Below are 114,264 nucleotides of genomic sequence, written 5' to 3'. Positions count from 1 at the left end.
GCTTCATCCGCGTACCCGCGCCCACGTCTCCGGCGTGCACGACGAGTTCGGCCCAGTGCCCGAACGGCTCCCGCACCTTCTCGAACGCGTCCTCGCTCGCCCCGACCATCACCGCGAGCGTCCCCTTGTGCGCGCCGGGTGCACCGCCGCTGACGGGCGCGTCGATCAGGTCGACGCCGTGCGCCCGGCAGCGGTCGGCGAGTTCGACGGCGGTGACGTCGCTGATGGTGGAATGCACCGCCACGACGGTTCCCGGCCGCGCGGCGTCGAGGATCTGTGTGACGACCGCGCGCACCTGCTCGTCGTTCAGCACGGTCACGGAGATGACGTCCGCGTTCTCCGCCACCTCCCGCGGACTCGACGTCACCTTCGCGCCCGCCTTGCCGAACGGTTCCAGCGCCTCCGGCCGGGTGTCGCACACGATGAGTCCGCCGGGACGGTCCAGCAGCCGCTTGGCCATGGGTGCACCCATGTTGCCGAGGCCGATGTAGCCGACGGGCACCTGCTCGGTCGTGGTCATGATCTGAAGATCTGTCCGCCGTCGACGTTGAAGATCTGCCCGGTGATCCAGCTGGCCTCGTCGGAGAGCAGGAACAGGCAGGCGCCGACGAGGTCGTCGGGGGTGCCCATCCGCTTCAGCGGCAACGTCTTGACCATGTCTGCCACCATATTTCCCGGCGTGACGGTACGGGTGGCTTCGGTGTCGATCGGTCCGGGCGCGATGGCGTTGACCCGGATGTTCATGCCGCCCACCTCGTGGGCGAGTTGCTGGGTGAGGCCGTTGATCCCGACTTTCGCGAGCCCGTAGAAACCGGAGTACAGCCAGGCGGCCGTGGACGACTGGTTGACGATCGAGCCGCCACCGCCGCTGTTCATGTGCGGCCACACCGCGCGGGTCACGTTGAGGGCGCCGTCGAAGTTCACGGCCATGAACTTCTTGTAGTAGTCCCACGGCACGGTGATGAGGAGGTCGAGTTTCATGCCGCCGTAGATCGCGGCGTTGTTCACGAGATGGTCTATGCCGCCGAACTTCTCGACCGTGAACTCGGCGAGTTTCTTCGCCGAGTCCTCGTCGGCGACGTCGACGTCCTTGAACATCGCGGTCCCGCCGTCCGCGCTGATCTGCTTGGCCACGGTCTCGCCGAGCTCCGCATTGAGATCGGCCACCACCACGTTGGCCCCCTCGCGCGCGAGGGCGCGCGCGTAGCCCTCGCCGATGCCCTGCGCGGCACCGGTGACGATGGCGGTCTTCCCGTCGAAACGTCCCATATCGATTGACTCCCTCTACTATTGGGCCGGTTCCGCGACCAGCTTGGTTTCCAGGTATTCCTCGAACCCGGCCACACCCATTTCGCGGCCGATTCCGGAGTGCTTGTAGCCGCCGAACGGCGCGTCGGCGGAATACCAGACACCACCGTTGACGCTGAGTGTTCCGGTGCGCACGCCGTCGACCACTCGCTTCACGCGTGCGGGGTCCGTGCCCCACACCGACCCGGACAGCCCGTACGGCGAGTCGTTGGCGATGCTGATCGCGTCCTCGTCGCCGTCGTGGGGAATGATCACCAGCACGGGTCCGAAGATCTCTTCGCGCGACACCCGGGCGGTGTTGTCGAGGCCGGTGATCAGGGTGGGTTCGACGAAGAATCCGCGGTCCCGATCGGCCGGGCGGCCGCCACCGACGACGATCGTGCCGCCCTCTTCCCGCGCGAGTCGCAGGTAGTCCTCGACGCGGGCGCGTTGCCGCGCGGAGATGAGGGGACCGCAGATGGTGCCGGATTTCGTGGGATCGCCCGCGTGCAGTCCGCTGAGCGTCCGGGCCGTGGCCTCGACCGCCTCGTCGTACTTCTCGCGGGGAACGAGTAGCCGGGTGGTGATGGCGCAACCCTGCCCCGCATGGGTGGAGACGGTGAACGCGGCGACCCCGCACGCGCCGGCGAGGTCGGCGTCGTCGAGCACGATGAACGCCGATTTGCCGCCGAGTTCGAGGAACACCTTCTTCAACGATTCGGACGCCGCCGCCATCACGGCCTTGCCCGTGGCGGTCGACCCGGTGAAGGACACGAGGTCCACGCGGGGGTCGGTGGAGAGCTGAGCGCCGAGGGAGTGGTCGCTCGACGTGACGATGTTGACCACACCGGCCGGGAGGTCGGTCTCCTCGGCGATCAGGTGCCCGACGAGGGCGGCGCACCAGGGGGTGTCGGGCGCGGGCTTGAGGACCACCGTGTTGCCGGCCGCCAGTGCGGGGCCGATCTTGGCGAAGTTGATCTGGTGCGGGAAGTTCCACGGCGTGATGGCTCCGACCACGCCGACGGCCTCCTTGAGGACGCGTCGGCGGGTCTTGATGCCCATCGGTTCGGCGATGCCCAGATCCTGTTCCCAGGAATAGCTTTCGGCGAGGTCCGCGAAATACCCGAGGTCGGCGACCGGGCCTTCGAGTTGGGGTCCGCTGGTGAGGAAGGCGGGGGCGCCGACTTCGGCGATGGTGATGTCGCGCAGTTCCTCGATGTGGGATTGCAGCACGTCGCGCAGCTGCCGCAGGCAGCGGGCGCGGAAGACGTGGTCGCGGGACCACGTGGTGTCGTCGAAGGCCCGCCGGGCCGCGGCGATCGCGGCGTCCATGTCGGACGCCGTGGCGTCGGCGGCTCTCCCGAGTACCTCCTCGGTGGCCGGGTTGATCACCTCGAACGTGCCGCCGGAACCGGGAATCAGTTTGCCGTCGATCAGGAGAGCAGAGCTGTCGGTGGGGCGCAGAGTCATGGATTTTCGCTTCCGAATCGGGTGAGTGTCACAGCGATCTCTGAAAACTGGACATGTGTCTGGACTATAGTTTGAACAACTGGATGCCGCAATGACGAGTTGCCGGAGGTGCGATGAATTCACGCGACGAGAGACGGCTGGACGGGCGAGGCGCCGTCGTCACCGGCTCGAGCCGGGGGATCGGCCGTGCGGTCGCGCACGCTCTCGCGGCCGAGGGGGCCGGTGTGGTGGTCAACGGCCGTGATCCGGACGCGGCGGAGAAGGTGGCCGACGAGATCGTGCTCGGCGGTGGCCGGGCGATCGCGGTGGCTGGTTCGGCCGCCGCCGACGGCGTCGCGGAGGCCCTGGTCGACGCCGCGGAATGTGTGTTCGGCCAGGTGGACGTGCTGATCAACTGCGCCGGCGTCGCGGAGCCTGCCGGGTCGTCCATCCTCACCGTCACCGACGAGCAGTGGCGCGAACTCGTCGATGCGCACCTGACGGCGACGTTCCGCACGTGCCGGGCCGCGGCGCCCCTGATGGCGGAACGGGGGCGCGGAGCGATCGTGAACACGAGTTCGTTCGCGTTCCTCGGCGACTACGGCGGAACCGGATATCCCGCCGGCAAGGGAGCGGTCAACAGTCTGACCCTCGCCATCGCGGCCGAACTGGCCGAGTCCGGCGTCCGCGCCAACGTGGTGTGTCCCGGCGCGAAGACCCGACTGTCTGTGGGTGCGGAGTACGAGCAGCACATCGAGGAATTGCACAGGCGGGGCATGCTCGACGACGCAATGCGCAACGGCTCGCTGCATCCTGCGCCCGCGGACTACGTCGCCCGGCTCTACGTGTTCCTGGCGAGCGACCTCGCCGCCGGAATCACCGGCGGGATCTTCGCCGGATCAGGGTGCTTCGTCGGCAGGTTCGACCGGCCGGATCCGACTCTGCTGGCCTACCGCGACCACGAGACCGAGCCGCCGTGGTCGCTCGACGAGCTGGCGGAGTTGGTGGGTTCCGGGCACTGTGAGCGTGATTGAATTTGTCCGGCATCGCATGGGCCGAGACTTCGTTCGTAGGCGGCCGACGACATGTCCCGGAATGAGCAGCCCTACGTCCCGTAGGGATAAGTCTTTCGGATTCCGTGCCGCTACCATGGAATGCATCACGCCGCGGGAACTCGACGCCTACATCGGCAGAACCCGCGGCCCGCACGGACGAGTGAAATCGTCCCGGCGCACGCGGCGGGCGACGCTGCGTACGGATCAAGGTCGAAAATAACACGAGCGCAACGGATTCGGTAATCACGTCGCTCTGGCGGCGGAAAGCGGCTCGCGCAGTTGTGGACCGAGCGGAGCGGCCGGGGCACGGGTACCCCTCTCGGTCACCGCCAGTGTCGCCTCTCCACGTGACGGCGGGCTAGGGGACAAGGTCATCTCCCTCCGACGTACCGAGGACCAGGGCGCGCGAGGGATTCGCGGCAACCGAACAGTCTCGCCGGCTGTGTCCGGTGGCCTTCTCGACCGGAACATTTGGATTCCAGGTGGGTGGGAAACCCCGCGGTTTCGACGCGAACGCACACCGAATCGGCGGACAATGAATGCACCCGGCAGTGGGTTGCGGCGAGGAAGGGGCGTCATGTCCGAAGGTTCGTCGGTCAAACAGGGCGTCGCGGCGGGGACCGTGATGGGTGCAGCGGTCATCATGGTCACCGTCGGACTCCTGCAGTTCTTCCAAGGGCTCGCCGCGGTCTATGAGAACGAGGAGTTCGTGGTGGGGGTGGAGTACCTCTACAAGTTCGACTTCACGGTCTGGGGCTGGATCCATCTCGTGCTGGGTGCGGTGGTCGCGGTGACCGGCCTCGCGTTGTTCACCGGCGCCGCGTGGGCCCGGGTGTCGGCGATCGTGATCGCCGCGATCTCGATCGTGGCCAATTTCCTATGGCTGCCGCACTACCCGTGGTGGTCGGTGCTCATCATCGCGCTCGACGTGGTGGTGATCTGGGCGATCTCGACGTGGCGGCCGAACCCTTCTGACGCCTGGGCCTGAGAACGGTGACAGTAGGGGTGGTGGCCTTTCAGGACGGGGTGTGCGTTCGCTCCGGCCACCCGACGTTGGACAGTGCTCCGCGCAGCACCGATTCGTAGATCGAGTCCAGGTCCAGCTCGTCGCCGAGGAAGTCGGTGTTCACCAGCATGACGAAGCCGTGCATGGCGGCGAAGATGCTGACGGCCGCGTCGAGGGTGTCCTCGGGCGGCAGTCCGCACGACGCGAGCATCGTGCGCAGTGCCGTGTTGGCGTCCAGTGCGGCGGAGATGAAAGCGTCCCGGTCGACGGGGCTGGTGGTCAGCGTCTGATACCGATGCGGATGCTCGGTGGCCCAGACGCGGTGCGCGTCGACGAGTGCGCGGAGGCCGTCGGGACCGGTTCGGCCCATGGCGATCTCGCGCAGGTGTGCACCGAGTTCCGCCATGGTGCGCACCTGGACCGCGCCGCGGATGTCGTCGAGGTTGCGGACGTGGTTGTAGAGCGACGCGGTGACGACGTTCAGCCGGGCGGAGAGGCTCGTCATCGACAGCGCCTCCCAGCCGAGTTCGTCGATGATCTCGATCGCGGCATCCACGACCTTGTCCCGCGTGAGTGTGCGACGTCGGATCGGTCCGTTCTGCCCTTTCGCCATGGGCCCAGCATAAGGGCTTCCATTACAAATGAAAGTGTGTAGTTTAAGACGCATCCCATTCGTTTATCGATCGAGGAGCAGTGTATGACCGCGTCTCGGATTGATCTCAAATCCCCCGACGTCTACGCGGAAGGGGTCCCCTACGCGTTCTTCGACCATCTGCGGGCGAGCGAACCCGTCTATTGGCAGCCCGAGGAGAGCGGCACCGGGTTCTGGGCGGTGACCAAGCATGCCGACGTCGTCGCCGTGTCCCGCGACAGCGCGACGTTCTCGTCGGCGGTGGGCACCACCCAGATCGACGATTTCGACGAGCAGACCCGAGCGAAGCAGGCCGCCATGCTCGTCAACCTCGACCCACCCGACCACACCAGGCTGCGACAGCTCGTCAGCCGCGGATTCACCCCGCGCACAGTCAAAGTGCTCGAGGGTCACATCCGCGACATCTGTGCCCGGATCGTCGATCGGCTGCTCGAGGCGCGCGACGTCGACTTCGTTCCCGAGGCGGCGGCGCCGTTGCCGCTCGAGGTCATCGCGGCGCTGCTGGGTGCGCCGGCTGGGGACGTGGACAGGCTGTACGACTGGTCCAACCGGATGATCGGTTTCGACGACCCCGAGTACGGCACCACCCAGGCGGACGGCGAGATGGCCGCGGCCGAGATCTTCCTGTACGCCAACGAGCTTGCGGCGCAACGCCGCGTCGAGCCTCGCGACGACATCGTCACCAAGCTCGTGCAGCCGGACGAGAACGGCGACACGCTCACCGAGATGGAATTCAACATGTTCTTCGTGCTGCTCGTGGTGGCGGGGAACGAAACGACGCGCAACGCGACCGCCGGCGGGATGCAGGCCTTCATCGACCATCCCGACCAGTGGCGACGACTGCAGTCCGAGCCGGAACTGGCTGCGAGCGCGGTGGAGGAGATCCTCCGATGGGTGACCCCGGTGATGGACTTCCGGCGCACCGCCACCCGGGACGCGTACATCGGCGATCAGTTGGTCAGGGCAGGCGACAAGGTGGTGATCTACTACCCGAGCGCCAACCGGGACGAGGATGTCTTCGACGAGCCGTACCGGTTCGACATCGGCCGGAGCCCCAACCCGCAGATCGCGTTCGGCGGTAGCGGGGTGCACTTCTGCCTCGGCGCCCACCTGGCGCGGCTCGAATTGAAGATCCTGTTCGAGACGCTCGCCGCGCGGATCGACCGCGTGGAACCGACCGGGCCGGTGGTCCGGCTGCGGTCGAATTTCATCAGCGGCATCAAGACGATGCCCGTGCGAATTCACCCACGCAGTCCGGTGTGAGAGCCCGATTTTCGTTGCCAGCCGACGTTAACTGTAGTAGCGTCCAGACACGTGTCCAGTAGTATGAATTTCGAGTCCACCCGCCGCCGTCTGACCGAGAAGCAGGCCGACACCGTCGACCGCCTCACCAAAGCGGCAGTCGAAGTACTGCGTGAAGAGGGATTCGCCGGACTCACCGTCCGCTCGGTGGCCGGCATCGCCGGGGTCGCGCCCGCGACGGCCTACACGTACTTCTCGTCCAAGGAGCACCTCGTCGCCGAGGTCTTCTGGCGCCGGCTCGCCGCCTCACCGCAGCCGGTGGACGAGGGACTCGATCGCACCGGACGCGTGGTCGCCGTGCTCCGCCACATCGCTCTCCTGGTGGCGGACGAACCCGAACTCGCCGGGGCCGTCACCAACGCGCTGCTCGGCCGTGACCCCGACGTGGAACACCTCCGCGCCCGCATCGGGCTGGAGATCCGCGACCGCCTCGCCACCGCACTGGGCGACGGCCACGATCCCGACGTCCTCGAGGCGCTGGAGCTGCTGTACGCCGGCGGCCTGGTCCGCGCCGGAATGGGATACGGGTCCTACGCCCAATTCGCCGATCGACTCGAAACTTCCGCCAAGCTGATTCTGGAGTAGATGCCATGACCGCAGCCTCGATGCCCGGGGTGTCACACAATCCGGTGACGTTCAACCCGTACGACTATGGCTTCCACGAAGATCCGTACGTCACGTATCGAAGACTGCGGGAAGAAGCACCCCTCTACTACAACGAGGAACTCGACTTCTGGGCATTGTCCCGGCACGAGGACGTCGTCGCGGCGTTCCGCGACAACCAGCGCCTGTCGAGCGCGAACGGGGTGTCGCTCGATCCGGCGGCCTACGGTCCGCACGCCCACAAGACGATGTCCTTTCTCGCGCTGGACGATCCGCGGCACATGCGGATGCGACAGCTGGTGTCCCGCGGCTTCACCCCGAGACGGGTGAACGAACTCGAGGGGCGGATCCTGGATCTGACCCGGCAATACCTCGACCCGGCGCTCGCGGCGGGCGAGTTCGACTGGATCGGCGAGTTCGCCGGCAAGCTCCCGATGGACGTGATCTCGGAACTGATGGGGGTGCCGGAGGCCGACCGCGTCGAACTCCGGCGGCTCGCCGACCTGGTGGTGCACCGCGAGGAGGGCGTCCTCGACGTGCCCCACGCCGCGATGGAGGCGTCGCTCTACCTCGTCGGCTACTACGCCGACATGCTGGCCGAGCGGCGCAGGAAGCCGACCGAGGACCTCACGTCCGCCCTGCTCGAGGCGGAGATCGACGGCGACCGGCTCACCGACGACGAGATCATCGCGTTCATGTTCCTGATGGTGGTGGCGGGCAACGAGACCACCACCAAATTGCTCGGCAACGCGCTGTACTGGGGTTTCCGCTATCCGGGCCAGGCTCGGCACGTGTTCGAGGATGCGAGTCGCGTGCCGGAGTGGGTGGAGGAGACCCTGCGTTTCGACACGTCCAGTCAGATGGTCGCGCGGACGGCGTCCGTCGACCTGGACTTCCACGACCGGACGATTCCCGCCGGCGACAAGGTGCTGATCCTCATCGGCTCCGCGAACCGCGACTCGGCGGTGTTCGAGGACGCCGACGAATACCGGATCGGCCGGGACACGTCCAACAAGCTCGCGAGCTTCGGCGGCGGCACCCACTTCTGCCTCGGCGCCCACATGGCGCGGCTCGAAGCGCGGATCGCCCTCACCGAACTCGTCTCCCGCATCGACGACTACGACATCGACGAGGCGAACAGTGTGCGCGTCCACTCGACCAACGTGCGCGGTTTCGCCACCCTCCCCATGAAAGTGCAGGTCCGCGATGCCTAGGTTCGAGCCCAACCCGCAGCGCCGCCCGTCGATCGTCGCCGGGGCGTCTTCGGGCATCGGCACGGCGACCGCCTATGCGCTGGCCGACGCCGGTCATCCCGTCGCGCTCGGGGCCCGCCGGGTGGCCGAGTGCGAGGAGATCGCGGAGAAGATCCGCAGCAACGGGGGAGAAGCGTTCGCGCACTACCTCGACGTCACCGACACCGCATCCGTCGACGAATTCGTTTCGGCGGCGGAGAAGGCGCTCGGCCCCACCGAGATCGCGTTGTCGGGGGCCGGCGACCTGGAGTTCTCCGTCGCCCACGAGATGGACCCCGACCAGTTCCTGGGACAGGTCGACGTCCACCTGGTCGGTGCGCAGCGTCTCGCGCACCGCCTCCTTCCCGGCATGATCGAACGCAGGCGCGGAGACTTCGTCCTGATCGGATCCGATTGCGCCGACACCCCCCGGCCCCGGATGGGCGCCTACAACGCCGCGAAGGCCGGCGTCGAGATGATGGGCCGGCAGATGCGAATGGAACTGGAAGGCACCGGCGTCCGGGCGTCGGTCGTGCGTCCGGGACCCACGCAGACGTCCATGGGGATGAACACCACCGAGGAGGTCATCGGACCCGTCCTCGAAGACTGGGCGAAATGGGGATTCGCCCGGCACTCGTACTTCCTGCGCGCCTCCGCGATCGCCGACGCCGTCGTCGCCACCGTCAGTGCGCCCCGCGGCGCACACATGGTGCTGATCGAGGTGCAGCCCGAGGCGCCCCTGCGAAAGGATGGAGAATGAACCTGGCTACCCCGCAACGTGTGTCCGGCGGTGAGCACGAGCACGGACACCTCGAAGAATTGCGCACCGACCCGATCGCGCTGATGCGCCGCGTGCGGGAGGAATGCGGCAACGTCGGCGTCTTCCAGCTCGCGGACAAGAAGGTGGTGCTGCTGTCCGGCGCCGAGGCCAACGAATTCTTCTTCCGCTCCACCGACGAGGATCTCGACCAGCAGGCCGCCTACCCGTTCATGAAGCCGATCTTCGGCGAGGGCGTCGTGTTCGACGCGAGCCCCGAGCGTCGCAAGGAGATGCTGCACAACCAGGCGCTGCGCGGCGAGCAGATGAAGGGCCACGCCGCGACGATCGCCCACGAGGTCGACCGCATGGTGGCGCAGTGGGGCGACGAGGGCGAGATCGATCTCCTCGAATTCTTCGCGGAGCTGACCATTTACACGTCCTCGGCCTGCCTGATCGGCACGAAGTTCCGGGAGCAACTCGACGGCCGGTTCGCGCACCTCTACCACGAGCTCGAGCAGGGCACCGACCCCATCGCATATGTCGACGCCTACGCCCCGATCGAGAGCTTCCGCCGACGGGACGAGGCGAGGGTGCAGTTGGTAGCCCTCGTCCAGGAGATCATGAACGGGCGCATCGAGAACCCTCCCCAGGGCAAGGAGGACCGGGACATGCTCGACGTGCTCGTCTCGATCAAGGACGAGGACGGCAACGAGCGCTTCACCGCGGACGAGATCACCGGCATGTTCATCTCGATGATGTTCGCCGGGCACCACACCACCTCCGGCACCGCGGCCTGGACCCTGATCGAGCTGCTGCGGCACCCGGACTATGCGAAGCAGGTGGTCGCCGAACTCGACGACCTCTATTCGGACGGCTCCGACATCAGTTTCGGGGCGCTCAGGCAGATCCCGAAGCTCGAAGCGGTACTGAAGGAGACGCTGCGGTTGCACCCGCCGCTGATCATCCTGTTGCGCGTCGCGCGGGGCGAGTTCGAGGTCGGCGGCTACCGGATCGCCGAGAACGACCTGGTGGCGGCCACACCGGCGATCTCCAACCGGATCGCCGAGGACTTCCCGAACCCGGACACGTTCGATCCCGAACGTTACATCGACCCCAACCAGGAAGACATCGTCAACCGCTGGACCTGGATTCCGTTCGGCGCAGGCAGGCACCGCTGCGTCGGGGCCGCGTTCGCGCTGATGCAGCTGAAGGCAATCTTCTCGATTCTCCTGCAGGACTGGGAGTTCGAGATGGCGCAACCCTCCGAGACGTACCGCAACGATCACAGCAAGATGGTGGTGCAGCTGCAGCAGCCGTGCACGGTGAGGTACCGGAAGCGAAGCACGTGATGAAAGTCGAAGCCGATCTCGACCTGTGTCAGGGTCATGCCGTGTGCGAGATGGAGGCACCCGACGTCTTCGTCGTCCCGAAACACGGCAAGGTCGAGATCCTCGACACCGACCCACCCGAGAACCTGCGCGCGGAAGTCGAGAGCGCCGTGCGTTTCTGCCCGACCCAGGCCCTGCGGATCCTCGCGGACGACGACTCTGAAGGAGATAGCTGATGGTGCAGTTCGATCGTGCGGAGCTCGACGAGATGGTGCAGCGCTGGGTGGACGAGAACAAGCGGTGCGAATCCCTCGGCGACTGGAAGCCGCTGGCCGAGATGTACACCGAGGACGCCACGTACGGATGGAACTACGGGCCGAAGGACGACTTCATGGCCGTCGGCCGGGACGAGATCCGCGACCTGGCGCTCGGGCAGGAAATGGACGGGCTCGAGGGCTGGGAGTATCCGTACCAGCAGTTCGTCATCGACGATCGCAGCGGCGACGTCATCGGATTCTGGAAGCAGGTGTCCGAACGCACCCGCAACGACGGCACGCACTATCAGGTCACCGGAATCGGCGGCAGCTGGTTCCGGTACGGCGGAAACTTCCAATGGTCCTGGCAGCGTGACTTCTTCGACTTCGGCAACGTCTCGAGCCTGTTCCTCGAGATGATCACGAACAACGCGATGTCCGACGGCATGAACGCGCGGATCCAGCGCGCGACGTCCGGCCGGCTGCCGGGGTGGTATCCGGTCGGCAAGGCCCCGGTCCCGCTGTGGTGAGTACGGTGAAGGTTCCGGTGTCATTCGCCGATCTGTCCCGCGCGGATCTCGCGATTCTCGTGCCGGAACTGCTCCTGTGCGGTCATCTCATCGATCGATCCGGTATGCCGCACCTGATCGGGGCGTTCGGTCGCGAGGGCATGACGCAGGTCGCGATCGAGGAGTGGATGGCGTCGAGCCCCCTCTACACGCGGCGGATGCAACGCGCGCTGGGATTCGAGGGCGACGGCGTCGTCACGATCTTCAAGGGTCTGCAGCTCGACATCGGTGCGCCGCCCCAGTTCATGGACTTCCGGTACCGCGTCACCGATCACGATCACGGCGAATTCTGGCTGGATCACTGCGGCGCATTGATGGACGTCGAACCGATGGGCGACGAGTACGTCACGGCGATGTGCCACGACATCGAGGACCCGACGTTCGACGCCACCGCCCTGGCCACCAACCCGCACGCGCAGGTGCGTCCCGTGCACCGTCCGCCCCGCAGACCTGCGGACCGGACACCGCACTGCCTCTGGACGGTCACCATCGACGACACCAACGTGCCACCTCCGATTCCGGAAGGGCTGGTGACAGTGGGGAAGTCGCAGGCAGCGACGGTCGAGTTGTCGCCGATCGACACCGTCGGGCCGGGGCGGCACGACTACGCGGGCGCGCTCCTCGACGACCTGCGGTTCCCGGACTTCTCCCATTCGGCTCTGACCCGGATGGCGGAGGAGGTGTGCCTGCAGCAGCACCTGCTGACCCTCGGTTTTCTGCTCGCGGTGCGGGCCCGCACCGACGCGGCGGCCGCACTCGACATCGCACGCAAGCAACTCACCGGCATCGCCGGCCTCACGTCGGAGCGGATCCGGAACGCGCTCGGGCTGCCCGCGGACCTCGAGGGTCTCGCCGTCGTCCTCGCTGTGCATCCGGCGTTCAATCCCCATCAGTACGTGGACGTCTCGATCACCCTCGGCGACCGTCTGCTGCTGACTCTCGGACGCGACTGCGGAGCCGGGGAGGACGGGGCGTGGCCGTCCATGATCGACGGCGAGCACCTCGGGCCGCTGAATGCGCTCGTGCGCGGGGTGTCGCCGCGCTTCGCGGTGCGGGTGGTCGAGGAGACGGATACGGCGCTGACCGTGGAGGTCGTGACCGGTGAGCCGCCCGCGAAGGAAGCACCCGAGGTGGCGCTCACCCGGTTCAGCACCGGAGCCGACTTCGCGTTCACCGATCGAGGAATACCCCTACCCCTCACAGTCGTCTGAGAGAGGACGCCCCCGTGGCCTACAACCTTGCAGACCTCTTCGAGCATTCCGTCGACGCGATGCCGGAACGGGTGGCGCTGATCTGCGGCGCCCGACGCGTCACCTACCGGGAACTGGAGGACCGCGCCAACAGGCTGGCCCACCACTTCCTGGAGGTTGGGCTGACCGCCGGCTCGCACATCGGCGTGCACCTGCACAACTCCATCGAGACCATGGAGACGTTGCTGGCGGCGTACAAGATTCGCGCGGTCCCGATCAACATCAACTTCCGCTACACCAGCGACGAACTCGCCTACGTCTACGGCAACGCGGAACTCGACGCCGTAGTCCATCATCGGATCTATTCGCCGCGCATCGCGGAGGTCCTGCCCTCGCTGCCGAGGATCCGGCACACCGTCGTCGTCGAGGACGATCTCGGCGGCGCCGGTGTGCCGAGCGACTCGGTGCCGTACGAGGAGGCGCTGTCCGGCAGCGGAGACCGGGACTTCGGCGAACGCAGCTCCGAAGACCTGTTCATGATGTACACCGGCGGCACCACGGGGCGTCCCAAGGGTGTGGTGTGGACGCACGAGGCCATCTGGCGCGTCCTCGCGGGCGGTCTCGACTTCTACACCGGTGAGGCAATCGACGACGAGTACCAGCAGTCGCGGGTCGGGTCGCAGGGGGACCCGACCCTGTGGTTCGCGTTGCCGCCGTTGATCCACGCGGCCGCGATGATGCCGACCTTCACGGCGCTGTTCAGTGGAAACACCGTGCTGCTGGAATCGAAGTTCGACGCCGACCGCACGTGGGAGCTCGTCGAGCGGCACAAGGTGCAGATCCTCATCATCACCGGCGACGCGATGGGTCGGCCGCTGATCGAGGCGCATCAGCCGTCGCGCACCGACACGTCGAGCCTGGGTGTGGTGGCATCGGGGGCCGCGCTGTTCTCACCGGTGATCAAGGACGCCTTTCTCGACGCGTTCCCGGGACTGCTGGTGTCCGATTCGATCGGCGCGTCGGAAACGGGTTTCGGCGGAATCGGTTTCGCGACCAAGGGGGAGAAGCAGGTGGGCGGGCCCCGGGTGCCCGCCGGCCGGTACGCCCTGGTGATCGACGAGAACGACGTCCCCGTCGAACCGGGGTCGGGGAAGGACGGCTGGTTCGCGAAGGGCGGGTACGTCCCACTCGGCTACTACAACGACCCGGATAAGACCCGGGAGATCTTCCGGGAGGTCGACGGGCGACCCGTCGTCGTCACCGGCGATCGCGCGCGGATCGAGGCCGACGGATCGATCACCCTGCTCGGCCGCGGCAACATGGTGATCAACACCGGCGGCGAGAAGGTGTTCGCCGAAGAGGTCGAGAGCGCGGTGAAGGCCTACCGCGACGTCTACGACGCCATCGTGGTCGGCGTCCCCGACGAACGGTGGGGGCACCGGGTGTCCGCGGTCGTGCAGGCGCGGGACGGTCGGGGCGTCGACTTCGCCGGACTCGAGGACCACGTGCGGCAGAGCCTGGCCGGCTACAAGATTCCGCGTCTGGTGTGGGTGGAAGACACCGTCCAGCGCACCCCGAGCGGCAAGCCCGACTACCGCTGGGCCCAGGGCGTCACCAAACAGCGCGACCCCGACCACCGCACGTGAGTGGCGAAGTGTGCTCCCGCACGCTTCGCCACTCACGTGCGGGTCAGGCGGGAGCGCGGACGACCAGGACCGTTCCCGGGAATTCCGCGGCGAGTTCCTGGCGGCTGTGCTTCACGGCCGCGGTGCCGTAGCCCTTCTTCCTGGCGTCGGGGGAGATCCAGATGGCGACGTCGACCTCGCGTCCCGACAGTTCGCCGAACACCATGCCGACGGCAGTGTTCTCCGCGGTGTCCTCACACACGAACCAGGCGGCGGACTCGTCGTCGACGCGGCTCAGGCCTTCCGTGCGTTCCTTCTCGACCCGCTCCTCGGACCACTGCGTGCCCGCGTCGTCGACCTGCTCGCCGCAGCGGCGCCGGAACAGTTCGGCGTCTTCGTCGGTCTCGGTGAACGGACGGAGGCGGAAGTTCCGCCCGGTGCTCGCCGGCCGGTCCGTCGACGTCCACTCGAGCGTGGCGTCGAGGTCCTTCAATTCCGTCTGGATGCGGAGCCGTTCGACCTTGGTGAGGCGGCGGAACGTCAGGTTGAGGACGGCTTCCGCGTACGCCTCGGAGGTGTCGAGAAGCCCGGCGACGGTCGTGAGGGCCTCGGCGTGGTCCTCGCTGTCGACGATGGCGTCGAGCACCTCGTGGCGCCGCTCGAGTGCACGCAGCAGGACCGCGGTGAGCTCTCGACGGTCGTGTATCCGATCTTGAACCTGTGTACTCATGTCTGCAATTCCTCGCCCTCGGCCGTCGTACAAGTCCGTACGCGTCAATACTGCAAGAAGTCCTCCGACATGGCACCCGTTACCCGGCGGTACATACAAGTGCTATCGGGGAGTGCAGACCACGACGGGGATCGTGCGGTCCGTCCAGGCCTGGTAGTTGTCGAAATCCGGATACATGTCGACGAGCCGCGGCCACAGGCGCGCGCGTTCCTCGGGGTCCGCCACGTGGGCGGTCATCGGCCGCACCCGCGACTTCACCTGGACGGTCACCTCGGGGTTCGCGCGCAGGTTGAGGTACCACATCGGGTGCTTCGGCAGACCGCCCTGCGAGGCGGCGAGGATGATGCGGTCACCGTCCTCGAGGAACAGCAGCGGGCTGATCCGCGGCTCGCCGCTCTTCCGTCCGGTGGTGGTGAGCAGGCAGACAGGCAACCCGCGGGGGAAGGCGCTGCCGACCCGCCACTTGCTGCCCAGTCGCCCGCCCGTCCGCCGGTACAGCACGACGTTGACCTTCGACATCCACTTGATGAAGGAGACCGTCCACTTCGAGTCGAGGCCGGGCGGTCGGGCGGCGGCGGGCGCATTCATCAGCGGATCCTAGATCCGCTCGATGATGGTGCCGGTGGCGAGCGCCCCGCCGGCGCACATCGTGATCAGTGCCGTCGATCCGTCGGTGCGCTCGAGTTCGTGCAGCGCGGTGGTGATGAGTCGAGACCCGGTGCTGCCCACGGGATGTCCGAGTGCGAGCGCACCGCCGTTGACGTTGACCCTGTCCGTGTCGGGCTCGTGCACCGACGCCCACGACAGCAGCACCGAGGCGAAGGCCTCGTTCACCTCGAACAGGTCCAGGTCGCCGATCTTCATGCCGCTGCGTTCGAGGACGCGCGCCGTGGCCTGGACGGGCCCGTCGAGGTGGAATTCGGGTTCGGAGCCGACCAGCGCCTGGGAGACGATGCGGGCCCGGGGCGTCAGGCCGAGAGCACGCGCCCTGGCCTCGTCCATCAGCATGACGGCGGCGGCACCGTCGGAGATCTGCGAGGACGTGCCCGCCGTGTGGATGCCGCCCTCGAGGACGGGCTTCAGCTTGGCGAGCGACTCCGCGGTGGTATCGCGCAGTCCCTGATCGCGCGTCACGACCCGGGTCTCCCCGGTGAGGTTGCCTTCCTTGTCCACCACGGGTGCGGTCACGTGCAACACTTCCCGGTCGAAACGCCCTTCGTCCCACGCCTGCTTGGCGCGTGCCTGCGAACGGACTCCGAGAGCCTCGACGTCCGCGCGGGTGATTCCGCGGCGACGGGCGATGCGCTCGGCGGCCTCGAACTGGTTGGGCATGTCGATGTCCCAGTCCGTGGGCCTGCGCGGCCCGGCGTTCTCGCCGACGTTCGCCCCGAGCGGCACCTGGCTCATCGCTTCGATGCCGCAGGCGATTCCGACGTCGATCGCGTCGGTGGCGATCAATCCCGCGATCAGGTGGTTGGCCTGCTGCGCGGAGCCGCACTGGCAGTCGATCGTGGTGGCGCCGACCTGCCAGGGCAGTCCGGCGTGCAGCCACGCGGTCCGGGTGATGTTGTTCGACTGCGCGCCCGCCTGGGTGACGCATCCACCGATCACCTGCTCCACCAGTTCGGGGTCGATGCCGGAGCGGTCGAGGATGCCCCGCTGAGCGGCACCGAGGATCTCGGCGGCGTGCAATCCGGCGAGCCAGCCACCGCGCTTTCCGATCGGGGTGCGTACTGCTTCGACGATTACTGGTGTGCCCACGGTGGGCTCCTTTCCTTGTTCTCAGAAAATAGAACAGGTTCTGCTATCCGGGCAAGGTCTGAATGAGCTTTCCTTTGCTAGTCGCCCGGCTTGTGCTTCAATGCTAGTAGAACGTGTTCCACATCACGGAGTGGTGTATGGCTTAGGGCAGGAGACAGCAGTGGCGCAGCCCAATCTTCCAGAGGGTTTCGACTTCACCGACCCGGACATCTACGCAGAGCGCATCCCGTACCAGGAGTTCGCCGAACTGCGGAAGACTGCCCCGATCTGGTGGAACCCGCAGCCGCCGGAGATCGGTGGCTTCCACGATGACGGCTACTGGGTCGTCAGCAAGCTCGAGGACGTCAAGGAGGTGTCGCGGCGCAGCGATGTCTTCTCCACGCATGAGAACACCGCGATCGTGCGCTTCGCCGACGACATTCCGCGCGAGAACATCGAGATGCAGCGTTTCATCCTCATAAACAAGGACGCTCCCGAGCACACCAAGCTCCGCAAGCTCGTCTCCCGCGGCTTCACGCCCCGCGCAATCAACAGCCTGCGCGAGGAACTCACCGAGCGCGCCGAGAAGATCGTGAAGGCTGCCGCCGAATCGGGGGCCGGCGACTTCGTCACCCAGGTGGCGTGTGAGCTTCCTCTGCAGGCGATCGCCGAACTGCTCGGTGTGCCGCAGGAGGATCGACTGAAGGTGTTCGACTGGTCGAACCAGATGACGGGCTACGACGACCCCGAACTGGACATCGACCCGCAGGCCGCGTCGATGGAGATCCTCGGCTACGCGTACCAGATGGCGGACGAGCGCAAGAAGTGCCCCGCCGAAGACATCGTCACGACGCTGATCGAGGCGGACATCGATGGAAATGAGCTTTCTCCCGAGGAATTCGGCTTCTTCGTGATCCTGCTGGCGGTCGCCGGCAACGAGACCACGCGCAATGCCATCACACACGGCATGATGGCGTTCCTGGACCATCCCGATCAGTGGGAGCTCTACAAGAAGGAGCGTCCCAAGACGGCGGCGGACGAGATCGTCCGGTGGGCGACTCCGGTCAACTCGTTCCAGCGCACCGCACTGGAAGACACCGAACTCGGCGGAGTGCAGATCAAGAAGGGGCAACGAGTCGTAATGCTCTACGGCTCCGCGAATTTCGACGAAGACGCGTTCGAGAACCCGGAGAAGTTCGACATCATGCGGGAGAACAACCCGCACGTCGGATTCGGCGGAACGGGCGCCCACTTCTGCCTCGGCGCCAACCTGGCGCGACTCGAGATCGACCTGATCTTCAATGCGATTGCGGATCACCTGCCCGATATCAGTAAGCTGGGAGATCCGCGGCGGTTGCGCTCGGGCTGGCTCAACGGTATCAAGGAATTTCAGGTCGATTACAAGACTGCGTCAGGCGGTTGCCCGGTCATACACTGACCCCCTGATTCAGCGGCGTCGGAGGGCACCCTCATCCTCTCCGACGCCGCTGTTCTCTTTCTGATCGAGGAAGGTGGGAGCAGGTCATGACCGTGCAGGCCACCGTCCGCGACGTGGGTGCCGTTTTCTCGGCACCGGGGGACCCGAGCGTGACCGCTGCCCTCGGCGCATTCCTCCGCCGCCTGGACCCCGCGCCCCGACTGCTCGGGTTCGGCGAGCCCATGCGCGGGGAGGAGAGCTTTCTGCTGCTCCGCAATCAGATGTTCCGGTTCCTCGTCGAACATGAGGGCTACCGGTCCATCGCGATCGAAAGCAGTTGCCTGAAGGGGCTACTCGTCGACTCTTTCGTGCGGGGTCCGGACCGCCGGCCACTCGACGACATCATGGAACGCGGTTTCAGCCACGGCTTCGGTGAGTCCCGGGCGAACCGCGACCTGATCGGGTGGATGGCCGAATACAACCGTCGGCGCGAACCGGACGAGCAACTCCGATTCTCCGGATTCGACGCCCCCATCGAGATGACGTCGGCAGACAGCCCGAGGCAGGCCCTGACCTTCCTCGACACCTACCTGAGGACCCACCTCGACGAGCAGGATCTGCCCTGCACTCCGGGCAGGATCTCCGCACTGATCGGCGACGACGACCGCTGGAGCAACCCGGCTGTCGCGATGGACCCGACCCAGGCCGTCGGTACCACCCCCGAGGCCGTCGAGTTGCGTCTCATCGCCGACGACCTGATGACCCTGCTCGCGTCGCAGACGCCCCGCCTCGTGGCCGACGGCACGCGAGACGAAGTGTGGGAGGCCGAGCTTCACGGTCGCGTCGCGACCTGCCTGCTCAGTTATCACGCAGGCATGGCTGAGAACTCGCCACGCCGCATCGCCCGGCTCCTGGGAATCCGCGACACCCTCATGGCGGACAACCTGTCCGCGGTGGTGCAGAGGGAGGCCGATCGAGGCCCGACGTTCGTCTTCGCTCACAACGGCCATCTGTCGAAGGGTGAAACCCACTGGGATCTCGCCGGACTGCATCTGCACTGGTGGTGCGCCGGCGCTCATCTGGACGTGCGGCTCGGCGACGCCTACACGGTCATCGGTTCGGCCGTCGGGGAGGCGCCGGGTCACGGTATCGGGCAGCCGCCACCCGGAACCCTCGAGGATCGGCTCTTCGCGGTCGGGGAGAGCTGTCTCGTGCCTGCCGCGCCGGTGGCGCGCAGGATCGGAGATGTGGAGAAGCGCGCCGATCCGTCGGGCAACTCCACGTACTTCCCGCTGGACCCCGCCGGCGTCGGCGAGCTCGACGGGATCCTCTTCGTCCGGCACATCGACGACGCCGGCACGTGATTCGGGGCGTTCAGGCCTTGCGCAGTGTCTTCATCGCCCGGTCGACCTCCCAGAAGGCCCGCAGGGACGTGATCTTGCCGTCCTCGTTCACGCGGTAGATGAACACGCCCTCGGCGTCGATCTGGGATCCGGCCACCGTGGACCGGATGGTCCCGATGTTCACGTTCTCGTTCCCGCACACCAGTGAATCGGTGATGAGGAACTCGAGCGATTCGGTGGTCGCGATCGTCATGTCGTAGAACCGGGAGATCGCGTCGAGTCCGTGGTGACCCTTGCCCTCAGGGTCGAAACCCGAAGGGCCGACCGGGTCTTCGACACAGGCGTCCTCGGCGAACAGGGCAAGCCACTCGTCCTTGCGCCTGCCGCTGGCCGCCTCGCGGGAAGCCTGCCCGGCGAGGCGGGCGGGATGGTCGGTCGTCGTCATGTCCACACCCCTATCCGATGTACTGATCGGCGAATTTGCGCAGCGACTCCTGCTTGGCCTCGAGCGGTCCGTCGAAGCCGATGCCGTCGAAAACCCACGGGACGACGATCGTGTCGGTCACGCCGGCATCCGCCAACTCGGCGTAACCGTCCTTCCCGAAGCGGTCGATGCACACGGTCTGGATCTCGTACGGCAGATCGGCGCGGCCGTACTCCTCGCGGAGTTCCCGCAATCGCGCGATGACCTGGACGAGATCGTCGAACTTGATCATCGCGGACGTCCAGCCGTCGCCCACCCGCGCGGCGCGGCGCAGCGCGACGTCGGTGTGTCCGCCGACGTAGAACGGCACCGGTTTCGTCGGCGCCGGGCTCATCTGCAGTCGGTCGAAGTCGTAGAACTCACCGTGATACTCGACCATCCCGCCGCCGAGGATCAGCTTGATGACGTCGATCATCTCGTCGACGCGCGCGCCGCGCTTCGCGTACGGCACTCCGCACCATTCGAATTCCTCCGGTGCCCAGCCGATCCCGACGCCGAAACCGAAACGGTTACCGATGAGGTTGGCCACCGAACCGACCTGACGGGCGAGGAGTACCGGGTTGCGGGAACCCAGCTTGAGGACCTGGGTGTAGAACTCGATCTTCGACGTCACCGCACCCATCGCGGCCGCCGCGATCAGCGGATCCACCCACGGCGTCTCCTCGTTCCACATCCGCGAGCCGTCCGGTGTGTACGGGTAGTCGGCGCTCTGCTTCTCCATGAAGAACAGTGAGTCGGGGAGTGCGATGGACGAGAATCCGCACTCCTCAGCTGTTTTCGCGAGAGCGATCAGTTGGTCGAGGGGATTCATGGCGATGCCGACGGTGAACTTCATGGTGATGTCCCGCTCCTATTTGTTCGGCCGGTCGGAACCGACCACCCACATCGAGAAGTACTGCGAACCGCCGCCGTAGGCGTGGCCGAGTGCCTTGCGTGCGTCCTTCACCTGATGGTCGCCGGCGCGGTGCATGACCTGCATCGCCGACTCGGCGAACCGGATCATGCCCGAGGCGCCGATGGGGTTGGACGACAGGACGCCGCCGGACGCATTGAGCGGCAGCCGGCCGCCGATCGCCGTCTCGCCCGCCTCGGTGAGTTTCCAACCCTCGCCCTCCGAGACGAAGCCCAAATTCTCGAGCCACATCGGTTCGAACCAGGAGAAGGGGACGTAGATTTCGGCGACGTCGATCTCGTCGAGCGGATCCTTGATGCCCGCTGCCCTCCACAGTGCGGCCGCGGCGTCCCGGCCGGCCTGCGGATTCACCTGGTCGCGTCCCGCGAACGTGGTGGGCTCGGTGCGCATCGCAGTGGCGTGAATCCACGCCACCTCACGACCGTCCGCAATGACCTGCTCGGCAGCCTCCTCGTTGCCGATCACCAGCGCGCAGGCGCCGTCCGAGGAGGGGCAGGTCTCGTCGTAGCGGATCGGGTCCCACAGCATCTGCGAGGCCTGCACGGACTCGAGCGTGATGTCGGGTTGCTTGAGGTGGGCGTACGGGTTGAGGCTGCCGTTCAACCGGTCCTTCACCGCCACCATCGCGCCGATGTGATCGGGTGCGCCCGACCGCCGGATGTACGAGCGGACATGCGGCGCGAAGTACCCGCCCGCGCCCGCGCCGACCGGCATGTGGAACGGAATCGGGGTGGACAGCGCCCACATGGCGTTCGATTCGGACTGCTTCTCCCACGCCACCGTCAGTACCCGCTTGTGCACCCCCGACTTCACGAGGCTCGACGCCACCACCGCGGTCGAACCGCCGACCGAGCCTGCGGTGTGCACGCGCAGGAGTGGTTTGCCGTTGGCGCCCAGCGCGTCCGACATCGCGAGTTCCGGCATCATCGACCCCTCGAACAGGTCGGGGGCCTTCCCGATCACCACCGCGTCGATGTCGTCCCAGCCCACCCGCGCGTCTTCCATCGCGCGGTCGATCGCCTCGCGAACCAGTCCGGACATGGACACGTCGTGCCGCTTCGCCACGTAGTGCGTCTGACCGGTGCCGAGCACCGCGGCCAATTGATTCGCCATCAGTTGCGTCCCTCCAAGACTGCGACCAGATTCTGTTGCAGCACAGCACCACTCGTAGCGTGCGCCAGCGTGCGCCCGGCGTTGCCGTCCATGATGGCCTTGGCTGCGTAACCTATGCGTTCCAGACCCGCGGCGAACATCGGATTCCCGCTCAGCGGGCCGCCCGACGGGTTGATCACCGTCGCATCGGACAGTCCGATGGCCTCGCGGAGGATCAGTTCCTGATGGGTGAACGGTCCGTGCAGTTCGGCCACGTCGATTCCGCCGACGTCCCCTCCGGTGGCACCGCGGGCGGAGGCCGTCGTGGACGGCGAGACCGTCAGGTCGCGGGCGCCGAAGTTCGGGGAATCGATCCGATGCTCGATCCCGGTGATCCACGCCGGCCGCTCGCACAGCTCACGGGCACGGTCGCCGGCGGCGAGCACGACGGCGGCGGCGCCGTCCGTGATCGGTGCGCAGTCGTGGGCGCGCAACGGATCCGCGACGAACGGGCTGGCGAGCAGCGCGTTGATGTCGACGTGCCCCGACAGCTGGGTGTTCGGATTGCTCTCCGCCGCGGCCCGGCTGCGCGCGGCCACGGCCGCCATCTCCTCGGCCGTCCACTTCCCGGCATCGAGTCCGAGGCGGGCCTGCAGCCCGGCGAGCGACACGGAGTCGAGGGCGAGTGGCGTGACCAGGTAGGGGTCGAGTTGCATCGACAGGATCTTGCGGAGGTTGCCCGCCGACGACTTGCCGAAGCCGTAGACGAGGGCGGTGTCGACCTCGCCGGTCATGATCTTGATCCAGGCCTCGTAGAACGCCCACGCCGCATCCATCTCGACGTGCGACTCGTTGATCGGCGGAACCGCACCGATCGAGTCGACCGCGGAGATGAAGGAGAACGAGCGTCCGGCCAGGTAGTCCGACGACCCGGAACACCAGAAACCGATGTCGGACTTGGTGATTCCGAGCTCCTCGTACAGCTGCTGGAAGCAGGGAACGAGCATCTCGACGCCGTTGGTGGTGCCGGTGGTCTCGCGCACATGCGGTGCGTGCGCGAACCCGACGACTGCGATATCTGTCATTGTGCCGCGCCCTTACAGGTGATGTTTGTAGGTGTCGTACTCGGCGTCGGGCTCGCCCGTCGGCCTGAAGTACTCGATGTTCTCGAGGGTGTAGCCCCACTCCTCACGCGGTTTCCACTTGGCCTCCACGCGCATGCCCATCCGCACGTCGGCGGCGTCGCAGTCGAGGATCAGGTGCAGAAACGCGATGTCCGCGCCGTCGAGCAGCACGTAGGCGGCGACGTACGGCGGCTTGATCCGCTGTCCGAGGAAGGGGACGTTCACGATGCAGAACGTGGTGACGATGCCCCTGTCCGGCAGTTCCACCTGCTCCTTCGTCGGGATGCCGTCGGTGGGATTGGCGCTGCGCGGCGGGATGTACACCTTGCCGTCCGGTCCGGTGCGGCCACCGATCAGCTTGCCCGCCTTCAACCCTCGGAGGTAGTAGCTCTCCTCGGCGGAGGCGGAGTGCATGTAGTCGAGATCGATGGGCGTCGTGACCATCGTGACCGGTTCCGACTCCGAGGACGGCTCGGGTTCGTTCGTCGACTCCCCGGGCTCGAAGCACACGATGTCCTGGATGCGCCCCACCCGCTCCTGCGCCCATCGCGCCCGGACCCGCATGCCCGTGCTCATGGCGGCGGGAGAGTGGACGTCCACCGCGTGTACGAGGGACGTGTCCGCGCCGTCGAGCTTGATCAGGGCCCACGCGAAAGGCGTGGTGAGTGGCTGTCCGGCAATCGGTTCCGGCATCCACGTCCAGCTCACCACGGTCCCGGCGTCGGAGACCCCGACGAAGTCGGTGAGAGGTTCGGCGGTGTTCGGGTCGAACTCGGGCGGGGGGACGTAGACGCGTCCGTCCGAACCGCGGGCGCCGATGACCTTGCGGTCGCGCAGCGCGGTCACGAAGGCGCCGATGGTCGGACCCACCGATCGGGTGTAGTCGAATTGAAGTTTCAGCGGGGCGCTCAACGGTTCGTTCGAGAATTTTTCAGCCACCGCGCTCTTTCCCATGCTCACAACTTCGAGTAGAACAGGTTCTAGTGTTTGTGGCAAGGGTCACTTCTGACGACGGTCGATGCGGAGGCACACGATGAAGCTCGGGTTGCAACTGGGATACTGGGGCGCACAGCCACCGGCGAATGTCCCGGAGTTGATCGCCGCGGCCGAAGCCGAGGGATTCGACGCCGTCTTCGCCGCCGAATCGTGGGGTTCCGACGCCTTCACCCCCCTCGCCTGGTGGGGTTCGAGCACCGAACGCGTCCGCCTGGGCACGTCCGTCGTCCAGATCTCCGCGCGCACACCCACCAGCACCGCCATGCACGCACTCACCCTCGACCACCTCAGCGGCGGCCGGGCGATCCTCGGCCTCGGCGTGTCCGGGCCCCAGGTCGTCGAGGGGTGGTACGGGCAGCCGTTCACGAAACCGCTCGCCCGCACCCGTGAATACGTCTCCGTCATCCGGAAGGTGCTGTCGCGGGAGGGACCCGTCACCAGCGACGGCCCGCACTTCCCGCTGCCCTACACCGGACCCGGCAGCACCGGTCTCGGGAAGCCGCTCAAGCCGATCACCCACCCGCTGCGGGCCGACATCCCCATCTGGCTCGGCGCCGAAGGTCCGAAGAACGTCGCACTCACCGCCGAGATCGCCGACGGCTGGCTCGCCATCTACTACTCGCCCCGCCTCGCGCCCATGTACAACGAATGGCTCGACGAGGGCTTCGCCCGGCCCGGCGCCCGTCGCAGCCGCGAAGACTTCGAGGTCGCGGCCACCTGTCAGGTAATCGTCACCGACGACCGCGCCGCCGCCATCGCCGGCCTCAAACCGATCACCGCGCTGTACGTCGGCGGCATGGGCGCCCCCGAACTCAACTTCCACGCCCAGGTCTACACCCGCATGGGCTACGGCGAACAGGTCGAGGAAATCGGGCGCCTCTTCCGCGCAGGCCGCAAGGACGAAGCCGCCGCCGTCGTCCCCGACGAGATGGTCACCGAGACCATGATCATCGGCAACGTCGACGAAGTCCGCGCCGACGTCAAACGGTGGGCCGACGCCGGCGTCACCATGCTCCTCGTGTCCTGCCGCGACGCCGACCACGTCCGCGAACTGTCCGCGGCGGTCCTCGGCTGACCCCCGCTTTCGGGCGAATGTACCTTTCGGCGCACCTGAGGCACTGAAGGGTACATTCAGCCGCGCGCTGTGAGCATCCGGACCTCCGGCCGGGGTCGGGACGACGCCAGCTGGAAGTGCGATCGGAGGTCGGCGATGACTCGGTCGGCGTTGTCGCGGACTGCGCTCGGTAGCGTCGGCAGCACGATGATGCCGTGGTTCTGCATCCGGGTGCGGCGCTCGACGGTCGATTTGTAGGCCTTCGGCGCCAGATGCCAGTCGAGCGAGTCGATGTCCCAGGCGAATGCGACGTCGTCGATCCATCCGTCCGGCATGGCGATGAACTGTCCGGCGGCGTCGACGATCCTGCGGTTGAAGACCATTCGGGGCAGTCCGCTGCGCAGCCACAGTCTGCGGGCTTCGGCTTCGGACACCGAGTGGACGTCTGCACTCACTTCGTGCAGCACCGCACGGGGGAGTGCTGCACCCCGGCCACTACCCGAGTCCAACTCTGCGATCAGCTCGGCGACGCTCACCTCGCCTCGCTGGACCACCTCGGCGATGAGGGATCGAGCGCTGTCCAGGGTGCGGCACCGTCGTGCCGCGTCGAGCAACGCGCGCGGAAGCGGCGCGCAGGGAAGCCCATTGCGCGTCACCGGGGCCGGCAACCGCGTCGTACGTTCGACGAGAACGAAGCCCGTTGACTGCACGCGCCGATGCGTGGCGATCAGAACATGGGCATCGCCGGAGTAGGACGTTCCGTACCCGTATTCGTGCAGCGCTGCACGACCGGTGAGGACTGCGTCCTCGCCGCTGAGCACGATCGCGGCCACCGCGCGCTGACGTGCGGTCGGCCGGCCGTTGCCGAGCATCACGACACCCGGAAGGATGCGTTGCCACGGCCCGCCCGGACGGCATCGAGCGTCGATCGCCGAATTCGACACACCCCACTGCCTCAACTCGGCGGTCCGGATGATTCCGGACCGGCTCACTCCGTACAGATCTTCGAGGCGATGCCCCCACTCTCCCCGTCGCATGCAGTCGATGATGACCCACCCGGTGCCGACGGCAGGTCCGGTCACCTGGCGATTTGATGAGGCCTGTGGATAAGTAGGGGGCTGTGGATAACCCTCGCATCTCGGGCGAATGTACCTTTGGGCGCCTCAGATGCGCCGAACGGTACATTCGCCCGAAGGGTCAGCGACCCTCGAACTTCGGCGCACGCTTCTCGGAGAAGGCGCGGGGACCTTCCTTCGCGTCGGCGCTCTTGAAGACCTCGGTGCCGAGGGCGGCATCGATCTGAAACGCCTCCTCCTCGTGCATGCCTTCGGTGTCGCGGATGGTCTTCAGGATCGCCTGGACGGCGAGGGGTCCGTTGGCGGCGATGAGGTCGGCGAGTTCGAGGGCCTTGTCGAGGGCCTGACCGTCGGGGACGACGTGTCCGATGAGGCCGATCTCCTTGGCCTCGGGGGCCTTGATGTGCCGTCCGGTCAGCAGGATGTCGGCTGCGACGGTGTACGGAATCTGCCGGACGAGGCGCACGGCGGAGCCGCCGAGTGGAAAGAGTCCCCATTTGGCTTCGGAGACACCGAATTTGGCGCTCTCTCCGGCGACCCGGATGTCGGTGCCCTGCAGGATCTCGGTGCCGCCGGCGATGGCGGGGCCCTCGACCGCGGCGATGAGGGGTTTGGTGAGGCGTCTCCCCTTGAGGAGTGCCTCGATCTTGGACAGGTCCCAGCCGCCCCCGGAGAACGAGTCGCCGGGGTGCTGCGACGTCATGGCCTTGAGGTCGGCGCCCGCGCAGAATGCGCCGCCGGCGCCGGTGAGGATGGCGACCCGGATGTCCGGGTCGGAGTCGACCTGATCCCACGCGTCCCGCATGATCGCCATCATTTCGCCGGACAGCGCGTTCTTCGCCTCGGGTCGGTTCATCGTCACGATGAGGACGTGTCCGCGCTTCTCCACGAGGCAGTGCGGCGACTGTGCCGAAATGTCGGATTTCTCGGTCGTTGTAGAGGACACTGAAGTCTCCCGAAGGGTGTGTGAGCTGGCTCTCAAATTGGGTCTTGCCAGAAACGGTAACACGTTCTACTTTGTTGACGTGGCCCTTAATATCGCAGACCTCGTAGAGCACGCAATCGACCTCGTTCCGGACCGCGTCGCGTTGGTGTCCGACGATCGGGAAGTGACGTACGCGCAGATGGAGGAGAGGGCCAATCGCCTAGGCCACTACCTGCGCGAACAGGGTGTCCAGCCCGGCGACAAGGTGGGCATCTACTGCCGGAACACCATCGAGGCCATCGAGGCCATGGTGGCGGTCTTCAAGATCCGTGCCGTGATGGTGAACGTCAACTACCGGTACATCGAGAACGAGTTGCAATACATCTTCGACAATTCGGACATGGTCGCGCTCGTTCACGAGCGCCGCTACTCCGACAAGGTGGCGAACGTGCTCCCCGAGACGCCGCTCCTGAAGACCACCGTCGTGGTCGAGGACGGCACCGATCTCGCCTATGAGGGCCTCGAATACGAGGCGGCGCTGGCGCAGGGTTCCCCCGACCGCGACTTCGGCGAGCGCAGCAACGACGACCTGTACATGCTCTACACCGGTGGCACCACCGGAAAGCCCAAGGGCGTCATGTGGCGTCACGAGGACGTCTGGCGGGTTCTCGGTGGCGGCATCAACTTCATGACCGGTGAGTACGTCGAGGACGAGTGGGACCTCGCGAAGCTGGGCGCCGAGAGCCCCGGCATGACCCGCTTCCCGATCCCGCCGATGATCCACGGCGGCAGCCAGTGGGCGGTGTTCCAGAGTCTGTTCGGCGGCGGAAAATGCGTGATGCACCCCGAATTCGACGGCCACGACGTGTGGCGGATCGTCGATCAGCACAAGGTCAACCTCATCTTCATCACCGGCGATGCGATGGCGCGCCCGATGCTCGACGCGCTGGTGGAGGGCGACAAGGCGAGCGGCGAACCCTACGACCTGTCGACACTGTTCCTCATGGCGAGTTCGGCGGCGCTGTTCTCGCCCAGCATCAAGGAGAAGTACCTCGAGCTGCTGCCCAACCGGATGATCACCGACTCCATCGGTTCGTCCGAGACCGGTTTCGGCGGCCTCAGCGTGGTCGCGAAGGGCGACTCGCACGGCGGCGGCCCGACGGTGAAGATCGACGCGTCCACGTCCGTCCTCGGCGAGGACGGCAACCCGGTGGAGCCCGGGTCCGGCGTGGTCGGCATCCTGGCGCGCAAGGGGCACATCCCGATCGGCTACTACAAGGACGAAGAGAAGACCAAGGCCACGTTCAAGGAGATCAACGGCATTCGATACTCCATCCCCGGCGACTTCGCGCAGGTGGAGGCGGACGGCACGGTGACGATGCTCGGCCGCGGCTCGGTGTCCATCAACAGCGGCGGCGAGAAGATCTTCCCCGAGGAGGTCGAGGGCGCACTCAAGTCGCATCCCGACGTCTTCGACGCCCTCGTGGTCGGCATTCCCGACGAACGCTTCGGCCAGCGTGTCGCCGCCGTCATCCAGACCCGGGGAGGGGCGCGTCCGGGCCTGCACGAGATCGCCGACGCGGCACGCAAGGAGATTGCGGGATACAAGCTTCCACGCAGCCTCTGGTTCGTCGACGAGATCAAGCGTTCGCCTGCGGGTAAGCCCGACTACCGCTGGGCCAAGGAACAGACCGAGACCCGTCCGGCCGACGACCACAACGGCAACGGTTCGCCCGAAAGCAAAGGCGCGTAATGCACACGAGTTTGAGCGAGAAGTTCGGCATCGAGTACCCGGTCTTCGGGTTCACTCCCTCCGAACACGTGGCCGCGGCGATCTCCCGCGCCGGCGGTCTGGGTGTGCTCGGCTGCGTCCGGTTCAACGACCCCGAGGAACTCGAAGCCGTCCTGTCGTGGATGGACGAGAACACCGACGGCAAGCCGTACGGCGTCGACATCGTGATGCCCGCCAAGGTTCCGACAGAGGGCACGTCGGTGGACCTCGAGTCGCTGATCCCCGCGGAACACCGCGCGTTCGTCGACCGGACCCTGGCCGAGCTGGGGGTGCCGCCACTCGATTCGGGTGCCGAACACGCGACCGGCGTGCTCGGCTGGCTGCACTCGGTGGCGCGCTCACATGTGGACGTCGCCCTGAATCATCGAATTGCGTTGATCGCCAACGCACTCGGCTCGCCCCCGAAAGATGTCATCGACCAGGCCCACGAGAAGGGCGTTCCGGTGGCGGCGCTGGCCGGCGCCGTCGAGCACGCGCGCAGGCACGTCGCGAACGGTGTCGACATCGTCATCGCGCAGGGGTACGAGGCCGGTGGGCACACCGGTGAGATCGCGTCGATGGTGCTGATTCCCGAGATCGTCGATGCTATCGGTGATTCCGCCGCGGTCCTCGCGGCCGGTGGTATCGGCAGTGGACGTCAGGTCGCCGCTGCGCTGTCGCTGGGGGCGGCGGGGGTGTGGATGGGGTCGTACTGGCTCACCACCTCCGAGTACAAACTCGGCAGCGCGTCGTCCGAGGGACCGTCCGCGATCCAGCGTGCCCTGCTCGGTGCGACGTCCGCCGACACGGTGCGGTCCCGGATCTACTCGGGTAAGCCCGCGCGCCTGCTCAAGACCAAATGGACCGACGCCTGGTCGAAGCCGGACGCGCCGGCACCGCTGCCGATGCCGCTGCAGAATCTGCTGGTCAGCGAGGCGCATCAGCGGATCGCCGCGTCCGAGAACCCGGATGTCGTGGCGATGCCGGTGGGTCAGATCGTGGGCCGGATGAACGAGATCCGTCCGGTGGCCGAGGTGATGGACGAACTCGTCAAGGGCTTCGACTCGGCGGTGTCGCGGCTCGACACGCTCCGCTAGGCACGTGAGTGGCAAAGCGTGCGTCAGCACACTTTGCCACTCACGTGCGGGAGTAGGCGGACCCGGCGCGGACCCATACCGGATCGGCGCAATTGTCGGCCTCTGCGCTCAACACGCGGGTGAGGACCTTGAACGTGGCGGTCCGCGGGAACTCGGCACACACCCGGATCAGGCTCGGGCGCTGCTTCGGCCCCAGATCGGACTGTGCGTCGAGGAAACTCGTGAAGGCCACCGGATCGAAGTCACGCGTCGGGACGACGGCCGCCATCACCCGGTCCCCGACGTCGGGGTCGGGCACCGCGTACACCGACACCTGGGCGAAGCCGTCGTACCGCATCAGGATGCGTTCGATGGGCGCCGAGCCGATGTTCTCGCCGTCGACGCGCAACCATCCGGAACTGCGTCCCGCGAAGTACACGAACCCGTCGGCATCCCGGTAGGCGAGGTCGCCGCTCCAGTACTTGCCGTCGCGGATCCGCTCGGCGTCGGCCTCGGGATTGTTGTAGTAACCCGCGAACGCCCCCGACCCCGCGACGTTGACGAGTTCGCCGGTCGCGACCTCGGCGTTGAGCACCCGGCCGGCGGAATCGAATTCGGCCGGGGGGCAGGGGTTGCCGGTCTCGGGGTCGAGGATCGCGATGCCCTCGGGGAGCCTGCCCAGCGAGCCCGATGGCGACCCGGGGGTGGCGGAGATGGCGACACCGCCCTCGGTGGAGCCGAATCCGTCGACCACCGCGGTGCCGAAGCGGTGCGAGAACGCCGCGACCGCGGGCGCGGACCCCTCGTTGCCGTACATGACCCGCAGCGTGTTGTCGGCGTCGTCGGGCATCTCGGGGGTCGCCAGCACATACGACAGCGGCTTTCCGACGTAGTTGGCGTACGTGACGCCGAACTTCCGCACATCGGACAGGAAGTTGGATGCGGAGAACTTCCGTCGCAGCGCAATCGAGCTGTGTCCCGCGAGCGCCACGGACCATGCCGCCATCATGGCGTTGGAATGGAACATGGGCATCGACATGTAGACGACGTCGTCCGGGGTCAACCCGAAGCGTTCGGCGAGCATGATGCCGGGGCCGGTGATCTTCGCGTGGGTGCAGCGCACCGCCTTCGGGTCGCCGCTCGTGCCGGACGTGAAGATGAGCATGAACAGGTCGTTGGCGGCGGCGACCCTCGGCCTGAATGCGGGACGCTCCTCGGCGAGCAGGGCGGACCATGCCGGCGAATCCACGTCGACGACGGGAACACCCGGATCGAGACCGTCCCGCAGCGCGGACCGCCCGGATTCGGTGAAGACCACCTGGCAGTCGGCCAGCGCGATGTCGCGGGCCAGCGCCTCCCCGCGTCGAGTGGTGTTGAGCCCCACGAGGACGGCGCCGGACAGCGCCGCCGCCCCGGCGAGGAGGGAGAACTCGGGGACGTTGTCCATCAGGACACCGAAGTGCCGGGGCCGCTGCGCATCGAGCAGGTCGTCGAGGATCGCGGCGCGCCGCAGGCTCGCCCGCACGTGCTCGGACCACGACAGGAACCGGTCTTCGAAGTACAGGCCCTGGGCGTCGGACTTCGAGACGCCGAGGAGCAGGTCCGATACCGTGCGCGCGAGCGTGGCGGTCATGCCGGGACGGTGGCCAGTTCGGCGCCGAGGATCCGCAGCTGCTGCGTGGCCGAACCGAGCCGGAACTCGAGTGCCTTGGCGGCGAGGAAGTACCGGTGCACGGGGTGGTCTTCGTCGAGTCCGACGCCTCCGTGGACGTGGACGAGGGTGTGGGCCACTCGGTGTCCGGCGTCGGACGCCCAGAAGTTGGCGGTCTGGATGTCGCCTTCGCTGGGCAGGCCTTCTCTGAGCCGCCACGCCGCCTGCCACAGCGTGAGCCGCACGCCCTTCACGTCGATGTAGCCGTCGGCGAGTCGCTGGGCCACGGCCTGGAAACTGCCGATGGGCCGACCGAACTGCACCCGCTCGCGGGCGTAGGCCGCGGTGAGTGTCAGGGATTCGTCGAGGACGCCGTACTGAAATGCGCAGGCGCCGAGCGAGCCGCGCTCGACGAGCCAGTCCACGATCTCGCCGCCCTGGTCGACGGCGCCGAGCACGCGGTCCTCGGTCAGCGACACTCCGTGGAGGGTCACCTCACCGGTGCTGGCCAGGTCGACGGTCTGCTGGCGGGTGACGGTCACTCCGGCGTCGTCGGGGCGGACGAGGAAGACGGCCACACCGTCCGGGGTGGTCGCCGGGACCAGGAAGAGGTCGGCGGACGGTGCCGCGTCGACCACGATCTTGGTGCCGTCCAGTGTCCAGCCGTCCGCGCCGCGTTCGGCACGCGTGACGGGCGCACCCGGGGTGTCGTTGAGTTCCTCGTCGAGCGCGACGGTGAGGATCTTCTCGCCATCCGCGGCCGGAGTGCCCCAGTCGGAACGCTGCTGTTCGGTCCCGTACTTCGCGATCGCGCCTGCCGCCATCACGATCGACGACAGGTAGGGAACCGGCGCGACGGCGCGGCCCAGCTCGACGAGGATGCTGCACTGCTCGAGGACGCCGAAACCGTCGCCGCCCACCGACTCCGGCAGTGCGGCGCTCAGGACGCCGGACGACGCGAGTGCGGACCACAGCCGGCGATCGAGGCGGTCGTCCGCGTTGTCGAGTTCGCGCAGCCGGTCGTTGGTGACGAGGTCCGAGACGATTCCGTGGGTGAGCCCGGCCAGATCCTGCTGGGCCTCGGTGGGGGTGAAGTCCATTGTCGTAGTCCTAACGCTTCGCTGGGGGCAGGCCGAGGGCGGTCATGGCGATGATGTCGCGCTGCACCTCGTTGGTTCCGCCGCCGAACGTGAGGATCAGCGACGACCGGTGCATCCGTTCGAGTCGCCCGCGCAGCAGGACCCCGGGGGAGTTCTGCCGCAGCGTGGCCGAAGGTCCGAGGATCTCCATCAGCAGCCGGTACGCCTCCGTGGCGAACTCCGTGCCGTAGACCTTGTTGGCGGACGCCGCTTCCGGGCCCGGCGCGTGGTCGGTGGACGAGGCGATCTCCCAGTTCATCAACTTGAGGTACTCGGCCTTGGCGTGGACCCGGGCCAGGTTGATCTGCACCCATTCCTGGTCGATGACGCGGCGGCCGTCCGGCAACTTGGTGTTCTGCGCCCATTCGCGCACCTCACGCTGTGCGGTGAGGACCGGCCCGGCGGACGTCAGGGCGACGCGCTCGTGGTTGAGCTGATTGGTGATCAGCGCCCACCCGCCGTGCTCGGGGCCGACCAGCGCGGACGACGGAACCCGAACGTCCTGGTAGTAGGTGGCGCTCGTGTCCGGACCCGCCATCGTGTGGACGGGGGTGTACGAGAAGCCTTCGGCGGTTGTCGGGACGATCAGCATGCTGATGCCCTTGTGCTTCTTGGCTTCGGGATCGGTGCGGCACGCCAGCCACACGTAGTCGGCGTACGCGATCAGGCTCGTCCACATCTTCTGGCCGTTGATGACGTAGTCGTCGCCGTCCTTGACGGCGGTCGTGCGCAGGCTGGCGAGGTCGGTGCCCGCTTCGGGCTCGGAGTAGCCGATGGAGAAGTGCAGTTCGCCGGCCGAGATCCTGGGCAGGAAGAACGACTTCTGCTCGGGGGTACCGAAGTGCATGATGGTCGGCGCCACCGAGTTGATGGTGAGGAAGGGGACCGGGGCGCCGGCGATGGCGGCCTCATCCGTGAAGATCAGCTGCTCCATGGCCGACCGCTCCTGGCCGCCGTACTCCTTGGGCCACCCGAGCGTCAGCCAGCCGTCCTTGCCCATCTGGGCGACGACCTCGCGGTAGACATTGCCCTCGCCGTATTCGCCGGTGGTGGCGGCCAGTGCCTCTCGACGCTCCGGCGTCATCAGCTTCGCGAAGTACGCGCGCAGCTCTTCCCGCAGCTGCTGTTGCTGCGGTGTGTAGGTGATGTGCATCGAAATACCTCTCCAGTCCGAGAGCGGAATCAGCTGAAATCTGGCACAGGTTCCAGTCTCTGCGGTGCATTCGCGGAGTCGGCCCCGGCCGGCCCCGGAGCGTGCCCGGTAGGCGTGCTCGCAGTCGTGGAACGAATCATTGCACACGACTGGAACAGGTTCTAGTGTTATCGCAGGAACGGAGTGCGCCACAGCCCGGCGGCACCTGGGTCCACGAGTGACGAGACGAGGAGAAGTGAGGGTTACCATGGAGGTCAGAGTCGATTTCGACCGTTGCGAGGCCAATGGTGTGTGCGTGGGGATCGCACCCGACATCTTCGAGCTCGACGACGACGATCAGCTGCACATTTCGAGTGCCGTTCCTCCCGCTGACCGGGAGGAAGACGTGCGCACGGCGATCGCCCAGTGTCCGAGGGCCGCGCTCACCGAACACCCCTGAGGATTGTTGCCCGGAATGAGAACACGTTCTACAGTGACGTCGACCTACCGCCGTGTCGTGTTTCGCGACCTCCGGCGAGTGCACAGAACCAGGAGAGCGTGTTCATGAATGCTGTGGCTGACCGCGATGTGAACGTGGACGGCAAGGTCGCCGTCGTGACCGGCGCCGGATCCGGCCTCGGAAAGTTCGAGGCGATCGCACTGGCCCGCGCGGGTGCGTCCGTCGTCGTCAACGACCTGGCCGCGAACGACGCCGTGGAGGCAACGCTCGAGGAGATCCGGGGCCTGGGCGCGAAGGTCGAGTTCGTGGCAGGAGACATCGGGGAACGGTCCACCGCCGACGCGATCATGGAGGCGGCGCAGAGCCGGCTCGGCAGCCTCGACATCCTGGTGAACAACGCGGGTATCACGCGGGATCGCATGCTGTTCAACATGTCCGACGAGGACTGGGATCTGGTGCTGAAGGTTCATCTGCGCGGACACTTCCTGCTGTGCCGCGCAGCCGCGTCGTACTGGCGGGGCAAGTCGAAGGAGGCCGGTGCGCCGGTGTACGGGCGCATCGTCAACACCTCGTCCGAGGCGGGACTGCTGGGCCCCGAGGGGCAGGCGAACTACGGCGCCGCCAAGGCGGGCATCACGGCGCTCACGCTGTCGGCGGCCCGCGGGCTGTCCCGGTACGGCGTCCGAGCCAACGCGATCTGCCCTCGGGCCCGCACGTCGATGACGGAGAACGTCTTCGGGGAGGCACCGGCCGAGGGGATCGACCCGTTGTCGCCCGAGCATGTGGCCGCGCTGGTCGCCTACCTCGCCTCGCCCGCCGCCGACTCGGTGAACGGTCAGGTCTTCGTCGTCTACGGCCCGATGGTGGCGTTGATGGCGGCACCGGTCGTGGAGCGGCGGTTCGACGCCGCCGACGGTCGGTGGACACCCGGTGCGCTCGCGGCCGAGCTCGGAAACTATTTCGCGGATCGGGATCCTGCCGCCATGTTCTCGGCCTCCGCGGCGCTACGCGAACTGGGCTGACTGCGTCGCCGGGGTCGAATAACCGACACGAAGGTTGTTTCCGTATCGTTTCCGCAGGTAATGCCCGCGCGATGGGCGATACTGAAGGCAACTGAAGAGCGGCGGAACGGGGGCCGGGAGACCGTGGTGGGGTGTTCGAGAGGTGTGCCGGATATGACTAGATCGTGTTCTAGTTCTGCTGTCGTCGACCAGTTCGATCGCGCCTGCCCATCCGGCGCGGCAGCTGCCGAGGTCGGCCCGTGTGCGTGGCAGCTGCAGAAGGTGTATCCGCCGTTCGCCGACATGCGGTGAAATTCTCTCAAAGTTCTTGTGCTATAACATCTTAGGGCCACGACTCGGATTCCCGCTCGGCGCGAATCATCGAGTTCGATCGGCTGGGGACACGCCCGGAATTTCGGTCGAATTCGGCACTCCGAGCGTGCTGAATGTGGGACGATTCTTGCTGATGAGCGACCACCTTTGACAGGTGAACACGTTCTAGTTAATATGACCTGAGTCACAGACCGTCGGGGGGCTGGGCTCGAACTGACAGTCGGTGCTGGGCGAGATCATGGACGAGGAGGACGGATGGTAGACCTCCTCGAGGTGCCGTTGCGTGCGGTCGGCGGGTTCTTCACGATGTCGGGCGAAACGTTGAGGGCAGTCTTTTCGAGGCCCTTCCAACGTCGCGAGTTCGTCGACCAGGCGTGGTTCGTCGCCCGGGTCTCGATGGTGCCCACCGTGCTGGTGGCCATTCCGTTCACCGTGCTGGTGAGCTTCACGATCAACATCCTCCTCCGTGAGATCGGCGCGGCAGACCTCAGTGGCGCCGGCGCCGCTCTCGGCACCGTGACCCAGGTCGGTCCCATCGTCACCGTGCTCATCGTGGCGGGTGCAGGAGCCACTGCCATCTGCGCAGACCTCTCGGCCCGCACCATCCGCGAAGAGATCGACGCGATGCGGGTGCTGGGCATCAATCCGATCCACCGCCTGGTCGTGCCACGAGTGCTGGCGTCGACCGTCGTTGCGCTCCTGCTCAACGGCCTGGTCTGCACCATCGGCATCCTCGGCGGCTTCGTCTTCTCGGTCTACATCCAGGACGTCAACCCGGGTGCGTTCGTCAACGGCATCACCCTGCTCACCGGATTCGGGGAGCTCGTGATCTCGGAAGTCAAAGCCGGTCTGTTCGGCATGATCGCCGGCCTCGTCGCCGCCTACCTCGGCCTGAACGTCAAGGGTGGCGCGAAGAGCGTCGGTGACGCCGTCAACCAGACCGTCGTGTTCTCGTTCATGGCCCTGTTCGTGGTCAACGTTCTCGTCACCGCCGTCGGCATCAAGCTGACGGCAGGGTGATCGACATGGTGGTGGAGTAGATGGCACTAGCGGCGGCCGGGCGCTTTCCCCGAACTCGGAAACGGTTCGCGTCGGCGTCCCGCTCGATCGACCGGCTCGGTGAGCAGGCGCTGTTCTTCGCGCGTGCCATCGGATGGGCGCCCCGCGCCCTGATGCACTACCCGAAGGAGACGCTGCGGCTCATCGCCGAGATCAGCATGGGCACGGGTGCCCTCGCGGTGATCGGCGGAACCGTCGTCATCGTCGGCTTCCTGACCCTGTTCACCGGCGGCACCATCGCGGTGCAGGGGTACAGCTCGCTCGGCAACATCGGCGTCGAGGCCCTCACGGGCTTCTTCGCGGCCTTCATCAACGTGCGGATCGCGGCGCCGGTCATCGCGGGCATCGGTCTGGCGGCCACCATCGGCGCCGGCTCCACCGCCCAGCTCGGCGCCATGCGCGTCTCCGAGGAGATCGACGCGCTCGAGACGATGGCGATCCCGTCGATCCCGTACCTGGTCAGCACACGCGTGATGGCGGGCATGATCGCCATCATTCCGCTGTACGCCCTGGCGGTGATCGCGTCGTTCATGGCCAGCCGGTTCGCGACGGTGGTGCTGTACGACCAGTCGTCCGGCGTGTACGACCACTACTTCTCGACGTTCCTGATACCCACGGACATTCTGTGGTCGTTCGCCCAGGCCATCGTCATGGCGATCGCGATCATGCTCATCCACACCTACTACGGATTCAACGCCTCGGGCGGTCCGGTCGGTGTCGGTGTGGCCGTCGGCAACGCGGTGCGCTCCTCGCTGATCGCCGTCGTCACCGTCACCCTGCTCATCTCGCTCGCCATCTACGGCGGGTCCGGCAACTTCAACCTTTCGGGATAGGAGTGCCGGTAGATGTCTGATTCGAGTGGGAAGAAGAAGCTCGCGGCACTCGTTCTCGTCGTGAGTCTTCTCGCGATCATCGGTGTGTCACTGGCCATGTTCAACGGAACCTTCAGCGAGACCACGCCCGTCACTGTCACGTCGGATCGCTCCGGGCTGGTGATGGAACCCGACGCCAAGGTCAAGCTCCTCGGCGTCGAGGTCGGCCGCGTCGGCTCCATCGAACACGTGACGGACGGCGCCGAGCTGAAACTGGCGATGTACCCCGACATGATGTCGCTGATCCCCTCCAACGCCACCGTGGAGATCAAGTCCACCACCGTGTTCGGCGCGAAGTACGTCAACTTCGTGATGCCGGAGAACCCGTCGTCCACCCCTCTTCAGGCAGGTGACGTCATCGCGTCCGACAACGTCACCGTCGAGTTCAACACGGTCTTCCAGCACTTGTCGGACGTGCTGGCGCAGGTGCAGCCGGAGAAGCTCAACGCCACGCTCGGGGCGATCTCGTCGGCGCTGCGCGGGCGCGGCGAGGAACTCGGCGCCCTGCTCGAGCAGAGCGACAGCTACCTGGCGAAGATGAATCCGAGTCTGCCTCAGCTGCAGGAAGATTTCGCGAAAGCCGCGCAGGTCACCGACGTGTACGCCGACACGGCACCGGATCTGCTGCGAGTGCTCGACAACGCGACGGCCACCAGCGGCACCGTCGTCGACGAACAGGACAACCTGGATGCCGTGCTGCTCAACGTCACCGGGCTGGCCGACACGGCGAACACCGTACTCACCGAGAACGAGCAGAACCTGAACTCCTCTCTCGACCTGCTGCTCCCGACGACGGACCTGTTGGCCGAGTACTCGCCCGAGATCTCCTGCTTCATCGTCGGCCTGAACAACGTGATTCCCCTCGCCGAACAGCTCATCGGCGGCAATCAGCCGGGCATCGCGCTGAGCGCCAGCTTCATGTACGGGCAGGAGCCGTACACCTATCCGAAGGACCTGCCGAAAGTGAACGCGACAGGTGGGCCGAACTGCCACGGTCTTCCCAACCCTGATCTCAGCAAGCATGCGAACTTCGTCGTGGCCGACACCGGAACGGTGCCGTTCGTGCCGTCGACGGAAGTCCAGGTGCACCTGCCCAAGGTGTTCCAGCTGCTGTTCGCGGGTGTGTACCCCGGGCAGGGTGGGCAGTGACAGTGCGAGCGACCACGGTCAAACTGCTGATCTTCGCGACGGTGATGTCGGTGATCTTCGCCGGACTCGCCCTGGTGTTCAGCCAGTACCGGTTCAGCAGCTCCGACGGCTACCACGCCACCTTCACGGACGTGTCCGGGCTCAAGCCCGGCGACAAGGTGCGCATCGCCGGCGTTCCCGTCGGCGCCGTCGAGAAGGTGAGCATCGACGACGACAACCTCGCCGACGTCGACTTCACCGTCGACACCAAGTACTCGCTGTTCGACGGGACCAAGGCCACGGTGCGGTACGAAAATCTCGTCGGCGACCGGTACATGGAACTTCTCGAAGGCGCCGGTTCGGTGGAACCGCTGCCGGACGGTGGATCCATTCCCGTCGAGAACACCTCTCCCGCACTCGATCTCGACCTTCTGCTGGGTGGGTTCAAGCCACTCCTGCGGGCGTTGGACCCGCAACAGGTCAACGACCTGTCCCAGGCGCTGGTCCAGGTGTTCCAGGGGCAGGGCGGAACCCTCGTCTCTCTCCTCGGCAGCACGAGTTCGTTCACGAACACCCTGGCCGACCGGGACCAGTTGATCGGTGAGGTGATCACGAACCTCAACCAGGTGCTCGGCACCATCAACGACCGCGGCGACCAGTTCCGGTCGACGCTCGACCAGTTGCAGCAGCTGGTCAGCGGGCTCTCCCAGGACCGCGATCAGATCGGCGACGCCATTCCCCGCATCGCGGGGGCAACGGGGGATCTCGCGAATCTGCTCGAAGGTGCGCGGCCACCGTTGCAGAGCACGATCGCCGAGGCCAACCGCACTGCAACCCAGCTCCAGGCGGGGGAGGACGACCTCGACTGGGTGTTCCAGAATCTGCCCGACGCCTACCGGAGGCTCATCCGCATCGGCACCTACGGCAGCTTCTTCCAGATGTACGTCTGCACGGTCAAGTTCAAGTTCTCCGGCCCGGACGGATCGGATCTGCTCCTCAACATGCCGGGCGGTCAGACGGCAGGGAGGTGTGCACCGTAGCCATGAAGCGCGAACGTAATCCCGTACAGGTGGGAATCATCGGTGTCGCCATCGCGAGCATGATCGTGATCGCGACCCTGCAATACGATCAGCTGCAATTCCTTTCGGGCGGAACGCAGTACTCCGCCTACTTCGAGGACGCGGGTGGGCTGATGACCGGCGACGCGGTGACGCTCGCCGGTGTCGACGTCGGGAAGGTCGCCGAGGTCGAACTGGACGATCAGCACGTGCTCGTCACGTTCACGATCCAGGACGGCATCGTCCTCGGCGACGCCACCGAGGCGAACATCAAGACGAACACGGTTCTCGGACGGAAGTCGCTGGCCGTCACCCCGCTCGGGTACGACACGATGTCGGTGGGGTCGACGATTCCATTGGAGCGCACCAACTCTCCGTACTCCCTCAACGACGCGCTCGGCGATCTGTCGAACACCGTGTCCGAGCTCGACACCGACGAGGTCAACAACGCGTTGAACGCGATGTCCGGCGCTCTCGAGAACACACCGCCCGAGCTGCGCACCGCTCTCGACGGCCTGACCCGGTTGTCGGAGAGCATCAATTCGCGGGACGAGACGCTGAGACAGCTGCTCTCGCGTGCCGAGAACGTGACCGGAATCCTCGCCGAGCGCAGCGGGCAGATCAACTCGCTGATCGTCGACGGGAACCAGCTGTTCGGCGAGCTCGACCGTCGCCGCACGGCGATCAGCCAGCTGATCGTGAACATCTCCGCGGTGTCCCGGCAGCTCACGGGACTGGTCCAGGACAACGAGGAGCAGATGAAACCGACGCTCGACAAGCTGAACTCGGTGGTCGACGTCCTGCAGCGGAACAAGGACAACATCTCGCAGGCACTCGACGGCCTCGCCCCGTACGCGACTCAGCTCGGCGAGTCGGTCGGTAGCGGTCCGTTCTTCATGGCGTACGTCTACAACATCGGCATCGGCAACCTGTTCCAGGGGCTCAGCGACGCGGTGACGTGGCCGGAGCATCTCCCCAACGACCTCCAGGCCTACCTGCAGACAGGTCCGTCCATCGAGCTGAGGGAACCGCCGCGATGACGACGAACCCGGAAATCACCAACACGCGGAAGAAGTGGCTGATCCGCGGCGGCGTCGCCGCGGTCGTGGTGGTGCTGATCGTCGGCGCCGCAGTGATGTTCGTGCCCAAACTCTTCCAGAACACGATCACCGCGTACTTCCCGGCGACCACCGGCCTGTACTCGGGCGACGACGTCCGTGTCCTCGGTGTGAAGGTGGGGACGATCGACTCGATCGAGCCCGGCGCCGACTTCGCACGGGTCACGATGAACGTGCAGAAGAGCGTCGAGATCCCGGCCGACGCGAAGGCCGTCATCGTCGCACCCAGCCTGGTGTCGGGACGGTTCGTCCAGCTGACACCCGTGTACGCGGGTGGGCCGACCATGGGCGACGGCGCGAGCATCCCCGTGGAGCGCACCGCCGTCCCGGTGGAATGGGACGAGATCAAGACGGAGCTGAACAAGCTGTCGGAGGCGCTCGGACCGCAGGGCGCCGACCCGCAGGGCTCGCTCGGCACGTTCATCGACACCGCCGCCGACAATCTCGACGGCAACGGAGAGTCGTTGCGGAACACGCTGCGGGAACTGTCGGAGACCATGCGGACCCTGTCCGACGGCCGCACCGACCTGTTCTCCACCATCCGCAACCTGCAGACGTTCGTGGCGGCTCTGTCGTCGAGCAACGAGCAGATCGTCCAGTTCGAGGGACGGCTCGCGTCGGTGTCGAACATGCTCGCCACCAACTCCGACGAACTCGGCACCGCCCTGAACGATCTCGACCTCGCGCTCGGCGACGTCAACCGGTTCGTCGTGGAGAACCGGGCGAGCCTCAGCGAACAGGTCGGCCGACTGGCCGACGCCACCCAGGTGCTCGCCGACAAGAGGCCGCAGATCGAGCAGGTGCTCCACGTCGCGCCCACGGCGTTGGCCAACTTCAGCAACATCTACAAGCCGGCGCAGGGATCACTGGTCGGTGCGGTCGCGATGGCGAACTTCGGGAACCCCGTGAACTTCATGTGCGGTGCCATCCAGAGCCTGCAGGCCAACGAGGCGAACCGGAGCGCGGACCTGTGCACCCAGTACCTGTCGCCGGTCCTGAACTCGCTGACGGCGAACTACCTGCCCATCCTCACCAACCCGACGACGGGTGTGAACGCATTCCCCGACCAGATCGAGTACACCCCGCCGAGCCTCGAGGCCTCCGTACCTCCGCGGTCCGCGCCGCCGATGACCGGGACCCTCGCCGGGATGCCGACCGTCGCCGTGCCCAAGGACCTGAACGATCTGCTGCAGCCGGGAGGTGGGCGATGACGAAGCACACACGGGTGCGTCGCGGTGCCGTCGCGGCCGTCGCGATCACGTTGTCCCTCACCCTGACCGGGTGCGAGTGGGAAGGGCTGAATTCTCTTCCCCTGCCGGGCACCGAGGGCCAGGGCGACGACGCCTACACGGTCGAGATCCAGATGCCCAATGTCACGACGCTGTCGCAGAATTCGCCGGTCCGCGTGAACGACGTGACGGTGGGTTCGGTGACGGGCATCGACGTGCAGGACTGGCATGCACTGGTCACCGTCTCGATCAACGGCGACGTCCAACTGCCCGCGAACGCGACCGCCAAGATCGGCCAGACCAGCCTCCTCGGCTCGCAGCACCTCGAACTGGCTCCGCCGACCGACACCGAGCCCGAGGGCAGGCTCGAGGACGGCGACGTGATCCCCATCGAGCGGGCGGGCGCCTACCCGACCACCGAGCAGACGTTGTCGTCACTGTCGGTGGTACTCAACGGTGGCGGCATCGCCCAGATCCACGACATCACTCTCGAGCTCAACGCCGCACTGGGTGGCCGGGAGGACTCGATCCGGGATCTTCTCCCGCAACTCGACCAGCTCGTCACGAGCCTGGATCAGCAGCGCGGAGACATCATCGGGGCGATGGAGGGACTCGACCGGTTGGCGGGCACCGTCAACGCGCAGAAGGCCACCCTGGACGCGGCGCTGGACGGCATCCCGCCCGCGCTGGAAGTGCTCGTCACCCAACGGCAGAACCTCACCACCGCGCTGGTCGAGGTGGGCAAGCTCAGCGACACCGCTTCCCGTCTCGTGGAGAGCAGCGGCGAGGAACTGAAAGCGAACCTGGCGAACCTGACACCGGTGCTGCGTGAACTCGCCAACTCGGGGAGCGCGCTGACCGAGGTGCTGACCCTGATGCTCACGTACCCCTTCCCGATGAAGACGATGGACAAGGCGATTCAGGGTGACTACGCGAACCTCATGATGACGATCGACATGACCAACGAACGCGTGGACAGCAACTTCCTGACCGGAACCGGTCTCGGCGGATCGCTCGGCGGCGTCGAGGGCGCCGTGGGATCGCTCGCCGGGGTGGCCGGGCAGTCGGGCGATCCGCTGCAGGCACCCCTGCAGCCGGCTCCGAAGCCGGCACCCGCACCGCCGGTGATTCCCGGGCTTCCGCAGATACCCGGACTGCCTCAGATTCCGGGCCTTCCGCCGCAACTGGGAGGGGCACCGACACCATGAGAATGACGAGATTCGTTCGCATTCAGCTGATCATCTTCTCGATTCTCACCGTCATCGGGCTCGTGGTGATGTCGATCCAGTACGTGAAGGTGCCGGTGCTGTTCGGCGTGGGGCGCTACGAGGTGAGTGTCCGACTGCCGTCCACCGGTGGGCTCTACTCGCACGCCAATGTCGCCTATCGCGGCACCAACATCGGTGTCGTCGAGTACGTGACGCTCACCGGTGACGGTGTGGAAGCGAAGATGTCGCTCGACAGCGACTACAAGATTCCGGCGGACGTCGACGCGGCGGTCAAGAGCGTGTCGGCGGTCGGCGAGCAGTACGTCGACCTGATTCCCCGGGACGGCGCCGCCGAGGCCGACGGCCCGTACCTCGCGAACGGCGACGTGATCCCGTTGGATCGGGCCACCATTCCGCAGGATGTCGGCGAGATGCTCGACCAGGCCGAGGAACTGCTCGCGAGCATCTCGGACACCAGGCTGCAGACGGTGATCGACGAGGCGTTCACGGCGTTCAACGGATCCGGTCCCGACCTGCAGCGGCTCATCGACTCGGCCCGGTTGTTCGTCGAGGAGGCCGACGCGAACAGCGACGCGACGAAGGCCCTGATCGACCAGGTCGGCCCCCTGCTCGACACGCAGACGGTCAGCAGCGACGCCATCCGGTCGTGGACCCGGGACCTGGTGACGTTCACCGACCAGTTGCGGGCGAGCGACCCGAGCCTGCGGTCGGTGCTGGAGAAGGGCCCGGGAACGGCGCAGGAGGCCACCCAGCTGTTCCAGGACCTGCAGCCGACCCTGCCGATTCTGCTGCGGAATCTGGTGAGCGTCGGCCAGGTCGGGGTGATCTACAACAAGAGCATCGAGCAGGTTCTGGTCATCTACCCGCCCCTGACCGCGGCACTCGTGACGGCGGCGACGGGCGGGCCGGTGGAGGACGGCGCGATCGTCGACTTCGCCCTGCAACTGCACGACCCGCCGGCCTGCACGACGGGCTTCCTGCCCCCGGAGCAACGCCGGTCGGGAGATCAGACCGACCCGATCGCGACACCGAACGACCTGTACTGCAAGGCCGCTCCGGACGACCCGTCCGTGGTGCGCGGCGCGCGGAACCTGCCGTGCATGGAATTCCCGGGACGCCGCGCACCGACGGTCGAGGCGTGCCGCGAGGGCTGGGAGGCGTCGGGCAACAACCCGCCGTACGGGCCGATCATGCCGCCGGATGTACCCTCGTACACAGCCGTTCCGAGTTCCTACGAAGGCGCCGCGGGTGCACCGGTCGCGGCCGTGCCCTACGACCCGGCCACCGGTAGCTTCATTGGTTCGGATGGAAAGACGTACACCCAACCGGATCTGGCGGTGCAGGGAAAGGACTCGACGTGGCAGACGATGATGACAGGTCAGCAGATTTGAGTTCCAGCACAGGCGAACGCGCCACCGACTCCACGGAGCAGGCGACCGACTCCACGGAGCAGGCCACCGAGCAGACGTCCGCGGCGAAGGACCGGAGCAGGCGCAGGGCCGTCCGGCACGCCGGCCCGCCGGTGGGGGAGACCGAGGCACCGAAGCCGGTGGTCCTCGCCAAGCCGGTGGGCGCGCACGCCGCGCCCGAGGCGGCGAAGGTCGCGTCCCCGGAACCTCCGGCGCCCGACGCACCGAAGCAGGGTCGACCGCTGAAGTCGTTGCTCGCGTGGGGCGTTACCGCGGTGGTCGTCGTCGCACTGGTCGTCGCGGCGGTGGTGCTTCTGCTCGACCTACGGTCCGCGCGCGAACGGGACGATCGCCGTCAGGCGTTCGTCGACACCGCCCGGCAGACGGTGCTCAACCTGACGACCATCCATCCCGCGACGGCGAAGGAAGACGTCGACCGGATCATCGCCGGCGCCTCGGGTCAGTTCCTCGAAGAGTTCCAGGGCCGGGAGGATCCGTTCGTCGGTGTCGTGCAGGACGCGAATGTGACCACCGAGGGCCAGGTCGTCGAGGCAGGAGTCGAGAACGGGAGCGAGACCTCGATCTCGGCGAATGTTCTGGTGGCCGCCCGGACGATGGTGAGCAGTAAGGAGCAACCGGAACCCTCACCGCGCGATTTCCGGATGCGAGTGACGGTCAGCGACGTCGACGGCAAGTTGACCGCATCGAAGGTGGAGTTCGTCCCATGAGCGACAACAACGAAGACAAGCGAAAGTTCGCCGTCACCAAGCAGACAGCGCTGAAGATCGCGGCCGCGGTCGTGGTGGTCGCGCTCGCCGTCGGGGTGGGTTTCCTCTGGTACGACCACCGGCAGGATCAACTCTCGGAGCAGGCGCGCACCGAGGCCGTCGACGCCGCGGGCAAGCAGGCGGTGGCGATGCTGGCGTACGATTTCGCCGACGTCGACAACCAGTTGGCGGCTGCCGCAGACGGACTCACCGGCTCGTTCCGCGACGACTACACCACGCTCGTGCAGGAAACCATCGCGCCGGGCGCCAAGGAGAAGCAACTCACCGTGCAGGTGTCGGTGCAGGCCGCCGCGCCCGTGTCGACCACACCCGACGAGGCGGTGGTCCTGCTGTACCTCAACCAGACGACGACGAGCGCCGACGCTCCCGACGCCCGAACGTCGGGCAGCCGTGTGCGGGTGTCGCTGCAGAAGGTCGACGACCGCTGGCTCGTCGATCAGTTGACCCCGGTGTAACGGTGCCGGACCCGACGCCGACCGTGGCGGAACTCCTTGCTGTCGTTGGGCGTTCACCGTCCGCGGTCGCGGTGCACGACCGCGCCGCGTGGGTCGGGCTGTTCTCGGACGGCGCTCGGGTCAGCGACCCGGTGGGCTCGCGGCCGCACGTCGGCACGACGGCGATCGAACGGTTCTACGACACGTTCATCGCCCCCAACTCGATCACGTTCCACGCGAAGCGGGATGTGGTGTGCGGGATGACGGTGGTCCGCGACCTCGACCTCAAGACCCGGATGTCGACGGGAGTGGTGCTGACGGTGCCGATGCACCTGCGCTACGACCTCGTGGTGGAGTCGGGTGTCGTGACCGTCGACGGGTTGTACGCGCACTGGGAACTGCCCGTGATGATCGCCCAGCTGGCCGGGGCGGGGTGGCGGGGCGCGGCGGCGTCGGTGAAGCTGGCGCCGCAACTGCTGTCGAATCAGGGCGTGCTCGGTGTAACAGGTTTCATGCGAGGACTGCGGACCGTCGGACGTCCGGGCAGGAACGCCGCCACCGGATTTCTGGTCGCCGTCCGCCGTCAGGACACGGCCGCAATGTCGGAGCGGCTTGCTCCCGGTGCGGTTCTCGAACTGTCGTCGGGTTCCCCGATCTCGCTCGCTCACTTCGCGGAAAGCCTCCGTGAACTGCAGTGGAGCAAGATGATCGTGGCGGGGTGTGCGGTCACCGCATCCGTGCGTTCGGCCGCGTGGGAGGGGGTCGCCCTGCTGGAGTTCGCGAAGCGATCTCACGAGATCTCGCGGGTGCGAATGTTCGTCGAGGCGGTCACCCCCTTCACAAAGTGAAACAAGTTCTAGTACTGTCGGGATCTCCTGGCCGATTGCCGACGCACGACGCTGCGTCGCGGGGCCACAACCGAACGGGGAGTCGTCGATGAAGGTTGCAGTAACCGGCGCCGCGGGATTCGTGGGCAACAATCTGCTGAATCTACTGGTCGAGGCAGGCCACGAGGTGACCGCAATCGACCGCGTGCGTTCCCGGTACGCACCCGAGTACGGGGTCACGTGGGTGAACGCCGACGTGCTCGACGTCGAATCCATGAAGCGGGCGCTGGAGGGCGCCGAGGTGGTCTACCACCTGGTCGCGATGATCACCCTCGCGCAGAAGGACGACCTGGCCTGGACCGTCAACACCAAGGGCGTCCGTACCGTCGCCGAAGCCGCACTCGCAGTGGGTGTTCGGCGGATGGTGCATTGCAGTTCCGTGCACTCCTTCGATCAGGCCAGTTGCGGTGGAACGCTCGACGAGAACTCGCCCCGGTCCGTCGACGCGTCGATCCCGGTGTACGACAGGTCCAAATGGGCGGGCGAGATCGAACTCCGCGAAGTGGTCGAGGCCGGGCTCGATGCGGTGATCTGCAATCCGACCGGGGTGTACGGGCCCGTCGACTACGGACTGTCGCGGGTGAACGCGTTGCTGCGCAACGCCGCTCGCGGCCGCGTTCCCGCTGCCGTGCAGGGCGGGTTCGACTTCGTCGACGTCCGCGACGTCGCCGCCGGACTGATCGCCGCCGGGGAGAAGGGCCGGACCGGTGAGAACTACCTGATCTCGGGGCACATGCTCGGCATGCACGATGCCGTGAGGAGGGCTGCGCGTGCGGCGGGTCGTCGGGGGCCGCTGTACTCGTTCCCACTCAGCGTCATCGAACGCGTGCTGCCGATCGCCGAACCGATCGGGACCCGGTTCGGCTCCGACGTGCTGTCGCGGTCGGCGATGGCGGCGCTGCTCGCGGCGCCCGTCATCGACGGCAGCAAGGCGCGGTCCGAACTCGGCTACGTTCCGCGTCCCGCCGACGAGACGATCCGCGACTTCGTCGGCTTCCTGGTGACGTCCGGTCAGCTGAGCCGGGGAGGTCAGTTCTCCCCGGTCGCGTCCTCGTTGTAGTCGGATTCGGAAGCCTCGGCGGGAGCGATCAGCGCGGGGCCGGCGGCGCCGCCGTGAGCGAGGGCGTCGAGGAAGGACCTGGCCCACCGGTCGACGTCGTGTGCGAGGACCTGCCTGCGCAGGGCCCGCATGTGGCGTCGGCCGTCCTCCTTCGGCTGACCCAGGGCCTGCTCCATCGCGTCCTTGACGCTGTCGAGATCGTGCGGATTGCACAGGAACGCCTGACGCAGTTCGGCGGCCGCGCCGGTGAACTCGCTGAGCAGCAGCGCGCCGCCGAGATCACTACGGCAGGCCACGTATTCCTTGGCGACGAGGTTCATGCCGTCGCGCAGCGGAGTCACCAGCATCACGTCGGCGGCGACGAAGAAGGCGATCAGCTCCTCGCGAGGGATCGGCCGGTGCAGGTAGTGCACGACCGGCCGGCCGACCTCGCTGTACTCGCCGTTGATCCGCGACACCTTGCGTTCGATGTCGTCGCGCATCTGCACGTAGCTGTCGACCCGCTCGCGGCTCGGCGTGGCCAGCTGCACCATCACGGTGTCGGCGGGGTCGATGCGGTGCTCGTCGAGCAGTTCGTGCAGCGCGGCGAGGCGGACGTCGATGCCCTTCGTGTAATCGAGGCGGTCGACGCCGAGCATGATGTGTTTGGGATTGCCCAGTTCCTTGCGGATCTTCTTGGCGCGGTCCCGGATCGACTTGGACCGGGACTGTTCGTCCAGCTGCCCCGAATCGATGGAGATCGGAAATGCGCCGACGCGCACCGTGCGGAACCCCACCTGCACGACGCCCAGCTTGGAGCGGACACCCACGTTGCCGCGGGACGTCTGCTGACCGGCGAGTTTGCGGGCCAGGTACAGGAAGTTCTGGGCACCGCCCGGGAGGTGGAACCCGATCAGGTCGGCGCCCAGCAGGCCCTCGATGATCTCGGTGCGCCACGGCATCTGCATGAACAGTTCCACCGGCGGGAACGGAATGTGCAGGAAGAACCCGATCGTGAGGTCGGGGCGGAGCATGCGCAGCATCTTCGGAACGAGCTGCAGCTGATAGTCCTGGATCCACACCGTGGCGCCGTGCGCGGCCGCCTTCGACGTGGCCTCCGCGAAGCGCCGGTTGACCTCGACGTAGGCGTTCCACCAGTCGCGGTTGTACTCGGGCTTGACGATGACGTCGTGGTAGAGCGGCCAGAGGGTGGCGTTGGAGAAGCCCTCGTAGTAGTCGGCGATCTCCGCGGCGCTCAGCGGAACGGGGTAGAGCTCGAGGTCGTCCTCGACGACGGGATCGAGCTCGGCGTCCGCGACCCCCGCCCAGCCGACCCATGCACCCTTGTTGCGGCGCAGGATCGGCTCGAGCGCGGTGACGAGGCCACCGGGGCTGCGCTTCCAGCGCGTGGTGCCGTCCGGAAGGCGTTCGAGGTCGACGGGGAGTCGGTTCGCTACGACGACGAAGTCGGCTTGCCCGGAAACAGGATCAGAAGTCGAGCGTGATGACGATGCTGACGATTCCGAACTGGCAGCCACGGGCTTCCTTCGCAGTCGAAGTGGATGAAATTCTCAGTCGAGCTTGCCGGTGGGTCCGATTCCGAGCATGGAGAGCAGCATCCTGCACTCGTCGGCATCTTCGGCGTAAGCAGCGACAACGCGCTGCGCCTGGCGGGCGGTCTCGTCGGCTAGGGGTTCGAGATCCTCGTCCGCGATGTCGTTTTCGGCGGTCGTCTTCGCGGCCATCTTTGTCCTCTCGGGCTTGCTGCTGCGTCACGCGCAGTAGTTCGTATCGGCGACTCTATGAGAACCGGGCATGTCAACGCTAGTTGCCCATCGATTAGGGTTCACCTAGTTAGGGTCTGCTTACTTGGTTGGTGGGTGGGGAAGCGTCGGCGTTGGGAGTTACGCGCGTGAAGACTGGTGGCACCGCAATTCTGCGTCGCACGCTGGTGCGGAATCGTGTTCGGCTGGGGATCGGAACCGTGCTCGTCTGCCTGCATCAGGTGGCGGAGACGCTGGTCCCGATCTCGATCGGCGTGATCGTCGACCGGGCCGTCGCCACCGGGGACGTGTTCGCACTCGCGGTGTGGCTGTGCGCCCTGGCACTGCTGTTCCTGGTGCTCACCGCGGCGTGGCGTTTCGGCGCGCGGTTCATCGTCGTGGCGATGCAGAACGAGGCGCACCAGCTGCGGATGGAGGTGGCGCACCGCATCCTCGACCCGCGGGGAGTGCGCACCGACCTGCGTGCCGGTGAGCTGCTGTCCGTGTCGACGTCGGACGCCGACCGCGCGGCGTGGATCGCGGACATCACACCGCGGGCCGCGGCGGCCCTCACCGCCGCGATCGGATCCGCCGTCGCCCTGCTGCTGATCGACGTGCCCCTCGGGCTCGCCGTTCTGATCGGCACCCCCGTCATCCTCGGTCTCCTCCAGCTCGCGGCGCCGCTGATCACCCGCCGCGCCACCGATCAGCAGGCCGCCGTCGCGCGGGCGTCCGCCATGGCCACCGACCTCGTGAGCGGGCTCCGGCCCCTGCGCGGGATCGGCGCCGAGGTGTCGGCGTCGCGGCGATACCGAACAGCCAGCCGCGACGCGCTCGGTGCCACCCTGCACACGGCGAAGAGTTCCGCCGTGTTCGCCGGGGTGTCGATGACCGTCAGCGCCCTCCTCGCCGTCGGTGTCGCGGGTTTCGCCGGCTGGTTCGCCCTCGAGGGACGCATCACCATCGGCGAGCTGATCACCGTCGTCGGACTGTCCCAGTTCTTCATCGAACCGCTCGGCGTCCTGGCCGGGCTGCCCGGTTTCCTCGCCCTCGCCCGCGCGTCGGCGGACCGCCTCGCCCTGGTCCTGGACGCCGAACCGCTGCTGCCCGAGGGGTCCGGAAGGACACTCGACGGCAGCGAGCTCAGCCTGAGCGGCGTCTCGTACCGGTCCCTGAGCGCAGTGGATCTCCGGGTCACCCCCGGCGAACTGCTCGGCGTCGTCGCGTACCGCCCGCAGGACGCGGAGGCGCTGGCCGCGCTGCTGTCCGGGCAGGTTCCGCCCGACCGGTACGACGGCGAACTGACGGTGGGCGGAGTCCGGCTGTCGGACGCGGATCTCGCGCAGGCCCGCCGGGCGCTGCTCGTCGAACCGCACAACGGGGACCTGTTCTCCGGAACCGTCGCGTCGAACGTGACCGCGGGCCGACCCGGCGCGACGGCGTCCGAGGTGCAGGCGGCGCTGTCCGCGTCCGCGGCGGTGGACGTCGTCGACGCACACCCCGAGGGCCTCGACCACGAGGTCGCCGACCGGGGGTCCTCGCTGTCCGGCGGTCAGCGGCAGCGAGTCGCCCTCGCCCGCGCACTGGTGGCGCAGTCGCCGGTGATGGTGCTGCACGATCCGACGACCGCGGTGGACGCCGTCACCGAACACACGATCGCGGGCGGCATCGCCGACCTGCGACATCGCGGCTCCGCGGGCAGCCAGACGACGATCCTCATCACGAGCAGCCCCGCGCTGCTGTCCGTGACCGACCGCGTCGTCGTGCTCGACGACGGAACGGTGGTCGGCGAGGGCACACACTCGCAACTGGCGACCGAGAACGCGAACTACCGTCAGGCGGTCCTGCGATGAGTGAACTACTGCCCATCGCCAACGCGCGCGACACGTGGGCGTGGCTGAAGTCCGAACTCGGACGCCGCCGCGGCCGGAGCGTTTTCACCCTGCTGGTGGCCGCTGTCGCGGCCGGTATGGCGCTGGTCCCGGTCTACGTGTTCGGTGTCCTCGTCGACCGTGTGCAGGACGGTGCGCCGCCGTCCACCATCGGGTGGGTGGTCGCGGTCATTGCGTCCGCCGCGGTGATCGGCGGCGTGTGTGCCGGGTTCGCGTCGTTCCTGATCCGCAGCCTCGGCGAGGGAATCCTGGCGGACCTGCGCGAACGCACCGTCGACCGGGCGCTCCGACTGCCGATCCAGACGGTCGAACGCGTCGGCAAGGGCGACCTGCTGTCGAGGGTCGGCGACGACGTCGCGGTGATCGGCAAGGCCGTCACCGACGTCGTCCCCAACCTCGTCACGGCTGTCCTGCTGGTGGTGCTGAGCATGGTCACGATGCTCGGCATCGACTGGCGGCTCGGGCTCGCCGGCATGGTGGCGCTGCCGATGTATGCCCTGGCGATGCGCTGGTACCTGCCGCGGTCCGCACCGGTGTACGCCGCCGAACGCGTCGCGATGGGGGAGCGTTCGCAGGCGCTGATCAGCAGCATGCAGGGCGCCCGGACGGTGCGCGCCTACGGTCTCGAGGACAGCCATCTGGGGCAGATCAACGGTGCGTCGGAGAAGGCCCGCGACCTGTCCGTCGGCGTCTTCGCACTGTTCACCCGGTTTGCGGGACGCGGCAACCGGGCCGAGTTCGTGGGACTCGCCACCATTCTCGCCGCCGGATTCGCACTGGTGAACGCCGACATCGTCACCGTCGGGCAGACCACAACCGCGGCACTGCTCTTCCACCGGCTGTTCAATCCGATCGGCATGCTGATGTACACGTTCGACGAGGTGCAGTCGGCGGGTGCGAGCCTGGCACGGCTCGTCGGCGTCGTCGACCTCGACGACGAGTCGGGCACCGGAAACGCCACCATCCGGGAGTTCGCGGATTCGACGCTCGAACTCGCCGACGTCCGGCACACCTATGACGGCAGCCACGAAGTGGTGCACGGCATCAGCCTGCACGTGAAGTCCGGCGAACGCGTCGCCCTCGTCGGTTCGACGGGAGCGGGCAAGACGACGGTCGCGGCGATCGCGGCCGGATCGATCGTCCCGACGTCCGGTTCGGTGCGCATCGGCGGCACCGCGCTGCCGGACCTGGAGCCGGGCGGTCTCCGCCGCCGGGTCGCCATCGTCAGCCAGGAAGTCCACGTGTTCGCCGGACCGCTGATCGACGACCTTCGGCTCGCCGCACCCGACGCCTCCGAGGAGGACGCGGCGATGGCATTGAAGGCCGTCGGCGCCGACGGCTGGGTCACCGCGCTGGACGACGGCGTCCAGACCGTGGTCGGGGAGGGCGGCCACGAGCTGACCGCCGCCCAGGCGCAGCAACTGGCTCTGGCGCGACTGGTCCTGGCGAACCCCGCGGTCGCGATCCTGGACGAGGCGACAGCCGAAGCAGGCAGCGCGGGTGCGCGGGAACTCGAGGCGTCGGCCGAGGCCGCGACCCGCGGTCGCACGACGCTGGTGGTGGCCCACCGGTTGACACAGGCGGCCGCCGCGGACCGGGTCGTCGTCCTCGAACACGGCCGGATCGTCGAGCAGGGTCCACATGCCGACCTCGTCGCCGCCGGCGGACGCTACGCCGAACTCTGGTCGGCGTGGGAGGGGCGGTAGCAGGGCGTCAGCTGAGGTAGCCGCCGCCGTGGGGGAAGAAGTCCGTTCCGGCGAGTTCGGTGCCGTCGTCGAGCCGGACGCGCTGGATCTTCAGGCCCTTGTTCCGGCCTGTGCGGGCGTCGGGTCCGGCGACGATGACCATTCCGTCGCCTTCGTGGATGAAGACACGCCCGGGCGTGCCACCGTAATTTCCCTCGGATACGGCGGCCTGCAGAACCCGGACACGCTGTCCCTTGTAATGGGTGAAGGCGTTCGGGTACGGGTCGGACTGCGCGCGGACGAGCCGTTCGATGGCGTCGGCGGGCCACGTCCAGTCGATGAGGCTGTCCTCGGGGGCACGCTTGTGGAAGAACGTGGCCTGCGAGCGGTCCTGCGGCGTCCAGTCCGTGCGACCGGACGCGATCAGCTCGAGTGCGTCGAGGGTGATCGGGCCGATCATGTCGACGGTGCGGTGGAACAGATCGGTGACGGTGTCCGTCGGTCCGACGGGCGTCGACCTCTGCAAAACGATGTCGCCGGCATCGAGTTCCTCGTCCATGAGGTGCGCGGTGAGGCCTACTTCTTCTTCACCGTTGATGAGCGCCCAGATGAGCGGGGAGAATCCTGTGTACTTGGGCAGGAGCGAGTCGTGAATATTGAGGGTGCCGTAGCGGGGAGAGTCGAAGACGTCCCGTGGCAGCCAGGTGCGCCAGTTGTTGGCGACGACGATGTCGGGGTCGGCCTGCTTCAGCGCGGCCTTGAAGTTTTCGTCGGGCTTGGTGGCGATGTGCACGGGGACCCCGTGCTCGGTGGCCAGGTCGGCGACGGAGTCCGCCCACATCTGTTCGTAGACGTGGTCACTCTTGGGGTGGGTGATCGCGAGGACGACCTCATGGTCGGACTGGAGCAGGGCCTGCAGGGTACGGTGACCCCAGGTTTGATATCCGAGTGTGGCGACTCTCAACGCGGTCCTCCTGGACGAGCTTGTCGGTCAGCGCCGCATGCGAGCGGCAGCGAAGCCAGCTTAGGCTATCCAATCTATTTCGGTGAGACCGGCCATGGAAGGAAGGCAAGATGACGATCGCCACGATCAATGGGATCCCCCTGAATTACCAGGTCAAGGGATCCGGCGATTTAGTGGTGCTCATCATGGGAACCGGAAGTCCGGGACGGGTGTGGGATCTGCATCAGACCCCTGCGCTCATCGACGCCGGTTACCGCGTCTGCACGTTCGACAACCGTGGCATCGCACCGTCCGGTGAGAGCGTCGACGGGATCACCATGGACGACCTCGTCGCCGACACCGCGGGCCTGATCGAGCATCTCGGCGGTGGCCCGGCCCGTGTCGTCGGCACCTCGATGGGTGCCCGCGTCGCGCAGGAACTGGCCCTGACCCGCCCCGATCTCGTGCACAAGGCGGCCTTCCTCGCCGGTCACGCCCGCATGGACTACTTCCAGCAGACCCTCACCGAGGGTGAGCGCGCCCTGCACGACAGCGGTGTCGAACTCCCGGCCAAGTACCGGGCCGCGGTGACTGCCGTGATGAATCTGTCGCCCGCATCGCTCGTCGACCCGCACACGGCCCGCGACTGGCTCGACCTGTTCGAGTTCAGCGGCGGCCGGACGTCGAACGGCGTGCGCGCGCAGATGGAGATGGACCGCAGCTTCGATCGCAGGCAGGCCTACCGGGCGATCACGACACCGTGCCTGTCCATCGGTTTCGCCGACGACCGGATGATCCCGCCGTATCTCTCGCGCGAGGTGGCCGAGGCGATCCCGTCGGCTCGGTACTACGAGATCCCCGACGTCGGGCACTACGGCTACCTCGAACAGCCCGAAGTGGTGAACAAGGTGCTGCTCGAGTTCCTCGCCAACTAACAGTTCCGAGCGGCTGGGGGCGATCACGGTGACGGCGAGGTTCTGATGGCGTTGGGTATTCCGCGCCTCGGGGTGGGCATCGTCCGGTACGACATCGTGAACGGGACGTTGTGGTGGGATGAGAAGGCCGCCGCCATCTTCGGGGACGACGGTTCCCGGCCACCGCTCGAATTGTGGCGTCAGCGTGTCCATTCCGAAGACATCGGCGCGGTGCGTCGCATGTTCGGTGACACCGCCGGGTCCGTGGGCGCGGAATGCGTGTTCCGCATCGTGCTGGCAGATCGGTCGACCCGATACATCCTCACCCGCAGCATCGACGTCACCACCGATGCGTCCGGTGCCCCTGTCGAGCTGACGGGGGTGGTCATCGAACTGGGACACGTGGCCGGCCGGGACGCGCAGCTCGCGTCGTTGCTCGATCGGGTGGGCCTGGGGTTCATGGCGCTCGACGAGGACCTTCGGATCATCTACGTCAACTCCGGCTGCCTGCGGCACGTGCGGCGGTCGCGGGACGAACTGCTCGGCCGTGTCGTCACCGAGGTTCTTCCCGAAACGCAGGGCAGCTACTTCGACGCACTGTGCCGCAAGGTTCTCGCCACCGGCCGCGAGCAGCGGACCCGGGTGGACTCGCTGTATTCGCCGGGGATGACGATCGAGGTGACCGCCGCAGCCGATTCCGGCGCGCTGGTCGTGCATTTCCGGGACGTCACCGCGGAAGTCACCGCTCAGCAACAGGCGGACGAGGCGCACGCTCTTCTCCTGCACGAGGCCACGCACGACAGTCTCACCGGACTGCTCAATCGCGCCGCCATCACGGAGCACCTGCAGCGCCTGTTCGAGCCCGGTGCGGGGCCTGCGGTCGCGTTGTTCCTCGACGTCGACGGCTTCAAGGATGTCAACGACACCCGGGGGCATCACGTCGGAGATCGCATCCTGCAGGGGGTGTCCGAGCATTTGCGCCACGCGATGCGCGCGCCGTCCGCGGTCGGCAGGCTCGGTGGCGACGAGTTCGTGGCCATCCTTCCCGACGTCGACGAATACGACGTCGACGACGTGGTGACCCGGATGCTCGCGTCGATCACGACGCCGATCGACGTCGGCGACGAACTCCTCGTCGTGACGATCAGCGTGGGGATGGCGCGCAGTACGTCGGCTCGCACGGTCGACGAACTGCTCCATCACGCGGACACCGCGCTGTACGCCGCCAAGCGTCGCGGCGGGAACACCGCGGTCTGGCACCACTAGGTTGCTGGGCGGCTGCCCCGGGAGGTCGACGCCGCCGGTCGTGTGCCGACGCCGCGGATGCACGGTATGTTTACGCGGTCGAACGCGACGTCGGGACCGTTTTGGTGCGGTGAATGCCGTCGGCGGTGCGGGGGACACGCGATCGTGGAGATTGAACTCGAATTACGGCTGTGATATCCGGCACCTGTGAAGTTGCTGGCAACCGGCTTGTTGCTGGTGGGTAGCCTAACCTAAACTCCTTCGGGTGCCCGTCGTTGGACGGGCGCTCTCGACGGACGATCGGATCACCCCATGTCTCCGGACCACTCGGCGGCTGCTCGCCCACAGCGCTCTTCGGCTGAGGGCATTTCTTCCCCTGCTCGCGTCGGTTCGACGCCTGTCGCGTTGCCGGTGACGGCCGCGCAGTCCGAGGTGTGGGTCGGACAGCAGTTGAATCCGGGCAGCCCGGTCTACAACCTCTCGCTCGTCGTCGAGGTCGCGGGCCGGATCGACCTGGACCGTACCGCCACCGCGATTCGTAAGACCGTCGAACGGGCCGAAGCCCTGCATGTGCGTTTCGAGCGAGGCGCCGACAACGAACTGCTGCAGGTGCCGACGGCCGCGGGCGAGTGGACCCTCGCTGTCGTGGACCTGCGCGGCGACGAGGATCCCGAAGCGAGTGCGCGCGCGTGGATGGACCGCGACATGGAGATCGTCGTCGACATCGAGGGCGACGAACCGCTGTTCCGGCACGCCCTGCTGCGTACCGGCGACGAGTCGGTGATCTGGTACCAGCGCTACCACCACAGCATCATCGACGGATACGGCATCACCCTGCTCGTGGCCGATGTCGTCGATCGATACGAGCACCCGGAACTCGAAACGTCGACGGCGCCGTGGCCCCTCGACACGATCGTGGCGTCCGACCGCGACTACCGTGCGTCGACGCGCTTCGAGTCCGACCGCGACTTCTGGATCCAGCAGGTGATCGACGCGCCGGAGCCGCCTCGGCTGCTCCCGCAGGTCGTCGACCACTCCGGGTCGCCGATCTCCGCCCTCGTCGAGATCGACGGCGACGACGCCGACGCGATCTACACCTTCGCCTCCGACGCCGGGATCAGGCGCACCCGGCTGCCGCTCGCCGCGGTCGTGGCGTACATCCACCGGTTCACCGGCCGCCGCGACCTCACGTTGTCGCTGCCGATGACGGCCCGGGTCGGACGCGAACTGCGCCGCATCCCCGGAATGTGCTCGACGATCCTGCCGCTCCGGGTGCAGGTGGATCCCGAGATGACCGTGGGTGAGCTCGCCACCCGCATCGACACGACACTGATCTCGGTGCTGCGGCACGGCCGCTACCGCGGCGAGGACCTCGCCCGCGACCTGCGATCGATCGATCCGGACCGTCAGATCTTCGGTCCCGGAATCAATTCCATGATGTTCGAGCACTCGCTGACGTTCGGCGGTTTCCCGGCGTGGGTGCGGGGTTCGGCCACCGGACCGGTCCGCGACCTCGATTTCTCCATCCGCGGTGGGCAGGATGCGGAGCCCATCCAGATCGATCTCCGGGCGCCGGCCGGTCTCGGCGCCGAGCTCGAGGAGCATCGCCGCAGGCTCGAACACTTCGTCGGGCAGTTCGTCGCCGACCCGTCGCAGCCCATCGCGTCGCTCGATCCGATGACCGAGGCCGAGCGCACGCAGTTGCTGGTGGAGTTCAACGACACCGCGTCCCCGCAGGAATCGGTGACGGTTCCCGACCTGTTCCACGCTCAGGTGTCGCGGACACCGGATGCCGAGGCCGTGATCGCCGGCGACACCCGGCTCACCTACCGGGAACTCGGGGAACGCGTGGCGCAGCTGTCCCATCACCTGCGCGCCCGCGGGGTCGAGGCGGAAACAGTTGTGGCGATCGGTCTCCCGCGTTCCGCGGAGATGGTGATCGGACTGCTCGCCGTCATGTGCTCGGGTGGGGCGTTCGTGCCCCTCGACCCGTCGTGGCCGGAGGACCGCCGGATGTCGGTCCTCGCCGGCGCCGGGGCCGCGCTCGTTCTCACCGGTCCCGGCGGAGTCGCCGACGCGGGGGAGCGGGCCGTGCCGGTCGACCTCGCGGCGTGGGCGTATGCCGAGCAGCCCACCGAGCCGCCCGCGGTGACCGTGCAGGGTTCGCGGCTGGCGTATGTCATCTTCACGTCGGGTTCGACAGGCAGGCCCAAGGGCGCCATGATCCGTCACGAGGCCGTCTGCGCGCGGCTGTTGTGGCAGCGTGACGAGATCCTGGGCTTCGGGCCCGCGGACGCGTCGCTGTTCAAGGCCCCGCTGTCGTTCGACATCTCCGTGAACGAGATTCTGCTGCCGCTGGTCGCGGGTGGCCGGCTGGTGGTGGCCGAGCCCGGCGGGGAGCGGGACCCGCAGTATCTGCTGGACCTGATCGCCGGCGAGTCGGTGACGTTCGTCTACCTCGTGTCGTCGATGCTGGACGTGCTGCTCGACCTGGCGCGGGGCACGGATCGGCTGGCGGCGCTGAAGCACGTGTGGTGCGGCGGCGAAGTCCTCACGCCGCGTCTGTTCGAGAGGTTCCGATCGCAGCTCGCCATCGCGCTGTATCACGGCTACGGCCCGGCGGAGGCGACGATCGGTGTGTCGCACGTGATCTACCGGGAGGACGCCGCGCGGATCGCGACGTCGATCGGTCGCCCGAACCCCAACACGCAGCTGTACGTGCTGGATGAACACCTGAACCCGGTGCCGCTCGGCACGGGCGGTGAGCTGTACGCCGGCGGATTCCTCCTCGGCCGCGGATACGTGGACGCCCCGGGGCTGACGGCGTCCCGCTTCGTCGCCAACCCGTTCGCGAACGACGGCTCCCGGTTGTACCGAACCGGTGACCTCGCCCGGTGGGCGGTGGACGGTTCCCTCGACTTCCTCGGCCGCGCCGACAATCAGGTGAAGATCCGGGGCATGCGACTCGAACTCGAGGACGTCGAGGCGGGCATCGTGTCGCATCCCGCCGTCCGGCACAGTGCCGTCGTCGTGCGGGAGACACCTTCGGGTGCACAGTATCTCGCGGCCTACGTGGTGGCGAAGCAGGATTCGGTGCCGGACGTCGCCGAGCTGCGGGTGTGGGCGTCGTCGAAGCTGCCGGAGTACATGGTGCCGTCGGCGTTCGTCGTCCTCGACCGGTTCCCGCTCACCCCCAACGGAAAATTGGATCGGCGTGCGCTGCCCGAGCCGGATCTCGGCGCGGCCGGTGAGAACGTCGCGCCCCGCACCGCTGCCGAGGAAACCCTGTGTGCGCTGATGGCGGGTGTCCTCGGGGTGGAAGCGGTGGGCGTCACCGACGACTTCTTCGCGTTGGGCGGCGACAGCATCGTCGCGATTCAACTGGTCAACCACGCTCGGCGGGAAGGTCTTTCGATCAGCCCGCGGGAGATCTTCCAGCTCCGCACCGCCGAGGCCCTCGCCCGGGTCCAGGACGGCCGGACCGGGGCCGCCGTGGACTCCGATGACGTCGCGATCGGTGACGTCCGCAGCACCCCGATCCTCGCCCGCACCGCGGAGCGGGGCGGCGAGATCGCCGCGTTCCACCAGTCGGTGCTCGTGCAGACTCCGGCCGCTCTCGACGGGCATGCCGCGAAGGCGGCCCTGGCCACGGTACTCGAGCGGCACGACGCCCTGCGCGCGACGCTCGTCCGCGGTGACCGCTGGACGCTGTCCGTGCCGGAGCCGTCCCCGGCGGCGGTCGACGGAATCCTGCGGGTGGTCGAATTAGACGGCAGCGCCCAGCAACTCGACATCGAGACGCGGGCGGCCGTCGGAAGGCTCGACCCGGATGCGGGCACGATGGTGCAGGCCGTCCTCTTCTCCGCAGCCGACGGGCCCGGCCGGTTGCTGCTGATCGGCCACCACCTGGTGGTCGACGGGGTGTCCTGGCGGATCATCCTCGAAGACCTCGCCCGCGCGGGCACCGCCGTGGCGGCCGGGGGCGTCCCCGAACTCGCTCCGGTCGGGACGTCGCTGCGCCGCTGGTCCGAGCTGCTCGAAGAGCAGACGCGGTCGGGTGCCTTCGACCACGAACTGTCCTTCTGGGCGGACGCGGCGACCACGGAAGACCCGCTCCTCGGCTCGCGCGCGCTCGATCCGGCCCTCGACCTCGCCGGTGACGCCGAAACCCTCACGGTGACACTGCCTCCGGAGTTCACCCGGCCGCTGCTCTCCACCGTGCCCGCAGCGTTCCACGGCCACGTCAACGACGCGCTCCTCACCGGTGTCGCGGTGGCGCTGCAGAGGTGGCGCGACGGAGGGCCGGGCCCCGTGCTCCTCGACCTCGAGGGGCACGGACGCGAGGAAGGCCTCGTGCGCCGCAGCGACGGGCCCGCCCTCGACCTCTCCCGGACCGTCGGCTGGTTCACCACCGTCTACCCGGTGGTGCTCGACCCCGGTGCGGCGGTCGGCGAGACGGGGCTCGCCGACGCGCTGAAGGCGGTGAAGGACCAGTTGCGCCGCATCCCGGGTTCCGGGTTCGGCTACGGCGCGTTGCGTTACCTCGGTGTCCCGCAGCCGGCACTCGCGCACACGCCGACCCCGCAGGTGCTGTTCAACTACCTCGGGCGGGTGACGTCCGCGGAGGGCGTCGACTGGCTGCCCCGCGCCATGGGCGGTGCCGACGACCCGCGGATGCCGCTCGGGCACGCGCTGGCGTTCGACGTGATCGCGGAGGACGGCGCCGACGGCCCCGTCCTGCGTACGACGTTGACGTGGGCGCCCGGTGTGCTCGATCGTGACGCCGTCGTGGCGCTCGCCGACGAGTGGACCGCGGTGCTGCGGGTGCTGGCCGGAGTCGACCGTCTCGGCGGTCACACGCCTTCGGACTTCCCGCTGGTGTCGTTGACGCAGCCGGATGTGGACGCGCTGGCGGGTGCGGTCGACGTGCTGCCGTTGACACCGCTGCAGGAGGGCATCTACTTCCAGTCGGCGTTCGAGGACACCGGCACGGACCCGTACGTGGTGCAGCAGGTGATCGAACTGACCGGTCCCGTCGACGCTGCCGCGTTGCACCGCGGGCTGCAGGCGGTCGTCGACCGGCACGCGGCCCTCCGCGTCGGAGTGCGGGCGGTATCGGACGGCCGGGTCGTGCAGGTGGTCGGCGACAACGTCCAGGTGCCCATGGAGGTGCTCGACCTCACCGGCGTCGCGGATCCTGAGCAACGCGTCGAACAGGTGCTGGCGGCGGACCGGGCCCGGGGTTTCGACTTCGGCCGCGGACCCCTGCTCCGCTACACGCTCACCCGGCTGGAGAACCGGAAGTTCCTTCTGCTTCAGTCGATTCACCACATCGTCGCCGACGGGTGGTCGGTGCCGGTGATGTTGCGGGAATTGATGGTCCTCTACAGCGTCGAGGGGCAGCCGCTGGCACTGCCGACGCCCACCCCGTACCGGAGCTACCTCGAGTGGCTGGGAGCCCGCGACCGTCAGGCGTCGCTCGCCGTGTGGCGGGAGGCGCTCGCCGACGCCCCCGAGCCGGTGGAACTGCCGAAGCCCTCGTCGAAGGGGGAGTCCGGGATCCGCAGTGTCCGGGTGACACTGCCGTCGAACGACACCGTCGCGCTCTCCGCGGTGGGCCGGGCCCGCGGATTGACGCTCAGCACACTCGTGCACGGCACGTGGGGCCTGGTCCTCGGCCGGCTCACCGGCCGCGAGGACGTGGTGTTCGGTTCGACGGTGTCGGGCCGCGGCGGTGACCTGCCCGGTATCGAGACCATGGTGGGCCTGTTCATCAACACCGTGCCCACCCGGCTGCGGTTCCGGCCCACCGACACGGTGGCCGAGGCCCTCGCCCGGTGGCAGCACGAGCAGGCGACGCTGCTCGACCACCAGTACCTCGGCCTGCCCGAGGTGCGCCGGGAAGCGGGACCGCAGAACCTGTTCGAGACGCTCGTCGTGTTCGAGAACTATCCGCTCGGCGACGGCGCGGTGGCGGATCCCACCGGTGCGGTGCAGGTGACCGGTATCCGGTTCGACGAGCACCCGCCGTACCCGATGACGCTGATCGTCGTGCCCGGTGACGCGCTGACACTCGAGCTGAAGTACGACGCCGCCCGCATCGATGCGGCGACCGCGACCCGGTTCGCGGAGTCGACGGTGGCGTATCTCGCGGAGCTGACGCGGGACGTCGACCAGAACGTGTCTTCCGTCGCGCTGACGTCGCGTGAGCCGATCGACGCGGCGCTGCGCGACGTCGAGGTGGAGTTCCCCGAGACGACGGTGACGGCACTGCTCGAGGAGCAGGCGGAGCGGACACCCGACGCGGTGGCCGTCGTGTTCGAGGACGAGCACCTCACCTACGCGGAGCTGCACGCGCGCGCCAACCGCCTGGCCCGGCTGCTCGTCGACCGCGGGGTGGCACCCGAGTCGAAGGTGGCGGTGGCACTGCCCCGTTCGCTGGACCTGATGGTGGCGCTCCTCGCGGTCGGGAAGGCGGGCGGCGCCTACGTTCCGCTTGACACCGGTTACCCCGCAGACCGGCTGGCGTACATGCTGGAGGACGCGGAACCGGTCTGCGTTCTCACCGACGGCACCGTGCCGTTCTCCGGGTCCGGCGTTCCGCAGGTCCGGGTGTCGGACGCCGACCGGTTCTCGCCCGAGCCGCTGACCGGTGTCGCGCTCGCGCCGCAGCACCCCGCCTACGTGATCTACACGTCGGGTTCGACGGGACGGCCCAAGGGTGTCGTCGTGCCGCACGGCGGCATCGTCAACCGTCTGCTGTGGGTGCAGCGGTTCCGGCCGATCACCCCTTCGGACAACATCTTCCAGAAGACGCCGTCCAGCTTCGACGTGTCGGTGCTGGAATTCTTCGGGCCGCTGCTCGCCGGGGCGACCCTCGTGCTGGCGCGGCCGGACGGCCACAAGGACCCGGCGTACCTCGCCGAAGTCATCATCCGGCAGTCGATCACGCGTGTGCATTTCGTGCCCTCGATGCTCGAGGTGTTCCTCGCCGAGCCCGCCGCCGCCCGGTGCACCGGGCTCCGGATCATCTCGTGCAGCGGTGAGGCGCTTCCCGTGGCCTCCGCCCGGCGCGTCGCCGACATCCTGCCGGGAGTGGAACTCGACAACCTCTACGGCCCCACCGAGGCGTCGGTCGACGTCAGCTACGCCGCATCCGTTCAGGGAATCGACGCGTCCGCGCCGTCCGTGCCGATCGGCCTGCCGACGTCCAACACCGGCCTCTACGTGCTCGATCGGTACCTGCAGCCGGTGCCCACGGGCGCTGCCGGTGAGCTGTACCTGTCGGGACCACAGCTTGCCCGCGGCTACCTGGGCAGGCCCGGGTTGAGCGCCGAGCGCTTCGTCGCCGATCCGTTCTCCCGCACCGGGTCCCGCATGTACCGCACCGGTGACGTCGCCCGGGTCGACGCAGACGGAGCGGTCGAATACCTCGGCCGGATCGACGATCAGGTGAAGTTGCGCGGCTTCCGCATCGAACTGGGCGAGATCGAAGCCCAGATGGCCGCCTGCCCCGGAGTGCGGCAGGCTGCCGCCGTCGTGCGCTCGGACCGGCCCGGTCAGCAACAGCTGGTCGGGTACATCGTCGGGGACGCCGATGTCGACGACGTCCGCGCGCGCCTGACTGCGGCCCTGCCGGAGTTCATGGTGCCCGTCGCGTTCGTGACCGTGACCGAGTTCCCGCTCGGCCCCAGCGGGAAGCTGGACCGCAAAGCTCTTCCCGCGCCGGACTTCTCCGCGCACACGAGTTCGGGGCAGGCGACGTCCGCGCCGGCCGTGGACAGCGGACCGGCAGCGGTCCTGGCCGGCCACTACGCCGAGGTCCTCGGTCTCGGGGCCGTCGGGGTGGACGACGACTTCTTCGCGCTCGGCGGCGACAGCATCCTCGCCATCCGCCTGGTCAATCTCGCTCGCCGGGAGGGAATCACCGTCACCCCGCGGCAGATCTTCGAACAGCGGACGCCGGCCGCGCTCGCCCGGCTTGTCGCGGCCACCGTCGTCGCGCCGGCCGCGCGCGTGGAGGAGTCGGGCACCGGCAACCTGTCGCCCCTACCGGTGGTCCATCGGCTGTCCGAATGGAGTGGCGGTAAGAACCGTTTCAACCAGGCCGTTCTGCTCCACACACCGGCGGGCACCAGCGCCACCGTCCTGACGGCCGCCCTGCACTCGGTGATCGGTCACCACGACGGCCTGCGGCAGAAGCTGACCCGGCACGCCCAGGGCGTGTGGTCGCTCGAGATCACCGAATCCGCAGACCTGGAACTGCGTCGTGTCGACGTCACCGGACTCGACGCCGTGGCGCTCCGCGAGACGGTGGCAGCAGAATCCGACGCCGCGACCGACCGGCTCGACCCCGACGACGGCACCATGCTGTCGGCGGTGTGGTTCGACGCCGGCCCGCAGGAGCTGGGCAGGCTCCTCCTCGTCGCGCACCATCTGGTGATCGACGGGGTGTCGTGGCGGACGCTGATCGAGGATCTGGCCATGGCGTGGGTGGCGGCCGACAGCGGCCAGGACGCGGCGCTCGACCCGGTGCCCACGTCGCTGCGCGGGTTTGCCCGCATCGTCACCGAGCAGGCGCAGGACCCCGCCCGGCTCGCCGAACTCGACCACTGGGTGCGCGTCACCGAACCCGGTGCCGATCTGGTGCCCGGCACCGACGGGCACGCGGTGGTGAGCAGCGGCGCACGGCGGACGGTACTGCTGGACCCGCAACTCACGACGGCGCTGCTGACCCGCGTTCCCGCCGTGGCCGGCGCCGACGTCACCGATGTGCTGCTCGCGGCGCTGCGGCTGTCGGCCGACCGATGGCTCGCGGGCCGTGGCCGCGAGAACGACCTGCTGGTGGACCTCGAGCGGCACGGCCGCGAAGAACTCGCCGAGGGCGTGGACCTGTCCCGTACCGTCGGCTGGATCACCAACGTCACCCCCGTCCGGTTGCGCAGCCGCACGGGCGCGCTCGAGACGCTCAAGGACGTCAAGGAGCAGCTGCGCGGCGCCCGCGACGGCGGCATCGGCTACGGCATGCTGCGTTACGTCAACGCGCGCACCGCGGGTCTTCTCGCGGCCCGGGCGGAATCGCAGGTGCTGTTCAACTACCTGGGCCGCATGCCGCACGCGGTGCCCGGGGCCTGGACGCCCGCGGTCGAATCCGACTCGCTGGCAACCGATCCCGATGCCGATCTCGGTGGCCCCTACCGGCTGGTGATCAACGCCCTGTGCGAGGAGTCCGAGCGGGGCACCGAACTGCAGGCAGTCTTCGCCTGGTCGGAGGCCGACCTGAGCGAGGCCGACGTCATCGCGTTGAGCGACGGCTGGGTGGCCGCACTTCGTGAGCTGGCCGACGCCGCAGGAGAACACGACGGACCGGCGATGCTCACGCCGTCCGACCTTCCCCTCGTCACGCTGACACAGGAGGAGATCGACCGGATCGTCGAGGCGAGCCCGAGTGGGGTGGACGCGGTGCTGCCGCTGTCGCCGCTGCAGGAGGGTCTGTACTTCCAGGCCGGGTTCGACTCCGGCGCCGACATCTACACGGCGCAGTTCTCACTCGACTTCGCGCACCGCCTCGACACCGACAGGCTCGCCGCCGCGCTGCGCACCCTGCAGCGACGCAACCCCACGCTGCGAGCGGGATTCGTCAGCGCAGGCCTGCCCGCGCCGGTGCAGTTCTTCGGCGCCGGGCTGGACGTGCCCATCGTCGAGTTCGACCTCCGGGAACTCGACGAGCCCGAACGCGCGTCCTACGCCGAACAGCTGACCGCGCAGGACCGGCTGACACCGTTCGACCTCACCTCCCCGCCGCTGTGGCGGGCAATGGTGTTGCGGCTCGACGACGCCCACGACCGACTGGTGATCAACCGGCAGTTCCTGCTGTGGGACGGATGGTCCAACGGCCTCGTCGTCAGCCAGCTGCTCGCCCTCTACGAATCGGGTGGCGACGACTCCGGATTCGCCGCCCCGGAAGGATCTTTCGAGGACTACCTGCGGTGGCTGGCCACCCGGGACGCGGACGCCGCGCAATCTGCGTGGACCCACGCTCTCGGCGGGCTCGACGAGCCCACGCTGCTCGCAGCGACGGTTTCGGGGGAGCCGCAGCCTCCGCAGCGCCGGGACGCCGTGCTGTCCGAGGAACTGAGCGAACGACTCCGGGCCGGCGCACGCGGTGCCGGTGTCACGTTCAACGCGGTGCTGAACGCCGCGCTGGCCGTCGTCCTCGGAATCGAGACCGGACGCCGGGACCTCGTGTTCGGCACCACCGTGGCCGGACGCCCACCGGAGGTCCCGGGCATCGACGCGGTGGCGGGAATGTTCCTCAACACCGTCCCCGTCCGGACGACGCTGCGCGCCGACGAGACCGTCACCGACCTGCTCCGGCGAATCCAGTCGGAGCGGTTGGCGCTGACCCCGTACGACTACCTCGGGCTCGCCTCCATCCAGCGGGTATCCGAGCACCGGCAGCTGTTCGACGTGCTGTACGTGCTGCAGAACTTCGTCGACGAGAAGCAGGTGTCGGCGCTCAATGCGGCGCACGACATCAGTGGCGGCGACAGCATCGATCACACGCACTACCCGGTCACGGTCGTCGTGACGCCGGGCGCGAGCGTGAAGGTGAAGTTCGAGTTCCACCCCGAGAAGATCTCGGAGTCGCGGGTCGAACGCATGCTGTCCCGGTACCTGACCGTGCTCGAGAAATGGTCCACCGACCTGTCGGGTGTGGTCGGCGCAATCGCCGGTGCCGCAACGCCCGTGCCGGTCGAGCCAAAGGTCCTGCCCGACGCGACCATCGCGGACCTGTTCGCCGACGCGGCCCGCGGCCGACCCGAAGAGACGGCCCTGGTGTTCGGGGACCGCACCGTGAGCTACGCCGAACTCGACGCGGATGTGAACCGGATGGCCCGGCTCCTGCTCGGCCACGGCGCGGGCCCGGAGCGGATCGTCGCACTCGCACTGCCGCGGTCGGTGGAGATGGTGGTCGCGCTGTTCGCCGTGCTGCGCACCGGATCCGCATATCTGCCGCTCGAGCTGGACCACCCCGCCGAGCGTCTGGTCGCGATGCTCGACGACGCAAGTCCGACGGTCCTGGTCACCACGTCGGACGTCGCCGGAACGCTCGCCGCAGCGGCGGTCGACACGCTGGCCGTCGACACCCTGGACTTCGGCGCGGTCGCGTCCGGACCGTTGTCGGGGGCCGAACTCGGCGGATTCGCGCCCGGAATGCCCGGGCGCCTGGACCATCCGGCGTACGTCATCTACACGTCCGGGTCCACGGGCAAGCCGAAGGGCGTCGTCACCCCGTACCGCGGCCTGACCAACATGCAGTTCAACCATCGCGAGGCGATCTTCGAACCCGTCGTGACCGCGGCGGGCGGTCGGCGACTGCGCATCGCGCACACCGTGTCGTTCGCGTTCGACATGTCGTGGGAGGAACTGCTGTGGCTGGTCGAAGGCCACGAGGTCCACATCTGCGACGAGAACCTGCGGCGCGACGCCGAGGCGCTCGTGGCCTACTGCGACACGCATGCGATCGACGTCGTGAACGTGACGCCGACGTACGCGCAGCACCTGATCGAGGAGGGTCTGCTCGACGACGGTCCCGGGCGGCACCGGCCGCCGCTGGTGCTCCTCGGCGGCGAGGCAGTGTCGGATTCGGTGTGGAACCGGTTGCGCGACACGAACGGAACCTGCGGGTACAACCTGTACGGTCCCACCGAATACACGATCAACACCCTCGGCGCCGGCACCGCCGACAGCGCGACACCCACCGTCGGCACCCCGATCTGGAACACGTCCGCGTATGTGCTGGACCCCTGGTTGCGTCCCGTTCCGGACGGCGTTTCCGGTGAGCTGTACATCTCCGGGGTCGGGTTGGCACGCGGCTACCTCGACCGGTTCGCGCTGACGGCGGAGCGGTTCGTCGCCGACCCGTACCAGGAAGCCGTACGTATGTATCGGACGGGCGATCTCGTGCGCCGCCGCGGAGACGGTAACCTCGACTTCCTCGGCCGCACGGACGATCAGGTGAAGATCCGCGGTCACCGGGTGGAACTCGGCGAAATCGCGTCCGCGCTCGAAGCTCTGGACGACGTGCGCCAGGCGGCCGTCGTCGTCGATTCGGGCCCGGGTGGTTTCAAGCGGCTCGTCGGCTACGCCGTACCCGTGAGTACTTGTCAACCGCGGGACGTTAACAAGTACTCACGGGCGCTGCGCGCAACGTTGCCGGACTACATGGTGCCCGCCGCGGTCATCGAGGTCGACAGCCTGCCGATGACGGTCAACGGCAAACTCGACGTCAAGGCGCTGCCGTCGGCGGACGACGCGCTCGGGCGCAGTGGCGGCGCGCGGACCGAACCCCGCACCGACACCGAACGGGTGCTGTCCGCGTTGTTCGGCGAGATCCTCGGCGTCCCCGCCCCCGGCGTCGACGACGACTTCTTCGACCTCGGCGGGCACTCGCTGCTGGCCACCAGGCTGATCAGCCGGGCACGGGCGGCGCTCGACACCGACCTCACCATGCGCGACCTGTTCGAGGCGCCGACGGTCGCCGAACTCGCCGCCCGGATCGGCGACGACACCGGTTCGACACGCCCGGTGCTGGTGGCCCGGCCGCGGCCCGAGCATCTGCCGCTCTCCGCTGCGCAGCAACGGCTGTGGCTGCTGCAGCAGATGGAGGGTTCGTCGGCTGCCTACAACTTCCCGATCGTCCTGCGCCTGCACGGTGCACTCGACCCCGGGTTGTTCGAGGAGGCGCTGACCGACGTCGTGTCGCGGCACGAATCGCTGCGAACCGTGTTCGGGGAGCACGACGGCGAACCGGTGCAGGTGATCCTGGACGACGCTCGCCCCGACGTCGCGGTGATGGACGGCACCGAGGCGGATCTGGTGCGGCTCGTCACCGAGACCGTCGGCTGCCCGTTCGACCTGACCACGGAGATCCCGGTGCGCGCGAGCCTCATCCGGGTCGCGGACCAGCAGGTGCTGGCCATCGTGCTGCACCACATCGCCACCGACGAATGGTCGGACCGCCCGTTCCTGCGGGACCTGATGACGGCGTACGCCGCTCGCGCGCAGGGCTCGGCGCCGGCGTGGGAGCCGCTCGACGTGCAATACGCCGACTACACGCTGTGGCAGCGCGACGTCCTGGGTGACCCGCAGGACCCGTCCAGCCTCGTCAGCCGCCAACTCGACTACTGGGCGAAGACTCTCGACGGTGCGCCGGAGGAGTTGGTGCTCCCCACCGATCGCACCCGTCCGGCGCGGCCGAGCTTCGCAGGCGGCGCGATCGAGACGACGCTCGACGCCGCGACGACACGGGCCCTGCGTTCGCTCGCCCGGACGTCGGGCACCAGCATGTTCATGGTGCTGCACGCGGCGTCGGCGGCGTTGCTGCACCGCCTCGGTGCGGGCGACGACCTGCCCATCGGAGCGCCGGTCGCCGGCCGCAGCGAACAGGGTCTCGACGACCTGGTCGGATTCTTCGTCAACACCGTGGTGCTGCGGACGGACGTGTCGGGCAACCCCACGTTCGACCAGTTGCTGGCACGGGTCCGCGACACCGACCTGGCGGCCTTCTCCCATGCGGACGTCCCGTTCGAAACCGTCGTGGAGAAGGTGAATCCGGCGCGCACCCTGGCCCGGAACCCCCTGTTCCAGGTGATGGTCGGCTACCACAGCCGGACGTCCGATTCGGCGCTCGCGCCCGGGTCGGCCCTCACCCCGGTGGCGTTCGAGGAACGCACGGCCAAGTTCGACCTGGTGTTCAACTTCACCGAGTACCTCGACGACGACCGCGTGGAACTGCGTCTCGAATACGGTTCGGACCTGTTCGACCGGGCCACCGCGGAAGACATCGCGCGCAGACAGGTCGTGGTGCTCGATGCTCTGGCGTCCGACTCGGGTCGCGCGGTCGGCGACCTCGACGTGTTCCTCGGCGAGGAACACGAACTGGTGGTGTGCGGTTTCAACGACACGTCACAGCCGGTGGCGGAGGAGACGTTCTCCGAGGCGTTCGCGCGCCACGTGGCGGCGACCCCCGGCGCCGTGGCCGTCGTCGATGCCGACGGTGTGGTGACGTACGCGGAACTGAGTGTTCGCGCCGACCGGATCGCGGCCTTGCTGCATCGTCGCGGGGTCTCCGTCGAAGACGTTGTGGGACTGGCTGTCCCGAGATCGGCGCAGATGGTCGCGACCGTGCTCGGGGTGCTGAAGCTCGGGGCGGCGTACCTTCCGCTCGACCTGACCCACCCGTCCGACCGCATCTCCTACATGCTCGCCGACTCCGCCGCGCGGGTGCTGGTGACCACGGTGGGGGAGAGCCCGCGCATCGCGGACGTCGACGGTCTCGCTCGCGTTCTCCTCGACGACGAGTCCGTCGTCACGGAACTCGAGACCGGGCCCGCCCTGCAGGTGCCGCAGCCCCCGCAGGGCCTGGACCACGCTGCGTACGTCATCTACACGTCGGGCTCCACCGGAAAACCCAAGGGTGCGATCCTCACTCACGACGGGATACCCAGCCTCGTCGCCACCGCCGAACAGCGGATGAAGCTCGTGCCGGGTTCGGTGGTGATGCAGTTCGCGTCGATCGGATTCGACGTCGCGGTCTTCGAGTTGTCGATGGCACTGTGCACGGGCTCCCGCCTGGTCATCGTGCCCGACGAGTCCCGCGTCGCCGGACCGGAACTCACCGATTTCATGGCCGCACACGACGTCACGCACGCGATCATTCCGCCGTCCCTGCTGGCGGCGCTGCCGTCGGGATGCGACGTCCCGGAGGGATGCACCGTGCTGGTGGGCACCGAGACCGTGCCGCCGGAACTGATCGGACGCTGGGCGGAACGCCTCAACCTGCTGGCCGCGTACGGTCTCACCGAGGCCACCGTCAACAACACGTTGTGGCAGGCACAACCCGGATGGAACTCGGCTGTGCCGATCGGTATCCCCGATCCGAACGAGCAGGCGTACGTCCTCGACGACCGCCTGCAACCGGTGCCGCCGGGCGTGGCGGGCGAGTTGTACATCGCGGGACGCGGACTGGCCCGCGGATACCTCGGCCGGCCCGACCTCACGTCGGCCCGGTTCGTGCCCAGCCCCTTCGGCGAAGCGGGCACCCGGATGTACCGGACCGGCGACCGGGCGCGCTGGCGGGCCGACGGCAACATCGACTTCCTCGGACGCGTCGACGACCAGGTGAAGATCCGTGGATTCCGCATCGAACTCGGCGAGATCATCGCGGCACTCGGAAGCCATCCGGCGGTGAAACAGTCGGCGGTCGTCGCCGACCGGTCCGGCGACATCGTCCGGCTGGTGGGCTATGTGACACCGGCCGACGGTCACGGAGCCGGGCGGATCGATCCGCAGGCGGTGCGGGATCACGCCGCCACGCGGTTGCCCGACTACATGGTGCCGACTCTCGTGGTCGTGCTGGACGGCGATCTCCCGTTGACACCCAACGGCAAACTCGACCGCAAGGCGCTTCCGCTGCCGGACTGGTCGGCCCTGACCGGGGACGGCACGCCGCAGACGCCGGAGCAGAAGGAGATCGCGGCCGTGTTCGCCGACATCCTGCACCTGCCGTCGGTGGGCATCCACGACAACTTCTTCGACCTGGGTGGCAACTCCATGGCGTCGATGCGGTTGGTGGGACGGATCCGTGGGCGGTTCGCCGTCGACATCGGCATCCGGGACGTGTTCGACAATTCCACGGTGGCCGAACTCGCCGCGATCGTCGCGGGGGCCTCGTCCACGGGCAGGCCGGTCCTGACGGCGGCGGACCCGAGGCCGGAGGCGCTGCCGCTGTCCGGGCCGCAACGCCGGTTCTGGAAGCAGTTCCGGGCGGCAGGCGCCGAGTCGCGAGCCAGTCACGCACTGTCGCTGCAGCTTCGCGACACCGTCGACCCCGAGATCCTGGCGCAGGCCCTCGACGACGTCACGTCCCGGCACGAGCCGCTGCGGACCGTGTACGTGGAGGCCGGGGACACCGTCGTCGCGCAGGAAGCGGTGCGGCCCGCCCTCGAACTCGTCGACGTCGGGGACGGAGACGTGCACCGCACGGTCTTCGAATTGGCGCAGGAACCCGTCGATCTCACCGAGCACGCACCGCTGCGCGTGCATCTCGTGACCGGCGCCGACGGCACCCAGGCGTTGCTTCTCGCGATGCACTACATCGCCGTCGACGAGTGGTCCGTGGTGCCGTTGCTCGGCGATCTGATGGGCGCATACGCCGCCCGGTCGCACGGCGAGGAACCCGCGTGGGAACCGCTGCCCGTCGGATACGCCGACTACGTCGTGTGGTCGCAGGCACTCGTCGGCGATCCCGAGGACCCGGACAGCCGTCGGTCGCGTCAGCTCGACTACTGGCGGGAGACGCTGGACGGCATGCCGTCCCGGCTCGCACTGCCCGCCCCGGCGGTTCGCGGACCGCGGACGGCGGAGATCGTCCCGGTCGAGATCGACGCAGATCTCCACGGTGCGGTCGAGAAGTTCGCGAGCGACACGGGCACCAGCCTGTTCATGGTGTTGCAGGCTGCACTCGCCACCGTGCTGACACGACACGGCGCCGGCACGGACATTCCGCTGGGGTCACTCGTCGCGGGTCGCACGGAGGAGGCGCTGGACGCGCTGGTCGGCTGCTTCTTCAATATCGTTCTGTTGCGAACGGATACGAGCGGTGATCCCGATCCCGTGGAGTTGCTGCGGCGTATCCGCACCGCGAATCTCGACGCGCTGGACAACCAGGACGTGGCGTTCGCCGACGTCGTGGAGGCGGTCGGTGAGACGCCGGTGCTCCGTCCGCAGATCATGCTCGTTCATCACGAGCAGGCCAGGCTCGGTCATCTCGACGCGCTGGGCGGCGTGATGCCGGTGCCGGTGGGTGTTCCGGATTCGGACCTGACGCTGAGCTTCTACGAGCCGATCGGTGACGGGCCCGTCCACGCATATTTCTCGTTCTCCTCGGATGTGCTGGACGCCGAGAAGGTTCGTGGCTGGGCGTCGGAGTTGTCGTCGCTGGTCACCGCATGGGCGGAAGGATCCCGATGATCAAGAGTGATCTAGATCGCAGTTCCGGGGCGGAGTTCGCCGCCGCGAGGGCCGGAAGTACTTGGTACTGTGCTGGAAATAAGGATAGGCTTCACTATCTTTTCGGAAGGCAGACGGCGGCTGGGTCGGGTGCGGCGCGGCGTCGAGGACGGACAACGAGCTATGAGTGAATCGCCGGAAACGGTCGGTACAGATCTCCCAGTGCGAGATGTCGTGGGTGTCGGATTCGGTCCCGCTAACCTCGCCCTGGCCATTGCCATCGAGGAACACAATGCGGAGTGCCCCCCGCGTGAGCGGATCAGCGCGCAGTTCTTCGAGAAGCAGGATCGATTCGGGTGGCATCCCGGGATGCTTCTCGACGGCGCGACGATGCAGATCGCGTTTCCGAAGGACCTGGTGACGTTCCGGAATCCGCGTAGCGCATTCACCTTCTTCAATTACCTCTTCGATCAGGGTCGCCTCGTCGACTTCGTCAATCACCAGACCTTCTTCCCGACGCGTCACGAGTTCCACGACTACCTGCAGTGGGCGGCACGCCGAGTGGACGCCGACGTGCGATACGGCACCGCAGTGGAGACCGTACGCGGAATCCGCGGCGACGACGGGGTGATCGACCGTTTCGAGGTCCGCACCGCCGACGGCAGCACGGTGATCGCGCGCAACGTCGTGATGGGCGCCGGTCTGCGGGAACGAATCCCCGAGTGGGCCAACCCCTCTGCGCGGTGCTTCCACAATCACCAGTTCTTGTTCCGGCTCGGCGAGATGCCGGCCCCGGTCCACCATCGATTCGTCGTCCTCGGGGCAGGCCAGAGCGCCGCCGAGATCGTGCAGTACCTGCACGGAAACTACCCCGAAGCCGAAGTCCACAGCGTCTTCTCGCGTTACGGCTACAGCCCGGCCGACGACAGCCCGTACGCCAACCGCATCTTCGATCCGGAGGCGGTAGACGATCTGCACGGCGCCCCGGAGGCGGAGCGACTGCGATTGCTGGATGTCCATAGGAGTACTAACTATTCGGTGGTCGACATCGAGCTCATCAACGAGCTCTACGCGACCGAATACCAGGAACGCGTACGGGGGCGTCGCCGCCTGTTCATGCGCCGCGCGTCGGAGATCATTGCCGTCGACGAGACTTCGGACGGAATCGAGGTGGCTGTCCGCAGCGGTGTCGACGGCCTCACCGACACTCTCGCCTGCGACGCACTGATTCTGGCCACCGGCTTCACTCCCGCACCCCTCGAGCCTCTGCTCGGCGATCTCGCGCCGAAAACCCACCCGCCACGTGAAGTGGGCCGAGATTACAGATTGGCGGTTTCACCGGACGTCACAGCGGGAATCTATCTGCAGGGCGGCACGGAGAAAACGCACGGAATCACGTCGTCGCTCCTGTCGAACGTTGCCGTGCGGGCGGGAGATATCGTTACATCTGTCGTAACAAGGCGTGGCCGTAACGGCGCGCTTGCTAGTGTGAACGCACAGGACACGTATGCGACAAGCGAGGCGAGATGAGCACCAATCCATTCGATGACGAAGAAGGCCGCTTCTACGTGCTGGTGAACGATGAGGACCAGCACTCACTGTGGCCCACGTTCTCTGAGGTGCCGGCAGGCTGGCGCGTGGTTTTCGGCGAGGAAAGCCGGGCCGCATGCCTCGAGTACGTGGAGAAGAACTGGACCGACATGCGGCCGAAGAGCCTGCGTGAGGCCATGGAGGCCGACGAGAAGTCGGGCGGACGGCACAGCGTCGACAAGAGCTGACCTCCCCGTCGCCGCGTGTCGGCGACGACGTGCCGGGACGACCGTCCGGTGAGACACCGGCGGTCGTACCCGGCAGACGGCCGAGAGGCCGTCACCTGAAACTGCCTCACGCCGCTTTCTGTGTGTGTGTTTCGACCGCCTTCCGCCGCCTCGTCTTGAAGACTGGGCGGCGGATGTCGTCTGTGCGACGCAGGATGCGCGGCCTCCGCAGGGTCCGGGCGATCCATTCGCCTAGCGTGACGCCCGCCGCGAGCGCGCAACCGATACCGAACGCCGCCAGCAGCGAGCTCAGTCCGATCACCACTTCGTTGTTGAGCAGGGCGTAGAGACCCCGGTACAGAGACAGGCCCGGCAGCAGTGGCGTGATACCCGCCACCACGACGACCAGCGGCGGCGTGAGCGCGCGGCGGGCCATCAGACCACCGGCGAAACCGACCACTGTGGCCGCGAGCGCCGAACCGATGATGGGGCCGATGCCGAACTGGTGCGCCACCATGTAGACCAGGGCGCCGGCCGCGCCGCCGAACCACGCGGCCGTGAGGGCGCGCTGCTCGGCGTAACAGGCCAATGCATAGAACATCGACGCGAAAGCGCCCGACATCACCAGCACCGGTAGCTGCACGAGTTCCGTGATCTCGACGTTGACGGGCGGCAGCGTCGAACCCAGCACGCCGGTCAGACGCAACGAGATGGCCACACCGGCGATGATGCCGCCGGTCATCATGACCACTTCGAAGAATCGCGCCGCCGCCGTGATCGGTGCCCCCGTGATGGCGTCCTGCACGGAACCGACCAGCGACAACCCGGACAGCAGCACCACCACACCGGCAGAAATGATCTGCGAGGGTCTGATCTCGACACCCAGCTGATCCTGGAACGTGTAGAGCGTCGCCGCCGGGGTCGCCGCCACCAGACCGCCCGCCACCTGCTGGAAGAAGAACGGCAGGCCGATGCGGTTGAGGACCCGGTTGACCCGGTAGATCACCATCGTCGTCAGGAAGGCGACCGATGCGACCAGCACCCCACCGCCCATCAACACGGAGACCGACGCGGCCATGGACGCCCAGGCGAGCGTGGCGATCCAGCGGTTGTACGGGTGCGGCGCCGTGGTGACCGCGGTCAGGGCCTCGTGCGCCTCGCTGGGGGTCACGGCCTCACGGCGGATCCGCCGCGTGAGCCGGTCCACGGCCGCGAGACGGGTGAAGTCCATCGAGCGGTAGTGCACTATCCGCATCGTGCTCGCCGGCGGGAGGGTCGGCCCGCGGTACGCGGACAGCACGATGGAGTTGTACGTGACATCCACATCGCACTGGGCGAGGCCGTACGTGGCGGCGATGAACTGCACCTGCTCGGCGGTGTCCATCGCACCGGTGCCCGACGCAAGGAGCACTTCACCGACTCTCACGGCGAGGTCGAGTACTTCGGCGACCACCGCGTCGTCGGTGAGGTCGATCGGCTGCAGCGGTGTGGGTGCAGCGGTGACCGCATCGACCGTTGCGCGACGGTCGCCTGTGAGCCGTTGGAGGGATTCTGTGAGCTTGGCCATACTACGTGTCGGAGACAAGATCTTTCTCGGTCAAATCGGTAGCGGAGAGTGCAGACTCGAGTGTCTCGTGGCGGAACGTGGAGATGACCTGATCGTGGACGACACGGAATGCAGAGGCCAGGATACGCGTCTCCGCGGGGTCCGCCCACGTGGCCTGCTGTTCGACCACCAGCACGCCGTCGTAGTAATACATTCGCTGCGGAATCAGCGTGATGCCCGCGGTAGACGCCCATTCCCGCAGCGCCGCCAGGCCCTGAGTCGCGCCTTTCGGGCCACCCATCTCGATGTCGTCGCTCGACAGCGACAGCAGAGTGTCGATGTCGCCGGAGTTGAGGGCGTCGTGCCAAGCGAGGACGGTGGCGATCTCCGAGGTACTCATGGCTCCAACGCTATCCAATGTGGGCGGAAGTAGCCGACGTTCCTGCAATGGATATGATGGGCGCGCGTGTCCGCCTCCTTAGCTCAGTGGTAGAGCACTCGCCTTGTAAGCGAGCGGTCGTCAGTTCAATCCTGACAGGAGGCTCCACCGCGGAATCGCCTCCGCACACAGAGGGCCACCTTCCCCCGGAAGGTGGCCCTCTGTCTTTGCCGCACGGTCACCCCGGGGTGGGCGGTTCGTCACCCTGGGGTCCCTGTTTCCGACCCCGCCGGTGATTGACGATGAGTGCATGCAAGTGAATTCGTGCAGGTCGGCGGTACTGGATGCAGTGGAATCGTTGCCCGCCCTCGAAAGGGAGACACTGGCCCTCGTGTATTACCGGGGAATGTCCTGCGACGAGGTGGCGGACACGATGCAGACCAGCGTCGCCACCGTCCGGGACCGCCTCCACGAGGGGGCGCGCAAACTGCTCGCCGGTGTCGGCGGCCTCTGAACCCGCGCCCTCACGTACCGATCGGCTGACCGAGCAGACTCGCGATCGTGTCACCGACGATCGACGACCACACCGGCCACGTCGCCTGGTCGAGGGCCATCGATCCCACGTCGCGGGTGGTGCATCCGGCGTCGGCGGGCACCCCGTCGAACCGGTCCCGCAGCCACAGCAGTGCACTCGCCGCCGCGACCGGTTCGAGGGACAGGTGCTCGCTGGCGTGGTCGCGGGTGTACGTCACCCGGGCGTTCGGATCCTGGCAGTAGGTGTCGACGAGTGCGTCGACGGGCCCGACCGGTACCAGCCAGTCCGGGTTCGCCTGGTACATGAACATCGGCACGTCCGGGACCCGATGACCCATCTTCGTCCGGTCGAGGACCGATTCGACCACCGGATCGCGCAGCGGGTCGCCGCCGGGGCTGTCGAACAGGCCCCTCAGGTTCGCGAACGGCAGGAGTGCTGCCTGATAGCTGACACAGAGATTGCCCTTGGCGGCCAGGAGTTGCTTGCCGAGTGGATTCAGGTGCGTGTCGAGATACTCGGCGAGTTCGGGATAGTCACGGCTCACGCCGAACACGCCGCCCAGCACGATTCCCGCACCCAGGTTGTTGTCCGCGAGATCGACGAGGGCGCCGAGGTCGGCGGGGATGCCGCCTTCGGCCGCGCCGACGATGTTCAGGTCCGGCGCATAGCTCGAGTGGAGTTCCGCGGCGTGACCCGTCGCGATCGCGCCTCCGGAGTAGCCCATCAACCCGACCGGAGTCTGCCGGCCCGACAGCCCCAGTGGGGCGAAGTTCTCCGCAGCCCGGATCCCGTCCAGGGTGATGCGGCCGGCGAGGGGCCCGGCCGCATACGCGGCGTTCGGGCCCTGGTGATCCGGCATCACGACGGCCCATCCCTGGGCGAGGGCGGCCTGCGCCTCGAGGAACTGCAGCGGCGCGACGATCTGACCGGTCAGCGGCGCGGGCACGGACCACTGCTGTAGTGCGTACGAGGCGGCGCAGTACTTGCCGAGGGAGTCCTCCGCCGGCTGGAGCGAGAGCAGATTGCGGACGCCGTCGATCGTGCCCCTCGGTTTGACCACCGTCGCGACGGCGGGGATCGGCTCGTCCCGCGAGTTGGTGGAGCGGTAGGACAGCTGCCACGCGTCGACGTTCACCGGAAGCACCGACAGGTTCGCCAGGTGGACTTCGCGGGCGGCGATGACCTCGCCCGGCTCGGCCGCCGCGACCACGTCGGCCGGTGGTTCGTAGAAATCCCGGTCGGCCTCCGGCCAGGCGGGAACGGTAGGTGCCGGCTGCACGTCCACGGACGTTCCGCCGTCGACGGGACCCCCGACCGACGGCGGGGCGACGGCGAGCTGTGCGCCCACCGCCATCGCTCCCACCAGCAGCATTCGCCGTCGAAGCGCTCTCGATCCGATCATGTGGTCCTCCCCGGGCCGAAGTGAGACACCTATGTCTCACTTTGAGGCAGACCCTAGATCAGGTGTGACGGGTATCGCAATACTCGCGAGTAAGTTCGGCTCAGGTCTGATCGGTGACCAGCGCGATGAGCATCGTGCTCAGGATGTCCACCAGGACCGACGCAGACGGTCGGGGGGAGGCGGTGCTCCAGTGGTGGGCGAGGTCGTTGACTGCCCCGATGAAGGCGATCGACACCATCGCGAACCGCTCGGGCGGGTCGACGACGCCGCCGTCGATCGTGCGGGTGACGGTCTCGAAGAGTCGCGCCCACTGCGTGCGGCGCTCGAGTCGGTACTGCTCGACCCGGGGGCCCGCCCCGACCACCTCCACGAAGATGATCCTGGCCCGCCGTTCGTCCGTGCCGACCGATTCGATGTACGCCGTCATGACGGTGCCTGCGACGGTCCGCGGATCCCGCGAGGGCGCCCGGTCGTTCGCGGCCAGGACCGCGTCCCGGGCCTCGTCCTGAATCGTGTCGTAGAGCGCCAGGAGGATGTCCTCGCGGCTGTCGAACTCCTCGTAGAACTGGCGACGCGACAGTCCGGCCCGGGCGCAGATGTCGCTGATCGAACTGCGGGCGTACGTCTTCTCCGCGAAGACCGACAGGGCGGAGTCGAGGAACCGTGCCCGGCGGGCCACGCGACGTTCGGCAACCGGTTGGCCGCTGTACGTCCGATTCGACTCTGCTCGGGACACGATCTCAGCCTACGGTGACGGGACGTCGGATCCCGTCCGGGCTCACATCAGTTCCCGCATCCGCTCGTGGAGGATGATGCGACCCGCGGCCTCGATCAGCGCGAGGTGGGAGAACGCCTGTGGGAAATTGCCGAGATGGCGGCCGGTGCTCGTGTCGAACTCTTCGGCGTACAACCCCAGGGGCGAGGACACGCTGAGCAACCGCTCCATCAAATCGGTTGCCTCCTGCACCTGTTCGACCACGGTCAGTGCCGACACCAGCCAGAACGAGCAGATCAGGAAGCTACCTTCCTTGCCCGACAACCCGTCGTCGGTTTCACCGGTGCGGTAGCGAAGGACGAATCCGTCCTCGGTGAGATCGTTGGCGATGGCGTCGACGGTGGCGCGCAGGCGTTCGTCCCCGCGAGGCAGGAATCCGAACACCGCGGCGAGCAGGGTCGACGCGTCCAGCGCCTCGGTGTCGTAGTGCTGGCGCAGCACCCCGTTCTTCACCCCGTGCTCGAGGATGTCCGCGCGGATCTCTTCGGCTGTGGCACGCCAGGTTTCCCCGGCCGAGCGATCGCCGCGGATGCCCGCAATCTTCGACGCCCGGTCCAGTGCCACCCAGCACATCAACTTCGACGACACATAGTGCTGCGGTGCGCCCCGGGCCTCCCAGATCCCCTGATCGGGGTTGCGCCACACCGCGGACGCGCACGTCGCCTGCTGCTGCACGAGCGGCCACAGCCGGCGGGGGAGCCGCTTGCTGCGCACCGTGTGCAACAGGATCGAGTCGAGGACTGCGCCGAACACGTCGTTCTGCCGCTGGTCGAACGCCCCGTTGCCGATGCGCACCGGGCGCGCCCCCGCGTAGCCGGACAGGTCGTCGCGGGTCGACTCCGTCAGGTCGCGGGTGCCGTCGATTCCGTACATGATCTGTAGTGCACCATCGCCGTTCGACTCGAGGTCGGCGACGAACTGCATGAACTCGTCGGCCTCCCAGTCCAGATTCAGGTAGTGCAGCGCCTGCAGTGTGAACGTGGAGTCCCGCATCCACGTGTACCGGTAATCCCAATTGCGTTCGCCACCCGGGGTTTCCGGCAGGGACGTCGTGAGGGCCGCGACGGTGGCGCCGGTCGGCATGTACGTGAGTCCCTTGATGGTCAGGGCGGACCGCTGGATCGCCTCCCGCCACCGGTGATCGGGGAAACGTGCGTGGCTGAACCAGCGCCGCCAGAACGCCGAGGTTGCATCGAGTTGCGCAACAGCCTCTTCCGTCGTTTCCGGCGCGGCGAGTCCCGCAGCCCACGACAGCGCGCAGTACAGGGTTTCACCTTTCTCGAGCACGTGGCGGGCGCGAATCCGCCCACCCTCGATGCCGAGCGCCATGTCCGTCCGCAGGCGCAGGGTCCGACCCGCGCCGCTCGCGTCGGCGGTGTGCCGATCGCCGTCCACGAGAACCCACTCCGCCGGTGTGCGTCCGTAGTCGAACACGGGCTCGCACACCAACTCCACCTCCACGCTGCCGTCGAGGCAGGTGACCGTGCGGACCAGCATGTGATCGGCGTCCTCGTCTGCAGGCGGTCGTGTGTGGGGAGTGACGGTGTCCTCGCCGCGGCTCGGACCCATCGTCAGCGCGCTGCGCACGGTCACCCAACCGGTCGGCGTGTTCCACACCACCGAAATGGTGTTGCTTCCCGGCTCGTACTGCCGGGACGCCGGAACATTGAGCCCGAACGGGCCGATCCGGAACATCCCCGCCTCGCGGTCGAGGAGGGAACCGAACACGCTGGGCGAGTCGAACCGGGGCACGCACAGCCAGTCGACGGAACCGTCCGGTGCGATCAGCGCCCCGGTGTGGCAGTTCGAGAGGAAGGCGTAGTCGGCGATCGGCGGGAACGGCGACGGCGCGGCCGCGCTCTGAGGTGGGGCATCGTCGTCCGAGGCAGTGGTCACGTTCGCGCCCCTCTCCGCGCAGTGTCGGCAACCTCCATGCTGCGGGTCGGGGCGCGCAGGGGCATCACCCGGTAAGGGTGACCGGGGTCCCTTCAGTCACCGAGGACCGCGAGATCGAGTCGGCCGACGCGATCGGGTTCTGCGATGACGTCGATCTCGGTGATCCTGCCGTCCTCGATCGTGAACGCCAGCACCAGGTGCAGCCGTCCGTGGAGAGCCATCACGAGTCCGACCGCCCCGTTCACCAGGGCGATCTGAGTGAACCGGGCCCGTTCCGAGGAGGCGAGCGCGCCCTTGGCCACGACACGGGAACCCCGGATCACGAGAGGTGCCGGGGTGGGGCCGACAGCCGGATCGGCCCGGAGCACCACGTCCGGATCGAGCAGGGCGACCAGAGCGTCGAAGTCGCCGCCGCGGGTGGCGGCCAGATAGGCGTCGACGACGCGGCGCCGGCGGTCCAGATCCGCCGTGTCCGGGGCAGGCGAGGCTCCCTTGACCCGTCGCCGGGCCCGGCTGGCGAGTTGCCGCACCGCAGTGGAGGAGCGACCCACGATGGGTGCGACGTCGTCGAAGGGCACGTCGAACATGTCGTGCAGCACGAACGCGAGCCGTTCGGCCGGGGTCAGCGTGTCGAGCACCACGAGCAGTGCCAGACCGACCGAGTCGGCAAGCATCGCTTCGTGTTCGGGATCGCCACCGTCCTCGCGGCCGACGACCGGGTCGTGTGCCTGCACGTCGAGAGGTTCCTCGCGCCGCTGCTCGCGTGAGCGCAGCACGTTCAGGCATACCCGCGACACCACGGTGATCAGCCAGGCCTCGAGATTGTCCACGTCGCCGGTGTCGGCGCGGCTCATGCGCAGCCACGCCTCCTGGACGGCGTCGTCGGCCTCGCTCACCGAGCCCAGCATCCGGTACGCGACAGCCCGCAGCCGGGAGCGGTGTTCCTCGAAACGCTCCGTCAGCCGATCGCGGTCGTCCACCGTGTCACATTCCTTCCTCGCCGCGTGTCCTAGCAGTAGATCCAACGAAAACCAGCTGTCGAGACCGGGAAACCGAGTCCCGCACCCAACGAATCTGGAGAGATCATGACATCACCCATTCTGATCACCGGCGGTACGGGCACGCTGGGACGTCAGGTCGTCCCACTGCTGCGGGCGACGGGACGGGACGTGCGCGTTCTCAGCCGGCACGGCCGCGAGCCCGGCGACGGCGTCGAGTACGTGACCGGTGACTTGTTCGAGGGCAAGGGAATAGAGCCTGCACTGGAGGGGGTCGAGACCGTTCTGCACCTGGCGGGCGGCCCCAAGGGGGACGAGGTGGCGACGCGGAACCTGGTGGAGGCCGCCTCGCGCGCCGGGGTGCAGCACCTGGTGTACATCTCGGTGATCGGCGCCGACGGAGTTCCGCTCGGCTGGTTCGGATCCAAGCTGGCCGCGGAACGCGCGGTGGCCGACTCGGGTGTGCCGTGGACGACGCTGCGCGCGGCCCAGTTCCACGACCTGGTGCTGGCCATGCTGCAGAAGATGGTGAAACTGCCGGTGATCCCGGTCCCGGGCGGATTGCGTTTCCAGCCGGTCGACTCGGGGGAGGTCGCGGCGCGTCTGGTGGAACTGACGCTCGGCGCCCCGGCCGGCCTGGTTCCCGACCTGCCCGGGCCGACCGTCTACGGAATGGCCGATCTGATGCGCGGATACCTGCAGGCGACCGAACGGCGTCGGCTGATGATGCCGGTCCGGATGCCGGGAAAGGCCGGCCGTGCCTACCGAAACGGCGCGAATCTGTCCCTCGACGTCGCAGCGACGGGCAAGCGGACGTGGGAGGACTTCCTGGCCGCTTACGAGAGCATCTGACCCCCGGCGTCGGCGAGTTTCCCGCGCAGGTCCGTCAGGGTCTTGGACAGGAGCCGGGACACCTGCATCTGCGAGACACCCACCCGAGCGGCGATCTGCGACTGGGTCATGTTGCCGAAGAAGCGCAGGACCAGCACGGTGCGTTCAAGGTGGGGAAGCGATTCCAGCAGGGGGGCGAGGACCACATGGTCCTCGACGTGGGCGAGGGCCGGGTCGACGTCGCCGATCGTCTCCGACAGTGGTCGTTCGTTCTCGCCGAGCGGGAAATCGGTGGAGAGGGTGCTGTACGCGTCGGCGACCCGGAGCCCCTGCACGACTTCGTCCTTGTCGATCCCGACGGCCTCGGCCAGTTCGCTCGCCGTCGGGGCGCGTCCGAGTGTGGTGGTCAGTTCGGTCGTCGCGTTGGTGAGGGAGAGGTGCAGTTCCTGCATGCTGCGCGGGACGCGCATGGCCCAGCCCGTGTCGCGGAAGTGCCTGCGCACTTCGCCGGTGATGGTCGGCACGGCGTAGGACACGAAGTTCGCTCCGCAGCGGGCGTCGAAGCGGTCGACGGCCTTGACCAGACCGAGGCGGGCGACCTGAATCAGGTCGTCGAGTGGTTCGCCACGACCGTGGAAACGCCGGGCGATGTGTTCGGCGAGCGGCAGGCAACGTTCGATCAGCCGCTGCCGCAACACTTCGCGGCGGGGGTCGGAGGCGGAGAGCCTGCCGATGGCCGCGCACTGCGCGGGTACGTCACGGTACTGGTCGCGCTCGCGGCGCCCGGCCTCCGGGCGTTCCGCCCGGCGGTCTTCCGCTGCGACATCCGGCGCAGGCATCGTGCGATGCGTCGGCGTCGTCCGCGAGGGGATGCGACGGATTTCGCAGGATGGTGCGACGAGCTGGGTGGACACATTCATGGCTCTGCCCTTCTCTGACCTGCCGGCATCGGCAATGGCGTCGCTATTCGACGAGTGCGGGGGAGGTATCGGTGGCCTCGTCGGCGAACATCGCCTCGATCCGGGCCTTGATTTCCTCGGTGCTCATCGTTGCTCCGCCTCGCGAGGCAGTAGTGGTGGCGGAAGCGTGGGATGTGGAGCTCGCGGGCATGAGCGCTGTGTCCTGTCGGGTGCGAAGGGTCGGGGTGGAAAAGGTGGCCGGGCCGGCCGTCAGGTCGGCAGGGACGAAAGGAGAGTGAGCGCGCTGAGCGCCAGCGTGGCGATCAGGCCGCCGGCGATCGCTCCGCCGCTGCCTGCGCCGAGAACGAGGACTTCTCCGTCGTGGGGAGCGTTCTGCGGGTCGTGTGTGGTCATCTGTTCTCCTTGGTGCCCACCTCGTGGTGAGAACTTATCTGCGTTGAAGAATATAGATTTGTTCTACAGTCCTAGCGCAGGAAGTTCAAGCGGAATCGGCAAGATTGCTGCTCGAGGGGCGATCATCGGACGGGGAACTGGACCAGGAAGACATCAGGCGAGGCCGTGTGGCCCTCCGGGCCGCCGAGATCCGTGCGACCGGACTGCGGGACGGCAGTGCATGCATAACGAAGCGAACCTGTACCCCCTGCGGCACATTGTGTCGTCCGGGCCTTGCTAAGATTGATGCGCCCTGAGAAGAAGGGAGATCCGGTGACGTCCTCTCATGTGCCCCTTCGTTCGCAGCGGGGTGTGTACGGGATCTCGGTAACGTCGGAGCTGACGGGTATCGGGCCGCAGACGCTGCGCTTGTACGAGCGGCGAGGGTTGATCACACCGACTCGCACGGGCGGTGGAACACGCCGGTACAGCGAGGAGGATGTCGCCCGCCTCCAGAAAATCACCGAACTCGTCGCGGCCGGTGTCAATCTGATCGGAATCGGTCAGATCCTTCAGCTCGAAGCCGAGAACGCGATCCTCGCGGCGCGCAACGCCGAGCTGGAGCTGCTCGTGCAGTCCGAGGTCCCGGGTCGCGCCTGAGCGGCGCTGACCGGCTCAGCTCGCAGACTGGTCGTTGGTGGGGTTGAATTCGTCGAACGATGCGTCGGCCGTCTGCCATTTGCCCTCGGCCCGGATGTCGGCGAACGCCAGGTCGAACGCGTCGACGAGCCATGCGTGCTCGGCGGCGGCCAGCAGTTCGTCGGAAGTGCCGTCGGCGGCGCCCTGGTACAGGCGGACTCGCCATTCGGACGTGTCCTCGGCGGCGTCGGTCAGTCCGTCGGCCGCGTTGGATGCGAGAAGGTAGCGGTTGTACTCGAAGTCGACCCGGATCGCGTAGCCCGTACCGGTGTTGACGACATTTGCCGGTCGCTGGGTGGCCGCGGCGAGCGCAGTGAGGGCGTCGCGGTAACGATCAGCGTGTTCCTGAGTGCGGGGCACCGTCTTCTCGTCTCTGGCGCTGAGGCCGTGGCACTCGCGGCCACGACACCTCCACGAACCCTGCCGGGGCGGCCGCGGTTCGTGTTCGGTTCGGACCCGAGATTACGTCACCCGGTCCTGGTCCTCGCCACGGCCGAGCCGTCATGATGGGCGGAATATGCAAAATCTATATCCCTCGTTATAGATTCGTTTCATTCGTTTGTTAATATCAGGTGTTCCTTAAGCAGAAGGGAGCCTGTTGTGACCATCGACGCCCTACCCCGCTCATGTCGCGGGGTCTACGGAATTGCGGTGACGTCGGAGTTGACGGGCATCGGCCCGCAGACTCTGCGGCTGTACGAGCGCCGCGGATTGCTGACCCCGGCCCGGACCAGTGGCGGCACCCGCAGATACAGCGAAGACGATCTGGTCAGGTTGGCGCGCATTGCCCAGCTCATGGAGGACGGAGTGAACGTCCCGGGCATTCAGCGCATTCTCGCGCTCGAATCCGAGAATGCGGATCTGGCGTCCCGGTTGGAAGGATCGGAGCGCGGCTCGGCCGGAGAGTGACCGTCAGGCCGGCGTCCGCCTCCGGTCTTCTCGGGAAACGGGATCCCGTGGGTGTGTCATCCGCGCTGGTCCTGGTGGTTTCAGCACGCGTAATCCCCGCGTCGGCCGATTCACATGCTTCAACGGGTTGACCTTTACTGCCGAGTAGATAAGATGAAATCTGTATCCGCCAGAGCAGATAAGTTGACGACCCGAACGAGCCGCACACGTACGAGCATGTGACGTTGTGGCAGGGAGAGAACAAGCAATGGCCGAACGAGACACCGCCCGTGCAGTCGATGTCGTCAGCGCACTACCGCTGTAAATCGCGAAACCCGGGCCCTGCACGAAGGCGCCGACAGCGTCGTCCGGCGAATGCCCTCTCGTGTACGCCCCGACTCTGGTCCGCATTCGACTCCAGACGGGAAATCGAACCATGACCCTTGCCCACAATGCACTCCGCACGCACGCGCCCCGGCACGCGAAGAACCAGCAGGACGAGCCCGACCGTCGTTTCTCGCTCGGGACCGCTCTCGTCGCTGCGCTCGTTGCCGCCGTGCCCGCGATGTCCGTGACCGGATCGGCGGTCCTCGCGGCCGTCACCGCTGCGGCCGTTCTGGTCGGAGTCCTCCTCGCTGCGTATCTCATCTCCAGCCTGATCTGATCGCACCCCACGAACCGGAAGGACACACTATGACCCTCACCACCGTCCCCACACTCATCACCCAGCTGCACGCCGTACTCGATCTGACCAACACCGAAATCCAGGTCGCCGAAACCCGCGTCGCGCAGGCGCGCACCGAGGCCGTGCGCCGAGAACTGACCGAGAACGCCGAGAACGGACGCCTCCGCGCAGCGGCGATCGAACGCGCCATCCGCGATCTCGGAGGAGTGCCGGAGATCGTCGGCCCGCTGCTCGGCCGGCTCGCAGCGGCGCTGAAGGCGATGGCGGAACAGGCGCAGCCGTTCGACGAGGCTCTGCTCGGCGACCTCGTCCTCGAGCACCAGCTGCTCGACCGGGCGCGGTACGTGAAGGCCCTCGCGACCACGGCCGGGAAGCAGGACGTCGTCCGGTTGGCCGATCGACTGGTCACCGCGCACGCGGCGACCGTCGACTGGTTGACCACGGTGCTCGCGGAGGAGGCGCTCGGCGGACCGGCGGCATTGCGACGCACCCCGTTCCAGGCGGCGACCGGTGCCACGATCCGGCTGATCAACGTCCCCGTCTCGTGGTCCGCGCGCGGCATCGACCGTGCTCTCGACACGGCCCGCACCACCCCGCCGATGCTGAGCGCGTTGCTCGGGCGAGGCGCCCACGCGGGCGACGTCGCGGTGAAGACGCTTGCCGCCTCGCGTGATGCCGCCCTCGAAACGGCCGAGCGGGTCACTCGCGACGAAGGCGCCGACGGAATCGCCGATGCGATTCATTCCGCACGCACCGCCGGCGGCGTCCTGGAGGCAGACGAACTGCCGATCGCCGACTACGACGACCTCAACGTGTCCCAGGCCGTCGCCGCGGTCAAGGAACTGACCGATCCCTCCGACGTGCGCACCGTCGTCGCCTACGAGGAAGCCCACAAGGACCGTCAGGGTGTGGTCTCCGCGGCCCAGACGCGGCTCGCCGGTATCGCCCAGGAGGTTGCCGGTATCGGCAACTGACGCAATACCATCGACGAACTCGCCGGTCCCGCTGCTCGGGGCCGGCGCTTCGTCGTGTCCCGCTCAGCGGAGTCCGGCGAAGAATTCCCGGATGTCCGCGGTCAGCGTCTCGGGCTCTTCGAGTGCGGCGAAGTGACCGCCACGGTCCTCGACGTCGGTCCATCGCGTGATCGCGTGTTCCTGTTCGGCGTAGCGGCGGATGCCGACGTCGTGAGCGAAGACGATGACCGCGGTCGGGATCCCGGACGCGGATTTTTCGGCGCCCCAGGACGATTCCTGCGCGTAGCCGACATACGCGGACGACGACGCGGTGTCGGAGAGCCAGTACAGCATGACATTGGTGAGAAGTCGGTCGATGCCGACGACGTCGTGGGGGAGCGCCTCCCGGGGATACGTCCATTCGCGGAACTTGTCGACGATCCACGCGAGCTGACCCACTGGCGAATCGGCAAGCGCGGCACCGAGAGTCGCGGGTCTCGTGGACTGGATGGAGATGTAGCCGAACTCCTCGGACATGAACCGGGACACCCGGTCCAGGCGGTCCTGTTCCAACGGTGACAGGCTGGACCGCTCCGCCTCGTCCAGCTCGTGGAACGGAACTCCGACGTTGCCGTTGAGATGCACCCCGACCACCGCGTCCCGGGCGATGCGGGCGACCTCGGGGGAGACGGCCGCACCGATGTCCCCGCCCTGGACCCCGTAGCGGTGGTAGCCGAGCCGGCTCATCAGCTCTGCCCACGCGGTAGCGATACGGCTGGTGTCCCAGCCCGGTTTGCGGACCGGTCCGGAGAATCCGAATCCGGGAAGCGACGGCACGACCACGTGGAACGCGTCGGCGGGGTCGCCCCCGTGCGCCGCGGGGTCGGTGAGGGGTCCGATCACGTCGAGGAACTCAACGAACGAACCCGGCCAGCCATGGGTGAGGACGAGGGGCAGCGCGTCCGGTTCGGGCGAGCGCGCGTGGAGGAAGTGGATGTTCTGCCCGTCGATCTCGGTCACGAACTGCGGGATGGTGTTGAGCGACTTCTCCTGAGCCCGCCAGTCGAACTCGTCGCGCCAGTACGTGACGAGTTCGACCAGGTAGGACGTGGGCACACCGCTCGCCCAGTCGTCACCGGGGAGAGGTGTGCCGAGCCGGGTGCGCGCGAGGCGATCGGCGAGATCGTCGAGTTGCTCCTGCGCGATGTCGATGCGGAACGGACGGATGGTCTTCGTCGTGTCGGTCATATCGAGCACGCTACGAAGGATTGAGGACAGTTCGGGTCCTCGATTGCGAAGCCGGGTCAGCAGGCCCCGGTCTTGGCGGCGTCGTAGGCCTGGATCATCTGGTCCTTGCGGTCCTGCGGAGCGTCCTTCCACTCCGGCGTCTCGGCCGACTGGGTGAAGAGGTCGTCGAGGGCCTTCGTGCGGTCGAACGTCTCGCCGCTCTGCTGCGCGCGAGCCTCCGCGCCGTTCGCGTACTGGAGCAGGCCTTTGCACAGGTCAGCGACTGCAGGCAGGTCCGCGGAGGACGCCTCGGTGGCCTCGGTCGTTGCGCTCGCCGGGGACTCGGCCTCGGTGGTGGCCGATTCGGAACTGCACGCCCCGAGCAGCAGGGCAGCAGGGATCAACAGCGCAACGATGGTTCGTGTCATGCGAAATACATACCAGAGGCATCGGTCGGCTGCTGTCGGCCGGTCGGTCCTATGCGCGAAGCGGCAGTAGTCTCGCGAGCTGCCGGGCCACCTCGTCCGGCTCCTCACCCAGTTCGCTCACGACGACGTGATCGGCGCCGGCCGCGAGGTGGCTGTGGACCCGCGCGACGATCGCGTCCGCGTCGCCCCAGGCGACCAGGTCGTCGACGAGCCGGTCGCTCAGCCCCGCGATGTCGTCGGCGCCGAAACCCATCCGCACGAAATTCGTGGCGTAGCCGCCCACCCCGGACAGGAAACGGAGCGGTACGCGGGCGGTGTCGCGGGCACGCGCGGCGTCGGTGCCGAGGACCGTCATCAGCGAGACGACGAGCGTGGCGTCCGGACCGAGGATGCGCCGCGCCTCGGCGGTGTAGTCGGGGGTGACGAGGAGCAGGATGGCCCCCGCGGCCCTGTCCCGCGCGAGTTCCAGCTTGCGCGGGCCCAGCGCGGCCAGAATCCGTCGCTCCGCCGGCACCGGCGGAGCGGACCGGTCGAGTTTGTCGAGATACTCGTTCAACCCCCGGAGCGGCCGGGGGACCTGCGGGCCGCCCAGTCCGACGACGAACCGGTCCGGCGCCGTGGTCTGTAGATCCGCATGGAGCTGTGCGACGGCCTCCGACTCGTACACGTCGACCGGGATGATGCCGGTCGCGACAGGTATCGAGTCCGTCGCCCGGACGACAGCCGTGATCCGGTCCAGGCTGTCGATCTGACCGCCCCGCAACCAGATCGCCGAATAGCCGAGGGATTCCAGCCGGGCCGCCTCATCGAGATACGTCTCGTCCGGTGTGATGTTCAGTGAGATGCCGACGGGTCCGAGGCCTTCGATGCGAGTCATGACCCGACCGTAAAACCTCGAGTTACGTTCAGGTCAAGGGATCAGGCGGGCCCGAGTGTGTAGTCGACGCCCGGGCGGTCGCCCTTGCCCTTGAGCCAGCGGCCCGGCAACTTGCCGGCGAGATCGCCGAGCGGCCCGACCGCGGCACTGAGAATCCCCACCGTTTCCTGCAGCAGGTCGATGCTGGCGCTCATCCGCTCGAGGTTTGGCGCCAGCGCCGTCAACGTCTCGGACAGCGCGACGATCTGGTCGAGTGGGCCGCCCTCGGCGATGAGACGTTCGAACGCGCCACCCTCCGACAGCAGGGTCTCGAGGATGCCGTTCTCGGCGAGCGCCCGGTCCACGAGTCCACCCGGCGCCGTGAGCCGCTCGACGGCGCCATCCTGCGCGGTCAGCCGTTCGAGCGGTCCCTGCTCGGCGGTGAGACGGTCCAGCAGACCGTCCTTCGCGAGAAGCCGTTCCAGGGTGCCGTCCTCGGCGAGCACCCGGTCGAGCGGGCCGTCCTTGGCGAGAACCCGCTCGAGCGGGCCGCCCGGCTCGAGCAGCCGTTCGAGGGTGCCGCCCTCCGAGGTGAGACGGTCGACGGGACCACCCGGAGCGAGCAGGCGGTCGAGCGGACCCCCCGGCTGGAGGGCCTGCCCGAGCGGCCGGTCGTTGGCCGCGAGCGACGACAGCTGGCTGATCACCTGCAACGGGCTGCCCTGGGTGCTCATCCCCGTGACCACGCCGGTCCCGGCGACCGCCGTCCGGACGGTCACCAGGCTGGCTTCGGCGATTCCGAGACCGACATCGGCCGCCGCAAGACCGACGCGCACCGGGAGGGTCATCAACGACACCAGGTTCATGGAATTACTGTAACCCGCGACACACAAGCATCGAGTGTCACGATCCGGTCAGTGCAGAACCTTCAGTCCGACGACGCATCCCACGATGCCCAGGATCAGGAGGATCTTCACCAGCGAGGAACTTTCGGCGCCGGTCACCATCGCGAACCCGACCGTGAGGGCTGCGCCGATGCCGACCCAGACCGCGTACGACGTTCCGATGGGGAGACTGCGCATCGCGAACGCCAGACCCGCCATGCTGAGAATCAACGCGACGCCGAAGACGACGCTGGGTCCGAGTTTGGTGAAGCCTTCCGACCGGCCGAGGGCGGTGGCCCAGACGGCCTCCAGGATTCCCGACAGCACAAGCACGATCCACGCCATGACAAACCTCCGGGCACCGTCTTGTCGCTGGCCGGGTACGGTGCGCTCGTCCGGATGTCGTGTCGACGATTTCCACGGTACCCAACGGGGCGCTCCGCGCCCGTGAGTGGTGAGCGAGTACACACACTCCTCCGGCGCGCACGGGGCGCGAATGCGCCGAATATCTCGCAGATCGATGTCGCCTCATTTATTGTCGAGCGAAACAGTGAATTCTGTGCATATACCACGGAAGATAACGAGGCACATCATGATGCTCGGACTGCTCGCCGCAATCAACAGCGCATTCACCCTCGGACTCGCCAACACGATCGGAACGTTCGGTGGAGTGGTGCTCAACCTGAACGTCGTCGCCTGAACTTACTGCCTGTCAAGACAACTCCACTCCCGCAACCCCGCTGTCGGCTCGACAGCGGGGTTGTCACGTATGCGACGCCCGGAGGCGCCGGCCCGCGGAGCGCAACTTTCCCATCCTTGCTCATGCGCCGAGAATTTCGCCCCTTTTTCGACGAAGAAGAATGGGTAATTTTATTCAGGGAAATTGCTCGCGTGTGTCGCCGCTAATTCTCCGGAGTTGACCTAGTGTCATCCGCAACGCGCACGGACAGCGCGCAACCACCCCTTCCCAGGGGCGACGATGGAGGTCATGATGCTCGGACTGCTCGGGGCACTCAACAGCGGCGTCACACTCGGCTTGGCCAACACGATCCTGACGTTCGGCGGGGTAGTACTCAACCTCAACATCGTGGTGAACTGACGAGCGGAATCCCACCCGCACGGGCCGGCGGTACCGGCTCACAGGAATCTCCCAGGAAACCTACAGCGACGATCCAGCGTCACGAGTGATGATGGGTTCCGTGAATGAGAAGCCTGTCGAAGCCCGCGTCCTCGTCGTCGACGACGAACCGAACATCCTCGAGTTGCTCTCCGTGAGTCTGCGATTTCAGGGATTCGAGGTGGCGACGGCGCCGACTGGGGCCGAGGGACTCGACACGGCCCGCACGTTCCGGCCCGACGCCGTCATCCTCGACGTCATGATGCCGGGAATGGACGGATTCGGGCTGCTCAAGCGGCTGCGTGCCGACGGTATGGACGCTCCGGTGCTGTTCCTCACCGCGAAGGACGCGGTGGAGGACAAGATCAGCGGCCTCACCCTCGGCGCGGACGACTACGTCACCAAGCCGTTCAGCCTCGAAGAAGTGGTGACGCGGCTGCGCGTCATCCTGCGGCGGGCCGGCAAGGTGTCGGTGGAGGAGCAGTCCGCCCGCATCAAGTTCGCCGACATCGAACTCGACGACGACACGCGGGAGGTCTGGAAGGCGGGCGACCTGGTGTCGCTCTCGCCGACGGAGTTCACTCTGCTGCGGTACTTCATGGTCAACGCAGGCACCGTGCTGAGCAAGCCGCGGATCCTCGACCACGTCTGGAACTACGACTTCGGCGGTGAGGTCGGGGTGGTCGAGTCGTACGTGTCCTACCTTCGTCGGAAGGTCGACACGGGCGAGACTCCGTTGATCCACACCCTCCGCGGGGTCGGCTACGTGATGCGAGAACCGCGGCGATGACCGCGCCCGCGGCTCCTCGGGAGCCGGCCGAGGCGGTCGCCGCTATCTCGAACAGTCCTGCGCGACGGTGGATTCGCGCGATGCCGCTGCGCATCACCCTCGTCGGCGCCGTGCTGCTTCTCTCGGCGCTCGGGCTCCTCGCATCCGGTGTCGCGGTGACGTCGGCGCTCGAGAATTCGCTGACCAACCGCGTCGATCACCAGTTGCACGACGCGGCGCAGGGGTGGGCGAAGCCCGGCAAGTCGCGCCCCCTGCCGCCGCCGGACGAACCGAACCCCGGCCGCCCGCCGAGCCCGTTCTACGTCCGCACGACACTGGCGAACGGAACGGTGCTGCGCGAGATCAACGACGAATCCGTTTCTCCCGCACTGCCCGAGGACCCCGCGTCCGGGCCCGAGACGGTCGGTTCCACCGACAACTCCGACGTGCGGTGGCGGGTGCTGACGACCACCGCGCCGGACGGAACCGAGACCACCGTCGCGATGACGCTCACCGAGAACGACGAAACGGTGAATCGGCTGATCGTCCTGCAACTCATCATCGGCGTGGTCGTGCTGATCGCGCTCGGAGTGGTCGCGTACTTCGTGGTCCGGCGCAGTCTGCGCCCCCTCGTGGAAGTGGAGGAGACCGCCGCGGCGATCGCCTCGGGCGACCTGCACCGGCGTGTTCCGGAACGGGACGATCGTACCGAGATCGGTCGACTGTCCGTTGCGCTCAACGGAATGCTCGCCCAGATCCAGCACGCGTTCGCCGCCACCGAGGCGTCGGAGGAATCGGCGCGCCGCTCCGAGGAGAAGATGCGGCGATTCGTCGCCGACGCGAGCCACGAACTGCGCACCCCGCTCACCACGATCCGCGGTTTCGCCGAGCTGTATCGACAAGGCGCGATGACCGACACGGAAACCCTGATGAGTCGCATCGAAGGCGAGGCGTCGCGGATGGGGCTCCTCGTCGAGGATCTCCTGATGCTCGCCCGGCTCGACGCCCAGCGTCCCCTCGAGACCAGGCCCGTCGACCTGCTGTCGGTGGCGTCGGACGCCGTGCACGGCGCACGCGCCGTCGCCCCCGACCGGTCCATCGCGCTCGACGTCCGTCCCGGTCCCGGGACACCGGAGGTGATCGGTGACGAGGCCCGGCTGCGGCAGGTCCTCGGCAACCTGCTCGCCAACGCCGTCAAACACACCCCCGCCACCGCGGACGTGACGGTGCGGCTGAGCACCACCGAACGCAGCGTCGTGCTCGAGGTGGCCGACACCGGACCGGGACTCAGTGAGGAGGACGCGGCCCGGGTGTTCGAGAGGTTCTACCGCACCGACGCCTCCCGCACCCGGGAGAGCGGCGGCAGCGGCCTGGGCCTGTCGATCGTGGCGGCCCTGGTCGCCGCCCACCGCGGGTCGGTGACCGTCGACAGCCGGCCCGGCGAGGGTGCGACGTTCCGGGTGGAACTGCCGCGGTCGAGCTGACCGTCAGTCGGGGACGTTGTCCGCGTGGCCGAGTTCGCGCAGCGCTGCCTTGAGCTTCGCCTGCGCCTCGTCGAGCGATTCCTGGGACGGGTTCTGCTCGGCGTTGCTGATGTTGAAATCACCGAGGTCGTAGGCCGGGAACACGTGCACGTGCAGGTGCGGCACCTCGAGGCCCGCGATCAGCAGACCCGCGCGCGGCGCGTCGAACGCGGGGCGGACGGCCTGCCCGATCGTGCGGGCGACGTCCATGACCTTCGTCCAGATCTCACCGTCGACGTCCTGCCACTGGTCCACCTCCTTGCGGGGTACGACGAGGGCATGGCCCTGCGTGACGGGGGCGATGGTGAGGAACGCGACGACGTCCTCGTCCTCCCACACGAAACGTCCGGGCAGATCTCCGTTGATGATGGCGCTGAATACAGATCCCATGGCCGCCATTATGCGGCTTCGCCCCCCCGTGAGTACTTATTAACCTGGATCCACCGATGTGGTGTCGGGGTAGGTGAGTCGAAACGGCGAGATGCCCTTGCGTGCTGAAAGAATTGGACTTCTCACAGAACCAGTTCGATCGACACGAAGGGCATCTCTAGGGTGCAACTATCCCACACCCACCCGGTGACGGCCTCGGCGTTCGACGACCGCAATCTCCTCGCCGCGGCCGGACTGGTCCCGGTCCTGGGGTTGGCTCAGGACTGCGGCCTCGATGACCTGGCAGACGAGCATCTGACGCTGCCCACCGACAAGGGCGCACACGCGGGCCGGAAGGTGACCGCACTGGTAGCGGGCATGGTCGCCGGCGCCGACAGCATCGACGACATGGCGCTGCTGCGGCACGGCGCCATGCCCACGGTATTCGACCGCCCGTACGCCCCGTCGACGCTGGGCTCCTTCCTGCGGACGTTCTCCTTCGGGCACGTCCGCCAACTCGACGCCGTCGCCGCCCGATTCCTGCAAGGCCTGGCCGAACGAACACCGCTGGTCGGTGGGCCCGAATCAGGTGGGCGGATCCTCGTCGACCTCGACGACACCATCGTCGAGGTGCACGGGCACGCCAAGCAGGGTTCGGGCTACGGATATACGGGGGTCCGGGGGTTGAACGCGCTGATCGCCACCGCCACCACCGACGGGCGGGCACCGGTGATCGTCGGCCAACGCCTGCGCCGCGGCGGCTGCGGATCCCCACGCGGGGCATCCCGGATGGTCAGCGACGCCCTCGCCACACTCGGCCGCCTGCGCCCGCAGCTGTCACCGGGGTCTGTGCTGGTGCGGGCCGACTCGGCCTTCTACGGGCACCCGACCGTGTCCGCGGCACTGCGCTCCGGCGCCGACGTCTCGGTCACGGTGCGGATGACCGCGACGGTGAAGGCGGCGATCGCCGCCATCGACGAGGATGCGTGGACCCCGATCGAATACACCGACGCCGTCTACGACGAACAGGCCGGCCGGTGGATCTCCCGCGCCGAGGTCGCCGAGATCGACTTCACCGCGTTCACCCGCCTCGCCTCCGAGCGGACACCGGGCCGGTTGGTGGTGCGCCGCATCCCCGACCTGCGGGAACACACCGATGGTCAGGGCACGTTGTTCGACGCCTGGCGGTTCCACGCGTTCTTCACCACCACCGACCCCGCCGTCCTGGACACCGTGGCCGCGGACAAGATCCACCGCGGGCACGCGATCATCGAGCAGGTCCACGCCGACCTGAAGAACTCCGCGCTCGCGCACCTGCCGTCGGGGCGGTTCGCCGCCAACAGTGCCTGGCTGGTGCTTGCGGTGATGGCGTTCAATCTCACCCGCGCCGCCGCCACCCTCACCGGGGCCCGCCTGGCCAAGGCGACGACCGCCACCATCCGCCGGACCCTGATCTCGGTCCCGGCGCGGATCGCGTCCTCGGCCCGCCGCCTCACCCTGCACCTGCCGCGGCGCTGGCCCTGGGAATCCGAATGGAACCAACTCTTCACCCACACCCGACATCGAAGACCCCAGGTCACCTAATCCGCCCGGCCACCCCCGGCCCCGACCCGAAAGACCCAGTGGAACAACCCGACACATCGGTCGGGCGATCACCCACACCCCTGACAGCCCATCAACGGCCACAACCGAACCCATCACCCGACCCGCCCCTATCGGTGGATCCAGGATTAACCTCCCGCGGTTAATAAGTACTCACGGGCGCGAAGCGCACAGGAAACTCCCAGCCTCCGTCCAGAGTCATCGGAGCGTACGGGACGAATCTTGGACGCATGACGACGAATTCCCTCTCCCGCGCACCGGGCGCCATGGGACGACTCGAGACCCCCGAAACCTCCGAGACCGCGCCCGTGCTCGACGTTGTCGTGCCGGTCTACAACGAGGAAGCCGGACTCGAACGTTGCGTGCGCCGGCTGCGGCGGCACCTCGACGAGAACGTTCCCTACTCCGCCCGCATCACCATCGCCGACAACGCCAGCGTCGACGCCACCCTCACCGTGGCCCACCGGCTGGCCGCCGAGATCGACGGCGTCCACGTCGTCCACCTCGACGAGAAGGGGCGAGGCCGCGCTCTGCGTGCGGTGTGGAGTGCCTCCGACGCCGAGGTGGTGGCGTACATGGATGTCGACCTGTCGACGGACCTCAACGCCCTGATGCCGCTCATCGCGCCCTTGTTGTCGGGGCACTCGGACCTCGCGATCGGCTCCCGTCTCGCCCGCTCGTCGCGGGTGGTCCGAGGCCCGAAGCGCGAGTTCATCTCCCGCAGCTACAACCTCATCCTCCGCAGCGCCCTGCACGCGCGGTTCTCCGACGCCCAGTGCGGGTTCAAGGCGATGCGGGCGGACGTGGCGCAGCGCCTGCTGCCGCTGGTCGAGGACACCGGATGGTTCTTCGACACCGAGCTGCTGGTGCTCGCGGAACGCGCAGGCCTGCGCATCCACGAGGTCCCCGTCGACTGGGTGGACGACCCGGACAGTCGCGTCGACATCGTCGCGACCGCCGTCGCCGACCTCAAGGGGGTGTGGCGGGTGGGCCGGGCCCTGTCCACCGGATCGCTGCCGCTCGGCAGCCTCCGCGACAGCTTCGGGCGCGAGCCGCTGGTGCCCGGAGTTCCCCGCGGCATGGTTGGGCAGCTGGCCCGGTTCGCCGTGATCGGCATCGCGTCGACCGTCGCGTACGCGCTGCTCTACCTGATCCTGCATCCGATCATGGGCGCGCAGTGGGCCAACGCCGTCTCACTGCTCGTCACCGCCGTGCTCAACACGGCCGCGAACCGCGCGTTCACGTTCGGTGTCCGCGGATCCGAAGGCGCGGCCCGGCATCAGATGCAGGGCCTGCTCGTGTTCGCCTTCGGACTGCTCCTCACCAGCGGTTCGCTGTACGTCCTCCACTCGGCGGCCCCGGACGTGTCCAAGCACGTCGAACTCGCCGTCCTCGTTCTCGCCAATCTCGTTGCCACCATCAGCCGTTTCATAGCCCTTCGCTGGGTGTTCCGGAACGCACGCCCCGAAGGAGCTCACGCATGACGACGACCCTCGAACAACCGAAGGTCGACGCGGCCGAACCACCCCCGGCCCGGAGGCGGTGGGAGCCCTGGGCGCTCGCCGCACTGCTGGCCGGGACTGCGGTCGCGTACATCTGGGGGCTCGGCGCCTCCGGCTGGGCCAACTCGTTCTACGCCGCCGCGGTCCAGGCGGGTTCGGAGTCGTGGAAGGCGTTCTTCTTCGGATCCTCCGACGCCGCCAACTCCATCACCGTCGACAAGCCGCCGATGTCGCTGTGGCTGATGTCGCTGTCGGTCCGGATCTTCGGGCTCAGCTCGTGGGCGATGCTGGTACCGCAGGCCCTGCTCGGCGTCGGTTCCGTCGCCCTGCTGTACGCCACGGTGAAGCGGTGGTTCGGCGCCCCGGCCGGTCTGCTCGCGGGTCTCGTGCTCGCGCTGACGCCGATCGCGGTGCTGATGTTCCGGTTCAACAACCCCGACGCCCTGCTGGTGCTGCTGATGATCGCCTCCGTGTGGGCGATGCTGCTGGCCGTGGAGGACGGACGCACCCGGTGGATGGTGCTGACCGGCGTGTTCGTCGGTTTGGGATTCCTGACCAAGCAGCTTCAGGTGATGCTCGTCGTCCCGCCGCTCGCTCTGACCTATCTCGTCGCGGGACCGCCGAAGTTCGGCAAACGCCTCGCCCAGTGCTTCGCGGCGCTCGGCGCGATGATCGTCTCCGCGGGCTGGTGGCTGCTGATCGTCGAACTGTGGCCGGCCTCGTCGCGGCCCTGGATCGGTGGTTCGCAGAACAACTCGATCCTCGAACTCACGCTGGGCTACAACGGTCTCGGCCGGTTGAACGGTGAGGAGACCGGCAGCGTCACGCCCGGCGGCGGTCGCGGTGACGCCACTGCGGCGTTGGGAGGTGCCGGCGAGGCCATGGCGGACGGCGGCTTCCCCGCAGGTGGCCCCGGCGGCGGTGGCGGTATGTGGGGCAGCACCGGCATCACGCGCATGTTCGAGTCGGCTCAGGGCGGTCAGATCGCCTGGCTGATCCCGGCCGCGCTGATCCTGCTGGTCGCCGGTCTCGCGCTGCGCGGCAGGGCGCCTCGCGTCGACACCCAGCGTGCGTCGTTCCTCGTGTGGGGGTTGTGGCTGCTCGTCACCGGGCTGACGTTCAGCTTCATGGCGGGCATCTTCCACGCGTACTACACCGTCGCGCTCGCACCGGCGGTGGCAGCGCTGGTGGCGATCGGTTCGGTGACGCTGTGGCGTCGACGGGGCGCGCTGTGGGTGCGGGCGGTTCTCGCGGTGACACTGCTGGCCACCGCTGCCATGTCCTGGGTTCTGCTCGGACGCAGCGCGTCGTTCGTGCCGTGGCTGAAGTGGGCGGTGGTCGTCGTCGGCGTCGTCGCCGCGGTTGCCGTGCTGATCCCGGCGCTGACCCGGGGCCGCATCGCTGCCGTGGTCACGCTGGCCGCACTGTTCACCGGGCTCGCCGGACCGACGGCCTACGCCGTCGACACGATCGCGACGCCGCACACCGGTTCGATCGTCTCGGCCGGACCCAACGTCGAAGGCGCCCGCGGCGGCCCCGGCGGAATGGGTGGCCCCGGCGGTATGGACGGTGCCGGACGCATGGGCGGCCGCACCGACGGTGCCACCGCACCGGCAATGCCCGGCGGTACCACCGCACCCGGCGCAACCGACGGTGCGACGGCAGGTGCCACCGACGGCATGGGCGGTATGGGTGCCATGGGCGGCGCCGCCGGGGGACTGCTGTCCGGTAGCACCCCCGGCGCGGAACTGGTGTCGTTGCTAGAACAGGATTCCGGCAACTACACCTGGGTGGCAGCGGCCATCGGATCCAACAGCGCATCCGGATACCAGCTGGCCACCGAGGACCCGGTCATGCCGATCGGCGGTTTCAACGGCAGCGATCCGTCACCCACGCTGGAGCAGTTCCAGCAGTACGTGGCGGACGGCAAGATCCACTACTTCATCTCCGGCGGCCGAGGCGGCGGAATGGGTGGCGACGGAACGGCATCGGAGATCTCCACCTGGGTGCAGGAGAACTTCACCGCGGTCACCGTCGACGGCGTGACCCTGTACGACCTCACGTCCTGACCGAAACCCCCTGTGAGTACTTATTAACCGCCCGCGGTTAATAAGTACTCACAGGGGGTTCAGAGGTCGAACGAGATTTCGGGGGTGCGGCAGATCAGCAACCTCCGTACGCGGCCCGATCTGTCGAGCTGCGCCGAGGTGTTGAACGAGGCCTCGAAATCGCCGTTCCGCGTGGTGCGTCCCAGCGCCAGTTCGACCTCTCCGACACGAGCTCCCGCGAGGATCTCGTGTACGAGCACACTCTTCTCGCGTTGCTGCAGGTACTCGACGAGACCGGCGCGATCCCCGACGAACTCGGCGGCATTTGCACCGCCTGTGGAGAATTGCACCGACATCCGGAAATCGTCTGTGATCATGTTCAGGACGCGGTCGGGATCGTCCGAATCCATGATCGCGAACCACGCGACCAGCACGGGTGTCGCAGACGTCGTCTCGTTCAGGTCAGTCGCGCTTCCCATGGGCCAACTCCTTTGTGAGAATGCTGAATTCCGTATCGAACGACACCTCGTACGCATCGATGGCGCCGTCGCTGTCGAGGTGCATGGCGGCAAGGAAGTAGCCGGTCGTCTTCACGTCGTTTTCCACGACGGAACCGTAGGCGAACTGGACGTCGCCGGCGCTGCTCGTTCGGAGCAGCACGTGTCGTCGATCGACCGGGGGCCGTCCCTTCAGGTAGTCGAGCATGTCGGCGCGGCTGTACCCCCGGCGGACGGTACCTGGGAGGACTATGGCGAACTCGATCGATTCGTCGAGCAGGGCCACCGCGTCGTCGATCCGGCCGCTGTCGAGGATTGCGTAGTACCGCTCGATCACGAGTGCATCGGTCATGAAATGAACTTAGTTCAACCCGGTGGGGCTTGTCGAGGGTTCTTGCCGCGGCAGCTTCCGCGAAACTAAACTGAACTCACGTCAATTTAGAGGAGAGTTCCATGCCGTCCCCCCATGCCCGTCCCTGGCCCGAGACCGAACCCCCGGCGATGACGCCCGTCGCCGAGCACGACGATATCCGGGCCGTAGTCCGCCAATTGCTGGATCGACATTCGACGCTCGAGGCCGGCCGTCTCGCCGCCGAGTCCGAGATCGGCTATTCCCCCGAGTTGTGGTCGCTTCTCGTCAAGGAGATGAACGTCGCCGCGCTGGCGGTGCCGGAGGATCGCGGGGGCCTGGGTTGCGGCGTGGTCGAACTCGGGATCGTTCTCGAAGAATGCGGGCGCGCGCTGGTCTGTGAACCGGTGCTCACGTCCGCGACGCTGGGAGTGCGCGCCCTGCTCGCGGCCGACCGGTGCCCGCAGGTCGACGACCTGCTGGGGCGGGTCGTCCAGGGCGAACTCGTCGCCACCGTGACAGCTCTGAGCCCGGACACCGATTTCGTCGACGCCACCCGAGCCGGAGGTCGCTGGTCGGTGTCCGGCCGCGCGACCAACGTCGTGCAGGGCGGCGCGGCCGATATCGTCGTGCTACTCGGGCGCGGTGACGAGGGGCCCGGCCTCTATGCGGTCGATCTGCGTACCGCCGCGATGCGGCGTACGGAGCTTCCGGTCATCGATCCCAGTCGGCGGCAGGCGAATCTGCTCTTCGACGACGCGGACGCCGTGCGTCTCGTCGGACCCCGCGACGCACTGCGGACGGCCGCATCACTGCACAGCCTGGGGGTGATCGGGCTGGCCTGCGAACATGTGGGAATCGTCGATCGTTTACTCGAAAGCACAACGGACTACACGATGCAGCGCCACCAGTTCGGGCGAGCGATCGGCTCCTTCCAAGCCGTCAAGCATCGACTGGCCAACACTTTGGTCGAGTTGGAGAAGGCTCGATCGGCGGCGCGGTATGCGGCCGCCGTGTTCTCGGAAGACCCGGACTCCGCGGCGCTCCCGGCCGCGGTCGCGGGGGCAATCTGCACCGAGGCCGCGATCGGCACCGCCCTCGAGGCCGTGCAATTGCATGGCGGTGTCGGCTTCACCTGGGAACATGCGGCGCATTCCTACGTTCGCCGCGCGCTCGGTGACGAACCGCTTCTGGGTGATTCACGGGCGCACCGCAGACGCGTCGCGGATCTCGTCGGGCTCTGAATCGTGGCACCTGCCCCCGGCTGAATCGAAACCTCTTGCTCCGCCCTATTGACGGACCATCCCCCAGCCAGTAGAACTGAAGTGAATCCAGTTCAGTTTCTCCCCTCGAAAGGACACCGACATGGTGGACACCGACCACATCGTGCTCGAGAAGGACGGCGACGTCGCCCGCGTATGGCTCAACCGCCCGCACAAGAAGAACGCGGTCACCGTCGAGCTGCTGCATCGCCTCGACGAGATCATCGTGGAGGTCGACAACGACCCCAGCCTCAAGGTGCTCGTCCTGCGTGGACGCGACGGCACCTTCTGCTCGGGCTTCGATCTCGACGAACTGCGCGAGAAGTACGTCGGCTCCACCACCGCGATGGACGTCGCCGTGCTGTCCGCCAAGGTGTGCGACCGCCTGTACTCGATGAACACGCCGTCCGTCGCGGTCCTCGAAGGCTTCGTCACCGCAGGCGGTTTCGAGCTCATGATCTCCTGCGACTTCGCCGTCGCCGCCGAGGACGCTCGCATCGGCGACTTCCACATCCGCCGCGCGCTGTTCGGTGGGGCAGGCCCGATCTACCGGCTCCCGCGGATGATCGGCATTCGGAAGACCAAGGAGCTCATGCTGACCGGGAAACTCCTGACCGGCAAGGAGGCGGAGGCCTTCGACCTGATCAACGCCTCGGCGCCGGCCGAAGACCTCGACAAGCTTGTCGCCGAGTTCATCGCCCCGATCGTCGACAAGAGCCCGTTCATGATGAAGCTCACCAAGATGTGCATCGACCGCGGTCTCGACGCGGACATCCAGTCGTTGATGGTGATGGAGCACCTCGCCGTCGGCAATGCGCTGCAGTCCGAGGACGCACGCGAAGGCGTGAACGCCTTCCTCGAAAAGCGTGAGCCGGTCTGGGTCGGTCGCTGATCCGACACCGACGACGAATCCCGAGGAGAGGATGAGGATGGGCGAGACACACACCGCGCCGGCGCTCGGCGCGAGCCGGTGCTCCCACTGCTCGACTGTCGCGTTCCCGGCCGCCAGTCTGTGCTCGCAGTGCTCACGACCGGCGATGTCGCCGTTCACTCTGAGCACACGCGGAACGGTCTGGGCGTACACGGTTCAGCGGTTCGCCCCGAAATCTCCGCCGTACGTCCCGCCGCCGAACGGCTTCGCGCCGTTCGCCGTCGGATACGTCGAACTCCCCGAGGGAATCAGGATCGAAGCCGTGCTCGAATGCCACGACTTCGACGAGTTGGACGACGGGGCGCCGGTGACCTTGATCGCCACGGCACCGGTGCCCCACTTCGCCACCGACGCCTATCTGAAGGAGATCCGCTGATGTCCGCCGTGTCGATCGTCGGGGCCGGACTCTCGAAGTTCGGACGTCAGCCGGGCAAGAGCGGCCGCCGGCTGGCGCTGGATGCAATTGCGTCCGCGCTGACCGACGCAGGCATCGCGTGGACCGATGTTCAGGTCGCATTCGGTGGCAGCGACGGGTCCGGGCTCGCCGACACCCTGGTCGCCGAGCTCGGGCTCACCGGCATACCTTTCACCAACGTCAAGAACGGTTGCGCGACCGGCGGTAGTGCGTTGGTGTCGGCCGTCAACGCGATTCGCTCGGGGGCCGCCGACATCGCACTCGCGGTCGGCTTCGACAAGCATCCGCGCGGCGCCTTCGACCCGGCACCGCAGGATTGGGGTCTGCCCGTCGGCTACGGCGAGGCAGGCCTGATGGTCACCACCCAGTTCTTCGGCATCAAGATCGCGCGCTACATGCGCGAACACGGGATCAGCGCACCGACTCTGGCCGCCGTGGCGGAGAAGGCGTATCGCAACGGCTCGCTGAACCCGAATGCCTGGCGCCGCGAACCGATTTCCGCTGAGACGATCGCCGCAGCGGACATGGTCAACGACCCGCTGACGCGATACATGTTCTGCTCGCCCGGCGAGGGCGGAGCCGCCGTGGTCGTGGCGAGTGAGGCCGCCGCCCGGCGCCTCGGCGGAAGACCGGTGCACATACGGGGAATCTCGGCGGGTACCCGCCGGTTCGGTTCCTTCGAGGTGTTCGGTCCGTCGATTCAGGGCCAGGGAACCCCGTCGAGTGTGAGCACGTCCACCGCCGCCGCCGCATTCGAGCAGGCCGGACTCGGTCCCTCGGATGTGGATGTCGCGCAACTCCAGGACACGGAGAGCGGTGCCGAGATCATGCACATGGCCGAATGCGGATTCTGCGAGCACGGCGAACAAGAAAAACTGATTGCGGCCGGCGAGACGGAGATCGGCGGCCGAATCCCGATCAACACCGACGGCGGATGTATCGCCAACGGGGAACCGATCGGTGCCTCCGGCCTCCGGCAGATACACGAGATCGTCACGCAATTGCGCGGGGAGGCCGGTGCCCGGCAGGTTCCCGGACACCCGCGCGTCGGATTCACCCACGTCTACGGTGCGCCCGGAATCAGTGCCTGCACCGTCCTGTCCGTCTGAGGAAGAGCCATGAATCAAGCAACGATGCCCGACCTGGACCAGTTCGTGGATGAAGCGCGGGCGTGGCTGAGAACTGTCGCGGAACCGCGCACCCAGATCAAATGGGGAGTGGGATCCGACTCGGTCGCCGTCTTCGAGAATTGGACGGCCGAGCAGGAGCGCGACGAGACCGACCATATCCGGGCGTACGAACAGACGAAGTTCGACGCCGGCTGGGGCTCGATGAACTGGCCGGCCGAGTACGGTGGCCGTGGTCTGCCGATGTCCTACGTGCTCGCGTTCCGGCGGGAGGAGAACGCATTCGACGTGCCGCGCCGGACCGAAATGTTCTCGGTGACTCAGCAACTGGTCGCTCCGGCGATCGCCCAATGGGGAACACCGGAACAGTGCGAGCGGTATGTGCGTGCGATGCTTCGGACCGACATCATTGCCTGCCAGCTGTTTTCGGAAACCGAAGCCGGATCCGACCTTGCCGCGGTACGGACGAGGGCAGTCGAACGGAATGGCCGGTGGACGATTACCGGGCACAAGGTCTGGACGTCCGGCGCCCGGGTCGCCGACGTCGGGGTCGCGGTGTGCCGCACCGACCCCGACGCGACCAAACACGCAGGCCTCACCGTCTTCCTGATCCCGATGGACGCTCCGGGAGTCACCGTCCGGCCCATCCGCCAGATGACCGGGGGCAGTTCCTTCAACGAGGTCTACCTCGACGGCGTCGAACTGTCGGACGACTACCGGCTGGGGCCGGTGGGGGAGGGTTGGCCGGTCGCCCTGACGGTACTGGCAGCCGAACGACTCGACGCCGGGAACCTAGGTCTGGCCAATGCCGATCACGCCGTCGAACTGGCCCATCACCTCGACCGGCAGCTGACCGAAATCGAACGTGACAAGGTCGCGGATCTCGTGACGCGCAGCTACGTCCAGCGGGTGACCGGTATGCGGGTGGCCGCGGCAGTCGTCGCCGACAAGGACCCCGGTCCCGAGGCATCGGTGGGTAAGTTGCTCGCCACCGACACCATGGCACGTACATCGGAAGTCGTCCGGCTGTTGCTGGGGCGCGATCTGATCGCCGACTCGGGCGAGTGGGGAACGTTCGCGTGGACGGAGCATGTGCTCGGCGCGCCCGGGTATCGCATCGCGGGCGGTACCGACGAGATCCAGCGAAACATCCTCGCCGAGCGCGTGCTCGGCCTGCCGAGGGAGCCGCGCGCGTGAGCGCAACGATCACCCTCGACGACCGTGTGGCGCATCGGCTGCGCGAGCAGAACCCCGGTCTGGACGTCGGCACACTCGAGCCGCTGCTCGGGGGGCATTCGGGTCTGACGTACAAGGTGCAGACCAGCGACGGCGACCTCGTGGTCAAGGCGGTTCCCGAGGGGCAACGCCCCATCGGGCGACACGACATGGTGCGCCAGGCGAGGATCATGGAAACTCTGGGGGCGACAGAGGTCCCCGTACCCCGGATCGTCGCCGTCGACGAGGACGGCCCGGCGTGGTTCGCGATGGAGTGCGTGGCCGGGGAGTCACTCGAGCCGGTGCTCGATTCGCCTCCGGTCGAACCGGCTGTCGCGGCGGCGCGGATGCGCCGGGCCGCCGCGGTGCTGCCGCTGCTGCACGCGGTGCCGGTCGACACGATCCCGGCGGCCGGAGATCCGTTGTCGCCCGGTGCGGAGCTGGCGCGGTGGAAACGAACCCTGGATGCCGTTCCCCCCGACCTCGTCAGCGGCGGCGACGAACTCCTGCGCCTCCTCGCCGCAGATCTTCCCGACGCGCTGGCACCGACGTTGGTACACGGTGACTACCGGCTCGGCAACATCATCGCCCGTGGCACGGAGCCGGTGGCTTTGATCGACTGGGAGATCTGGAGCCTGGGCGATCCGCGGGTCGAATTGGGCTGGTTCCTCGTGTTCGCCGACGGTGCGAACTTTCCCGGGGTGGGGCGCGCGGTGCCGGACCTGCCGTCCGAGGACGAACTGATCGACCTCTACACCGGGGATCACCCGGCGCTGCCGGACATGAACTGGTTCAACGCACTCGGCCGTCTGAAGATGGCGGCGATCATGGGCCACAACCTGCGCCGGCACCGCGAAGGCCGCCACCACGACCCCGACCAGGAACGGCTGCCCGACACCATCGCGCAGCTCATCCGCAGCGGGACTGCGCTACTTGCCTGATCAACCTCCGTCCACCGCGTGACGCGATGACGGAACAGAGAGGACCTCACGTGGACTTCGAATACTCCGCGCGCACCGAGCGATTGCTCGAGCAGCTGCGGAACTTCATGGAAGAGCACGTCTATCCGGCCGAGGCCGTGTACGACGAGCAGATCAAGTCGAACGACAACCCACACGAGCAGCCCAAGGTCATGCTCGACCTGCAGGCGAAGGCGCGCGAGCTCGGATTGTGGAATCTCTTCATGACGCACGGCGGGTGGGGCGCCGGTCTCACCAACCTCGAGTACGCCCCGCTCGCCGAGATGGTCGGACGCTCGGTGATCGGCAACGAGGCCATCAACTGTTCGGCACCCGATACCGGCAACATGGAGATCCTCGCCATGTACGGCACCGAGCAACAACAGTCACGGTGGCTCGCGCCGCTCCTCGACTGCACGATCCGGTCGGCGTTCGCCATGACGGAACCGGATGTGGCGAGTTCGGACGCCACGAACATCACGTCGACCATCCGCCGGGACGGCGACGAGTACGTCCTGAACGGCCGGAAGTGGTACACCTCAGGCATTCTCGACCCTGATTGCAAGCTCGTCATCTTCATGGGCAATTCCGATCCCGAGGCTCCGACCTACCGGCAGCAGAGCATGATCCTGGTGCCCGCGGATTCTCCCGGTATCGAGGTCCTTCGCGATCTGCCCATGTTCGGGTACCGGGACCGGCTCGGTCACGGCGAGGTCCAGTTCACGGATGTCCGGGTGCCGGCCGACCACATGCTCGGCGCCGAGGGAGACGGTTTCGCGATTGCGCAGGGCCGGCTGGGGCCGGGGCGCATGCACTACGCGATGCGCGCGATCGGCATGGCCGAGCGCGCCCTCGAGCTGATGTGCCGACGGGCTCTGCAGCGCACTGCCTTCGGTGCGCCGCTCGCTGATCGCGGTGTGGTACGGGAGTGGATCGCGCGCAGCCGGATGGAGATCGACCAGATCCGGCTGCTGGTTCTCCAGTCGTCGTGGCTGATGGACACCCGCGGCAACGCCGCCGCCCGGTCGGAAGTCGCCGCGATCAAGGTTGCGGCCATGGAGGTCGCTCATCGAGTGGTCGACCACGCCGTCCAGACCTACGGCGCGGCCGGGGTGAGTGACGACACGATCCTGGCCCGGCTGTATGCGATCACCCGGGCACTGCAGATCGCCGACGGTCCGAACGAAGTCCATCTGCGCACCATTGCGCGTCTCGAACTGAAGAAGTACGCATGAACACCACGCGAGAACTGACAGGCAAGGTCGCACTCGTCACGGGGGCCACCCGAGGGCTCGGATACGCCATCGCGAGCGGGCTGGCCGCCGCGGGAGCCACCGTGATCGTGTCGAGCCGCAAGGAGGACGCGTGCATCTCCGCGGCCCTCGCGATCACGAGGGACACCGGTGGCATCGCCGAACCGCTCGCACTGCACGTCGGGAAGTGGGACGCGATCGAACTCGCCGTCGACCACATTCTCACGCAGTTCGGAAGTCTCGACATCGTCGTCAACAACGCCGGCATCGCTCCGCTGTCGCCGAACCTCGAGTCGGTCTCCGAGTCGCTCTTCGACAAGACGATCGAGGTCAACCTCAAGGGTCCGTTCCGGCTCATGGCGGTGGCCGGTGCCAGGATGAGCGCGGCCGGAGGCGGTTCGATCATCAACATCTCGAGCATCGGCGCACTGCGGCCCAGCCCGCCGGAGGCGATGTACGCGGCGTCGAAGAACGGTCTCAACGCGCTGACGATGGCCTTCGCTCAGGAATACGCGCCCCGGGTACGGGTGAACTGCATCATGCCGGGCGGATTCGCAACCGACATGGCGGCGGACTGGGACGACGAGTTCGTCGGCAAGATCATCGACCGACTCCCGGCCGGCCGACTCGGGCACCCGGATGAAATCGCGGGCCTCGTCGTGCATCTGGCCGGCGACCGAGCCGGCTACACCACGGGTGCCGTCATCCCGGTCGACGGCGGCCGCACCGCCGTCTACTGACGCGCGCGTGCCACGAACACGAGTAGGAGCCAACCACATGCAGGTACCCGAGCTGTTCCAGCTGAGCGGTCGCGTCGCCGTCGTCACGGGTGCATCGTCCGGACTGGGAATGGGCTTCGCGCGGACGCTGGCGTCGGCAGGCGCGACGGTCTTCGCCGCCGCCCGCCGAGTCGAGCGTCTCGCGGCGCTGGCCGGCGAGGTCGACGGGGTCGTCCCCGTCGAGTGCGACATCACCGTGGACTCGGACCGGCGCGCGCTCGTGGATCGGGCCCTCTCGCAGGCCGGGCGGATCGACGTCCTCGTCAACAACGCGGGCAGACCCGGCAGACCGAACGCCGAGGACGAGAGCCCGGAGGAATTCTCCTCGATTCTCGACGTCAATCTGGCCGCGGGATTTCATCTCGCCACGTGCGTCACCTCGGCCACACCGGCGGGCGAGACAACATCGATCATCAATATCTCCTCCGTCGTCGGGCTCGTCTCGACGGCACCCATCGGCGGTGCGAGCTATGCGGCATCGAAAGCCGGCGTGCTCGGGCTGACCCGTGAGCTCGCCGGGCAGTGGGGTAGACGCGGCATCCGCGTGAACGCCATCGTGCCGGGTTGGTTCGACACGGAAATGACCGATGGACTGTTCAGCAACCAGCGCTCGGCGGACTGGGTGCGCCGCAACACGATGCTCGCCCGCGGCGGACGCCCCGGCGAAGTGGACGGCGCCGTGCTCTTCCTGGCATCGGACGCGTCGTCATACGTCACAGGTCAGACTCTGGTGGTCGATGGCGGCTGGACCGCCCGGTAGGCAAAGGTGACACTCATGGCAGTTCCGACGATGCGCGCAGTACGCCTGACCAGCTGGGGCGACGGTCCGCGCGTTGTGCGCATCCCTGTTCCCGAACCGCAGGGGCATCAGCTGCTCCTCCGCGTCGACGCCGCCGGACTGTGCAGATCCGATCTGCACGTGATGGACGCACCCGCGGGAGTATTCGACTATTCCCTCCCGTTCACCCTCGGGCACGAGGTGGCGGGAACCGTGGTCGGCGCAGGCCCGGAGGCCGACAAGTCGTGGATCGGCGAATCCGTCGTCGTCCATGGTGTCTGGTCGTGCGGGCGATGCCGCAACTGTCGCCGAGGCCGCGAGAACTATTGCTTCGAATTGAGCAAACGCGAGGACGGCCGTCTCGCCGCGATCGGCAACGGCATCGGCTACGACGGTGGTCTGGCCGACACCATGACCGTTCCCTCGGGACGGTGCCTGGTCCGCACCCACGGACTCGCCCCCGAGAGTGCCGCCCCACTCGCCGATGCCGCCCTGACGGCGTATCACGCAGTTCGTACCAATCGGGATCTCGTCGACGCCGACTCCGTTTCCGTGGTGGTCGGAGTCGGGGGACTGGGCCACATCGCGGTCCAGGTTCTCCGCGCACTGGGCGCAGGCACGATCATTGCGGTCGATCCGCGTGAGAGCTCACGCGACCTTGCGCGTCGGCTGGGGGCGGACGTGGCGGTGTCGGACATTGCGGAGGTTGCGACATCTCGGTCCGGTACCGCCGGCTTTCACTGCGCTGACGTCGTCTTCGATTTCGTAGGAGCGTCGGACACGATGGAATCGGCGGCGCAGCTGCTCGCCCCCGGGGGACGACTGGTGACTGTCGGCAGCGCCGGCGGCCGGCTCACGGTGGGCAAAGACGTCGGACTCGCGACGGGCTGGCAGGTGACTGCGCCGTTCTGGGGAACTCGCGCAGACCTCGAGGCCGTGGTCGACCTCGCAAACAAGGGTCTGCTGGCCGTCGAGGCGACCACGTACCCATTGGACGACGTCCTCGACGTGTATGCGAGGTTGCGGCGCGGCGAGATTACCGGGAGAGCCGTCGTGATTCCGTGACGGACGAAAGCTGGGTACGGTGCGTGTCATAGTCAATAATGAAACTAGTTCACTTCAATGGAAGGTCGGCGGAATGTGGGAGCTGGCACGCGATTTCGTTGCTCGCGCAGCGAATTCTCCGGATGACATCGCAGTCGTCGATGCAACGGGGGAGCACACGATGGCGGAGGTTGTCGCGGCGGCAACCGAGCTCGCCGCCCAGTTGGACGCCGCGACGGGTGGCTCGCCGACCGTGCTCGTGCAGGCTGACAACACGTGGCGCACGCTCGCCGCGGCAATCGCCGTCGGACTGCGCGGCGGTCTGATTGCGGTGTTCAGCCGGCATGCCACCCCGTCGGAATTCATCGTGGCGTTGAACGACATCACACCCGACGTCGTGATCGCCGACCGGCAGTCGCTCGCGCACTGGGGTGTACCGGAGGACCGGTTCTGCGAGGAAGCGACCGCACCGGCCGGCTGGGTGATGCGCTGGTCGCGATCACCGGTCAGTGACGTCGAGCGGTGGAACGGCGGAATTGCGATAGCGATGACGTCCGGGTCGACCGGACATCCCAAGTGCGTGGTGCAGTCGGAATCCGCGATTCGTTATGCCTGCCGTTGCACGATCGAGGCGGTCGGCCTCGAACCCGGAGATCCCGTCGCGGCGTTCGTACCACTCTCGTCGGTAGCGGCATTCTGCTTCGGGCTCTATCTCCCCGCAATGCTTGCCGCGCCAATGGTCTGCATGGACGGCTGGAAGCCTGCGACAGCCCTCCAGATCGTCCGGGAACACCGGGTCGCCTGGACGATGCTCGTCCCGACCATGGCTCTTCAGCTTGCCGTCGCGCCGGACGCTGCGGGAGCACTCGCATCGCTGCGCGCAATGACCGTCGGCGGCGGTCCAATGGATGCCGGCGCGCTCGGTCGCGCCGAACAGACCCTCGGCACCACGTTCCTGCGTGTGTTCGGTATGTCCGAGTGTCTCGGGCACACGACCCCGCTGCCCGCGGACGTACCGGACGTTCGGCTCGGGCGGGACGGTCGTCCCTTCCCCGGGACCGTCGTCCGAGCGGTCGACGCACACGGCGCTCCTCTGCCACCGGGCCGGGTGGGCGATGCCCAGGTCAAGGGGCCCTCCCTCTTCGTCGGCTATGCACGGGCAGGTGTTCCCGCACCCCCGGAACTCACCGCGGACGGATTCCTGCCTACCGGCGACCTCGTCGAAGTGGCCGAAGACGGCAGCATCCGGGTGATGGGGCGCCAGAAGCAGATCATCATTCGCGGGGGCCGCAACATCGACATCAACGAGGTCGAGGCCGCGATCGCACGCATCCCGACCGTGTCCCAGGTGTGCGTGGTCCCGGTGCCGGACGAGCTACTCGGTGAACGTGCGGCGGCCCTGGTCGTGAGCACCGGCGATCCGATTACCCTCGACGAGGTCGTTGCGCACCTCGGGGACATCGAGTTCCCGAAGTTCAAGTGGCCGGAGTTCGTCTTCACGATCGACGATCTGCCGCAGAACCGGGTGGGGAAGCTGTCTCGACCGGATGCGGTGGACCTCGCAACACGCCTGCTCACCAGTAGCGGGAGCCGCTGATTCGACCCGACCTGACCTCAGTTCAGGTAGTCTGACCGGTACCGACCCGACAACCAACCGATGGATGGGGATTCAGTGTCCGTAGAAGCCATGACGCTCCGCGATGGTCCGCGTTCGAAGCGCGGGTTGATCCTGACAGCCGCGATCGAACGCTTCGGGGAGGTCGGCTTCGAGCATACGAAGTGGGCGTCGATCGCCGACGAGGTCGGCATCGGTCAGACGGCGCTCTATCACTATTTCGAGTCGAAGGGTCACTGCCTGCTGACCATCATGCGTCTCGAACTGGCGCAGTCACTCGAGCGATTCGCTGCCGCGATCGAGGGCGTCGACGACCCGGTCGAGGCGTTGAGTGCCGCCGTCACCAGCGCTCTGGAAGCGACCCCGCGGGACGCCCTTCAGCGGCGCATCCTCCAGAGTCATATGGACCTGCTCGCCACTCCCCGCCAATCCGAGAAGGAAGAGGCCGAGCGCCAGACCTCACGCGCGCTGGTGAACTCGATCGAAGAAGAGTGGTCGCTCCTCATCGCGCGGGGGATGGGCGCAGGCGTATTCGCCGACAGTGATCCGCGACTGATGGCCCGGCTGATCCTCGGACTCGTCGTCAGCGTGTGGCGTTGGTACCGACCCGACGGGGACATGACCCTCGACCAGCTCAACCAGCACGTTCGAGACGCCACCCTGCGCATCGTCCGCGCGTGATGCGGGCGTGTGCGGAGGGGTGGCCCTCCTTTCCCTCGAGATTTGAACCAAATTCAGGTCAGTTACGGAGTGATGATGTACAACTTGATCGTCTTGGCCGCCCGTCCGCACGACTGGAGCCATGAGCAGTTCATCCAGTGGTGGCGCGGCGAACATGCCGACGTGACCTACCCGCTCCCAGGGCTGCGGCGATGGCAGCACACCGAAGTGCTCGACGCGATGGACGACAGGTCACGGGAATGGGACGGCGTCTCGATTCTGAGCTTCGACTCCCGCGAGGACCTCGATGCCGCGCTCGCAAGCCCGGAATGGCAAGCCGCAGTGGACAACGTCGGCCAGATGCGGGGAAAGCGCATCCTCGTCATGGGCGAGGAGAAAACGATGGTCGAAGTGGACAGCGGTCGATCATGAGGGCGCACTGGATGGAACCGGGCTGCTACGAGGTGGCGCCCGGTGTGCATCGAGTGCCCCTCCAGATGCCCGATGACGGCCTCGGAGCGGTCAACGTCTACGCCCTCGAGACCGAGGACGGCCTGGCCCTCGTCGACGGTGGCTGGCGAGTCGACACGACTTTCGACGAGATGGAGCGCGCACTGTTCCACATCGGGCACAGCACCGAGCAGATTCACGACATCTATGTCACTCACGTGCACCGCGATCACTACACGTTCGCGATCGAACTCCGCCGTCGTCACGGCGCCCGCGTCCACCTCGGGATGGCCGAGGCCGACGGATTGGCAGCCGTCAGTGCACTCGGCAGTAACGTGCCGACGGATTCTCTGCGCGAACTCCGCCGCGCCGGTGCCCCCCTCCTGGCAGACACGGTCGAGGTCTTGACCGCCGCGGAACCCTTCTACCCCTCGGACTGGGAACAGCCCGACCACTGGCTCACGGCCGGTCCGCTCCGGATCGGACGGCACG

Annotated in this window: 100 protein-coding genes, 1 tRNA gene and 1 riboswitch (2 of these 102 cut by a window edge); of the genes, 63 read left to right on the top strand and 38 right to left on the bottom strand. The window is 67.5% G+C overall.

What is annotated here, in order from left to right; translation table 11 throughout:
* The 3 genes in view from WKC72_RS37290 to WKC72_RS37280 are tightly spaced (at most 18 nt apart) and all read right to left on the bottom strand, a layout consistent with a single transcriptional unit that may run on beyond the window.
* Positions 1 to 520, bottom strand: partial view of an NAD(P)-dependent oxidoreductase gene (locus tag WKC72_RS37290; RefSeq protein ID WP_370181277.1) — the 5' portion only. The gene continues 356 nt to the left of window position 1, outside the view; 520 of the gene's 876 nt are visible here — the first part of the coding sequence; the start codon lies at positions 518 to 520; its stop codon lies beyond the left edge, outside the window.
* On the bottom strand, positions 517 to 1,269 hold the full coding sequence (locus tag WKC72_RS37285; RefSeq protein WP_370181276.1) for an SDR family oxidoreductase: 753 nt from the start codon (positions 1,267 to 1,269) through the stop codon (positions 517 to 519). Before WKC72_RS37285 ends, WKC72_RS37290 begins: the two co-directional genes overlap by 4 nt.
* An 18-nt stretch (positions 1,270 to 1,287) precedes the next feature.
* Positions 1,288 to 2,757 (bottom strand): aldehyde dehydrogenase, encoded by a 1,470-nt coding sequence (locus WKC72_RS37280; RefSeq protein WP_370181275.1) that lies wholly within the window; start codon positions 2,755 to 2,757, stop codon positions 1,288 to 1,290.
* A 113-nt stretch (positions 2,758 to 2,870) separates the two neighbouring features.
* On the opposite strand from WKC72_RS37280, the gene WKC72_RS37275 reads away from it, so the two are divergent.
* Positions 2,871 to 3,770, top strand: coding sequence for an SDR family NAD(P)-dependent oxidoreductase (locus tag WKC72_RS37275; protein ID WP_370181274.1), 900 nt, complete (start codon positions 2,871 to 2,873; stop codon positions 3,768 to 3,770).
* Positions 3,771 to 4,368: 598 nt separating this feature from the next.
* Positions 4,369 to 4,779 (top strand): hypothetical protein, encoded by a 411-nt coding sequence (locus tag WKC72_RS37270; protein WP_112299681.1) that lies wholly within the window; start codon positions 4,369 to 4,371, stop codon positions 4,777 to 4,779.
* A gap of 28 nt (positions 4,780 to 4,807) precedes the next feature.
* Here WKC72_RS37270 and WKC72_RS37265 read toward each other — a convergent pair whose 3' ends face one another.
* Entirely contained in the window at positions 4,808 to 5,410 is a 603-nt protein-coding gene (locus WKC72_RS37265; protein WP_370181273.1) for a TetR/AcrR family transcriptional regulator, read from the bottom strand.
* Between the two features lie 84 nt (positions 5,411 to 5,494).
* On the opposite strand from WKC72_RS37265, the gene WKC72_RS37260 reads away from it, so the two are divergent.
* The 9 genes from WKC72_RS37260 (at position 5,495) to WKC72_RS37220 (ending at position 14,333) form a co-directional block, all read left to right on the top strand.
* The gene (locus WKC72_RS37260) at positions 5,495 to 6,712 is read left to right on the top strand and encodes a cytochrome P450 (protein WP_370181272.1); all 1,218 of its coding nucleotides are present in this window, start codon (positions 5,495 to 5,497) and stop codon (positions 6,710 to 6,712) included.
* A gap of 63 nt (positions 6,713 to 6,775) precedes the next feature.
* Positions 6,776 to 7,336 carry a TetR/AcrR family transcriptional regulator gene (locus WKC72_RS37255; protein ID WP_007300914.1) on the top strand — a complete coding sequence of 187 codons (561 nt, stop codon included), beginning with the start codon at positions 6,776 to 6,778 and terminating at the stop codon, positions 7,334 to 7,336.
* A gap of 5 nt (positions 7,337 to 7,341) precedes the next feature.
* Positions 7,342 to 8,568, top strand: a complete 1,227-nt coding sequence (locus tag WKC72_RS37250) for a cytochrome P450 (RefSeq protein ID WP_112299684.1) — start codon at positions 7,342 to 7,344, stop codon at positions 8,566 to 8,568.
* Positions 8,561 to 9,346 (top strand): SDR family oxidoreductase, encoded by a 786-nt coding sequence (locus tag WKC72_RS37245; protein WP_370181271.1) that lies wholly within the window; start codon positions 8,561 to 8,563, stop codon positions 9,344 to 9,346. The genes WKC72_RS37250 and WKC72_RS37245 overlap by 8 nt, the downstream gene beginning before the upstream one ends.
* A complete protein-coding gene (locus tag WKC72_RS37240; protein ID WP_005262924.1) occupies positions 9,343 to 10,695 on the top strand; it encodes a cytochrome P450 in 1,353 nt (450 codons plus the stop codon). The genes WKC72_RS37245 and WKC72_RS37240 overlap by 4 nt, the downstream gene beginning before the upstream one ends.
* Complete coding sequence (locus tag WKC72_RS37235; RefSeq protein ID WP_005244574.1) at positions 10,695 to 10,910, top strand: ferredoxin; 216 nt, start codon at positions 10,695 to 10,697, stop codon at positions 10,908 to 10,910. The genes WKC72_RS37240 and WKC72_RS37235 overlap by 1 nt, the downstream gene beginning before the upstream one ends.
* Positions 10,910 to 11,458: a nuclear transport factor 2 family protein gene (locus WKC72_RS37230; protein WP_112299687.1), complete on the top strand. Its 549-nt coding sequence runs from the start codon at positions 10,910 to 10,912 to the stop codon at positions 11,456 to 11,458. The genes WKC72_RS37235 and WKC72_RS37230 overlap by 1 nt, the downstream gene beginning before the upstream one ends.
* A complete protein-coding gene (locus WKC72_RS37225) occupies positions 11,452 to 12,708 on the top strand; it encodes a hypothetical protein (protein ID WP_370181270.1) in 1,257 nt (418 codons plus the stop codon). Before WKC72_RS37230 ends, WKC72_RS37225 begins: the two co-directional genes overlap by 7 nt.
* Before the next feature lie 14 nt (positions 12,709 to 12,722).
* Positions 12,723 to 14,333 (top strand): acyl-CoA synthetase, encoded by a 1,611-nt coding sequence (locus tag WKC72_RS37220; RefSeq protein WP_370181269.1) that lies wholly within the window; start codon positions 12,723 to 12,725, stop codon positions 14,331 to 14,333.
* A gap of 43 nt (positions 14,334 to 14,376) precedes the next feature.
* Here WKC72_RS37220 and WKC72_RS37215 read toward each other — a convergent pair whose 3' ends face one another.
* The 3 genes from WKC72_RS37215 to WKC72_RS37205 all read right to left on the bottom strand — a co-directional run bounded on the left by WKC72_RS37215 (position 14,377) and on the right by WKC72_RS37205 (position 16,803).
* On the bottom strand, positions 14,377 to 15,042 hold the full coding sequence (locus tag WKC72_RS37215; protein ID WP_037241642.1) for a GNAT family N-acetyltransferase: 666 nt from the start codon (positions 15,040 to 15,042) through the stop codon (positions 14,377 to 14,379).
* Positions 15,043 to 15,144: 102 nt separating this feature from the next.
* A complete protein-coding gene (locus WKC72_RS37210) occupies positions 15,145 to 15,630 on the bottom strand; it encodes a nitroreductase family deazaflavin-dependent oxidoreductase (protein WP_370181268.1) in 486 nt (161 codons plus the stop codon).
* A 9-nt stretch (positions 15,631 to 15,639) separates the two neighbouring features.
* Positions 15,640 to 16,803, bottom strand: a complete 1,164-nt coding sequence (locus tag WKC72_RS37205) for a steroid 3-ketoacyl-CoA thiolase (protein WP_370181267.1) — start codon at positions 16,801 to 16,803, stop codon at positions 15,640 to 15,642.
* A 160-nt stretch (positions 16,804 to 16,963) separates the two neighbouring features.
* On the opposite strand from WKC72_RS37205, the gene WKC72_RS37200 reads away from it, so the two are divergent.
* Complete coding sequence (locus WKC72_RS37200; protein WP_037241633.1) at positions 16,964 to 18,220, top strand: cytochrome P450; 1,257 nt, start codon at positions 16,964 to 16,966, stop codon at positions 18,218 to 18,220.
* Positions 18,221 to 18,306: 86 nt separating this feature from the next.
* Positions 18,307 to 19,563 (top strand): erythromycin esterase family protein, encoded by a 1,257-nt coding sequence (locus WKC72_RS37195; RefSeq protein WP_370181266.1) that lies wholly within the window; start codon positions 18,307 to 18,309, stop codon positions 19,561 to 19,563.
* Positions 19,564 to 19,573: 10 nt separating this feature from the next.
* On the opposite strand, the gene WKC72_RS37190 is transcribed toward WKC72_RS37195, so the two are convergent.
* From WKC72_RS37190 to WKC72_RS37170, 5 genes are read right to left on the bottom strand one after another with little or no spacing between them, the layout of a single operon-like run.
* Positions 19,574 to 19,987 carry a nuclear transport factor 2 family protein gene (locus tag WKC72_RS37190; RefSeq protein ID WP_037242449.1) on the bottom strand — a complete coding sequence of 138 codons (414 nt, stop codon included), beginning with the start codon at positions 19,985 to 19,987 and terminating at the stop codon, positions 19,574 to 19,576.
* 10 nt (positions 19,988 to 19,997) lie between these two features.
* On the bottom strand, positions 19,998 to 20,861 hold the full coding sequence (locus tag WKC72_RS37185; RefSeq protein WP_370181265.1) for a TIGR03619 family F420-dependent LLM class oxidoreductase: 864 nt from the start codon (positions 20,859 to 20,861) through the stop codon (positions 19,998 to 20,000).
* A gap of 15 nt (positions 20,862 to 20,876) precedes the next feature.
* Positions 20,877 to 22,052, bottom strand: coding sequence for a thiolase domain-containing protein (locus tag WKC72_RS37180; protein ID WP_370181264.1), 1,176 nt, complete (start codon positions 22,050 to 22,052; stop codon positions 20,877 to 20,879).
* Entirely contained in the window at positions 22,052 to 23,116 is a 1,065-nt protein-coding gene (locus WKC72_RS37175) for a thiolase domain-containing protein (protein WP_037241620.1), read from the bottom strand. The genes WKC72_RS37180 and WKC72_RS37175 overlap by 1 nt, the downstream gene beginning before the upstream one ends.
* Positions 23,117 to 23,128: 12 nt before the next feature.
* Entirely contained in the window at positions 23,129 to 24,109 is a 981-nt protein-coding gene (locus WKC72_RS37170) for a Zn-ribbon domain-containing OB-fold protein (RefSeq protein ID WP_037241617.1), read from the bottom strand.
* Positions 24,110 to 24,188: 79 nt separating this feature from the next.
* Between WKC72_RS37170 and WKC72_RS37165 the strand changes: the two genes are divergently transcribed.
* Positions 24,189 to 25,226: an LLM class F420-dependent oxidoreductase gene (locus WKC72_RS37165; protein ID WP_037241614.1), complete on the top strand. Its 1,038-nt coding sequence runs from the start codon at positions 24,189 to 24,191 to the stop codon at positions 25,224 to 25,226.
* Positions 25,227 to 25,282: 56 nt separating this feature from the next.
* Here the strand turns inward: WKC72_RS37165 and WKC72_RS37160 are convergent, their stop codons facing one another.
* Positions 25,283 to 26,242, bottom strand: a complete 960-nt coding sequence (locus WKC72_RS37160) for a hypothetical protein (protein ID WP_370184646.1) — start codon at positions 26,240 to 26,242, stop codon at positions 25,283 to 25,285.
* A gap of 160 nt (positions 26,243 to 26,402) precedes the next feature.
* Positions 26,403 to 27,227, bottom strand: a complete 825-nt coding sequence (locus WKC72_RS37155) for a crotonase/enoyl-CoA hydratase family protein (protein WP_037241611.1) — start codon at positions 27,225 to 27,227, stop codon at positions 26,403 to 26,405.
* A gap of 79 nt (positions 27,228 to 27,306) precedes the next feature.
* On the opposite strand from WKC72_RS37155, the gene WKC72_RS37150 reads away from it, so the two are divergent.
* Together WKC72_RS37150 and WKC72_RS37145 are read left to right on the top strand one after the other, a co-directional pair.
* Entirely contained in the window at positions 27,307 to 28,959 is a 1,653-nt protein-coding gene (locus WKC72_RS37150; RefSeq protein ID WP_370181263.1) for an acyl-CoA synthetase, read from the top strand.
* Positions 28,959 to 30,074 (top strand): nitronate monooxygenase family protein, encoded by a 1,116-nt coding sequence (locus WKC72_RS37145; protein ID WP_268791668.1) that lies wholly within the window; start codon positions 28,959 to 28,961, stop codon positions 30,072 to 30,074. Before WKC72_RS37150 ends, WKC72_RS37145 begins: the two co-directional genes overlap by 1 nt.
* Positions 30,075 to 30,114: 40 nt before the next feature.
* On the opposite strand, the gene WKC72_RS37140 is transcribed toward WKC72_RS37145, so the two are convergent.
* From WKC72_RS37140 to WKC72_RS37130, 3 genes are read right to left on the bottom strand one after another with little or no spacing between them, the layout of a single operon-like run.
* Positions 30,115 to 31,686, bottom strand: coding sequence for a long-chain-fatty-acid--CoA ligase (locus tag WKC72_RS37140; protein WP_370181262.1), 1,572 nt, complete (start codon positions 31,684 to 31,686; stop codon positions 30,115 to 30,117).
* Positions 31,683 to 32,804, bottom strand: coding sequence for an acyl-CoA dehydrogenase family protein (locus tag WKC72_RS37135; RefSeq protein WP_370181261.1), 1,122 nt, complete (start codon positions 32,802 to 32,804; stop codon positions 31,683 to 31,685). The genes WKC72_RS37140 and WKC72_RS37135 overlap by 4 nt, the downstream gene beginning before the upstream one ends.
* 10 nt (positions 32,805 to 32,814) lie before the next feature.
* Positions 32,815 to 33,996 carry an acyl-CoA dehydrogenase family protein gene (locus WKC72_RS37130; RefSeq protein WP_037241593.1) on the bottom strand — a complete coding sequence of 394 codons (1,182 nt, stop codon included), beginning with the start codon at positions 33,994 to 33,996 and terminating at the stop codon, positions 32,815 to 32,817.
* 247 nt (positions 33,997 to 34,243) lie between these two features.
* Between WKC72_RS37130 and WKC72_RS37125 the strand changes: the two genes are divergently transcribed.
* From WKC72_RS37125 to WKC72_RS37060, 14 genes are all read left to right on the top strand, one after another.
* Complete coding sequence (locus WKC72_RS37125) at positions 34,244 to 34,435, top strand: ferredoxin (RefSeq protein WP_005262894.1); 192 nt, start codon at positions 34,244 to 34,246, stop codon at positions 34,433 to 34,435.
* Between the two features lie 104 nt (positions 34,436 to 34,539).
* Positions 34,540 to 35,457 (top strand): 3-oxoacyl-ACP reductase, encoded by a 918-nt coding sequence (locus tag WKC72_RS37120; RefSeq protein WP_037241591.1) that lies wholly within the window; start codon positions 34,540 to 34,542, stop codon positions 35,455 to 35,457.
* Positions 35,458 to 36,024: 567 nt separating this feature from the next.
* Complete coding sequence (locus WKC72_RS37115) at positions 36,025 to 36,789, top strand: ABC transporter permease (protein WP_015888557.1); 765 nt, start codon at positions 36,025 to 36,027, stop codon at positions 36,787 to 36,789.
* A 20-nt stretch (positions 36,790 to 36,809) separates the two neighbouring features.
* Complete coding sequence (locus tag WKC72_RS37110) at positions 36,810 to 37,661, top strand: ABC transporter permease (protein ID WP_005244538.1); 852 nt, start codon at positions 36,810 to 36,812, stop codon at positions 37,659 to 37,661.
* A gap of 12 nt (positions 37,662 to 37,673) precedes the next feature.
* Positions 37,674 to 38,849: an MCE family protein gene (locus WKC72_RS37105; RefSeq protein ID WP_037241586.1), complete on the top strand. Its 1,176-nt coding sequence runs from the start codon at positions 37,674 to 37,676 to the stop codon at positions 38,847 to 38,849.
* The gene (locus WKC72_RS37100; protein ID WP_016883999.1) at positions 38,846 to 39,868 is read left to right on the top strand and encodes an MCE family protein; all 1,023 of its coding nucleotides are present in this window, start codon (positions 38,846 to 38,848) and stop codon (positions 39,866 to 39,868) included. Before WKC72_RS37105 ends, WKC72_RS37100 begins: the two co-directional genes overlap by 4 nt.
* A gap of 2 nt (positions 39,869 to 39,870) precedes the next feature.
* A complete protein-coding gene (locus WKC72_RS37095; RefSeq protein WP_037241584.1) occupies positions 39,871 to 40,926 on the top strand; it encodes an MCE family protein in 1,056 nt (351 codons plus the stop codon).
* Entirely contained in the window at positions 40,923 to 42,215 is a 1,293-nt protein-coding gene (locus tag WKC72_RS37090; RefSeq protein WP_037241581.1) for an MCE family protein, read from the top strand. The genes WKC72_RS37095 and WKC72_RS37090 overlap by 4 nt, the downstream gene beginning before the upstream one ends.
* Entirely contained in the window at positions 42,212 to 43,441 is a 1,230-nt protein-coding gene (locus WKC72_RS37085) for an MCE family protein (RefSeq protein WP_370181260.1), read from the top strand. Before WKC72_RS37090 ends, WKC72_RS37085 begins: the two co-directional genes overlap by 4 nt.
* Positions 43,438 to 44,853 carry an MCE family protein gene (locus WKC72_RS37080; RefSeq protein WP_370181259.1) on the top strand — a complete coding sequence of 472 codons (1,416 nt, stop codon included), beginning with the start codon at positions 43,438 to 43,440 and terminating at the stop codon, positions 44,851 to 44,853. The genes WKC72_RS37085 and WKC72_RS37080 overlap by 4 nt, the downstream gene beginning before the upstream one ends.
* Positions 44,850 to 45,599, top strand: coding sequence for a hypothetical protein (locus tag WKC72_RS37075; protein WP_370181258.1), 750 nt, complete (start codon positions 44,850 to 44,852; stop codon positions 45,597 to 45,599). Before WKC72_RS37080 ends, WKC72_RS37075 begins: the two co-directional genes overlap by 4 nt.
* Positions 45,596 to 46,114, top strand: a complete 519-nt coding sequence (locus WKC72_RS37070; protein ID WP_112301323.1) for a h domain protein — start codon at positions 45,596 to 45,598, stop codon at positions 46,112 to 46,114. Before WKC72_RS37075 ends, WKC72_RS37070 begins: the two co-directional genes overlap by 4 nt.
* Before the next feature lie 2 nt (positions 46,115 to 46,116).
* Positions 46,117 to 46,941, top strand: coding sequence for a ketosteroid isomerase family protein (locus tag WKC72_RS37065; RefSeq protein WP_370181257.1), 825 nt, complete (start codon positions 46,117 to 46,119; stop codon positions 46,939 to 46,941).
* 88 nt (positions 46,942 to 47,029) lie between these two features.
* On the top strand, positions 47,030 to 48,040 hold the full coding sequence (locus WKC72_RS37060; RefSeq protein ID WP_370181255.1) for an NAD-dependent epimerase/dehydratase family protein: 1,011 nt from the start codon (positions 47,030 to 47,032) through the stop codon (positions 48,038 to 48,040).
* Here WKC72_RS37060 and WKC72_RS37055 read toward each other — a convergent pair.
* Together WKC72_RS37055 and WKC72_RS37050 are read right to left on the bottom strand one after the other, a co-directional pair.
* Complete coding sequence (locus WKC72_RS37055) at positions 48,010 to 49,557, bottom strand: trehalose-6-phosphate synthase (protein ID WP_037241561.1); 1,548 nt, start codon at positions 49,555 to 49,557, stop codon at positions 48,010 to 48,012. The two genes, WKC72_RS37060 and WKC72_RS37055, sit on opposite strands and share 31 nt — an antisense overlap.
* 33 nt (positions 49,558 to 49,590) lie before the next feature.
* Positions 49,591 to 49,764, bottom strand: a complete 174-nt coding sequence (locus WKC72_RS37050; RefSeq protein WP_370181253.1) for a hypothetical protein — start codon at positions 49,762 to 49,764, stop codon at positions 49,591 to 49,593.
* 167 nt (positions 49,765 to 49,931) lie between these two features.
* On the opposite strand from WKC72_RS37050, the gene WKC72_RS37045 reads away from it, so the two are divergent.
* Together WKC72_RS37045 and WKC72_RS37040 are read left to right on the top strand one after the other, a co-directional pair.
* Positions 49,932 to 51,635 carry an ABC transporter ATP-binding protein gene (locus tag WKC72_RS37045; protein WP_370181252.1) on the top strand — a complete coding sequence of 568 codons (1,704 nt, stop codon included), beginning with the start codon at positions 49,932 to 49,934 and terminating at the stop codon, positions 51,633 to 51,635.
* The gene (locus tag WKC72_RS37040; protein WP_370181251.1) at positions 51,632 to 53,380 is read left to right on the top strand and encodes an ABC transporter ATP-binding protein; all 1,749 of its coding nucleotides are present in this window, start codon (positions 51,632 to 51,634) and stop codon (positions 53,378 to 53,380) included. The genes WKC72_RS37045 and WKC72_RS37040 overlap by 4 nt, the downstream gene beginning before the upstream one ends.
* Positions 53,381 to 53,387: 7 nt before the next feature.
* Here the strand turns inward: WKC72_RS37040 and WKC72_RS37035 are convergent, their stop codons facing one another.
* Positions 53,388 to 54,323 (bottom strand): methionyl-tRNA formyltransferase, encoded by a 936-nt coding sequence (locus tag WKC72_RS37035; protein WP_037241552.1) that lies wholly within the window; start codon positions 54,321 to 54,323, stop codon positions 53,388 to 53,390.
* A gap of 110 nt (positions 54,324 to 54,433) precedes the next feature.
* Here WKC72_RS37035 and WKC72_RS37030 point away from each other — a divergent pair, with 110 nt between their 5' ends.
* From WKC72_RS37030 to WKC72_RS37010, 5 genes are all read left to right on the top strand, one after another.
* Positions 54,434 to 55,237: an alpha/beta fold hydrolase gene (locus WKC72_RS37030; protein ID WP_268791655.1), complete on the top strand. Its 804-nt coding sequence runs from the start codon at positions 54,434 to 54,436 to the stop codon at positions 55,235 to 55,237.
* Positions 55,238 to 55,282: 45 nt separating this feature from the next.
* Positions 55,283 to 56,482 carry a sensor domain-containing diguanylate cyclase gene (locus WKC72_RS37025; RefSeq protein ID WP_037241546.1) on the top strand — a complete coding sequence of 400 codons (1,200 nt, stop codon included), beginning with the start codon at positions 55,283 to 55,285 and terminating at the stop codon, positions 56,480 to 56,482.
* Positions 56,483 to 56,773: 291 nt separating this feature from the next.
* On the top strand, positions 56,774 to 73,498 hold the full coding sequence (locus WKC72_RS37020; protein WP_370181250.1) for an amino acid adenylation domain-containing protein: 16,725 nt from the start codon (positions 56,774 to 56,776) through the stop codon (positions 73,496 to 73,498).
* A 162-nt stretch (positions 73,499 to 73,660) separates the two neighbouring features.
* Positions 73,661 to 75,007: a lysine N(6)-hydroxylase/L-ornithine N(5)-oxygenase family protein gene (locus tag WKC72_RS37015; RefSeq protein WP_370181249.1), complete on the top strand. Its 1,347-nt coding sequence runs from the start codon at positions 73,661 to 73,663 to the stop codon at positions 75,005 to 75,007.
* Complete coding sequence (locus WKC72_RS37010; protein ID WP_005244517.1) at positions 75,004 to 75,255, top strand: MbtH family protein; 252 nt, start codon at positions 75,004 to 75,006, stop codon at positions 75,253 to 75,255. Before WKC72_RS37015 ends, WKC72_RS37010 begins: the two co-directional genes overlap by 4 nt.
* Before the next feature lie 106 nt (positions 75,256 to 75,361).
* On the opposite strand, the gene WKC72_RS37005 is transcribed toward WKC72_RS37010, so the two are convergent.
* Both WKC72_RS37005 and WKC72_RS37000 read right to left on the bottom strand, forming a co-directional pair.
* A complete protein-coding gene (locus WKC72_RS37005; RefSeq protein ID WP_037241538.1) occupies positions 75,362 to 76,801 on the bottom strand; it encodes a threonine/serine exporter ThrE family protein in 1,440 nt (479 codons plus the stop codon).
* A gap of 1 nt (position 76,802) precedes the next feature.
* On the bottom strand, positions 76,803 to 77,180 hold the full coding sequence (locus WKC72_RS37000; RefSeq protein WP_037241536.1) for a nuclear transport factor 2 family protein: 378 nt from the start codon (positions 77,178 to 77,180) through the stop codon (positions 76,803 to 76,805).
* A 72-nt stretch (positions 77,181 to 77,252) separates the two neighbouring features.
* Here WKC72_RS37000 and WKC72_RS36995 point away from each other — a divergent pair.
* Together WKC72_RS36995 and WKC72_RS36990 are read left to right on the top strand one after the other, a co-directional pair.
* Positions 77,253 to 77,327: transfer RNA gene (locus WKC72_RS36995), tRNA-Thr, on the top strand.
* Positions 77,328 to 77,469: 142 nt separating this feature from the next.
* The gene (locus tag WKC72_RS36990) at positions 77,470 to 77,673 is read left to right on the top strand and encodes an RNA polymerase sigma factor (protein WP_037241533.1); all 204 of its coding nucleotides are present in this window, start codon (positions 77,470 to 77,472) and stop codon (positions 77,671 to 77,673) included.
* Between the two features lie 10 nt (positions 77,674 to 77,683).
* On the opposite strand, the gene WKC72_RS36985 is transcribed toward WKC72_RS36990, so the two are convergent.
* The 4 genes from WKC72_RS36985 to WKC72_RS36970 form a co-directional block, all read right to left on the bottom strand.
* Complete coding sequence (locus WKC72_RS36985) at positions 77,684 to 79,096, bottom strand: lipase family protein (protein WP_370181248.1); 1,413 nt, start codon at positions 79,094 to 79,096, stop codon at positions 77,684 to 77,686.
* A 100-nt stretch (positions 79,097 to 79,196) separates the two neighbouring features.
* Positions 79,197 to 79,832 (bottom strand): TetR/AcrR family transcriptional regulator, encoded by a 636-nt coding sequence (locus WKC72_RS36980; protein WP_370181247.1) that lies wholly within the window; start codon positions 79,830 to 79,832, stop codon positions 79,197 to 79,199.
* A gap of 42 nt (positions 79,833 to 79,874) precedes the next feature.
* A complete protein-coding gene (locus WKC72_RS36975; RefSeq protein WP_128639981.1) occupies positions 79,875 to 81,767 on the bottom strand; it encodes a glycoside hydrolase family 15 protein in 1,893 nt (630 codons plus the stop codon).
* Positions 81,768 to 81,859: 92 nt separating this feature from the next.
* Positions 81,860 to 82,747, bottom strand: a complete 888-nt coding sequence (locus WKC72_RS36970; protein WP_370181246.1) for a sigma-70 family RNA polymerase sigma factor — start codon at positions 82,745 to 82,747, stop codon at positions 81,860 to 81,862.
* A gap of 105 nt (positions 82,748 to 82,852) precedes the next feature.
* On the opposite strand from WKC72_RS36970, the gene WKC72_RS36965 reads away from it, so the two are divergent.
* The gene (locus WKC72_RS36965; protein WP_370181245.1) at positions 82,853 to 83,617 is read left to right on the top strand and encodes an SDR family oxidoreductase; all 765 of its coding nucleotides are present in this window, start codon (positions 82,853 to 82,855) and stop codon (positions 83,615 to 83,617) included.
* Here WKC72_RS36965 and WKC72_RS36960 read toward each other — a convergent pair.
* From WKC72_RS36960 to WKC72_RS36950, 3 genes are read right to left on the bottom strand one after another with little or no spacing between them, the layout of a single operon-like run.
* On the bottom strand, positions 83,602 to 84,516 hold the full coding sequence (locus tag WKC72_RS36960; protein ID WP_370181244.1) for a SigB/SigF/SigG family RNA polymerase sigma factor: 915 nt from the start codon (positions 84,514 to 84,516) through the stop codon (positions 83,602 to 83,604). The genes WKC72_RS36965 and WKC72_RS36960 overlap by 16 nt on opposite strands.
* A gap of 43 nt (positions 84,517 to 84,559) precedes the next feature.
* A complete protein-coding gene (locus WKC72_RS36955) occupies positions 84,560 to 84,706 on the bottom strand; it encodes a hypothetical protein (protein ID WP_167344068.1) in 147 nt (48 codons plus the stop codon).
* Between the two features lie 59 nt (positions 84,707 to 84,765).
* A complete protein-coding gene (locus tag WKC72_RS36950; protein WP_037241513.1) occupies positions 84,766 to 84,909 on the bottom strand; it encodes a hypothetical protein in 144 nt (47 codons plus the stop codon).
* Between the two features lie 312 nt (positions 84,910 to 85,221).
* Here WKC72_RS36950 and WKC72_RS36945 point away from each other — a divergent pair, with 312 nt between their 5' ends.
* Positions 85,222 to 85,548 carry a MerR family transcriptional regulator gene (locus WKC72_RS36945; protein ID WP_037241511.1) on the top strand — a complete coding sequence of 109 codons (327 nt, stop codon included), beginning with the start codon at positions 85,222 to 85,224 and terminating at the stop codon, positions 85,546 to 85,548.
* 15 nt (positions 85,549 to 85,563) lie between these two features.
* Here the strand turns inward: WKC72_RS36945 and WKC72_RS36940 are convergent, their stop codons facing one another.
* On the bottom strand, positions 85,564 to 85,947 hold the full coding sequence (locus WKC72_RS36940; RefSeq protein WP_037241508.1) for a hypothetical protein: 384 nt from the start codon (positions 85,945 to 85,947) through the stop codon (positions 85,564 to 85,566).
* Positions 85,948 to 86,187: 240 nt separating this feature from the next.
* Here WKC72_RS36940 and WKC72_RS36935 point away from each other — a divergent pair, with 240 nt between their 5' ends.
* From WKC72_RS36935 to WKC72_RS36925, 3 genes are all read left to right on the top strand, one after another.
* Complete coding sequence (locus tag WKC72_RS36935; protein ID WP_037241504.1) at positions 86,188 to 86,496, top strand: MerR family transcriptional regulator; 309 nt, start codon at positions 86,188 to 86,190, stop codon at positions 86,494 to 86,496.
* Positions 86,497 to 86,911: 415 nt separating this feature from the next.
* Positions 86,912 to 87,139 (top strand): hypothetical protein, encoded by a 228-nt coding sequence (locus WKC72_RS36930; RefSeq protein WP_112301311.1) that lies wholly within the window; start codon positions 86,912 to 86,914, stop codon positions 87,137 to 87,139.
* Between the two features lie 29 nt (positions 87,140 to 87,168).
* Entirely contained in the window at positions 87,169 to 88,134 is a 966-nt protein-coding gene (locus WKC72_RS36925; protein ID WP_370181243.1) for a ferritin-like domain-containing protein, read from the top strand.
* Between the two features lie 63 nt (positions 88,135 to 88,197).
* Here WKC72_RS36925 and WKC72_RS36920 read toward each other — a convergent pair whose 3' ends face one another.
* From WKC72_RS36920 to WKC72_RS36900, 5 genes are read right to left on the bottom strand one after another with little or no spacing between them, the layout of a single operon-like run.
* The gene (locus WKC72_RS36920; protein ID WP_370181242.1) at positions 88,198 to 89,361 is read right to left on the bottom strand and encodes an epoxide hydrolase family protein; all 1,164 of its coding nucleotides are present in this window, start codon (positions 89,359 to 89,361) and stop codon (positions 88,198 to 88,200) included.
* A gap of 56 nt (positions 89,362 to 89,417) precedes the next feature.
* Complete coding sequence (locus WKC72_RS36915; RefSeq protein ID WP_037241490.1) at positions 89,418 to 89,768, bottom strand: hypothetical protein; 351 nt, start codon at positions 89,766 to 89,768, stop codon at positions 89,418 to 89,420.
* Positions 89,769 to 89,817: 49 nt separating this feature from the next.
* Complete coding sequence (locus tag WKC72_RS36910) at positions 89,818 to 90,645, bottom strand: LLM class F420-dependent oxidoreductase (RefSeq protein WP_370181240.1); 828 nt, start codon at positions 90,643 to 90,645, stop codon at positions 89,818 to 89,820.
* 41 nt (positions 90,646 to 90,686) lie between these two features.
* Positions 90,687 to 91,490 carry a hypothetical protein gene (locus WKC72_RS36905; RefSeq protein WP_005244499.1) on the bottom strand — a complete coding sequence of 268 codons (804 nt, stop codon included), beginning with the start codon at positions 91,488 to 91,490 and terminating at the stop codon, positions 90,687 to 90,689.
* Between the two features lie 48 nt (positions 91,491 to 91,538).
* Positions 91,539 to 91,853 (bottom strand): multidrug efflux SMR transporter, encoded by a 315-nt coding sequence (locus WKC72_RS36900; protein ID WP_009477809.1) that lies wholly within the window; start codon positions 91,851 to 91,853, stop codon positions 91,539 to 91,541.
* A gap of 10 nt (positions 91,854 to 91,863) precedes the next feature.
* Positions 91,864 to 91,925: riboswitch (guanidine-III (ykkC-III) riboswitch) on the bottom strand.
* Between the two features lie 773 nt (positions 91,926 to 92,698).
* On the opposite strand from WKC72_RS36900, the gene WKC72_RS36895 reads away from it, so the two are divergent.
* Together WKC72_RS36895 and WKC72_RS36890 are read left to right on the top strand one after the other, a co-directional pair.
* On the top strand, positions 92,699 to 93,415 hold the full coding sequence (locus WKC72_RS36895) for a response regulator transcription factor (protein ID WP_370181239.1): 717 nt from the start codon (positions 92,699 to 92,701) through the stop codon (positions 93,413 to 93,415).
* An 80-nt stretch (positions 93,416 to 93,495) separates the two neighbouring features.
* The gene (locus WKC72_RS36890) at positions 93,496 to 94,878 is read left to right on the top strand and encodes a cell wall metabolism sensor histidine kinase WalK (protein WP_037241483.1); all 1,383 of its coding nucleotides are present in this window, start codon (positions 93,496 to 93,498) and stop codon (positions 94,876 to 94,878) included.
* 3 nt (positions 94,879 to 94,881) lie between these two features.
* On the opposite strand, the gene WKC72_RS36885 is transcribed toward WKC72_RS36890, so the two are convergent.
* Positions 94,882 to 95,307 (bottom strand): HIT family protein, encoded by a 426-nt coding sequence (locus tag WKC72_RS36885; protein WP_174233860.1) that lies wholly within the window; start codon positions 95,305 to 95,307, stop codon positions 94,882 to 94,884.
* Positions 95,308 to 95,469: 162 nt separating this feature from the next.
* On the opposite strand from WKC72_RS36885, the gene WKC72_RS36880 reads away from it, so the two are divergent.
* The 3 genes from WKC72_RS36880 to WKC72_RS36870 all read left to right on the top strand — a co-directional run bounded on the left by WKC72_RS36880 (position 95,470) and on the right by WKC72_RS36870 (position 100,459).
* Positions 95,470 to 96,870, top strand: coding sequence for an IS1380-like element ISRop1 family transposase (locus tag WKC72_RS36880; protein ID WP_370180111.1), 1,401 nt, complete (start codon positions 95,470 to 95,472; stop codon positions 96,868 to 96,870).
* A gap of 248 nt (positions 96,871 to 97,118) precedes the next feature.
* Positions 97,119 to 98,372: a bifunctional glycosyltransferase family 2/GtrA family protein gene (locus WKC72_RS36875; protein ID WP_268791628.1), complete on the top strand. Its 1,254-nt coding sequence runs from the start codon at positions 97,119 to 97,121 to the stop codon at positions 98,370 to 98,372.
* The gene (locus WKC72_RS36870; RefSeq protein WP_370181238.1) at positions 98,369 to 100,459 is read left to right on the top strand and encodes a glycosyltransferase family 39 protein; all 2,091 of its coding nucleotides are present in this window, start codon (positions 98,369 to 98,371) and stop codon (positions 100,457 to 100,459) included. Before WKC72_RS36875 ends, WKC72_RS36870 begins: the two co-directional genes overlap by 4 nt.
* Positions 100,460 to 100,518: 59 nt before the next feature.
* On the opposite strand, the gene WKC72_RS36865 is transcribed toward WKC72_RS36870, so the two are convergent.
* Both WKC72_RS36865 and WKC72_RS36860 read right to left on the bottom strand, forming a co-directional pair.
* Positions 100,519 to 100,917, bottom strand: coding sequence for a hypothetical protein (locus WKC72_RS36865; RefSeq protein ID WP_370181237.1), 399 nt, complete (start codon positions 100,915 to 100,917; stop codon positions 100,519 to 100,521).
* Positions 100,901 to 101,287: a hypothetical protein gene (locus WKC72_RS36860; protein ID WP_112301304.1), complete on the bottom strand. Its 387-nt coding sequence runs from the start codon at positions 101,285 to 101,287 to the stop codon at positions 100,901 to 100,903. The genes WKC72_RS36865 and WKC72_RS36860 overlap by 17 nt, the downstream gene beginning before the upstream one ends.
* A gap of 101 nt (positions 101,288 to 101,388) precedes the next feature.
* Between WKC72_RS36860 and WKC72_RS36855 the strand changes: the two genes are divergently transcribed.
* The 14 genes from WKC72_RS36855 to WKC72_RS36790 all read left to right on the top strand — a co-directional run.
* Positions 101,389 to 102,528 (top strand): acyl-CoA dehydrogenase family protein, encoded by a 1,140-nt coding sequence (locus WKC72_RS36855; protein WP_370181236.1) that lies wholly within the window; start codon positions 101,389 to 101,391, stop codon positions 102,526 to 102,528.
* Between the two features lie 121 nt (positions 102,529 to 102,649).
* Positions 102,650 to 103,438, top strand: coding sequence for an enoyl-CoA hydratase/isomerase family protein (locus WKC72_RS36850; protein WP_112301302.1), 789 nt, complete (start codon positions 102,650 to 102,652; stop codon positions 103,436 to 103,438).
* 37 nt (positions 103,439 to 103,475) lie between these two features.
* A complete protein-coding gene (locus WKC72_RS36845) occupies positions 103,476 to 103,853 on the top strand; it encodes a Zn-ribbon domain-containing OB-fold protein (protein ID WP_128639972.1) in 378 nt (125 codons plus the stop codon).
* Positions 103,853 to 105,001 (top strand): thiolase family protein, encoded by a 1,149-nt coding sequence (locus tag WKC72_RS36840; RefSeq protein WP_112301300.1) that lies wholly within the window; start codon positions 103,853 to 103,855, stop codon positions 104,999 to 105,001. The genes WKC72_RS36845 and WKC72_RS36840 overlap by 1 nt, the downstream gene beginning before the upstream one ends.
* Before the next feature lie 9 nt (positions 105,002 to 105,010).
* Positions 105,011 to 106,216 carry an acyl-CoA dehydrogenase family protein gene (locus WKC72_RS36835; RefSeq protein ID WP_235214533.1) on the top strand — a complete coding sequence of 402 codons (1,206 nt, stop codon included), beginning with the start codon at positions 105,011 to 105,013 and terminating at the stop codon, positions 106,214 to 106,216.
* A complete protein-coding gene (locus WKC72_RS36830; RefSeq protein ID WP_370181235.1) occupies positions 106,213 to 107,175 on the top strand; it encodes a phosphotransferase family protein in 963 nt (320 codons plus the stop codon). The genes WKC72_RS36835 and WKC72_RS36830 overlap by 4 nt, the downstream gene beginning before the upstream one ends.
* A 50-nt stretch (positions 107,176 to 107,225) precedes the next feature.
* Positions 107,226 to 108,428: an acyl-CoA dehydrogenase family protein gene (locus WKC72_RS36825; RefSeq protein ID WP_370181234.1), complete on the top strand. Its 1,203-nt coding sequence runs from the start codon at positions 107,226 to 107,228 to the stop codon at positions 108,426 to 108,428.
* Positions 108,425 to 109,186 (top strand): SDR family NAD(P)-dependent oxidoreductase, encoded by a 762-nt coding sequence (locus WKC72_RS36820; RefSeq protein WP_268791623.1) that lies wholly within the window; start codon positions 108,425 to 108,427, stop codon positions 109,184 to 109,186. The genes WKC72_RS36825 and WKC72_RS36820 overlap by 4 nt, the downstream gene beginning before the upstream one ends.
* A 37-nt stretch (positions 109,187 to 109,223) precedes the next feature.
* Positions 109,224 to 109,985: an SDR family NAD(P)-dependent oxidoreductase gene (locus WKC72_RS36815; protein WP_370181233.1), complete on the top strand. Its 762-nt coding sequence runs from the start codon at positions 109,224 to 109,226 to the stop codon at positions 109,983 to 109,985.
* A gap of 15 nt (positions 109,986 to 110,000) precedes the next feature.
* Positions 110,001 to 111,068, top strand: coding sequence for an NAD(P)-dependent alcohol dehydrogenase (locus WKC72_RS36810; protein WP_370181232.1), 1,068 nt, complete (start codon positions 110,001 to 110,003; stop codon positions 111,066 to 111,068).
* A 73-nt stretch (positions 111,069 to 111,141) separates the two neighbouring features.
* Positions 111,142 to 112,644: a class I adenylate-forming enzyme family protein gene (locus WKC72_RS36805; RefSeq protein ID WP_370181231.1), complete on the top strand. Its 1,503-nt coding sequence runs from the start codon at positions 111,142 to 111,144 to the stop codon at positions 112,642 to 112,644.
* Positions 112,645 to 112,734: 90 nt separating this feature from the next.
* Complete coding sequence (locus WKC72_RS36800; protein ID WP_112301294.1) at positions 112,735 to 113,343, top strand: TetR/AcrR family transcriptional regulator; 609 nt, start codon at positions 112,735 to 112,737, stop codon at positions 113,341 to 113,343.
* Between the two features lie 75 nt (positions 113,344 to 113,418).
* A complete protein-coding gene (locus tag WKC72_RS36795; RefSeq protein WP_174233859.1) occupies positions 113,419 to 113,754 on the top strand; it encodes an EthD family reductase in 336 nt (111 codons plus the stop codon).
* 11 nt (positions 113,755 to 113,765) lie between these two features.
* Positions 113,766 to 114,264 carry the start of an MBL fold metallo-hydrolase gene (locus tag WKC72_RS36790; RefSeq protein ID WP_370184643.1) on the top strand. The gene runs 503 nt beyond the window's last position, so the window shows 499 of its 1,002 coding nt (coding positions 1-499); its start codon is at positions 113,766 to 113,768; the stop codon falls past the right edge of the window.

The sequence above is a fragment of the Rhodococcus wratislaviensis genome (assembly GCF_041228765.1).
GTDB classification, from domain to species: Bacteria; Actinomycetota; Actinomycetes; order Mycobacteriales; family Mycobacteriaceae; genus Rhodococcus_F; species Rhodococcus_F wratislaviensis.
The sequence above is the reverse complement of the archived record's forward strand: the minus strand, read 5'-3'. Positions and strand labels throughout refer to the sequence as shown.

Excerpts from the sequence above, each read along its gene's own strand:
- WKC72_RS37105 (WP_037241586.1), top strand. The coding sequence starts at position 37,674 with ATGTCTGATTCGAGTGGGAAGAAGAAGCTCGCGGCACTCGTTCTCGTC.
- WKC72_RS37115 (WP_015888557.1), top strand. The coding sequence starts at position 36,025 with ATGGTAGACCTCCTCGAGGTGCCGTTGCGTGCGGTCGGCGGGTTCTTC.
- WKC72_RS36925 (WP_370181243.1), top strand. The coding sequence starts at position 87,169 with ATGACCCTCACCACCGTCCCCACACTCATCACCCAGCTGCACGCCGTA.
- WKC72_RS37020 (WP_370181250.1), top strand. The coding sequence starts at position 56,774 with ATGTCTCCGGACCACTCGGCGGCTGCTCGCCCACAGCGCTCTTCGGCT.
- WKC72_RS37170 (WP_037241617.1), bottom strand. The coding sequence starts at position 24,109 with ATGGGAAAGAGCGCGGTGGCTGAAAAATTCTCGAACGAACCGTTGAGC.
- WKC72_RS37180 (WP_370181264.1), bottom strand. The coding sequence starts at position 22,052 with ATGGCGAATCAATTGGCCGCGGTGCTCGGCACCGGTCAGACGCACTAC.
- WKC72_RS36960 (WP_370181244.1), bottom strand. The coding sequence starts at position 84,516 with ATGAATGTGTCCACCCAGCTCGTCGCACCATCCTGCGAAATCCGTCGC.
- WKC72_RS36965 (WP_370181245.1), top strand. The coding sequence starts at position 82,853 with ATGACATCACCCATTCTGATCACCGGCGGTACGGGCACGCTGGGACGT.
- WKC72_RS37215 (WP_037241642.1), bottom strand. The coding sequence starts at position 15,042 with ATGAGTACACAGGTTCAAGATCGGATACACGACCGTCGAGAGCTCACC.
- WKC72_RS37210 (WP_370181268.1), bottom strand. The coding sequence starts at position 15,630 with ATGAATGCGCCCGCCGCCGCCCGACCGCCCGGCCTCGACTCGAAGTGG.
- WKC72_RS37260 (WP_370181272.1), top strand. The coding sequence starts at position 5,495 with ATGACCGCGTCTCGGATTGATCTCAAATCCCCCGACGTCTACGCGGAA.
- WKC72_RS37280 (WP_370181275.1), bottom strand. The coding sequence starts at position 2,757 with ATGACTCTGCGCCCCACCGACAGCTCTGCTCTCCTGATCGACGGCAAA.
- WKC72_RS36920 (WP_370181242.1), bottom strand. The coding sequence starts at position 89,361 with ATGACCGACACGACGAAGACCATCCGTCCGTTCCGCATCGACATCGCG.
- WKC72_RS36865 (WP_370181237.1), bottom strand. The coding sequence starts at position 100,917 with ATGGGAAGCGCGACTGACCTGAACGAGACGACGTCTGCGACACCCGTG.
- WKC72_RS36885 (WP_174233860.1), bottom strand. The coding sequence starts at position 95,307 with ATGGGATCTGTATTCAGCGCCATCATCAACGGAGATCTGCCCGGACGT.
- WKC72_RS36955 (WP_167344068.1), bottom strand. The coding sequence starts at position 84,706 with ATGCCCGCGAGCTCCACATCCCACGCTTCCGCCACCACTACTGCCTCG.
- WKC72_RS36845 (WP_128639972.1), top strand. The coding sequence starts at position 103,476 with ATGGGCGAGACACACACCGCGCCGGCGCTCGGCGCGAGCCGGTGCTCC.
- WKC72_RS37005 (WP_037241538.1), bottom strand. The coding sequence starts at position 76,801 with ATGGCCAAGCTCACAGAATCCCTCCAACGGCTCACAGGCGACCGTCGC.
- WKC72_RS37110 (WP_005244538.1), top strand. The coding sequence starts at position 36,810 with ATGGCACTAGCGGCGGCCGGGCGCTTTCCCCGAACTCGGAAACGGTTC.
- WKC72_RS36905 (WP_005244499.1), bottom strand. The coding sequence starts at position 91,490 with ATGAACCTGGTGTCGTTGATGACCCTCCCGGTGCGCGTCGGTCTTGCG.
- WKC72_RS37025 (WP_037241546.1), top strand. The coding sequence starts at position 55,283 with ATGGCGTTGGGTATTCCGCGCCTCGGGGTGGGCATCGTCCGGTACGAC.
- WKC72_RS36990 (WP_037241533.1), top strand. The coding sequence starts at position 77,470 with ATGCAAGTGAATTCGTGCAGGTCGGCGGTACTGGATGCAGTGGAATCG.
- WKC72_RS36900 (WP_009477809.1), bottom strand. The coding sequence starts at position 91,853 with ATGGCGTGGATCGTGCTTGTGCTGTCGGGAATCCTGGAGGCCGTCTGG.
- WKC72_RS36810 (WP_370181232.1), top strand. The coding sequence starts at position 110,001 with ATGGCAGTTCCGACGATGCGCGCAGTACGCCTGACCAGCTGGGGCGAC.
- WKC72_RS37175 (WP_037241620.1), bottom strand. The coding sequence starts at position 23,116 with ATGACAGATATCGCAGTCGTCGGGTTCGCGCACGCACCGCATGTGCGC.
- WKC72_RS37095 (WP_037241584.1), top strand. The coding sequence starts at position 39,871 with ATGAAGCGCGAACGTAATCCCGTACAGGTGGGAATCATCGGTGTCGCC.
- WKC72_RS37125 (WP_005262894.1), top strand. The coding sequence starts at position 34,244 with ATGGAGGTCAGAGTCGATTTCGACCGTTGCGAGGCCAATGGTGTGTGC.
- WKC72_RS36915 (WP_037241490.1), bottom strand. The coding sequence starts at position 89,768 with ATGACACGAACCATCGTTGCGCTGTTGATCCCTGCTGCCCTGCTGCTC.
- WKC72_RS37015 (WP_370181249.1), top strand. The coding sequence starts at position 73,661 with ATGAGTGAATCGCCGGAAACGGTCGGTACAGATCTCCCAGTGCGAGAT.
- WKC72_RS36820 (WP_268791623.1), top strand. The coding sequence starts at position 108,425 with ATGAACACCACGCGAGAACTGACAGGCAAGGTCGCACTCGTCACGGGG.
- WKC72_RS37135 (WP_370181261.1), bottom strand. The coding sequence starts at position 32,804 with ATGGACTTCACCCCCACCGAGGCCCAGCAGGATCTGGCCGGGCTCACC.
- WKC72_RS37090 (WP_037241581.1), top strand. The coding sequence starts at position 40,923 with ATGACGACGAACCCGGAAATCACCAACACGCGGAAGAAGTGGCTGATC.
- WKC72_RS36890 (WP_037241483.1), top strand. The coding sequence starts at position 93,496 with ATGCCGCTGCGCATCACCCTCGTCGGCGCCGTGCTGCTTCTCTCGGCG.
- WKC72_RS37285 (WP_370181276.1), bottom strand. The coding sequence starts at position 1,269 with ATGGGACGTTTCGACGGGAAGACCGCCATCGTCACCGGTGCCGCGCAG.
- WKC72_RS37010 (WP_005244517.1), top strand. The coding sequence starts at position 75,004 with ATGAGCACCAATCCATTCGATGACGAAGAAGGCCGCTTCTACGTGCTG.
- WKC72_RS36855 (WP_370181236.1), top strand. The coding sequence starts at position 101,389 with ATGCCGTCCCCCCATGCCCGTCCCTGGCCCGAGACCGAACCCCCGGCG.
- WKC72_RS37085 (WP_370181260.1), top strand. The coding sequence starts at position 42,212 with ATGACGAAGCACACACGGGTGCGTCGCGGTGCCGTCGCGGCCGTCGCG.
- WKC72_RS36850 (WP_112301302.1), top strand. The coding sequence starts at position 102,650 with ATGGTGGACACCGACCACATCGTGCTCGAGAAGGACGGCGACGTCGCC.
- WKC72_RS37040 (WP_370181251.1), top strand. The coding sequence starts at position 51,632 with ATGAGTGAACTACTGCCCATCGCCAACGCGCGCGACACGTGGGCGTGG.
- WKC72_RS36875 (WP_268791628.1), top strand. The coding sequence starts at position 97,119 with ATGACGACGAATTCCCTCTCCCGCGCACCGGGCGCCATGGGACGACTC.
- WKC72_RS36950 (WP_037241513.1), bottom strand. The coding sequence starts at position 84,909 with ATGACCACACACGACCCGCAGAACGCTCCCCACGACGGAGAAGTCCTC.
- WKC72_RS36795 (WP_174233859.1), top strand. The coding sequence starts at position 113,419 with ATGTACAACTTGATCGTCTTGGCCGCCCGTCCGCACGACTGGAGCCAT.
- WKC72_RS36805 (WP_370181231.1), top strand. The coding sequence starts at position 111,142 with ATGTGGGAGCTGGCACGCGATTTCGTTGCTCGCGCAGCGAATTCTCCG.
- WKC72_RS37060 (WP_370181255.1), top strand. The coding sequence starts at position 47,030 with ATGAAGGTTGCAGTAACCGGCGCCGCGGGATTCGTGGGCAACAATCTG.
- WKC72_RS36910 (WP_370181240.1), bottom strand. The coding sequence starts at position 90,645 with ATGACTCGCATCGAAGGCCTCGGACCCGTCGGCATCTCACTGAACATC.
- WKC72_RS37130 (WP_037241593.1), bottom strand. The coding sequence starts at position 33,996 with ATGCACATCACCTACACACCGCAGCAACAGCAGCTGCGGGAAGAGCTG.
- WKC72_RS37230 (WP_112299687.1), top strand. The coding sequence starts at position 10,910 with ATGGTGCAGTTCGATCGTGCGGAGCTCGACGAGATGGTGCAGCGCTGG.
- WKC72_RS36860 (WP_112301304.1), bottom strand. The coding sequence starts at position 101,287 with ATGACCGATGCACTCGTGATCGAGCGGTACTACGCAATCCTCGACAGC.
- WKC72_RS36895 (WP_370181239.1), top strand. The coding sequence starts at position 92,699 with ATGGGTTCCGTGAATGAGAAGCCTGTCGAAGCCCGCGTCCTCGTCGTC.
- WKC72_RS37080 (WP_370181259.1), top strand. The coding sequence starts at position 43,438 with ATGAGAATGACGAGATTCGTTCGCATTCAGCTGATCATCTTCTCGATT.
- WKC72_RS37140 (WP_370181262.1), bottom strand. The coding sequence starts at position 31,686 with ATGACCGCCACGCTCGCGCGCACGGTATCGGACCTGCTCCTCGGCGTC.
- WKC72_RS37120 (WP_037241591.1), top strand. The coding sequence starts at position 34,540 with ATGAATGCTGTGGCTGACCGCGATGTGAACGTGGACGGCAAGGTCGCC.
- WKC72_RS37195 (WP_370181266.1), top strand. The coding sequence starts at position 18,307 with ATGACCGTGCAGGCCACCGTCCGCGACGTGGGTGCCGTTTTCTCGGCA.
- WKC72_RS37270 (WP_112299681.1), top strand. The coding sequence starts at position 4,369 with ATGTCCGAAGGTTCGTCGGTCAAACAGGGCGTCGCGGCGGGGACCGTG.
- WKC72_RS37255 (WP_007300914.1), top strand. The coding sequence starts at position 6,776 with ATGAATTTCGAGTCCACCCGCCGCCGTCTGACCGAGAAGCAGGCCGAC.
- WKC72_RS37145 (WP_268791668.1), top strand. The coding sequence starts at position 28,959 with ATGCACACGAGTTTGAGCGAGAAGTTCGGCATCGAGTACCCGGTCTTC.
- WKC72_RS36870 (WP_370181238.1), top strand. The coding sequence starts at position 98,369 with ATGACGACGACCCTCGAACAACCGAAGGTCGACGCGGCCGAACCACCC.
- WKC72_RS37030 (WP_268791655.1), top strand. The coding sequence starts at position 54,434 with ATGACGATCGCCACGATCAATGGGATCCCCCTGAATTACCAGGTCAAG.
- WKC72_RS37190 (WP_037242449.1), bottom strand. The coding sequence starts at position 19,987 with ATGACGACGACCGACCATCCCGCCCGCCTCGCCGGGCAGGCTTCCCGC.
- WKC72_RS36835 (WP_235214533.1), top strand. The coding sequence starts at position 105,011 with ATGAATCAAGCAACGATGCCCGACCTGGACCAGTTCGTGGATGAAGCG.
- WKC72_RS37265 (WP_370181273.1), bottom strand. The coding sequence starts at position 5,410 with ATGGCGAAAGGGCAGAACGGACCGATCCGACGTCGCACACTCACGCGG.
- WKC72_RS37185 (WP_370181265.1), bottom strand. The coding sequence starts at position 20,861 with ATGAAGTTCACCGTCGGCATCGCCATGAATCCCCTCGACCAACTGATC.
- WKC72_RS37160 (WP_370184646.1), bottom strand. The coding sequence starts at position 26,242 with ATGCGACGGGGAGAGTGGGGGCATCGCCTCGAAGATCTGTACGGAGTG.
- WKC72_RS37000 (WP_037241536.1), bottom strand. The coding sequence starts at position 77,180 with ATGAGTACCTCGGAGATCGCCACCGTCCTCGCTTGGCACGACGCCCTC.
- WKC72_RS37070 (WP_112301323.1), top strand. The coding sequence starts at position 45,596 with ATGAGCGACAACAACGAAGACAAGCGAAAGTTCGCCGTCACCAAGCAG.
- WKC72_RS37250 (WP_112299684.1), top strand. The coding sequence starts at position 7,342 with ATGACCGCAGCCTCGATGCCCGGGGTGTCACACAATCCGGTGACGTTC.
- WKC72_RS37275 (WP_370181274.1), top strand. The coding sequence starts at position 2,871 with ATGAATTCACGCGACGAGAGACGGCTGGACGGGCGAGGCGCCGTCGTC.
- WKC72_RS37245 (WP_370181271.1), top strand. The coding sequence starts at position 8,561 with ATGCCTAGGTTCGAGCCCAACCCGCAGCGCCGCCCGTCGATCGTCGCC.
- WKC72_RS36800 (WP_112301294.1), top strand. The coding sequence starts at position 112,735 with ATGACGCTCCGCGATGGTCCGCGTTCGAAGCGCGGGTTGATCCTGACA.
- WKC72_RS36985 (WP_370181248.1), bottom strand. The coding sequence starts at position 79,096 with ATGATCGGATCGAGAGCGCTTCGACGGCGAATGCTGCTGGTGGGAGCG.
- WKC72_RS37240 (WP_005262924.1), top strand. The coding sequence starts at position 9,343 with ATGAACCTGGCTACCCCGCAACGTGTGTCCGGCGGTGAGCACGAGCAC.
- WKC72_RS36840 (WP_112301300.1), top strand. The coding sequence starts at position 103,853 with ATGTCCGCCGTGTCGATCGTCGGGGCCGGACTCTCGAAGTTCGGACGT.
- WKC72_RS36815 (WP_370181233.1), top strand. The coding sequence starts at position 109,224 with ATGCAGGTACCCGAGCTGTTCCAGCTGAGCGGTCGCGTCGCCGTCGTC.
- WKC72_RS37050 (WP_370181253.1), bottom strand. The coding sequence starts at position 49,764 with ATGGCCGCGAAGACGACCGCCGAAAACGACATCGCGGACGAGGATCTC.
- WKC72_RS37235 (WP_005244574.1), top strand. The coding sequence starts at position 10,695 with ATGAAAGTCGAAGCCGATCTCGACCTGTGTCAGGGTCATGCCGTGTGC.
- WKC72_RS37165 (WP_037241614.1), top strand. The coding sequence starts at position 24,189 with ATGAAGCTCGGGTTGCAACTGGGATACTGGGGCGCACAGCCACCGGCG.
- WKC72_RS36930 (WP_112301311.1), top strand. The coding sequence starts at position 86,912 with ATGACCCTTGCCCACAATGCACTCCGCACGCACGCGCCCCGGCACGCG.